The organism is Rhodococcus sp. 06-470-2 (assembly GCF_002258235.1).
GTDB lineage: Bacteria > Actinomycetota > Actinomycetes > Mycobacteriales > Mycobacteriaceae > Rhodococcoides.
Genome location: NZ_NOYB01000010.1, coordinates 228861 through 341639, shown reverse-complemented (window position 1 = coordinate 341639; position 112779 = coordinate 228861). Strand labels below are relative to the sequence as shown.

Here is a 112779-nt window from a genome sequence, read left to right as displayed (position 1 = left end):
CGCCTCGGCTTGTGCCTTCTCGTCGAACAATCCACCGATCTGTAGTCCGTGGCCGGAGGCCAGGCACAGGCACCAGCCCGAACCCGGGCAACCGCGGGCGATTTCGATGATCATCCTGACGAACGAGGTGACGTCGTATTCGAGCCCACCGAATCGCTGCGGGAGCAAGGTGCGGTAGAAGCCGGCCTCCTTGAACAACTCGTGCGTCTCGGGCGAGTAGGTGCCGCGAGCGTCCGTCGAATCCTGTTCTGCGAGCAGATGATCACGGAACGATCGTGCTCGTTCGATGAGGACTTCCGGACTCGACGCGGGGCTGGAATGTTCGACGGTGTGGTTGGCTACAGCGGTCATGATGGTCTTCTTTCTCGAGAGTGTGGGGGCTGTCGGAGATCGATGTGTCAGGAGCCCGATGGTTCGAGCCAGTCGGTGAGCGCGGTGTACGAGCCGTTGCCGGTGTATTCGAAGACTCGGGTCTGGGCACCGCACAGGCCCGGCTCGGCGGTGTTCGCGCCGCAGGCGACGGTGGCGCTACCCAACAGCAGTGGGCCGGTGAAAGACCTCGCCTGTTCGGCGATCGCCGGCGCGGTTGCTTCGGAACCGCCTGCGGCATTGAGGAATCGGGTCGCGGTGGCGACCAGGCCCCATGCGAGGGCGGCGTCGGGAGTGGCCTGGGACGTCTCGGACAGTCCGGCGGTCGTCGAGGCGTCGATGTACGACTGGACGTCGGGCTGGCTCATGTCGGCAACGTTGGTCTGGGTCGAGATCTGCTGCCACTTCGGTGCGTCACCGCCGAGTCCCTGCGCCACCTGGTCGGTGAAGCAGAAGGAGCCGGCTCCGATGATGGGGGCCGTCACGGCCAGGGTGTCGAGGGCCTTGGCCGCGGCCACGCAGGTCGGCGGAGTCGAGACGAGCGGGACGATGGCATCGGCGTCCGATGCCCCCGAGGCCACAGCTGCGGCGGTGAGGTTGGTGGTCGACGGGTCGAAGCCGACGGCCTTGACCTCGATACCGACCGAGTCCAGTGCAGTCTGCAGAACCTTTGCACCGTCCGCACTTTGAGCGTTCTGCGGGTAGATCAGCGCCACCGACTTCGCGCCGACCACAGTGTCCAAGTAGGTCGTCAGTCCACGGAAGATCGACGACGGGTTGCCGTTGTAGATGAAGACGTTGTCGCTCTGAGCGTCGGTGGAGCTGATGGAGTTGGCCATCAGGATCGGCTTCTGTCCCTTGTTGACCGCCAGGAACGACTGATTGCCGGTGATGGTCGAGCCGAACAGCACGGTCCGGACGTCCGGATCGTTGACCAGTTGCAGGCCGCAACTGTTGCCGTCCTGCTCGTTCTCGACGACGAAGCACGTCTCGAGCTTCAGCGGATGCCCGTCGATACCGCCGAGGTTCTCGTTCACGTACTTCACGGCGGCCTCGGCACCGTCGGTGGCGGCCGGGAATCCGAGCGCACCGCCCTGCTGATTGACCCATCCGATGGTGACGGGTTCGAGGCTCTGATCGGCTGCGCCTGCGGTTCCTCCGGTGTAGTCGACCAGGTCGGTGACAGCCGAGGTGTTGGTCTGGTCCGTGGCTACCGCCGTCGAACCGCCGGTGGCAGTGCCGGTCGGTGATGCCGCTTCGGCGGCGCAGCCGGCGAGTACGGCCGACATGGTTGCCGCGATGACCATCACCTTCGCGGACTTCGACCCGGCCCTGATGGGACGGGAGGGTATGAGAGACATTGGGGTTCTTCCTTCGAGAGCGCGTGCGGGGTGCTCACGCGGTCTCGTGGACTACTCGCGTGGCCTTCGTGGAATGCGATTCCGAGGTACGGAATCGAGACTAGCCATGTGAGGGCCATCACACAACCCTCAATTCCTTCGGGTTTTCTGTGCGTTTCGACCCTCGCCTGACAGTCGATCAGGATGCGTCGGACTGCAGATGCACATCGAAGAAGGCGAAGACCTTCTTCCAGCCGTCCACCGCCTGTGCCTGCTGGTAATGCGGATGGTCGGTAGCGAAGAACCCATGTCCCGCACCGTCGTAACGATGAAACTCGAAATCTTTGCCGAGCCTGGTCAGCTCACGTTCGATGTCGTCGACCTGCGTCGGATCCGGATTGGTGTCGTCGTTTCCGAAGATCCCCAACAGCGGAGCCGACATGTCGGGAGCCCGATGAATGACTCCCCGTGAGGGGGCGTTCGGCTTCGTCGGATCGGGAGCCTGCGGCACGATGCTTCCGCCCCAGCAGTCCACGGCTGCGTCCAACGCCGGTACGTCGCACGCCGCGAGGAAGGCCTGCCGTCCACCGGAGCAGAATCCGATCACCCCGGCCTTGCCGTTGGATCCGGGCTGCGATTTCAGGTAGTCGGTGGCCCCGGCGATGTCGCCCATCACCTGGTCGTTGGGCATGGCCTTTCCCAATCCCTCGGCCCGGGCCGCCGCGGCGACCTCGGCCCAGTGCCCGGGACCGCGGCGGTGATAGAGATTCGGCGCGAGGGCCGCGTATCCGCACTCGGCGAACCGTCGGACCACCTCTTTGCACCAGAAGTCGAGCCCGGGTGCGTGGTGCAGCACGACGACGCTGCCCACCGGATCGGCAGCGGTCGGCCGAGCCGAATAACCCTCGATGCGGTCACCGTTGTGGCCGGTGAACGCAACCACCTCGGCGATCATTCCTTCTTTCAACGCTCTTCTCCTCCGCGGTCCCGGCCGGGTTTCCTACGCCGCGACCATCTCGTCGAGGCGGCTGCGCAACTCCTCCTCCGACAGCGAGAGATCGATGGGCTCACTGAACGGCTGCGGCCATTCGATTCCGGTGTGCCAGTACACCTCCACTCGGTTTCCCTCGGGGTCGCGGAAGTAGCAACCGAGCGCATTGCCGTGATTGCTGATGTGGTCGATGTCGTACTTGCGCTCCACGATCTGGGCATAGAACGCACGCAGGTCGGCCAACGAATCGACGACGAACGAGAGCTGCTGCGGATCGGTGTGGCGTTCGAGGTTCTTCGCGAGCAGAATCTCGTGATGCTCCTCCGACGGCCGCGAACTGAGAAAGACGCGGCGTTCGTCGCGGTCGGTGACGGTCATTCCGAGGAATGTCGAGTAGAACTCCATCATGATCTCGGGGTCGGAGACGAACAATCCGACGTGGCCTAGACGGGTGACTTTGGGCATGAGAGTGAGCCTTTCGATGATGTGGTGGATGGGATTTGAAGGGCCTGGCAGTTCAGATGAACGAGACCGATCCGGTGACGACATCGAGCAGATGGTCGAGATCGTCGGGAAGCGCGTCGCCGCGCCACGCGACATGGTGATCCGAGCGGATCAATGTCGCTCCGGCGGAATATAATTCACACAGATCGGTGAGGTCGGGATCCTCGACGGTGAGGATCTGCAGTGGCACCTTGCGTTCTGCCGCGGCATCGGTGAGAGCGCCGTGTTCGACGTCGCCGAGGACAAGGAGCGTGAAGCCGTTCCCCAGGTGGTCGTACAGCGACGAGCCGTCCGCGAGCCAATGATGCGGTGCACGATTTCCGGGATAGGACGACGGTACGTAGTCCTCGAAAGACGGTGCAGGTTGGTCGGTTCCGTCACGGTAGATGATGGGAGACGACGAGTAGCGGTAGCCGAGTTGGCCGCCCATTCGCTTGAACTGACGGGCCTTTTGGATCGCGATGTCCTCGGCCACCTGGGCGCGGATCGCTTCACCGACGGGGCCGTCGTCCTCGATGCCGTCGCGCACCAACTCCCTCGAGCCCACGGCCTGATTGCTCTCGCAACCGGCGAGGATGAAGCGCGCTGCTTCACCGCGTTCGATGCTGTAGCTCGGGAGCATGAGGGGACCGCCCCAACCGTCGATCAACGCGGCGAGTTTCCAACCCAGGTCGGCGGCGTCACCGATACCGATGTTCATGCCGAATCCGCCCATCGGTGAGACCATGTGTGCCGAGTCGCCGGCCAGCAGTACGCGGCCGAAGTCGAATCGAGGTGCCTGGATCGAGTGCGTGATGAAGGTACCGCCCGCGAGTGGCTCGACCTCGAATTCCTCGCCGATCGCGCGAAAGAGCATGGCGCGGCAGGCTTCCCAGTCGTCACCATCGACGTCCTCGGGTACGGGCGAGCAGAAGTAGGCCCAGTGATCGGTGCCCGACTGCGGCACCAGACTGTCGCCGGCACGGTCCTCGTTGTAGAACAGCAGCATCGAGGCCATCGGAGTGGCCTTCCACAGCTCGGCCAGTGCCGGAGCCTTGATGTGCCACAGGAAGCTGCGTGCGAGGTTGGGATGACCTTCCATTCGCACGTTGAGGCCGTCACGACGGAGTCGGCTGCGACTGCCCTCGGAGACCACCATGTACTGCGCCAGCAGCGTCTGTTCGCCGTCCGGGGTGGCAACGGTGACGGTCACCCCGTGGTCGTTCTGCTCGAATCTCTTCACTTCGTTCTGGAAGCGCAGATCGATGAGAGGAAGGGACTTCACGCGGTCCCGCAGCGTCTTCTCGATCGCCTCGTTCGGGGCCCATTCCGCGACCTCGGACGCGATGGGTAGCCGCTCCGACCACTCGTATGCGCGGGGAAACCTCAAAACCTCGTGACCGGTCAGACGGGTCACGAAGGCCACGTCACGGTAGACCATAGGGCTCACAGGATCGTTGTCGCGCAACGCATCTGCGATGCCCCAGCGTCGGAAGTGCTCCATGGAGCGAACGTTGGTCATGTTGGCGCGTGCGACGATCCGTTCCTCCTCCGAACGCTTCTCGAACAGCACGCTCGGGATACCGCGAAGGGCGAGATCGATGGCCAACGCCATCCCCACCGGCCCCGCACCCGAGATCGCGACGGGTACTTCGTTGGAACGAGATGCCACTGTCCACTCCTCTGAATTCCATGAACGATTCCATCTGATGGAATGTGTTTCCAAGATAACAGCGGGTTCGAGAAGTGGCAAGCATCACGTTTCGCTACTGACGGGTACCGCGACCGCGAGCTGGGCGTTGCCGGCGGGGCCTGGGTGTCGCCGGCGGGTTCCCGATCTCGCAAACGCGCGCGCATTCGTCATACGCGCGCACATTCGTGACGCGAAACCACTCGCGTTCGGCAAACGCGCACGCGTTTGCGAGGACTCAGGGGGTGCACAGACGAGGCGAAGGTCGACGTACGCCGTTCAATTCCGTGACAGCACAATGGTTTCCCCGACGGTGTGTACGATCACCGCCATGAGTGCCCCACCTTTCCCTCGAATGCAGTGGGTGCCCGGCGGCCCGTTTCGGATGGGGTCGGACTGGGTCGACTATCCCGAGGAAGCACCCGTTCACGAGGTGAGTGTCGACGGGTTCTGGGCAGACGAGACTCCGGTGACCATCACCCAGTTCAAACGGTTCGTCAAAGCCACCGGGTATGTGACGGTGGCGGAGCGGCCGATGGATCCGGCGGACTACCCGAATGCCGATCCAACGCGTCTGGTCCCGAGTTCGCTGGTGTTCACCCCGACGCAGGGCCCGGTGGATCTGACGAATTGGCAGGGTTGGTGGCGGCTCGTCCCGGGGGCGAACTGGGCACATCCGGAGGGCCCGGGGTCCGGTGTCGACGGTCGCGAACTGCATCCGGTCACCCATGTGAGCTGGGAGGACGTGAACGCCTACGCCCAGTGGGCAGGCAAGGAACTACCCACCGAGGCCGAGTGGGAACGCGCGGCTCGTGGCGGGTTGAACGGCGCGACCTACGCTTGGGGAGACCAACTGGCGCCGATGGGTACGCAGTTGGCCAACTACTGGATCGGAGAATTTCCGTGGCAGAACCTCAAACCGGTCGCCGACCGTAGGACCACGGCCGTGCGTTCGTATCCGCCGAACGGCTACGGCCTGTACGACGTCACCGGAAACGTATGGGAGTGGACGGCGGACTTCTACCGCACCGATCACAGCGAGACCGCCACCCATGCCTGCTGCGGACCGGCAGTCGATCCGCGGGTCGCGTCGGCCGAGGGCAGCCACGATCCGAGCAATCCCGCCGGGACCATCTCGCGTCGGGTCATCAAGGGCGGATCCCACCTCTGCGCCGAGAACTATTGCCGCCGTTATCGTCCCGCAGCTCGGCAGGCGCAACCCGTCGACTCCGGGATGTCCCACATCGGGTTTCGCTGCATCGTCAGAGGCTCCACACCGACTCGCTGAGCCAGACCGCCCGCTGAACGGGTCTCAGTCGGACCGAACACGACTGCGCGGTGGTCCGGCGGGACCGCATCGTCCACCCTCGCGCAGTGCGACCACAGTCCACCCTGCGCCCACCATGGACAGGACCAATACAGCTCCAATTGCGATCATGGACCAACAATGGACTGCTTTCGGCCGAAAATGTGCAGTCCAGTGTGCAAGAGTGGCATGCATGGACTCGTACGATGCGACCGCGATCTCGGCCCCGGAATTGGCCGCACGGATCGGCCCGTCGACGTTGCGGAACAGATCCGGTGGTCCCCTCTACCTCAAGATCGCCGACGAGCTGCGTCGGCTCATCGAGAGCGGTGAGGTATCGGCTCAGACGCGGCTGCCTGCCGAGCGGGCGCTGTCGATCAGTTTGGACGTCAGTCGGGTGACGGTTGCGTCGGCCTATCGTCATCTTCGGGAGAGCGGCTGGATCAGCGCCCAGCGAGGCTCGGGTACCTATGTTTCCCCGACGGGTTCGCTACCGTCCTGGGGATCGCTGGCCGGCGACCGGGAGACTGCCAATTTGGAGTTCGTCAACGCGTCCCCCTCGGCCTCGCCTCTGTTGTCCGATGCGTACGGCGTTGCGGCAGAGAAGATTCGAGACCGTTTCTCCCTGGGTGGCTACGCTCCGTCCGGTTTGTTCGAGCTCCGCGAAGCCATTGCCGCGTACTACCGAGCGCGTGGAGTACCGACCACGGCCGACAACGTTCTCGTCACCTCCGGTGCCACCGACGCCATCCACGCGGTGTTGGCCACGTTCACCGAGCCCGGTGCCCGGGTGCTGGTGGAGCACCCGACGTACCCGGGTGTCGTCGAACTCGTTCATTCACTGGGCGGGCGCTGCATCCCGGTTCCCATCGACCCGGACGACACCGATGAATTCGTGACATCGGCAGATCGAGCCACTCGACAGAGCGCTCCGACGCTAGCGTATTTCATGCCCGACTTCTCCAATCCGTCCGGCGCGCGGCTGCCCCTCCGAACGCGCCGACAACTGTCTGCCACCATGCACCGCCACGCGGTGCTGACGATCGTCGACGAGGTCGCAGCTGATCTGTCTCTCGTTGGGTCGCCCGACATCGAACCGTTCGGAGCCGCAACTCCGGATGTTGCGACGGTGACGATCGGGTCGACGAGCAAGACGGTGTGGGGAGGGCTGCGAGTCGGCTGGGTTCGAGCCGAAGCAGGTCTGCTGACGAGAATCGCCGCAACCTATGCGCGACGACAACTTTCGGTGTCCGTCATCGATCAGCTGGCTGCGGTCGAGTTGATGGGCAAGTACGACGAGGTTCGTCGGGTGCGCGCGGAGGCATCGAGAGTTGCTCGTGACCACACCGTCGCAGTGATGCGTGACCAGTTGCCGGATTGGCACTTTCGAATTCCCGACGGCGGATTGGCCCTGTGGTGTTCCCTACCCGACGGCATCCGATCCAGTTCCCTCGTCGCCGAAGCCCATTCGCACGGATTGCTGCTGGCGCCGGGGCTGCGATTCGGAACGGGGTATGCCTTCGACGACCATCAGCGCATACCGTTCACGCGGTCGCTTCCCGACATCAGCTCGGCCGTGGAGATCCTCGCCGGCCTCAGCTCCGCGGGTACGCCTGCACCGACCATCGCGTCGAGCAGACCCGCAGCGGTGGTGTGAGCCCCGACGTCGATCGCAAACGCGCGCGCGTGCGCGAGACGCTCGCGAATCGGTCACCTGTTCGCCAGCTGAATCGCGCGCACCTGACAAATGCGCGCGCGTTTGCGGCCTCGACAGCAGCAGGCAGCCCGTGACTCAGGGCCGAAGGGACTCGACGATGGCCGCGATACGCCGCTCGCGGGTGTCGTTACGGTTCGCGTCGGCTACGGATCTTGCGTGTTCTTTTCGCGTCGACGGTGACAGCGCATCGAACGCTGCGCGAACAGCGGGATCCGCATCCAAAGCTTGCGCCAAGGCCTGCGGTAGCTCGACGACCCGCGGCTGGTCGTCCAATTCGATAGTCACGTCGACGGTGTCGCCGGCCTCGACGCCGAGTGTGGCGCGAACGCTCTTGTTCAGTCCGAGCAGGTTTTCTCCGCCCATCCGGCCGATGCGCCCCTGCACCGTTTGCTCACCGATCGTGAACCGAACCGGTGGAGTCTTGGTGGAACCGAGGGACGCGACCTGCTCGTCACTGAGCACGATCGCTGCCGCGGGGCCCCGTGATTCGAGCATTGTGGATATCCGCAGAACCGTTGCTGCCATGCGGGCAGGATATCCGTCGATGGTGCAGTTGGCGTCCACAATTCGCGTCAGCAAGCGGAATTTCCTTCATCGGCGTCGAATAGTGGACAGCGAGTGCACCTGGCCGACAGCGATCAGGCCTCGGCTTCCACGATTCGCTTGATTGCCGCCAGGGTCCGAGGGATACCGTCGAGTGCCGCCTGGCTACGAGTGTCGATTTCCTTCTGCGCGTCGTCGCCGAACTTGCGGTGAAAGTGCGCGATACCGCCTGGCAGGAAGTTCCAGTTCTCGGTCAGGCGTGTGCCACCGTCCACCGATTCGAGGGTGTAGCCCCAACGGACGAAGTTGTCGCCCACCACCCAAGCGAACTCGCGGCCGGGTTCGGCTGCCGCCACTGTCGACACGGTCTCCCACGTGCGGCCCGGCACCACGTTCCGGCCGGTGAAGGTCGATCCGACGCCACCGCCGTCGGCCTCGTTCCACCAGCATTCCTGGCAGATCGGGCTCCATTCTCCTGTTCGGGTGATGTCGGAGACGACGGCGTACACGTCGTCGACCGACGCAGCGACGACGACGGAATCGGAGAACTCGAGTGCAGTCATCTCTCCATTGTCCCTCCGAAGGCCACGAAGCTGTGAGCAGACTCGCTGCCCACAGCAGAACAATTGGCGTGCAACCGAATTCGTATTCAGACTCGGATCATGAGCGAATCACCCCGAATGTTCCCGCCCGAACTTCGCAACCAACTACTGCGGCACCGAGTCCTGGTGCTCGACGGCCCCCTCGACGACGACAACGGCACCGTCCTCACCACTCACCTACTGACGTTGGCCGCCGACAACTCCTCGGCCGACATCGCCCTGTGGATTCACTCACCGGGCGGATCGGTTCCCGCGATGCTCGCCATCCGCGATGTGATGAGACTCGTCCCGTGCGACGTCTCGACCCTCGCCCTCGGATTGGCCTGCAGCGCTGGTCAATTCCTGCTGTCGTCAGGCACGCGCGGAAAGCGCTATGCCCTGCCCCATTCGCGGATACTGATGCATCAGGGGTCCGCCGGCATCGGTGGGTCGGCCGTCGAAGTCGAGGTACAGGCCAACGATCTGCGCCATACCCGAGATACGGTGCTCGGTCTCATCGCCGACGACACCGGGCAAACACGCGAGCAGATCTTCGACGACTCCCTGCACGATCGCTGGTTCACCGCGGAGGCTGCCCGCGAGTACGGGTTCGTCGATGCGATCGTCGACTCGTTCGATCAGGTCATGCCCGCGCGGCGGGCGTCGTTCGGAATGGAGTTGGCCCGATGAGCACGTACACGATTCCCAATGTCATCACCCGAGATTCGCGCGGCGAACGCGTCGTCGATGTCTATTCGCACTTGCTCAGTGAGCGCATCGTCTACCTCGGTACCGGTATCGACGCCGGAGTCGCCAACGCGATGATCGCGCAACTGCTGCACTTGGAGGCCGACTCCCCCGACCAGGAAATCTCGATGTACATCAATTGCGAGGGCGGCGACACCGCTGCCATGCTCGCCGTCTACGACACGATGCAATTCATCGGATCACCCATCGCCACAACATGTGTGGGGCAGGCCGTCGCGGCAGGAGCCGTGCTGCTCGCAGCGGGAGCGCCGGGGCGCCGTTCGGCGTTGACCCACAGCCGGGTGGTGCTGCATCAGCCTGCGGCGCAGGGCCGAGGGACCATCCCCGATCTGATTCTGGCTGCCGACGAGGTGGTTCGAGTACGGGCGGAGATGGAAGCGATTCTCGCGAAGCACACGGGACGCGACGTCGAGAAACTCCGCCACGACACCGACCGTGATCTGGTGTTGACGGCACCGGCTGCGCGTGACTACGGCGTCGTCGACCAGGTACTGGAGGGTCGTCAGGCCGCCATCAACGTCGCGTCGCCTCGGGACAGGTCGTGATGCGCCAGTCCTGAGATCTCCGCCATGGACGTGCCCAGTGCACCGACGACGGCCGCAAGAATCTCACTCGACGGATCCTTGCGGCCGCGTTCCAGCTCCGACAAGTACTGCGGCGCAATGCCTGCCCGGGCAGCGGTGTCGGCCAGAGTGTCACCGCGAGCGTGTCTGCGCTCGCGTAGCCTTCGACCGACTACTTCGCGCCACAACGGTTCCACTGCGCGTGCTGCTCGACGCTCATCGATTCGTATCACCTCGCCCATGATCGGAGCCTAGGCCTCGATTCCACGACGGGTCGGCAATTCTGCTCAGAGCAGAGAGCCCGGCTTCACGAACGTCTTCGCAAAGCGCTTCTGCCAGGGCGTTTCCATGGCCCGAGGCGAGTACCGTCGCCGAACGTAGTCGATGGCCGTGTCGCCGGGCAGACCGTCGAGCGCGACGAGACACGCCAATGCGGTGCCAGTTCGTCCGACACCGCCGGTGCATGCAATCTCGACTCTCTCGGTTGCGCAGCGTCGCAGCACTTCTCGAAGCACGACCTCGAGTTCTTTCGAGTCGGACGGGAGCCAGAAGTCGGGCCAACGAACCCAGCGACTGTCCCAGTCGAACCCGCCGGGATCCTTGCCCTGCAAGTAGACCCCGAAATCCGGTGAAGGTCCATCAGGCATCGGGTCACGCAATGCGCGTCCACGAACTACGCTGCCCGACGGCAACTGCAGCACGCCCGGGCTGTGTGCGTCCCACATCCGGCGCTCAGCGTCGAAAGTCACCTGCGTGCACCCGGTTTCGTCCACTCGATCGTGTGTCGAAAACCTATGCGGTGTCGCATCATCGCACCCGGTAGCCACTTGTCGACCATGTCCTCGATCTCGTCGAAACTCACCACGGGGTCCTTGACCGGGAACTGTGGCGGCGGTGCTGTCACCGGGCTCGGCCATGGGTGGTGCAGAAATCCGATCAGGGGATTGGTCACGATGGAGACCGAATCCCACAGCAGATCTCGCAGGCTTCGCGGTGGTGCGAGCCCGACGATAAGTGCCCGCCCGCCCGGCGCAAGTATTCGTTCGACATGACGCAATGCGTCGTCCATGTCGAGGTGATGCAGGACGGCGACCATGGTCACGAGATCGATCGAATTGTCTGCCCAGGAGTCGAGTTGGCGATCAGTGATCGACACATTGTTCAGATCGGCAGAGGTGACCTCTGCGATTCGGCGCATCTCCGAATCGGAGTCCACCCCGGTGACCTGATCGAAGTGTGGGGCCAACGCACGCACGAGACCGCCTCGCCCACAGCCCATGTCGACTGCTCGGATACGCCGGTCCGGCAGATTCGCCAGAATCCAGCTGTGAAAGTAGTCGTTGTGACTCCACGGGTGTCGCTCGTTCAGCGCGCGAACCCACTGGGCCCCTCTGCCTCCAGTAAGGGACGTTCCCATTCGTCTCAGCACCACGAGTTCAGTATCCGTCAGGTGCGGCGATACGGCCTCGCCCATTCAGGTCAACGCAACCACGCGTCCAGGGCCTGTTGGACGAGTGCTGGAGCTTCGAGCGGACTCAGATGCCCCACACCCGGGAGGGTGATCACAGGCGATCGACCCGGCACCAACTGTCGCAGTCGATATGCCTGTTCGACGGGAATCCAGGGGTCCTGCTGGCCCCATCCGATCGAGGTGTTGCAGCGGACCCGGGGAAGGGCATCGACGATGGCTCGCGTGTGTTCGGGGCTCAGTTCGGCGATCTGTCGGTAGAACGCAGGCTGACCCTCATCGGATATCCAGGGTTCGGTCAACATCGCCACGATATCTGCGTCCAGCCGCTGATGTGCTGCTCCCGCCATGTATTCGAAGACAAGTGCCCTGTGCAAAGGAACCGGCAACGCGGCGAAGATGTCACTGTTGTCCGCGACGAGCCGGAAGAATTCGGATCCCCACGGGTCCAGGGTCACCACGTCCCACAAGAACAAGCTGTCGTAGTCACGGCCGTGCATCAGGTGGGCTCCCAGGGCGACTGCACCGCCGATATCGTGCGCGACGACGAAGGGGCTCTCCAACCTCCAGTGGTCGAGCAACATTGCGAAACGCAGCATCTGGGTGGGCAGGTCGGTCCGAACATCGGATCCCTGTGCGGACCGGCCGTATCCGGGCATGTCCCAGAGATAGACGCGATGCCCAGCACTGAGGTGGCGAGCGGCCTGCGCCCAGACCTGAGCCGACCAGGGAGTTCCATGGCAGAACACAACATCAGAGGAGGGCACGTCCACCTCGGGAGCCAGCTCGTAGGTCGCCACCCTATCGCCGCCCACGGACACGAAGATGGGCTCTGGTAGATCGAATCTGTCGATTGTCACGGGGGTGAACGTAATACTTCAGGTCGACCTGAAGTCAACGTGAGAGCATCGGCGGGTGAAGATCGGAGATGTTGCGCAGGAACTCGACGTTCCGACCCACGTCCTCAGACATTGGGACGACGTCGGAGTCGTTGTACCCGAACGCCTACCGTCTGGTCACCGCGACTACAGCGAAGAGCACATACGCCGACTGCGAGTGTTGCGCGCGTGCCAGGGCGTGGGGATCAGCTTGGCCGATATTCGTCTGATACTTCATCGAGACGAGTCCGAACGAACCGTGGTCATCGCGGAACATTTGGCTCGAATACGTCGGCAACGAGCTGAACTCGACAGTGCCGAGCGCTTTCTGACGCATGTCATCGACTGCAAACACGATCTGCTCACCCGATGCCCTCAGTGCAGCGAGTACTCCACGACCGTGGACGTCAATTCCGATGTGCGGTAGACGCCAGGACCACGGACGCAGAGGTGTTCGACATGGAGAAGATTCCTGACAAAACCTCCTTCAAGCGCGGACGAGTGTCGCGAGTTCACGAAGGTAGGCGCCCGGCGTAATTCCGGCGACGCCGCGAAAGTCGTTGATCAGGTGAGCTTGATCGACGTAGCCCAGGTCGGCAGCAATCTGGGCAGCGTCGGCTGCGGGGAGCGACAAACGTTGCAACACTTCTTGCAGTCGAACTCGTCGGGCAACTGCTTTGGGGCCCATCCCGAGTGACGATCGCATCGCCCTCTGCACGGCACGTTCACTGACCCCGAGCATTCCTGCCACCGATTGCCCGGGTTTTCTGCCGACACCCTGTGCTAAAGCATCGACTGCGGCGTTCGCGAGAAGATGTTCGGCAGTCGGCGGTCGGTTCCCCAGCATCTCAGTGATCACCGAATCTGCCCGTAGAGCATGGTCGGCAGCCGAATCCTGCCCAGAGATGCTACCTAGCATGCCGAAGAGAAGTTGGTCGGTTTCTTCAGTGATCGGTTGCGCCGCAATAAGTCTGGTCGGATCGAGGTCGGACACGACCGCCAGTCCAGCTGGACGCAGCCGCACGGCGAACACGAAGCCTCGACCTTCTATCGTCCTGGACCACGCCCTGCGCTGAACATTGGTGATCATGAACGGCGCAGGCACTGCACCGGTCTCCACACTGACCGTGACTGCCGGAAACTCGAGGACTCGCTGTTCGACGGTTTCGTCCGTAGACAATTCCCATCGCACACTCCAGTACGCGTCGACAACATCTCGAACCTCTGCAGCCGGTTCGTGCCAGGTTGCGTCGAAGCGACGAAGATGCGCGGGAGCCATGACGCCGGAACGTTCGTGAACGTCGATGGGCTTGGACGCGACCTGCCTTTCTTCCATGTCGCAATTCTGCAATACGCCAAGCCTCGAATCTCGAGACGATCACGTCATGACGAACAATTCTTTGACCGTTGTCAGCCGAGCCGCCCCGGTATCCCCTGTCCTGATCGGAACGGTTCCGCCGATGATGGTCGGTGAACGTGCAAAGGCGCGGCATGGACATTCGGATGTCGACCACGCCCTGAGGACGCAGCCGGGCCGAAGGCGAGTGTCGTGAACTGGTTGGGAGTAGCCGTGGCAGCGGTTGCGTACTACGCCCTCGGCGCGCTGTGGTTCGGCCCCTTGTTGGGGCGCGCGTGGGATCGTTCGATCGGGCATGACCGGTCGCAGACGGGAGGCCGATTCCCGTTGTCCTACTACGTGGTTCCACTCTGCTGCTCGGCGGTGACGACCATTGTGATCGCTCTAGTGCTCGACGTCATCGACTCAGACGCCGTGGTATCGGGTGTAATCGTCGGACTCGGTGTCGGGTTGGCCACCGCCGCCGCATCATTGACCAACGCGCTGACGCCCCATACTCCACAGCCGTTTGTATTCGGAGCTGTCACCGCGAGCTACCACCTCATGGGAGCAGCAGTAGCGGGCGCAGTCCTCGGAGTCGTTTGAGTCGAGTCCTGCATCGACCCACTCGGCCGCCCCGACTTGACGCCATGTCTTGTGGAGGATCGACTGGACGCGTACATCTCCCTGTTGATGACCGCGCGTGGTCACTGAGCTTCCAGTACCTCCTCGAGTCTTTTCAGGTCGTCGGCGACCATGCCGAGATCACGCTCGAATTCCTCGTCGCTCAGTTCGATTTGCCGGACCGTGAACAGAATCTCCGCGCCGTTCGGATGACTCAGCACTCTTACGGGATTGTTCACGACGGTCCCCGACGGCAGTGTCACGTCATGATCGAGAACACCGAGATCGTTGTGCGGCACGAAGCGTACTGCCACCTGTCCCATCGGCGAATCAACGAGAAGCCGATCACCGTCGATGGTCACCGGGCTGTTCGCCAGTCCTGCTGCCCATTTGGGCAAGTTCGCAGGATTCGCGGCGAATTCGTACACTTCGTCGGGTGTGCGCCTGATAACTCGAGCCACATGCCTACTTGCCACAAAGGGTTCTCGGTTCATAGCAGCGACCCTACGTAAGACGGGCCGCGGCGTTCTTCCAGAAATCGGACCGGTGTCAACGTGGTGAGTGCACGTACCTCGTCACACATGTGCGCCTGACTCGCAAAGCCTGCGGCATACGAGAGCGACGCCAGGTCGGGAACGGTGGCAGCAACGTCGACGAGCCGCCCTACGCGAATGATTCGGGCGAGGGTTTTCGGGCCGTAGCCGACCTCGTCGACGAACCTCCGATGCAGCTGCCGAACACCGACTCCCAAGCCGACGGCGAGATCACCGACTTTGATACCCGGCGACGCCTCGAGTACCTGCACAGCGGCCAGGACCAGCCCGTCCTCCGCGGGCCTCATGGCCCGAACGGTGACGTCGGCGAGCATCTTGCGCCGCGCTGGCATAGCACCGTTCGGATCCTGGCCCGTGAGGACATGGGCAGCCTCCAACCAGGAAGCTCCGAGCGCTGCGACATGCGGTTGCTGATCACACAATTCACCGACTGGAATCGCGCTGACCCTTCGAGCTGCGGACGGAGCGAGACGCACGCCGACCATCTCCAGCGGACCGAGGGTGACGGCTTGTCGGGCTGCGGTATCCGGACCCGCCACCTCGAGTCGTCCATCGGAGAACCAGATCAGATCCACACATCCGTCGGGAACGATCAACGGCCGGTCCCCCGCGTGGCATCGCCGCTCCCAGGTGCACCGAATCCCGTCGACGGGCGAGGGAAATTCGGCGTAAGTCCTTTCCGGCGGCAACATGGAAGGAATTCTCCTCGATCGGGGCCAGATCTTCCGTCGAACCGGGATCGGGCACCGTTGTCACCGCTGAAAATCGGGCAGAGCCCTCCCCGGCATCCACCATCCGATCTTGAACGTGTTCAAAAACAGGTCTATGGTCGAATTTGAACACGTTCAGAATTGAGGTGAATCGATGGCTCGCACGTCCGAGACTCGCGACAAGGTGGTCGAGGTAGCTCTACGCCTCTTTCGTGAGGAGGGCTTTCAAGCAACCACCATGCGTCGCATCGCCGACGAAGCGGGCGTCTCTCTCGGGAATGCGTACTACTACTTCGCCGGCAAGGACGAACTGGTCAACGAGTTGTACACGGTGATCCAGCGCGATCACCGCGAACGTGCGCTCCGCGTCCTCGTCGACGGCGGATCACTGTCCGAAAACCTTGCTGCCGTCTTGCATTCCGGCCTCGACGTGATGGAGCCGTATCACGCCTTCGGTGGATCGTTCCTACAGTTGGCGTTGCCCACCCGGTCCAGTTCCAGTCCGTTCTCGGAGGAGTCGTCCGACGCCAGGTCCATGGCCATCGACCTCATGCGAACCACCTTGGAGACGTCGAAACAGAAGGTTCCGGCATCTCTGAAGGATGTTCTGCCACAGCTGCTCTGGATGATCTACATGGGCGTCACCCTCCATTGGGTCACCGATTCTTCGGACAACCAGGCACGCACCCGCACTCTGGTCGACGGGCTCGTTCCGGTGGTGGCCAAAGCAGTACGCCTCGCCCGCCTCCCGGTGGCGCGGGGGTTGGTCACCGACGTGGCCGGCTTGTTGAAACGAATGACGTCCCCAGAAGGGCTCGAACAATGAGTGATTCACCATCGACCGTCGTCCTGTGCGGTGCCTCCGGCTACATCGGCCGGTACCTGCGTCGCTCCTACGAAGATCGCGGCGTTGGCGTCAGGACCGTCGGCCGCGGAACCGCCAGCGATGCAACGTGGTCCGATCATCGCAGCCTCGTCGATGTACTCGACGGCTCCGATCTGGTCATCAATCTCGCAGGCCGCTCGGTGAGCTGTCGCTACAACAAGACGAACGCGGACGAGATCATGTCCTCGCGCATCCAGACGACGGCCCAGCTCGGCCGCGCCCTGGCGGGCGTTCGACACGCTCCAGATCTGTGGGTCAACGCCAGCACCGGCACCATCTATCGCGATTCGCGCGACAGGCCGATGGACGAACGATCCGGCGACATGGGCTCGGGATTCTCCGTCGAGGTCGCCCGCGCCTGGGAGCGTGAGCTGTTCGACGCCGATGTGGCCATTCGCAGAGTGGCGCTTCGTATGTCGATCGTGCTGGGCGCAGGCGGCGGGGCGATCAATCCGATCATCGATCTGGCAAGAGTGGGGCTCGGCGGCACGATGGGCGACGGCGGCCAGATGTTCAGTTGGGTCCACGTCGCCGATGTCGGACGCGTCCTCGATCACCTCTACGACAACACCGGCATCTCCGGCCCGGTCAACGTTGCTACCCCGTTCCCGGTGACCAACGAGGAGCTGATGCGGCAGGTCCGGAATGCACTGGGCCGCAGTCACGGTCTACCGACACCGGCATGGCTGCTTCAATTCGGGGCACGAGTAATTCGCACGGAAGCCGAACTGGTCCTGAAGAGTCGCTGGGTCGACCCCAAAGTACTGACGGACAGTGGCTTCGAGTTCGAGCACGCAACACTGAACCATGCTCTCACCGACATCGCGTCCAACACTGCACGAGGGTTGCTCCCCGTCGCCCTGGGGTGACGGGGAGCCCTCGGGCCTACACGAGCGACGCCGACAGCCCTCCGTCCAGGATGTAGTGACTTCCGGTGATCCACGACGCCCGGTCGGAGGCGAGGAACAACGTCACTTCCGCGATGTCCTCCGGTGTGCCCAGCCGTCCCTGTTTGGCTTTGACGAGGTCACCGAACGGGATCTGGGTCGCGGCTTCGAAGTCCGGGACCAACCGGTCGACCATTGCGGTATCGGCAAATCCGGGGCACACCGCATTCACTCGCACTCCCGATGCGCGCATCTCGATGGCCGCGACGCGGGTGAGCTGGATGACTGCAGCCTTTGTCGCACAGTAGGACCCGAGCAGCGCGGTGCCGCCCACTCCGGCGAGCGAGGCGATGTTGACGATGTTTCCCTTCGACTCGACCAGTGCACCGATCGCGGCCTTCATCACCAGGAACGTGCCCTTGACGTTGACGGAGTAGATCTTGTCGAAGCTCTCCGTCGACTGCTGGAGCAGCGGCGACGACACTTCGATTCCCGCGTTGTTGATGACGATGTCGAGTCCGCCGAGAATCTCCACGGCCTGCGCCACCGCACTCTGCACCTGACTCTCGTCGGACACGTCGCAGTTCGCGATACCGGCGGCACCGATCTCCTCGGCCGCCTTGGCTGCTGCGCCTTCGTCGATGTCGCTGACGACGACACGAGCACCACGCTCGATGAACATCTGGGAGATGGCTTTTCCGATGCCGGCTCCGGATCCGGTCACGAAAACTCGCTTGCCCTCGAACTCGGTCATGGTGTGCTTCCCTTCGATGATGAGTGAGACATGGTGCTGCGTACTTCGGTCTTGAGGATCTTTCCCACCTTCGAGCGGGGAAGGTCGGTCCAGATCTGAATCTGTTTGGGTGCCTTGATGCTTCCGATTTTCGCCTTCACGTGTGAGATCAGATCCTCGTCCGACGCGTCCCGGCCGGGTCGCAACATGACTGCTGCGGTGACGCGTTCGCCCCACTTGTCGTCGGGCAGTCCGACGACGGCGCATTCCTTCACCGACGGATGCGAGAGCAGGGCCTGTTCCACCTCGGCCGAGTAGACGTTGAACCCGCCCGTGATGATCATGTCCTTGGCGCGGTCCACGACATACAGGTAGTCGTCGTCGTCGAGGTACCCGATGTCGCCGGTGTGGTGCCACCCGTGGGCACCCACTTCGGCGGTGGCGTCGGGATTCTCGTGATAGCCCTGCATCACGAGCGGACCGCGAACGACGATCTCACCGCGCTCACCGCGCTCGACCAGTCCACCGTCGTCGTTCATGATCGCCACCGTGGTCAGGGGAGTCGGCTTGCCTGCCGAACTCAGTCGCTCGGTGGCGACCGTGCCGTCGCTGCGGAAATGATCGGCCGGAGCGAGCGTCGCGATCATGTTCGGCGCTTCGGTCTGGCCGAAGAGCTGTCCGAGAACCGGCCCGATGCGGGTGAGGGCCTCTTCCAGTCGAGTCGGTGACATCGGCGCGGCCCCGTACCAGAGGCAGCGCAGCGAGGACAGATCCGTGACGTCGAGATCCGGATGATCGAGCACGCCGTAGATCACCGTCGGCGGCAGAAACGCGTGGGTGATCCCGTGTTTCTCGATGAGGGACAGGAACTTTCCGACGTCGGGAGCGCCCATGACCACAACGTGTCCGCCGAGACTGAGAATGGGAAACGTCAGCACACCCGCCGAGTGGGTCAGCGGTGCAAGAGCCAGGTACCGAGGCCGATCCCCGAAGGGATAACTCATGAGTGCTGTTGCCGTGGAGGTCATCATGTTCTCCTCGGTCAGCCTCACCCCCTTGGGTTTTCCGGTCGTACCGCCCGTGCCGGCGATCATGCACAATCCGTCCGCCGGTCGTCTCTCGGCAACAGAATCGGAACCGTGTTCAACGAGCCAGCTGTCGTACGAGAGCGCTCCCGGCACGTCGCCGTCCAGACAGACGAGCCATTCCAACCGAGGAAGCTGGTCGCGAATGCGACCGACGAGATCGGCGAACGCTTTCTGGAAGAACAGGAATCGGCAGCCGAACAGCTCGAACAGCTGCCGATTCTCGTCGGCTTCGTTGCGTGGATTGATCGGGCACCACACCGCCCCCGCCCGCGAGATCGCGAATACGCAGGTCAGCGCGAGCGGGTCGTTGGCGGAGAGCACAGCGACCCGGTCACCTGCCTCGATCCCGTTGTGCTGCAACGCTGCGGCGATGGCCACCGTGTCGTCGTACACCTGGCCGTAGTTTCGGGTGGTGTCACCGATGGTGAGACAGGGTGCGTCTCGGCCCAGTGACACACCCTTGTCGAGGTAATCGGACAGCCGCATCGGCCCTGTCCTCAGCTGTGTGCGGTGACGATGGGTTCGAGCACCAGCCCGAACGCGCGAAGCACGCCGAGCAGTTCTCGATGTCCGAATGCCTGGCAGCTGGAGGCGAATCCGACCTTCTTCGGCGGTCCCTGCAGCAGATGCGCCGCTGCGTATGCGTTGAGCAGAGCTGTCTGCTTGTAGTTGCAGTTGCCGTGGATCACGGTATGCACGCGACCGAGTGGTCCCGACGCGTAGACCGAGTCGAGTGAGGTGTTGATGCGCGGGTTCTCCCGTGGGGGCGTCTCGCTGCGCACCGACGACGACACCGTGTCGATGATCTGGTACTTCTCTGCGTCGGATTTGCCTTCCATCTGAGCCAGTGCGGCAGAGATGATCTGGGGCACTGCCAGCATCAGCGGCTTGTTGATCACGCCGCCCAGGGCCCGGGCGTTCGCTACGCGCGGATCGTTCTTGAACCACACCGGATGGGATGTCCCACCCCAGGGAAGAGCCAGGCCCAGGTCGTGTTGACCGGGCACAACGACCTGCATGACGCCGTCGTCCGGCCATTCGACGTATTCGTTCTGCTCCAGGTAGTAGGCCTTGGAGAACGCGGCGTTGGTGAGGATCGTGTTCGTCGACGCGACCGTCGGGTGTCCCTTCCAGAAGACCTCGATGTCGAGTGTGTCCAACCCCGGCGTCTCGAGGCAGATGTTTGCAGCGATCTCGCCGATGCTGTACATCTGTGCCAAACCTGGTGTGAGTACCAGGTTTCGGGATGCGAACTCGGTGCCGTACTTGGCCTCCGCGTCGATCATCCAGTCCTGCTCACCGGTGGTGTCGGTGTAGTGCGCGCCGATCTCGATGCACGCCTGCGCAACTTCGTGGCCGTATCGCGAGAACGGTCCGACCGTGTTGAGGACGATCTCGGCACCCCGGAATGCTTCGGCGAGGGCCTCTGCGGTGTGTTCCACCTCGACGACGTCGTGTTCGACGGTCTCGATGCCGGGAACCACGTCGATGATGCCCTTGACTCGGCCTTCGTCGCGTCCGGCGGCCAGGAACGGAATGTTGTACTCGCGCAGGTATTCACAGATCAGTCGTCCGGTGTATCCGGACGCTCCGTAGACGACGACACGCTTGTCGGTTGGCATGGAAGGTCCTCTCGTGATCGGCCCGTCCGCACGGCGGACCGAGATGGGTTGAGACGTCGGGCACCGGAGGGGACGTCGGGAACATCCGCCCTTCTGACGTGTGCTGCGCATCACACTAGGATAGAATTTGTACAGACGTCAAGCTTTTTCTTGACAACTGCCCAGGATTTGCGCGACGCCGACATCCCCAGATTGGCCGTCGGGCATACACTGGGTTGACGACCACGCGCGGAAAGGACCCGGACCATGACCCAGACCGCTGATCCGCGCGCGCGTATCGAAGAGCGAGCCCGCAACAAGTTCGAGTCCAAGCGGACCGAACTGGCCGAGGCGACACTGCACACGCTGGCCGAATTGGGCTATGCCCGCACGTCACTGCGGGAGATCGCGCAGAATTCCGAGTATTCGCACGGCGTTCTGCACTACTACTTCACCGACAAACTCGACCTCATCACGCACGCCGTTCGCCAGTACGAGGCCATCTGCGTCACTCGTTACGACGAGGTGGTGGCCAACGCGGCCGACGCCACCGGCTTGTACGCGGACTTCGAGGCGAAGTATTTCGCAACCCTGGCTGCGGACGCCGGCATTCATCGACTCTGGTACGACCTGCGCAATCAAGCCTTGTTCGACGGTTCGTTCCGCAACGACGTGCTCGAGATCGAGGAACGTCGTGAGGACATGATCTGGCGTGTGGTGGCTCGATACTGCGAACTTCGCGGCACTACGCCTGCACTCGACCAGGCCTCCGCCTACATCCTTCTCGACGGCATCTTTCAGCGCGCCCTCCTGCATCACCTGGCCGACAACACAGCCGAGGTAACCGCAGCGCGTCGCCAACTGCATGCTGCGTTCGCGTTACTGGATTGCCCGACGCCTCAGTAGGTTCCCGGCCGAGTCCCCGTGTAGATGCCGGGAACTCGAAAGCGCAGGGGCTCTTCGTCGTATTCTTCGAGGGCGTGTGCCGTCCACCCCACGATCCGGGCCAGTGCGAACAGCATCTCCGGCGTGTCCGCCCTGAGTCCGTAGGCGAGCGTGAACGTGGCGAGAGCGAAATCCGAGTTCGGAAAGGCTTCGAATCTGCTACTCACCTCCTCGATTATCGTGTCCGCAGCAGTGACCACCACGGGGTCCGCACCGTGAGCGGGGTCCCGAAGCAATCGCAGTATTTCCTCGGCGCGAGGGTCTCGGTCGGTGTAGATGACGTGCCCGAAGCCGGGCACCCGCTCCCCGGACCTCAATTGTGTTGCGAGAGCGCCTATCGGATCATCGATTGCCGTCGTCAGGAACCGGTGCACGGGATCGGCGGCCGAGCCGTGCAGGGGGCCGTCGATACAGCCGAGTCCCGCCGAGACTATCGAGTACAGATTGGCCCGGGTGCTCGCCGCAACCCGCACTCCGAGCGTCGACGCAGCCAGACCGTGGTCGGCCATCAGAACGAGCGCGGCCTGCAGCACCACCCGACCATTCGGATCGGATGTGTCGGACTTGATTGCCTCCCAGACCGATTCGGCGATCATAAGCTCAGAGGAACCACCACCGAGGGCTGCTGCGACCGTCAGCAGCAGCTGCCCTGCCTCGCGGACAACGGATGTGGACCCGGTGTCGAATCTCATCGGGCGGTAGGTGGACGCGATGTCGACGGCAATGCGGATCCGATCGATGGACCGGCAATCAGGCGACAGCAGCCCGAGTGCATCTCGGCATCGTTGTACGACAACAGGATCGGCGACGAACTGCGCTCCGTCCACCAGCTCACCCGTCCACACGAACTGTGCGACCGACTCGAAAGTGCGTGAGCTGAGTTCGACCGCGTCACGCCCCCGGTAGTAGAGACGACCATCGTCGATCAGCGTGATCCGAGTCCGAATTCGTTCCACCGCACCGATATCGGTGCGCCGAGCAGTATCGCGTCCGGCGAGAGATTCCACCTCGTCGACGTCGAACACACTCCCCCGGACTCCGGGCAGTCGAGTACTCGTCAACAGGCCACGGCTGACGTAGGCGTACACCGTCTCCGGCTTGACACCCAGCCGTGCCGCAGCCTGAGCGGTGGTGAGCATGTTCCGCCCGTCGGGGTGCGTCATGTCTGCCTTCCACATTGATTGGATCAACATTGACAAGAATCAACATTAGCGCGGATTGTGGTGGTTGAGCAGCGAAAAGGAGATCCATCATGGCCGTTCTCGAAGCCCCACGGGGGCTGCACAATGTCGTCGTCACCACCACATCGATCGGGGATGTACGAGGCGACGAAGGTTTCTATCACTACCGCCAGTATTCGGCGATCGACATCGCGCTACACAGGACCTTCGAGGACGCGTGGTTCCTGATGGTCGAGGGCCGGTTGCCGAGCGACTCCGAGCGCGCCGAGTTTCTGCGTACGGTCGCACCGCTGCGCGTGTTGCCGGACGACGTCGCAGCGGCCGTGAGGACAGTGGCACTGTCGGGTCCCGATCAGCCGCTCTTCGCGTTGCGGACGGTGTTGTCCGGAATGGCCGGTGCTGTGCCGCTGTTCGAGTCGTCGGAATCGGACAAGCGTGCGACCGCACTGCGTCTGTGCGCGATGACGCCCACCATTCTGGCTGCGGTACACAGGATTCGGTCCGGTAAGGAGCCCATCGATCCGCGCGATGATCTGTCGACGGCCCAGAACTGGCTGTTCATGATCACCGGGCAGGTGCCCGACGCCGACCATGCCCGAGCGATCGACCGATACCTCACCGCCACCATCGATCACGGGTTCAACGCGTCCACCTTCACCGCGCGAGTCGTGGCATCGACAGGTTCGGACATAGCATCTGCGGTGTGTGCTGCGATCGGCGCTTTCGCCGGACCATTGCACGGGGGTGCGCCCGATCGCGCTCTCGACGGGCTGGACGAGATTGCCGACATCGCTTCCGCCGATTCCTGGGCACGCACGAAGATCACTGCGGGCGAGCGCATCATGGGATTCGGGCATCCGGTCTACAGAACAGATGACCCCCGATCGGTGTTGCTGCGCGAGACTGCGCAGGAGATGGGCGGTGAGCTCATCGACAAGGCGGTTCAGGTCGAGAAGGTCATCACCGCTGCGCTCGCCGTTCTGAAGCCGGACCGCAAGCTGTACGCCAATGTGGAGTACTACGCCGGCGTCGTGATGGAATTGTGCGGAATTCCGCGATCCATGTTCACTCCGACCTTCGCGTGCAGCCGGATGGTGGGGTGGTGCGCCAATATCGTCGAACAGTCTCACGACAGCAAGATCATCCGGCCGATCGCCCGCTACGACGGCCCGGTGCCTTCGGCAGTGCCGCACCGCGGTGTGCCATGATGGGAACGCACCTCGGTGTGCAGCGGCGGTGGGGCTCGCCGTAACCGAACCTCGGTCTTCGCGCCGACAACAGTCCCTGTCTCGGCACTCGCATGTCCGCAGATAGGGAGCAGGTTGATGAACGATTTCGACGACAAGCACGGCGATACCGCGGCCGATCGGGCTATGCCTGTGGACCCGGACGGCGTCGAAACGGCGCGTCCTCTGCACGTACAGCCGGCGGCAATTGCCGCAGTTGCTCTCGGCGGTCTGATGGGCACCGGCATTCGCTACGGCGCGGAGTCGGCCTTCCCGTTCGTATCCGGTTCGTTCCCCTTCACCACGCTAGTCATCAACATCACCGGAGCATTCATCCTCGGGATGTTGCTCGAACGGCTCGCCTTGTCCGGACCGGACAGTGGCTGGCGACGCCGAATCCGATTGTGTATCGGTACCGGGGTACTCGGCTCGTACACCACCTACAGCTCGTTCGCTCTCGAGACTGAGGAGCTGCTGCGAGATCATCGCGCGGTGGCTGCCGCGTTGTACCTGAGCATCAGTCTGGTCATCGGTACGTTGGCGGCCGGTGCAGGCATCGTCGTCGCGCAACGGTTCGGTACCCACACGGAGGCCACGCGATGATCGGACTGTGGGTCGTTCTTGCCGGAAGTGCCGGTGCAGTCAGCAGATTCGTCCTCGACGGCGTCATTCGGTCACGACTGAAAACCGAGTTTCCCTACGCCACAGTGCTGATCAACATCACCGGGTCGGCCGTACTCGGCGTTGTAGCGGGGTTGGAGGCGTTCCACTCGGCACCGGAACAGGTGCAGGCCATCGTCGGCGTCGGATTCTGCGGCGGATACACCACTTTCAGTACCGCAAGCGTGGAGACCGTTCGCCTGCTCGAACGGCGTCGCTACGGTCTCGCTGCGTACAACGCGATCGGCACGGCGCTCGGTACCGCCGCTGTCGTTGGGGTGGCCATGGCCGCAACGATGTACGGCCGATGACCGTGCCGGAGCTCCGCATATTTGTTCTGTCAGTGCATAATTCGAGGAGGACGTAATGGCCGATTCCCATATCCACCGACGCAGCGCAGGAGTGCACATCGACGGGCCGAACAGCAGTCCCGACACCCCCAAATGCTCGCTGGTGGTCGGTTACGACGGCGGCGACATCTCGCATCACGCGCTGACGTGGTCGCTGCAGTTCGCTGCGGGGATCGGAGGATCGGTGCACGTGGTGCACGTGATCGATATCGCCGATACACCCGTCGACCCGGACTCGGACATCTACGAAGAGGACACCGAGGCCCAGGCGGGCCGCGAACGTGAGCGAGCTACCGAAGCACTCGCCCGAGAGGACGTGCCATGGACCTACGACGCGGTCTACGGAACTCCGGGCGGCGCACTGGAGTCTTTCGGGCGTAAGTACAACGCGCAGATGATCGTTCTGGGTGCGTCCGGCGGTGGGTTCGCCTCGGTACTACGCAGATTGAGTGGCGAGGCCGCAGCCGACAAACTTGCTCGACACTGCGGTCGGCCGGTTCTGACGGTGCCCTCCTGACTCGGCTGAACCGTTACGGCCCGCCGTCCGATGAGGCGACTCTTCGCCGCTGGGTGGATTGACAGCGAGACGGTCGAGTCACTGATATGTCCGAAACCGCCCCGAACGTCGGCCGAATGATCACAAGGTCTTGATTTTTGCGAACGGGTAACTGCCGACGATCACGACGATGAAGACGTAGGCCGCCAGACCGAGTAACTCCCACGTCGTTCTTTCGCGCTGGAAGTCGGCGACGATCCAGAGCAGCGGAGCCAGAATCAACATCGCGGCGACGACGCACCATGTCCTGAACGACCTGTTGGCTTCTGCGCGAAGCTGCGGCGTGGTCTTCACCCGATCCGGGATGTCGCGGCCGTAGTAGTCGACGTCGAGCGCCTTTCCTCGAAACCCCACTGCAGCGCCATACGTGAACGCGCCGAGTCCAACCATCAGTACGAGCACAAGTACGGCGTTCACGGATCACTGTGCCGTTTCAGCTCGGCCGGATCTGGATAGCGATCTGTAGTTCCGGATCGTGTTGACACACAACCATCCAGTAGCGACGGGGGCGAGGAAGCCGAGTGCCAGGCCCTCGCCCATCAGCGACAACACAGCGACTGCGAACCCGATCAGAGTGACACCCACCGAGTCGATCTTTCGACCGACGGACGAACCTGAGGTCGCCACGATTCCTGGAAACTGCGGCGAGTCCACGAGCATTCGTATCGCCACGACACACGCAACCAATCCAGCAACGACCATGAATGCGAATACAACCGTTCCATCCCAACCGATTTCAGCCCAGTTCAGCTTCGGCTCGAAGAGTCCGCCGACGAACGCTTCGAGTATCGGGACCGAAGCGAAGTATCCGAGGTACAGCAGCACGATGGGTCCCGCCAGACCCGCCTTAACCCGCCGATTCGCCATACCGGACGGTATCAAACGATTCGCCTACGAGCTCGAGATCAGGACGTCAGTCTTGACGACCGTTGCGAATTCCCCACGGAGGTTTGTCGCAATCATGGTCGACAACGTCGCGGCAGGGACGGTGGTTCCATCGAGCGATGTGCGATCTAATGCATGAGTGGCGTCTATGACGAAATACGCGTCGCAGCCGAGGTTTCCGGCCATGCGGGCGGTTGTCTCGCACGCCGGATTCGCAAGCCAGTCTGCGATTCGCCCATGCGGCCAAGGATACGACGAGGTTGCTACTGCTGAATGTCGAGCAGCAGTCGCTTCAGCAGGGCAGCAAGTTGGCTTCGTTCGCCGGGAGTAAGTGATGTCAGCAGCGCTTCCTCGTTCGCCACGTGTGCCGGTAGCGCTGCATCCACAGCCGAAATCCCTGCAGCCGTCAATTGCACGATGACCACTCGACGGTTTGTCGGGTCGATTTCGCGTTCGATCAGCCCTTTGTCCGTGAGCCGATTCAAGCGGTTCGTGATGGCTCCCGACGTCACCATCGCACTGTCGAGCAACTGCCCCACGGTGAGGCGATGCGGGGCTCCGGTGCGTCGAAGCGTAGCGATCAGATCGAATTCGCCTGCTTGCAAACCATATTCGGCCAAAGTCACCTGAATACGCTTGTCCAGAACGGATGCAGCTCGACTGATGCGCCCGATGACGGCCATCGGGCTGACATCCACATCGGGCCGCTCGACCGTCCACTGTTGCAGGATCCGATCCACTGCATCCTGCACCTCGTCCGACACCTACTACCCCCTCACCCCTGAACCGTTGACGTCCGGCAAGCATACGCATACTGTTCAACGCAGGGATAGTTCAACGTTAAGATGTTTTTCGAACCAGGAGGCGAGATGCGGGCATCACATACCGATGCTGATTCGACCCACGCTCGGGAGCCACGCGGCGCATCCTCGATTCTCGGAATCACCGCCGCGGCCGCACTGGCCCCCATTGTCTGGGGGACAACATATTTGGTGACCTCCGAGCTTCTCCCGCCGGATCGACCGATGACCGCCGGTGTTCTTCGCGCCGTTCCGGCGGGGCTGCTGCTTCTACTCATCTCACCGGGGATTCCAGGACGCGGTTGGCGACTGAAGACCGCTGTCCTCGGCGTGTTGAACATCGGATTGTTCTTTCCGATGCTGTTCGTAGCGGCCTACCGGCTTCCTGGAGGCACCGCAGCCGTCGTCGGTTCTGCGCAACCTCTCGTCATCATCGCGATGTCCACGGCGCTCGGGTGGGGACGCACGCGTCCTGTGCAGATCGGATGGGCCCTCGTCGCTGCAGTCGGGGTCGCGCTGACGACGATCTCGAGCACCGTTCGACTCGACGCGATCGGCCTCGCCGCCGCGGCCATCGGTACCGCCAGCATGGCGACCGGCATCGTCCTCACCAAGCGTTGGGGTGTGCCGCCCAACACCAATCCGCTCAATTCCACTGCGTGGCAACTACTCGTCGGCGGCATGGTGATCTTCCCGTTGATTCCGATCGTCGACGACGGTCCGTGGGCCATCGACGCCGAGGCTGTACTCGGCTACGCGTGGCTTTCGGTGATCGGCGGCGCGATGGCGTACGCGTTGTGGTTCCGCGGTGCCCGCGCGCTGCCCTCGGCAAGCATTTCCCTGCTCGGCGTCCTCAGTCCGCTCACCGCGGCCGCCCTCGGTTGGATCGTGTTGGGACAGAACATGACAGCGCTGCAATGCGCTGGTTTCGGCGTTGCACTCATCGGTTCGACAGCCGGACAGTTCATGCCGAGAAACACACGGTGACGGTTGGCCGCATACAGAGAATCCCGAGCGGGCGCTCGTATGAGCTCCCACTCGGGATTCGCTTCGACTCGACGGGCTACCGAGTCAGCAGTTCGTAGATCAGCAGACCCGACAGAGACAGGATGGATAAGAAGCCGAGGACGCCGAGTGCGTTCTTCCACCACGTGTTTCGGAGATCCCCCATCAACTGATGGTTGTTACTCATCACGTAGAGCAGGAAGCCGAGGAACGGGGCCACCAGCACGGTCAGAGCCTGAGCGACGATGATCAGTTGGATCGGCGACGAGGTGAATACGATCGTGATCGCCAGGCCGAATGCCAGGATTGCAGCGCACGTCGCCTTTGCCGTCGGGGTACTCGGGGAGGCCCCTCGGCCCAATGCGTCGGACAGCATCGTGCCGCCGGCGGTTGCGTTGGCGACCATGGACGAGAACGCAGCTCCCGACAGTCCGAGCGCGAAGATCGTGGATCCGATGGGCCCCGCGATGGGCTCGAAGATCTTGGCGAGTCCGACCAGGGTTGCCGCTTCGGCGTTCTGGCTCCCGAGAACGGCGGCGGCCACGACGATGACGAGTGCGGTCATGATGCCGGGGGCGACGATACCGGGAATGGTGTCGGCGATGGAGGTTCGACGATATTCATCTCTGGTACGGCCCCGCTCATGAATGCCGTACGAGGTGAAGAACGCTGCGTTGAGCGAGAAGTTGGTGCCCACGAGAGCGACGATGAGCAGCATGCTTCCTGGAGGGGCACTGGGCATGACTCCGCTGAGTGCCATGTACCAGTCGGGCTTGGCAATGACTGCGCTGATGATGAACGCGGCACCGAGAAGTCCGACGATGACGAGCAGGACTCGCTCGACTATGCGATAGACGTTGCGGAACAACAGAATCAGTGCGACGAATACCGTGCACGCTATCGTCCAGATCAGCGGGGAGCCGCCGAAGACCATCGACAGCCCGAGACCGGATCCGACGGCGTTGCCGACCGAGAAGCAGAGTGTGATGACGAAGACGCCGATTCCGGCTGCGACACCGACGCGCTGACCGAGGACGTCTTTGACCGAGCTGATCAACGACTTCGGCGTGCGTATACCCAGACGCACGCTCATGTCGGCGTAGACGAGCATGAACACCGTCGACAACACGACGACCCAGATCAACGCGTAGCCGTACTTGCTGCCTGCTTCGACCGCACTGGCCAGGTTGCCGGGCCCGAATTGCCAGGCACCGGCGATGAAGGCGGGACCCGCCATGGCCAGCGTGCTCAGGACGGTCTTCCATCGACTCGACATGGCAGGCGGTCCATCTGCGGTGATGGTGGACGCGGCTGGTGCCACCGGGGTCGTGCGGGGTTGACTCATGACGAGCCTTTCTGGTGACGCTCCGTACTCGCTACTAGAGGCAGTGTGCCCTCGGCTCGACGCGGTGGGGAGCGGATACGAAAAGTACGAGCGAAGGTCGGTGTGCGGCATCGATGGCCGGGCGAAGATGGCCACCGATGCCGACCGAGTGATCTGACGCGGTCTGTCCCTGCGAGGGAACTCAGACCAGCGCGGGTACTACCGAACCGAGGTTCGCGGAATCGAGTGCCGCCGCGATCTCTTCGTGAGCGCCTGCGGCGAGTGGCAGCAGCGGCGAGCGGACGGTGGCGTGCTCGAGGATGCCGCGGTGGACCAGGCCTTCCTTGAGCGCGACGGTGCCCTCCATGTGAGATCCGCGGTGATAGACGTTGGCGGTGACGGGCAGCAGACGGTCGTGGATGGCGCGTGCGGCCGGGTAGTCCTTGGCCTTGCCTGCGGCGATGAGCTCGACGAGAGGTTCGGGAGCCAGGCCGCCGTAGCCGACGAGGAGGCCGTCGACGTCGAACATGGTGTGCAGCAGGTATTCGTCGTGGCAGCTGAGGATCTGCAGGTCCGGGTTCTCCTTACGCAGAACCGGAATCTCACGGTCCCAGCGGCGCATGTTCCGAACGCCGTTCTTGGTTGCGAACACGCCTTCCTGAGCGGCAATTTCGAGCTGGGTGTCGAGGTTGTACGTCGCCTTGGTGACGTCCGGGTACTGGAACAGGATCAGAGGCAAGCCCGATCCCTCGTACAGTGCGCGGTACCGATCCTGCGGTGCGCCGTCCTGGTAGCCGAAACGCAGCCAACCGTGCGACGGGTACACCAGTCCGGCGGAGGCACCGGCGTCGACCGCACGCTTGGCTTCTTCGACGGATACGGCCGTTCCTTCCCCGGTGATGCCGGCGATGATCGGAAGCTTTCCGTCGACCGAATCGCGGAAGGCACCGATCACCTTGGCCTGCTCGGCCTGGGTGAGGAATGTGCCTTCACCCGCGTGACCGAGAACGACGAGACTCTTGACACCGTCGACGCTGCCGAGCCAGGACCCGAGGCGCTGGATCGCGTCGTAGTCGACCTCACCTTCGCGAGTGAACGGCGTGATCGGTGCTGGGCTGAGTCCGCGGAGATCGAGTGAATTCATGTTGTCGTCCTTCTCGAGAATGTGATGGGAACGTTGTCGGGAACGTTTGCATCACGCTAAGCCCACTGCCGTGGATGTGTCAACCATCACTTTCAAGATGGAGAGTGACTGGCATCCCCCACGCGGATGAAAACGTTCCTGGGACGTTTGCATGCGCCGCAGGCTGGCGATCTGTAAGTTCGGCCGGACCAGGAGTTCAACGAACAGTCAGGAACTGCACATGCGTTCCACCCGAAACGGGCTCTCGACGGAGCGTACGGACGCCGTCACGCTGCGCGATGTCGCCAAGGCGGCCGGGGTCAGCATCTCGACCGTCAGCCGTGTGCTCGACGACCGTGTGACACCGTCCCGAACCGCAACGGCCATTCGGGTGCGCGAGGTTGCCGAGCATCTCGGATATCGGCGGAACACGTTCGCGTCGAACCTGAGACGGGGTGCCACCGCCACCATCGGTGTCCTGGTGCCTCGCCTCTCGGACACCGTGATGGCGCTGATGTTCGAGGCCATCGACCGGGCGGCAGGCAAGGAGGGCTACCACGCCATCGTCGCTACGAGCGGCGATGATCCCACGGACGAATGGAACGCAGCGCAGTCGCTTCTGGAGCGCAATGTCGATGGGGTCGTTCTCGCCACGAGCCGCACCGACGACCCGCTCCCCAGCCATCTCCGCGAGAACGGGATTCCTCATGTCCTGGTTCTGAGGACCGACGGCAAGAGCCCTTCGTCGATCGGCGACGACGAGACGGGCGGGTACCTGGCGGTTCGTCACCTCATCGATCTCGGCCACACCGACATCGCGGTGCTGACAGGACCGTTGTTCACATCCAGTGCCGTCGGCCGCTTGGCCGGCGCGCACAAGGCATTTGCCGAAGCCGGCCTGCAACCTCGCCCGGAGTGGATTACCGAGACCGGATACGGAATCGAAGCCGGTGCCAGGGCAGGACACGATCTGCTCGACGGCACAGACTGTCCGACTGCGGTGTTCGCCGCAAACGACAACTTGGCTCTCGGGGTGTTGTCAGCAGCGCATCGACACAATCTGGCTGTCGGAGAGGACCTTTCACTGGTCGGCTACAACGACATCCCGCTCGCGCAACTGTTGCCGGTTCCCCTGACCTCGGTTCGCACCGCATTCGACCAAATCGCCCGAACCGCAATGGAAATACTGCTCAACGGCGATGACGGCTCGACTCCGCTGAAAAAGGCACTCCCGACACTGATCCCGCGACAATCATCGAGCCGTGCCACGAGATGAGTTCGTCAGCAAGACTGTGTCGGTTCTGGCTCATCGGTTTTGTCGTCGTTCTCACCGCGTCGTGCAGTTCGTTCGAGCCCGGCGAACGGAGGTCCATGGACGAAGAAGAAGTGTCGCGTGCCCTGCGCGGCATAGCATTCGACGTACCGAGTGGCTTCGAGTTCGTTCAGGGCTTCACGCACACGGAGTTCGTCGGCCAGCCTGCGTGGCGGGCCCGATTCGACGCGCCCAACGAGGCCGGCGACGAGACAGCGGTATCGGCGGCGAACCCTTCCTATCCGCCACTGCAACCGGTGGCCTGCGCCGCTGCATCGACGAGCAACTGGACTGCACTGGGCTTGACCTGCGAACCCGAGATGCTGTCCACCTCGCGTCCTGACCAGCAGACGGCAGACCGCGTGACCGTCCTGCTCACCAGGAACACACGACAGTCATCGCTGTTCATCTACTCCCAGGGCCACTGATTGTTGCAGTGACGCTATGCGGGCTGAAGCAATTGGAGGCCGAATCGGGTGCAGCTGACCGCGCTGAGCGCGGCTAGCTGCACCCGATTTTGCCGGTCGGTGGGCTCCGAAGGCCATCACCGCCTGGTGCGCGGATACATGTAACTACGCCAGACATGGGCACTCCTCAGCGGAGTCCGGTGCCTCGCTGACCACATCCTGCCCATCGATAGACCTGAGGCCTTATCTGTCGAAATCGCGACAGCCCCGCTACGATGCTCGATACATCAGACCGAACGGTCTTGAAAGTGGAGGATCACATGCCGTATCTCGGTCTGCTGGTGATGTTGCTGTGGGTGTTCTGTCTGATCGACGTGATCACGGCCGACGATGGTGGAGTGCGATTCCTCCCGAAGATCGTGTGGCTGCTGTTGGTGGTGTTTCTCCCGCTGGCCGGCTCATTGGCATGGTTGTTCGCGGGACGTCCTGTTGGAGGCGGAATCTGGGGAGGTCCCGGTGGCGGCAACCGGCGCGCGAGCAACTCTGCGTTTCCTGAATACGAGACACGACCCGGCCGTCAGGCTGCCCAGAATCCCGAGGCCGATGCGGAATTTCTCCGGCGGTGTCGAGAACGTGCAGAGGAGCAACGCCGACTCGAGCGCGAGCGTCGCAAGAGAGATCTCGGGTTCTGATCTGGGCGGGTAGAACTCGACTACGACGATGTGAGGATCGAACTGTGGCTGCAACGTGGCAAGACTTCTCGTGGGTCGTCGACGACTACGAATGGGTCGAGACAAGCGTGTCGTTCACCTTTGTTCGCCATGACGATCCGGCGAGTGTTCTCGCAGCTTTGACGACCGAAATACACGGCACCGTTGTGGGTTTGGACGGCGTCAATTCCGATGTGGATGTGGTGGGCGTGACGCAACTGGGCAATTGGGTTCTTGCCGTCGCGCCGTCCACGGCGGGCCTGGCTGACGAACTGATGGCCCCACTGTCGATGGGAGGTGAAGCGCTCACCTGCGCAATCACAGTCGGTCCTTCTTACTTTGCACAATGGGTCGACGGCAGGGGGACGGCGTTCTTCGACTCGCTGCTGAAGTCGGGACCTGGTTTCGATGATCCGAACAGTCCGTGGCGACAAGGCATGCGCGTGGCCGGAGTGGATCCCAACAGCGAGGGGCCGCTACCGGACGGGCGATTCCATGTTCTCGAGACGAGTCTGGCGATGATTGCCAACCACACAGGTGTCGCAATAACCCCGGAATTGCTCCGCTCAGCCAGTTTCCATATTGGCGACAGTATCGAATAACACTGCACCAACCAGTCGGCGCGCCTGCAGCGACGATGTCCTCGGAAGGCGTTCGGCCGAGCGTCTACGACGACATACCCGTGCTCGAACAGCGCGTCGCACCCGAGTAGGCGACTGACTCAAACACACAGCTCCACGTCGATTGAATTCGGTGCACCCAGCCGCGCTGAGCGCGGTTCACTGCACCCGATTCGCTAGGGAACCGCTTCGGCGCAGTGAACGTCCAACTGGACATGCTTGATGAATGGCTGGCGCGGCACGACGGCGTGATCACTCGCGCGCAGGCGGCGCTCTGCGGCCTGAGCGGCGACGCTGTGGATCGCTCGGTTCGCGCCGGTGCGTGGCGAACAATTCATCGCGGGGTGTACTTCGTCGTGGACCGCCCGTTCACTGCGGACGCACGCATTCGGTGCGCTGTGTGGGGTGCAGGACCGAACGCTGCGCTCAGCGGGGAAGCCGCTGCCTTCTGGCACGGGGTGATCTCCGACGTGCCGAGCATCATCGAGGTCACCACCCCACGCAAGGGGCGAAGCCGCGCCGAGGGCTGCCGACTACGCCGCCGCGACATCCACAACAAGGACATCGTCGAGCGGCGCGGGCTTCGTGTCACGTCTCTCGAACTGACCGTTCTCGAAGCGTCGATAGGTAAGGCGCACATCATGGATCGGGCACTTCAGCGACACACCGACCTCGAACGATTGCAGCGCGCAGATGCACGAAACCCAGGTCGCACCGGCGCTCCCGAAGCGAAGCGGCTGCTGAAAGTCGCAGCGAACGGTGCCCGCTCCGAGGGAGAGCGTCTCTTGATTCGAGAGTTCCGGGCCCGCAAGATCGGCGGCTGGGTAGTGAATTATCGATGGGGCGGATACGAACTCGACTTCGCCTTCCTCGCCGAGATGGTGGCGATCGAAATCGACGGCTGGGCATTTCACTCCGATCACGACGCGTTCCATCAGGATCGGATCAGGCAGAACGACATCATTCAGAGCTGGACGATCCTGCGCTACACCTGGGTCGACCTGACCGAACGCATGGATCACGTGATCGCCGAAATAGTCGCTACTCTCGATCGAATCCGGTGCAGCCAGCCGCGCTGAGCGCGGTCAGCTGCACCCGATTTCATCGCCGCGAGGACCTGGGTGGACCGTACGACCCATCGAGTCGACTTCTGATGCGTCGAATCGCCTTCCATCCCGCGGGAGTCACCGCGGTGCTGACTATCGTGCCGATCATGACGCCCTGGAACAGGGCAGACCACTGGCCGGGGCTGCCTCCGAACAGCGGCCATGTGTACACGATCGCGAGGACCGCGAGAAATACCAGAGCACGCATACCTGCACCCTCCCACGACACCGTCAGCGCCGCGAACTATCCGGTACCGTGGAGGAAACGGACAAACTGGACCGCACGAGGTCGGAGGCCGAGATGCAGAAGCCATTTCGCGAGTGGGTCATGACCGGGGCTCTGAGCAAGAAATGCGGCGCAACCCGGGCCGATTACATCAATGCGCTTGCCCTCGTCCCCGCAGTCGGTATCGGCTTTCTCCTGATGCACTTGACGATCACCTCGGGTTCCACCGCGCTCGATATCGCTGCAAGCTGCGTGGGCGGTGCCGTCACCGGCTTCCTGTATCTGTACATCGCGTACCGCGTCGAGTCACGTAAGCACCGCGGGCCCACCCCCGCGCCGCCGTTGGGTGCGCGGCCGACACGGCTTTGAGCCTCCCCCGCCCCAGCCCGATCCGGCGGATCAATGCGACTCTCTTGCATTCCGACCGACTGAAACCCACATTGATCCAGATCTCAGGTGCGCTTGGACAAGTACATTCGCTCGTCTGCGATGCGTAGTAATTCGTCCGGGTCGGTGGTCGGTTCCCAACTCCATCCGACGCTCACCGAGACCGGGACGACAGTGCCGTCGATGTCGTAGGGGCCGGCGAGGAGGCCACGAACCCGGTTGGCAAGGCGTTCGACTCCCTCGGCAGATCTGGCGGAGTGCAGCAGGGCTACGAATTCGTCACCGCCGATGCGGCAGGCGATGTCTCGAGCGCGGGTGTTGTCCAGGATGCGACGGCCGATTGCCTGGAGTACCCGGTCCCCCACCGCGTGACCGAACCGATCGTTGATGGATTTGAAGGAATCGATGTCCACGAAGAGCATTCCGACCGGGCGTTCGCCGACCGATTCCTTCAGCGCATCCAACTCTGCCATCAGTCGGCGTCGATTACCCAACGCCGTCAGGTCGTCGATCAGCACCTGGCGTTCGAGCGACGCCTCGGCGGCTTTGCGGGCGGTGATGTCCTGGATCTGCGCGATGATCATGTCGCCGGAATCTTCGTCGCGCACCACGGTCGCGTTGCGCTGCACCCAGATGGTGGCTCCGTCCTTGCGGATGTATCGCTTCTCCGACGCCACGTTCGTCAGCGTCCCCTCGGCCAATCCCTTCAGATGTTCGTCGGCGAGTGCAATGTCGTCGGGATGGGTGATGTCTCGAAAAGTTTTCTGGCGCAACTCTTCTGCGGTATACCCCAGCAGCTCGCACAGGGCCTTGTTCACTTGCAGCCATCGGCCGTCGCGGGTCATCACGGCCTTGCCGATCGGGGCGTTCTCCATCACGTTCTGGAACAGCCGGATCGCGCGATCTCGTTCACGTTCGACCTCGGCGCGGGCGCTGACGTCGACGACCAATGCGGTGAATCCGAGGACGACGCCGTCGACGACATCGGGGACGTAGGTGGCCTGGGTGACGCGCACGGCACCGTTGACATCGATGAGCGTGCGGTCGAACTGTTGCTGCTCGCCGGCGAGGACGCCGGAGATGTACGGCAGGTTCAACCGGTACAGCGTCTCGCCGAGCAGTTCGCTGATGTGCTTACCCACAAGGTCATGCGGTTCGATTCCGAAGTAGTCGGCGTACACGCGGTTCGCGAAGACATTGCGCAGCGAGCTGTCCCAGTACCCGATCATCGACGGCAACCGATCGACGGCTCGGCGCACGACATCGTTCGACGTGTTGCGAGTTACGGTCACGAACCACCCCCTTGCACAGCCGACTGCTGAACGATACCGAAAAACTAGCGATCGAATTGCACACATTCGGATCGAATCCAATCAGTGCGCACTTGCGCACATGTGTGTACGTTGAATCCATGTTGTTCGCCAACCCCGCCTTTCGACGCCTCTTCACCGCGCAGGTCGTCGCGTTGCTGGGCACCGGACTGTTGACGGTGGCGCTGGGACTGCTCGCCTACGACATTGCCGGCAGTGCCGCGGGAGCCGTGCTCGGTACCGCTCTCGCGATCAAGATGATCGCGTACGTGTTCGTCGCTCCGATCGTGTCGTCACTGACCGGCACGCTCCCCCGCAAGCTCGTGCTGGTCAGCGCCGACGCCGTCAGGGCGCTCACCGCACTGGCATTGCCGTTCGTCGATCAGGTGTGGCAGGTCTACGTGCTGATCTTCGTTCTGCAGGCGGCGTCGGCCACCTTCACTCCCACCTTCCAGGCCGTCATTCCGTCCGTGGTGCCCGACGCACAGCAGTACACCCGCGCGTTGACGCTCTCGCGACTGGCCTACGACCTCGAATCACTGGTCAGCCCATTGATCGCCGCCGCATTGTTGACGGTCATCGGCTTCCACACGCTGTTCGTCGGCACGGCTGTGGGGTTCGTCGTCTCCGCGGTGATGGTGGTCGGTACCGACTTTCCGAGACACCTCGCACCCGAGATCCGACGATCGACCTCGGGCATCGCGACGTTCGTCAGGAATACCGAACTTCAGGGACTCATCGCGTTGAACACGGTGGTCGCTGCGGCGACTGCTCTCGTGGTGGTCAACTCCGTTCTCTACGTCCGCGATCTGTTCGGCGGATCGAGCAGTCAGCTGGCCATCGCTCTCGGCTGCTACGGCGCCGGCTCGATGGTCGCAGCATTGTGCATCCCACGAGCCCTCGGATTTACGAACGATCACACGCTCATGCTCACCGGGGCTGCGACGGCCGTGATGGGAACTGCCGCAGCAACACTGGTGGCGACCCTGCACGGAGGGTCGACCGCCTGGGTTGCGCTGGCCGCGACGTGGGTGCTGCTGGGCGTCGGGACGTCGATGATCAACACCCCTTCGGCGAGGATTCTGCGTCGTAAATCCGACGAGAGCACCCGAACGTCCATCTTCACGGCGCAGTTCTCGTTGTCGCACGCGGCGTTTCTGCTGACCTATCCGATTGCGGGTTGGGTCGGGGCCCGGTTCGGACTGTTCACCGCGGCGCTGGTGCTCACGGGCTTGGCTACACTTGCGGCACTGTCCGCAGCACGCCTGTGGAGTCGCTCCCGAGTGTCGGTGGTCGCCTCCGCGTAGGGAGACGACGTTCGATGCCACCGAAGAAGGAACCGCGCATCAGTCTCGACCATGCCGTCGAACCGGACTCCGCACGCCTGGCCACGGCCAGTGACACCTTTCGGATGCTCTCGGACCCCACGCGACTGCACATCCTCTGGCTACTCGACCGCGGCCCTGCCGACGTCAGCGCCTTGACCACGGCCACGGGAACCTCCCGCACCGCCGTCAGCCAGCATCTGGCCAAGCTTCGATTCACCGGACTCGTCGAGACCCGACGCGACGGCCGCAACGTCATCTACCGCCTGGCCGACGGTCACCTCGCCCGGCTCGTGCGTGAGGGCCTCAACTTCGCCGACCACAAGGTCACCGGCGAGCCCCCGCACGAATAACCCTGCACCACAACAAGAAAGCACCCGATGAAACGCCTGGCCGTGATTGCCGCCGCCATTCTCACCGCGACGGCACTGTCGATCGCCCCGGCAGCTGCGCACGCAACTCTGCAGTCCAGCAACCCTGCCGAGAACTCCGTGCTCGACGCCGCCCCGGACGAGGTGACCCTGACGTTCAATCAGTCCGTGCAGTCGAACTTCGCCACCGTCACCGTCGTCGGAGCCGATGGAACCCAATGGGGGGCATCGGATCCCGTCGTCGACGGCAGCACGGTGACCGTCGATCTCGACGGGCTCGGTGCGGCGGGCGAGTACACCATCGGCTACCGAGTGGTCTCCGCGGACGGGCATCCGATCACCGGCAGCATTCCGTTCCAACTGACCCAGGCGTCCTCGACGTCGGCGGCAACCGCAGCCACCTCGGCCCCCGCCCCTACCGACGCAACACCGACTGCCGCAGAAGAGCCCGAGGACAGCAGCGGTTTTCCGATCTGGATCGTCGCGGTGGTCGTCGTCGCTGTCGGTGCGGCGGGCGTGCTGTTCGCGCTTCGTAAACGCAGCAACTGACGTCCTCACCCGATGTGGACGTGAGAACATGCAGCATGACTGACGGTGACCAGCGCCCGGAGTCCGATGGTCGTAAGCGGCGTTGGGAACAGCACAACTCCGATCGCCGACGCCACATCATCGACGCGGCCATGACAGTTCTGGCGCGCGATATCGCACCCGGTGAGCGGCTCACCACCGCTCAGATTTCGGCCGAGGCCGGTGTGCACCGCACCGGGCTGTACCGGCATTTCCGCGATCGAACCGACTTGGACACAGCCATTCAGCGCGCCATCTGCTCGGAGTTGACGGCCACGTTGGTCTCGTCGTTCGCGTTGACCGGAACTCCTCGCGACGCGGTGCATCGCATGGTGAGCACCTACGTGCGCTGGGTGGCCGAGCATCCCGCGTGGACGCGATTCGTCGAGCAGGACGTCAGTGCCGAGTCGCCCACGCCTCTCGAGGAGACCAACGCTCTGCTGGCCGAGCAGTTGGAAGTGAGCGTCGCGGCATTCCTGTCACTGGTGCACGCAGACCTGACCACCGACGACTGGTCGCTGGTGCGGCCGTGGGTTGCGGGCCTCGTCTCCGGCTGCATGGGTGCGGTGCGCAGCTGGAGCGGGCAGACCGAACATCGCACTGGTCTCGATCATTTCGCGACGTTCCTGGCCGACACCATCTGGCTGCAGGTCAAGGGCCTTGGGGCATCCCGCGGGATCGCGATCCCGCAGGTGCCCCTCGAAAGCGTCCTCGACGAGAGTCAGCCGAACGACGGCTCGCTGCGGTAACGCGAGGGGCGTCCGTCGATACCGAGGGCGCGCCAGACGCGTCGGGACACGCGGTTCATCAGTCCGAGCTCGCCGGCCAGCATTCGGACGTCACCGAAGGTGTCGCGCAATGCCTTTCGTGACGGTTCGCTGTTCCACCACACGGCGTCGACAACCTCGTCGGGGATGGCCAGGTCGCGTCGCATCTGCTTGCTCGGTTTCATGATCACGTCGCACAGCAGTCGCATGATGACGGGCATGAGGATCGAGATCGACGCCTTCTCGAAGCGTCCGAGCCGCGGGGCCTTGTGCTCGAGGTACTGATGGGCGAAGCCGATGTGTCGTGCTTCCTCGGCGATGTGAATCTGCATCACGCGCTGGACCAAGGGGTGTCCGACGCTACCGGCGCGCAGGACGCCCTTCTGCATGTGGTCGATCGGCTCTTCTCCCGCCAGCACTCCGACGAAGAATCCGAACGGTGCGGATCGGCTCGCGAAGAGGGTCAGTACGGGCACGATCTTGCGGAACCATGCGGGCCCACCCGGCACGTCGATGCCGATGCGGTTCACCAGTTCCTGGAACATCTGGGTGTGGTGGCACTCTTCGGTCGCCTCGTGCGTCGAGTACCGGAATTCGGGTGAATCGTTCGGCAGCGTGAGGGCGTAGTGCATGAGTCCGCTGATGAGGATCTGCTCGAACTGCAGGCCGACCTTGACCATGCTGGCCTGACGGTACATCCCGATGTGAATCTGCCGGTCCAGGGGAAGCGACTTGTACCAGTCGGTGTGACCGAGCGGGTCCGCGTCCGGGAGCACCCAGCGCGGATCGTCGGGAACGATCGCGTACTCGGGCTCGTCCCAGGGGATGTCGAGGAAGGCGTCGAAGTGCTGGTGCACCGATGCCGTCGACAGTGCGTGCAGCCTGTCTCGGTAGAGCGTTCGTGCGTCGTCGACTGCAGTCATGGTGGTCCTTCCGCCTGCGTCCGAACAATGTGTACGCAACACAGCGTCACACATAAAACTGGTTGGTGCAACGCTCCGTCGCAGATACATGAGAAATGTTCTTCGAAACGACGAAACCGGCCGACCGCAGTGCGGTCGACCGGCCTCGAGGCAGGCGCTTCGGTCGTGAACGGTAATTCGTAGTGGACTACGAAGTTCCGCTCACGTGCGACGAAGTCGCTCCATCACCAATACGGCAACACCATCGCGACGAAGCCCACGCCGATGACGATGCCGAGAATTCCGGTTCCGATGGCCAGCGCGGTGTCACTGCGATCGGCGCGCGGGCCGGAGAGGTCGGGGCTGCGATCGGCCCACAGAGCAGAGGCGACGGCAATCAATCCTGCTGCGATGCCGAGCCCCGCGGCCCAGAACGAGACGATCGACATCGCACCGAACATGACGGCATATTCGGTCACCTGCGCGCGAGTACGAATGCGCCGGTTCCACCACTTCGGTGGCATGTCGTCGTCCGAATCACGTGTATCGAAGTGGGGAGAGGTGACGGTCACTGCGGACTCCTTTCGAGTGAGAATGTGCCTCTATTTTGGCACTCGACGGGTGAGAGTGCCAATCACCTGGAGGAGGCCGACGCCCCCGGTTTCGCACACGCGCGCGCACTTGTCGGACGCGTTAGGATTCGCCACCGATCCTGGCACGATGTCGCGCGCATTCGGCGAACGCGCGCGCGTTTGCAGAGGGATCAGGGCCACAGAAGTCGTTGCCCCACCGAAGCTTTCGTCGGACCCAGATCGAAGGTCGTGGCGTCGGGCATCAGGTACGGGACGAGTATCCGCATCGCATATTCGCGGTGTTCGAGCAGGACCTCGAGATATGTGCCCGACGCCTCCTCGCCGGTGGCGTCGGAGACGATGGCGTACGACCGCAGATCATCGGCGACGGCGCGCAGATCGCGGACGAGTTGTTCGTGCATCGCCGGGTGCGACTCCCCGTCTCCCTGTGGCTGCTGCGGTGCGAGCACCCGCTGCCCGCCGGAGAGGTCGTTGACGACGGCCACCGGGTGCAGTCCCCAGTTCTCGCTGATCCGTTCGGCGGCGATGTCGATACAGACGTCGAGCAGGTCGTCGAAATCCTGTTGGCACTCGATGCTCGTCACTTCTCGCCACTTCGTCGTCATCGAGACCCCATCGTCGGCCGGCCACCCCAACCCCTTGGACGGCGCGCAGGCGCACACGGTTCCCGAAAGTCGTACATTCGTGCCAATCTGCCGCTGACCGGCGACAGTTCCCGCACGAGTCGGCCGGACGGAGCTGCCGGCAGCCGAATGCGCCACAGGGCTCGAGCAGACCTCAACTACACTCCCCATCCGGGAAGGGGAGAAAGCGGGTCGTTGCGTCGTGGAGGATCACTGGTACCGGCGCATGTTCGCCTCCAGCCCCGTGGCGCAGGCTCTCTCCGACGCCGATGGGCTCTTCGTCGACGTCAATGCGGCCTACTGCGAACTCGTGGGCTTGTCCTCCTCGGAACTGATCGGTCGATCCGCGACGGTGCACACTCACCCGGACGACCTCCCGCTCCACGGCAGCGTGGAGGATCTGATGGCCGCCGGGACGGCCGCGGACGAACCCGTGAAGGTCGAGGTGAGGTTCGTTCTACCGAACGACGAGATTCGCTGGGTTCTGCTGACTCTGGTCCCTTTCACCGGTCCGTCCGATGCCGAGTGGACGCTCGGTGCCGCTCTCGATATCACCGAACGGAAAGAGGTCGAGGACGGCATCCTGCTCGCGTCCCGAACGGATCAACTGACCGGGGCACTCAACCGTCGCGGCTGGTCGGATTACGCGGTGTCCCTCGTCGACGACGATTCGGTCGACACAGTCGTCGCGGTTCTCGATCTGGACCATTTCAAGCAGTTCAACGACCACTTCGGCCACGCCGCCGGCGACGCGTTGCTCCGCGACTTCGCGTCGGCTGCCCGCAGCTGCATCGGCGTCGATGGACTCCTGGCTCGATGGGGCGGAGAGGAATTCGTGATCACTCTGCGCGATTGCGATCGTCGTGGTGCTCTTCGATCACTCGAGGCTCTTGCCGCCGCCACCACGTCATCGGGGGTGACGTTCTCGGCCGGGTACACGCTCCAGCGACCGAACGAAGGTCTTCGCAGCACACTCGACAGAGCTGACGCACTGATGTTTCAGGCGAAGCGCGCCGGCCGAAATCGAATGATCACCGACGCACCTTTCTGACTCAGCGCAACTTGCTGATACGGCAAACATACTTGCTATATCTGTGAGCGGGCTGTCACTCTGATCCCGGAACACCACCGGGAGAGGACTCAGCACATGACGCACGCATTCGACAAGGAGTACTGGGAGCACCATTGGGATGACCGAACATCCCGCACCGTCGCGGCGAATCCGTATCTCGTGCAGGAGACGGCCGGATCGACGCCCGGTACCGCGCTCGACGCAGGCTGTGGTGCCGGAGCAGAAGCGATCTGGCTCGCCGAGCAGGGCTGGCGAGTCACCGGTGCCGACATCTCCGCCGCTGCCCTCGACACCGCCGCGAAGCAGGCGCGGTCAGCGGGGGTCGACGTCACCTGGATCGAAGCCGACCTCACGACCTGGAACCCGACCGACCGATGGGATCTGGTGACGACCCACTACGCGCATCCGTCGATTCCGCAGTTGGACTTCTATCGACACATTGCGCAATGGGTGGCACCGGGCGGTTCGTTGCTCATCGTCGGCCATCTGCACGACCGCGGGCATCATCACTCACACGACGGCGAGCCACCGCACGAGGCCACTGTCACCGCGACAGACATCACCGCCCTGTTCGACGCCTCCTCGTGGCGCATCGACACCGCACTCGAACGTTCCAGAACGGTCGGTGGCACGGGTGTGCACTCGAAGACGTTGCGCGATGCGGTGGTTCGGGTCACGCGTCGAATCTGATCCCGCGGTCGCAGCGGTGTCTGTGTCCCGAGGGCCGGGCCCAGGCGCAAGGGCAGGCGATCGGGTGTACGGTCCGGTGATGCACGGCGAACCGGGACGTGATCCGTACGGCTGTTTCCTCGACGACTGCGAGCCGTACCCGTGGTGACCTCGCAGCAGGACGACGCCGAAAGCCGTGTCGCTGACGCCTTTCTGGCGATAACTGGCGCGAGCCTGTCGTCGATGACGGAGATCCTGCGGGACCTGGGCGACGAGCCGGCCAACACGAAGCCGGACCTGCCGGGTGCCAACAGTCCGTACGCCATCGTGTTCCACTGCGTGGCCGTGATCGAGTACTGGGCAGGTTCGGTGATCGCCGGTCTGAAGATCCCGCGGGATCGGGCAGCCGAGTTCACTGCCACAGGCCGAATCGACGATCTGATCACGCGGGTCGACGAGGTTCGGGCGCGTCTGCCCGGGTGGGTGAATGTCGCAGTACGCGAGGGGATTCGCGATCGAACCGTCATGGGTACCACCCGCCCGGAGCTCGCAACGGCAACACCGGAATGGGTGTTGACGCACCTGGTGCGCGAGTTGGCCCAGCATCTCGGCCAGCTCGAGCTCACCCGCGACGTCCTCCGTCGGGCGTGATCCACCTCAACGATCGATGGTGACGGTCGGCCACGGCGGCCGTCTCAGGACCGCAGCACATCCCAATGTCGCAGCAACGAGGCCGGTGAGCACCCCGATCAGTTGGATGCGGCCGGTATCGACTGCGGGGGTCCACACCGCCGTGCCGTCCGTGATGGTGAACACCCCCACCGCGGTCTCTGCTCCCCGAGCCGATCGACGCGATACCGGCAGAATGGTCGTGCGGTCGTCCACTCTGACGGTCTCGCCGTACTGCACTGCAGACGGGCTGAACACGTCGGGCAATCGTGAGGTCATGAGTGCACTCCCGGAGTCGACCGATGTCGTCGCGGTCAGACTACTCGCGCGCAGATGCCTCCGGGCTCGTCCGAATGCCGTCCACCATTGCCCATCGTCGTCAGCGGTCGGTGTTCACAGCGGCTGCGAGTCCGTCGACCAGAGTCGGCAGGAAGTACGGAATCGACAGTGCCGTCGGGCCCACTGCAGCTCCGGCCTCCTGGCCGACGAATCCGGCGACCGCACCGGCGGCAACAGCCGGAATCTGGCGTGAGACAGGCGAATCGAGGAATTGCTGCAGGGCGTCGTCGGTGTCGACCTGAGTGAACACCACATCGGCGTCGATCGTGGAGATGTTCTCGGCCGAGACCGTGGTCGAGTAGGTGGCGTCGTCGGTCGCGAGGCCGGTCACCGATGCAGGCGAGACGAAGCCGAGGTTCTCGAGCAACTCCACTCTGGGGTCCGACGGCAGTAGCAGGTAGTACACGTCGGCGGCCTCGGACACGTATGCGATTGTGCGGCCGTCGAATTCGGGATGGCGAGCACCTGCGTCCTGCACCTGAGAATCCAGATCGGCGACGAGATCACGCGCCCTGTCCGGCACCCCGAGAACATCACCGGTTGTGGTGATGACATCGCGCCACGGCGTCGACCAGAGTTCCTCCGGCGGGGCGATGACGGGAACTCCGGCTGCGGTCACCGCGTCGTACTCGGCCCGCGTCAACCCGGAATGCGGAGCCAACAGCACGTCCGGGTCGGTGGCGAGTAGCTTCTCGACGGACAGCGCGTCGGTGACGTTGTCGAGCAGAACCGGCGCCGGACCGCCGGATGACTCGATCGCGTCGGACACCCACGGGTAGATCAGATCGTCACCGCCGCCGTACTCCGCCGAGGGCATCGCCACCGGGACGACACCGAGCGCGAGCACCGCGTCGGTGGTGCCGAATCCCCACGTCGCGACCCGTTCGGGCACTGCGTCGAGGGTGGTATCGCCGTACATGTGCTGCACGGTCAGCGGAAACGAGCCGGTGGACGGGGCGGCGGCCGGGCTGTCGGTCGTTTCCGTCGAGCTGCACCCGGCGAGCGCGAAGGACGCGGCCGCGACAGCGGTGAGGAGTGCAGCGAAGCGGGTGGTCACACGAAGAGTCATCACAATCCTTCAGGTCGGTACGCATGATGAGGTTAGCCTTAGCTACTTAGCGGGGTTTCACCGGGGCACATCGTTCACAGGAACCTCGCAGCAGAGGTCCAGGGTCCTCACCGCAACGTCCCAGAGTATTGGCACTACCGAAACATTCAGTGCCGCAACGAAGGAGACGTACGACGATGACCCGAATCCCCGAGCCGACCGATACACCCGACGGACCCGCCTACGAGGGAAGGCTTCTCGACCGCCCCACCGAGGAGGTCGTCGACCAGGGTGCAGGCTTCGATATCACCACCCTCGTCACCCGCCGCCGTGTACTGAGTCTCGTCGGCGCAGGAGCGGGCGCGTTCGCTCTGGCCGCATGCTCGAGCACCTCCAGCGCCGGAAGTTCCACCGCCACCACGGCAACCGCGTCGACGACCACCTCGACGGCGACGAGCGAGATCCCCCAGGAAACCAATGGCCCATACCCGGCCGACGGCACCAACGGCGTCAACGTCCTCGAGGAATCGGGCATCGTCCGCAGCGACATCACCTCCAGCCTGGACGGTGAAACCACGGTGAGCGGAGTGCCCCTCACGTTCACTTTCACGCTCACCGACCTGGCGAACGACAGTCGACCGTACGAGGGTGCGGCCGTGTACGTGTGGCAGTGCGATGCGGAGGGCCAGTACTCGATGTATTCCGAGGGGGTCGAGGACGAGACCTACCTGCGCGGCATCCAAGCGGCCGGTAGCGACGGCACCGTCACCTTCGAGACCGTCGTTCCCGGCTGCTACTCCGGCCGCTGGACCCACATGCACTTCGAGGTCTACCCCGACGCCGCGTCGGCGACCAACGTGGACAACGCCATTGCCACCTCACAGGTCGCGTTCCCGCAGGACATGCTCGAGGCGATCTATCAGGACAAGACCGACGTCTATCCCGAGTCGGCCAGAAACCTGACCCAGATGGGCAGCCTCGACAACGACAATGTCTTCGGCGACGGCTACGAGCTGGAGATGGGCACGTTCAGCGGCGATCCCGCCTCCGGTTACGTCGGATCACTCGCGGTGGCGATCGATGCCACCACCGAACCGACGATGAGTGCTGCGCCCGCGGGCGGAGGCGGCGGAGGTGGCGGCCAGGCCCCCATGGGCGGCGGCACTCCCCCGGCGGGCGGACCGCCCAATGCCGGCTCAGCCCCCACCAACTGATCACCCCCACCTCACACTACCCACCAGTTAAGGAATCACCATGTTGCACAACCTCACCGGATGGCACGCGCTCATCGTCCTCGCCATCCTGCTGCTCGTGTTCGGCTCGACCAAGCTCCCCTCCCTCGCCAAGGGCGTCGGTCAGTCGATGCGCATCCTGAAAGACGAAGTGCGCGAGGACAAGAAGACCGCGACGCGTGTCGAGACCACCGCCACCACGGAACCGACATTCGCCGACGCGTCCGTTCCGGTTCCGTACCGCCACGCATCATGAGCACAGCCACCGCCGCGCGAGGAACGATGCCCCTTGCCGGGCATGTGCGCGAGGCTCGTCGCCGCGCAGTGCGCGCGGCGGTGTCGCTGATCGTCGGCGTGGCGATCGGGTTCGCCCTCACCGACCAGATTCTCGACATCCTCCGTGCGCCCGTCGAGGAGCTCGCCCTCTCCCGTGATGCCAGCCTGAACTTCGACACCGTCACCGGCGCTTTCGATCTCGAACTGAGGATCGCGTTGTTCGCCGGCGTGATCGTGTCGTCTCCGGTGTGGTTGCGTGAGCTGTTCGCCTATCTCGCACCAGGTTTGACGCGTCGGGAGAAGAAGTACGTCTACGTTTTCTCGGCCGCAGCGGCTCCACTGTTCGTGGCCGGCTGCGTGTTCGGGTTCACCATCTTCCCGCGCATGGTCAGCGTGCTCGCCGGGTTCTCCTCGGATCAGGACAGCACCATCCTCAACGCCTCGTACTACGTGGACTTCGTGATGAAGATCGTGCTGGCGACCGGTATCGCGTTCGTACTGCCGGCATTGCTGGTGATGTTGAACTGCCTCGGCATTCTTTCTGCGCATCGACTACGTAGCAGTTGGCGGCTCAGCGTCGTCGGAATCGCCCTGTTCAGTGCGCTCGTCACTCCCGCCGCCGACGTCCTGTCCATGTTCCTGGTCGCGTTGCCGATGGCCACCCTGTTCGGTGCGGCCGTCGTGATCACCGAGATACACGACCGCCGAGCGGCTCGGCGCATCCTGACTTCACCGAAACCGGAGCTCACAACATGTTCGGCTTGACCTTCGAAAAACTGTTCCTGGTAGCGATCATCGCCGGCTTCGTCCTCGGCCCCTCGCGACTACCCGGATACGCCCATCAACTGGCACGGACCGTGCGCTCCGTGCGCAGTTTCGTCGAGTCCACCCGCACCGCCGCAGAAGACGAAATGGGCGTTCCGCTACGCCGTTCGGAGTGGGAGTCGATGGATCTGCGCCAGTACGATCCACGCCGCATCGTCGCCGACGCATTGCGTGACACCGACTCCGCTCCGAAATCCGTGTGGCCGGACGAAGTGATCGACGAAGCAGCCCGCGTACGACCCGGCCAGAAATACGTCATCACCGGAGCGGCATCGCATCCACGACGAATTCTCATCGAGTCGTTACCCGAGAACGACCCCCGTCGTATCGCGGCGCAGGTACTGCCGGATGTCGCAGCCACAGGTTAGGGCGGCGAAAGAAGGACAACGTGTAACACACTCGGGCATGATGTAGCCCATGACTACCAGCGTCGTAGCTGCCTCGGAGTCGGGTGTCACGGCAGTTCAGGTGTGGACTTTGATCGTCGTCGTCATCGCTGCGCTCGGTGCGGCGTGGGCGGCGCTCAGTGTGCGTCGGGTCGGCGCGAACGAGGACGTCATCTCCCGCGAGGTGGCGGCACTGCACACTGCCGTCGACCGTCAGGTGCGCCAGTCGGGTGAGAGCGACTCGTGGAGCCGCGATCAGGTGACGGCGCGGTATCAAGAGTTGCTGTTCGCCCTGTCGAATGTCGATCGGGTTGTGGCGGAGGAGATTTCGGCAGCGGTGGTCTCGACTCCTGTCGGCGATCTCACGGCTGCGACGCAGTCCTTGAACAAGGCCTACGACCGGTTGAATCTGGCGCTCTCCGCCGCATTGGTGGTCGCGCGCAGGCGGGTTCATCCGTTGGCGTTGGAGTTGTCGACGGGCATCGACCGTCGGGTGTTCGCCCCGCTGGCTCCCGAAACGGGAATCCCCGCTCCTGCACACGAACGTCTGCAGAGCGAGCACGCGTACATCATCCGGATGCACTCGCTGCTGTTGACGGCCATGCGCGCCGATCTGGGTCTGCTCGATCCCAGCGCCGAGGCGACACTGATCTTCACGACGAAGGAAGTGGAATCCGGTGTGCTGGCGGATCGATCGACTGCGGCCGGACGTAGTGGAATACAGCTGATCAACCTTCTCGAGGACTTCGGCGTCATCCCGTTGCTCGGAGCCGAGGACGACTTCGTGATGTCCGACGCGCTGGTTGTCCAATGCGAGGAGCTCTACAGCTCGGTGAGCCCGAACTTCGAGGCGGTGCTGCGGCACATCGGCGACGAGATCCATCTCGCGATCAGGCCCGATCTCACCGACGATCGCCTCGAGGAGATCTACGAGATCGCGGCGCGACTGGTGGAAGCCGGGTTGCGCGGAAACATCCACCGCAGAGACGGATTGGACGGCAGCAGCCTGTTCCTCATCGATCCGACGCACCAGCCGGGTAAGGACCGGGTGTAGCGATGCGCGTCCGACCGACTACGCCGGTCAGTCTTCTGATCGCTTCAGGACTGCAATACAGGTCAGAAACACAATCTTGATATCGAGCCAGATGGACCAGTTCTCGATGTAGTAGTTGTCCCATTCCGCGCGATCCGCTATGGGTGTTTGGCCCCGCAATCCGTGCACCTGAGCCCATCCGGTGAGACCTGCTTGGACGCGATGCCGCTCTCCGTAGCGTCTGATCTGCGCAGCGAACAGGTCGACGTACTCCGGGCGCTCAGGACGGGGTCCGACCAGGCTCATGTCGCCGCGAAGCACATTGATGAGCTGCGGGAGCTCGTCGAGTGAGGTCTGTCGCATGATCTTGCCGATCTTGGTGCGTCGGTCCACGCCTTCCACTCCACCGGGTGCTGCCCCCTCGACCGGAACGAAATCGGCATCGGAGTCCCGCGGTGGGCGCATCGATCGGAACTTCAAGCAGTCGAAGGGGACTCCATCCCGGCCGATTCGCTGTTGTGCGAAGAAGATAGGGCCCGGGGAGCTCGACCGCACGAGCACCGTGAGCAGAAGGAATACCGGCGACAGAAGAAGTAGAGCCACTCCCGCGCCGATCCTGTCTAATACGCCCTTGAGAACGAACTGCCACCCTCTCGGATCGACATGACGCAGGACCATCAACGGCAACCCGCCGAGATGCTCGATATGAGCGTGCACGCCGACGGTATCGAACAGGCGAGGCACGAGCCAGACGCGAGTACCGGCGTTCTGTGCTGCACGGATCGCTGCTACCACCTCTTCGTGGGGAGCTGAAGCAAACGCAACCACTACTTCTTCCACTCGATGCACGTGGACCAATCGAGCCAGGTCGGTGAGTGTTCCGAGATTCGAGAGTTCCTGATGTACGGCGGGATTCGTGTCGGAGACGGAATCGACCGTCCCTATGGGATCCATCCCGTATTCGGAGAACTGCTTCATTCTGTGCGCCAGTTGCTCGGATACGGGACCGCTGCCGACGATGAGGGTCGGCGCACTCGAGTGGTGTCTCGTTCGGAACCAGCGTTGTATCCACGCACGGGCCAGACAAGCGATCGCGAGTGTGCCTGCCGCGCACAGCCAGACTCGGACCATGACCGGGCCTGGGGCATAGGATGTCTCGGTTGCCAGAACAAGGGCGAGCGTGATCAGAGTCGCAAAGGCCACGGCGGATTGGACCGGGCCGATCTCATCGATGAAATTGCGCCGGAGACCTCGTCGGTAGAGCTTTCTCGAGGCCAGGAGCACAAGGAGCGTCGGCACGAACAGCCATGGGTGCCAACCCAACGCAGCGATACTGCCGGACCGCCATTGAATACCTTCGGCTACGCCGATGACTGCGGCGATCACATCGACAACAACGGCGGCGATCGTGCGAACCGGGTCGATACGAATTCGATCGGATACATTCCTCCCGAAACGCAGCTTCACCGAGGGCGGTGTTGTCGATCTCATCATCGTTGGTCCGTGAGAGTCCGGCACGATGCGCGGTTCCTTCCGATATTCATGCCAGTCGAGCGGTCAGGCCATTTGGCATTCGACATTTCGAAACACCAAACACTTATCACTCACCGCGACTTTTCGGCGACCATCGGAAGTATTGCCGTCACCGGAAAACAAACTGCTAGAAGGGAATTCTCTGACGAATGAGCCAGGCGATGTCTTCGAGGGTCTTCACGTGACCGGCCGTCCATTTGCGCGGCCGGTAGTCCCACACATCCAGAATCCCGACGGTATAACCTGCTTCGGACTTGATCGGCGCTGCCATGTATGCGATCAGTTCGGAAGTCGCGTGATCCCTCAGTAGCGCATGCTCTCTGATATCCGGGGCCACCAACGTTTCTCCGGTTTCTACAACGACACGACATGCAGACCGTTCCACCGCCACAGTCTGCGGCTGCGCTGCTGTTCCCGTGGTTCCAACGCTGGCTTTGATGAATTGCGTTCGATCGTCGACGAACGAGATCGACGCGCCTTGCGCTCCCATCGCTCGCAACGTCATCCGGGCCAGTTTGTCGAACTGCTCGTCACGCGGACTGCCGATCATGCCCGTAGCTCGTACGGCGGCGACCCTGTCCACATCGTCGATGAGCAGGTGCGTCTGTCGGGGAGCCGTCGAATCGAGATCGGACAACTCGATGCTCTCGGATTCGAAGCTACGGGCGTCCGCCAGCACCGCGGCCACCTCCGGCGAGGACTCCCGTTCGAGTTCCGTGACGAGCCGAGTGATGATCGCCCGACGTGCATAGGTATTGAGGGACTCGCCGGCCTTCTCGGCATGCTGAGTCAACAGTGCGTTGATTCGATCTCCGAAACCGGTTTTTCCTAGTTCCACACACTGGACGGTAGTTGACTTTGCGCTACTCCGACCAGTGTCCGACCGATAACGCCCACTGACTGTGCGGGAGAATCGTCATTCGATCGCCGGTGAAGAACTCGTAGCGCTAGCGCTACGAGACCCATGTGCGTCGACGGAACGCACAGGGCACCCGCCCGGAAACGTGCCCAGTTGGGCAATGTCGAATCCGTCCGAATAGGAACGCATTCGCTGCGAGTCGGCATTGCGTCGCTGCGTGAGGCGAGCAGGGAACAGTCGCAGAGCACGTCCTCGCGCACGCATCGCGGCTGTGACGAGCCGCTCCAGCGCCAGAGGAGGGTGGCTGTAGCCCAACGCATTTCGCAGCGGTGCATCCATGAGAGCGAGACTCACCACGCGAACGATTCCCTTCGGGACGGGTGAGACGAACGAGGCGAGTAGAGCCAGTGTGGCGTCGGCGACGCGTCGAGCGCCGGGATCGAAGGCGAAGTACTCCGCTTCGTAGTCGTCCATCAAGTGCGCGAAGCCCTCGAACGAGTCGGGCATGTCCGATATCCCCATGTGCTTGCCCAGCGTTCGGAAATACCTGACCGATGCTCGTACTTCGACGTCGGTCATGGGCCGTTTACCCCACACGGATATCCAGCGCTGCGGAACGACGACGAAAGTCGCGAGCACGTACAGCATCTCGTGATTGGGTATGTCGTAGCTTCGGTGCATCTGATTGATCCGGCGGATCGCGGCACGGCCCTGCTCGTCGTCGAAGCCCCGCAGGAACGGCACCTCGAGCAGCAGCACCGTGTCGTCGTAGCGCTTCTGAGTGGCCCCGGTGAATGCACCGGTGTCGTCGAGGAGCTTGCCGATGCCCGGTACCGCGAACGTCCGGAACAGCGCAAAGGACAGCGCCTGCGTGATGTCCCATGGGAATTCGTGCACAGCCAGATTTCGATAGATCTGCACGAAATCGGTGTCCGGGTCGAGTGAGTCGTTGACACGCCTCCAGTGATCTCTGGGAACCCCGCCGAACCGCTGTCCGCGCACTGTGATCGTCGTCATATCCTCAAACTAGAATGCTCACTCTAATTTGGCAAGCCCTACGAGCCGACTAGCATGGGGCCGTGCGTACGCCCGTGCAGTCCCGCAGCGAAGGATCCACTGCGCGAATGGTGGCGGCGACCATCGAGTTGCTACACGAGGGCGGCCTACAGGCGGTGACGATCGCTGCCGTCGCCCAGCGCTACGGCGGGTCCAACGGGTCCATCTACCATCGTTTCGGAGATCGAACAGGCCTGCTGATGGCAGCCCAGGAAGACGTGCTGACTCGCATCGAACATGCTGCTGCAGCGGCATTTTCAGCCGCAGAACAAGAACCCGACGACGACCGAGCTGTGCAGATGCTCGCAGAGGCCGCGCTCGCGGTGTTCGCGGAGCACCGGGGAGCCATGCGCGCGTTCTTCATCCAGTCCCGCAACGCGACCGACGGAGAGTTGTTCGCCGCACGGATCGTTCGCACCAACCATCAATTGGCCGACACCGTGACCGGCTGGTTGTCGGCGCGGTTCGGAACGAGCGACGCCGATGCCGAGGCCACCTGGAGAATCCTGTTCGCCATCGGCGCGTCCCAGGCCGTGTTCGACGATCAGGACCTGTCCGCTCGTTCCACCAGCGAGAGTGAACTGTCCGACGCACTTGCCCGCGCAGTGTCGGCGGTCGCGCGACGCGCCTAGCGTCCGCTCCCGCTCGCTCGGTGACGGGCGAGCACCAACACGGTTCCGATGAGTAGTCCCACTACTGCTCCGCCCACCAGATAGGCCCGGGTGTTCGGGCTGATCGGAGCATCGGACGCTTCAGCCTGACGGCGGGTCTTCAACTCCACCGAGGGCGGCTCCCCGTTCCCGGGAGCGTTGAGCTCCGCTACGACTGCACTCAATTCCGCGGCCATGGTGTTCGCGATATCGCGCGCGAGCTCCGGCGAGGTATCGGTGGCGGCGATATCGAACACGACCGTATCCGGCGAGGACGACGTCGACACCTCATCTATCAACTCCGCCGGAGTGAGATCGAGCGCGAGATCGGCGACGACTCTCGAGGCCACAGCCTCGTTCGTCACCAATTCTGCGTACGACGACACGGCCTGCCCCACGAACAAGTTCCCCACGTACGTATCGCTCACAGTCGTGGACCCCGAGGTGGAGACGAACATCTGAGTGCGAGATTCGTACACCGGCGTGATCAGCGATGTGATTCCGAATGACGTCGCCATCGACAGCACGATGGACACGGCGACGACGCGCCAGCCCGCGATCACCGTCCTCACGAAACTACGCACCGACACCCCGACCCCCATCTCCCAGTCTCGAGGCTCTGGAATCGACCGGCTTGGTCACGCTCCACATCTCGCGTTATTCGCCCGATCCGGACGGGCCGAAGTCGGACCCATCCATACTGTGATCGGTCACGAATATGCGGCGTGACCGCCATGATTCGCCGTCTCGTAGCCACCCTCACAGGTCGGCGCGAGCACACCCGAGTGTGCGCCTGCGCTGCCTGCTGCTGGACCCGCGACTGAGCCAAGATGTCGCGCTGTGCCACCGCGGTGACCGTCGCAACCGAGCCTTCCCGGTTGTAGATGGACCCGGTCGCACTCGCCACGATGACCCTTTGCGGCCGGTTGTCCTCGGCGCGAGTGACTTTCCAAGCGAAGCTCTGGGCGATCGTGACGCACACGATCGCCTAGTGCTCATTTCCTCAGACCGGGGTTCTCGACGCCGTTTCTGGGCACATCGCCGGGTGTCTCGGTGCGACGTGCCCGAGAGTACGGCGCGGCGGCGGGGGCTGCGGTACGTGCGGCTGCGCTCGGTGCAGCCGATGCGGTCTGGGTCGATCCAGGACGCACCGAGGCCGGTTGCGGCGCAGCAGGTGCCGCTGCCGGGGTCGGAGGAGCCGGCGCTGCTACGGGAGCCTGAGGCGCTGGAACCGGCGGTGCCGTCTGCCTGGGCAGGCTTGCGTCGGCGGAGTAGTTGTACGAGTAGCTGTACATGTCGCCCTTCTTCGAAGGCGTCAATGCCAGCACCACGCCCAGGACGTGCGCCCCAATGGTTTCGAGATTGCCGATGGCCCTGGACAATTCGTTGCTCTTGGTGTGCCCGTAGCGGGTGACCAGAAGAGCGCCGTCGCTGTGGGTGGTGAGAACGGCGGAGTCGGTGACCGGCAGCAGCGGAGCGCCGTCCACGATCACGTAGTCGAACTTGGAGCGCAGCTCGACCATGAGTGCGCGAGATGCTTCCGAGCCCAACAGCTCGGACGGGTTGGGCGGCAGCGGGCCGGACGCCAAGGCCTGCAGACCCTCGTACCTGGTCGGCTGCAGCACCTCGTCCACCTTGGCCTGTCCGGCGAGAACAGTGCTGAGGCCGACGGATCCGATGAGCCCCAGGTACTTCGAGATGCGGGGGCGACGCAGATCGCCCTCGACGAGAACGACGTGGTGTCCGGCTTCGGCGAGCGCGACGGCCAGGTTCACCGCCGTGGTCGTCTTGCCCTCGCTCGGAATCGCGCTGGTGACGACGATGACGCGAGGAGGATGATCGACTTCGAGGAACTGCAGGTTGGTGCGGAGCTCACGGAACGCCTCGGCACTGGACGACTGGGCAAGATCCTGGAAGTCGACAGCCGGATGCGCCTTGCGCTCCTTGTCGAACGGGATGGTACCCACCAACGCCTTGCCGGAGATCGACTCGATCTCTCGACGGTCCTTGATGGTGTTGTCCAGACGATCACGCAATACGGCAAGTGCGATACCGAGCAACAGACCGACGGCGGCACCGAGGGCGAGGTTGCGCTTGGTGTTCGGGCTGACCGGTGATGCGGACGCATCGGCCTGCTGGAAGGTCTTGACGCCCGCCGACGGAGCACCGCCGTCTTCCGGGGTCTCCAGGTCGCGTACCTGGGTCGTCAGCTCCGAGGCCATCGCGTTGGCGATATCGCGTGCACGTGCAGGCGAGGAGTCGGTGACGGTGATGTCGAACAGAACGGTGTCGGGAGTCGACGACGCTTTGACCTTCGCGGCCAACTGCGACGGCGTCAGTCCGAGGGGAAGGACGTCGAGCACTCGGGCCGCGAGTGCCTCGCTGGTCACCAACTCCGAGTAGGACGCCACTCGCTGCTGCGAGAACAGGTTGCCCTGGTACGTCTCACTCACCGACGTTCCGCCGGAGGTGGAGACGAACATCCGTGCGCTCGACTCGTAGAGCGGCGTCGTCAACAGGGACGCGCCCAACGCACCCAGAATGGCGACGATCACGGTGACGGCGATGATGATCCACCTCGCCTTCAGGATTCTCAGATAATCCTGTATCTCCATGCTTTCGCGCTCCTCGTTCGTTCGTACAACTCGCAACGTGTCACTGCGTGGCTCAATCGTTACATAGGTAATTCATTTCCGTGCACCGGATGAGAAGCCGCGTCTCTCCTCACAATTCATTCGTTTGATTCACGAGCACAATCAAGTAAATGTCCCGTTGTGAGGATTCATCGGGTCTACGGAACCCGATTTCGGACTCCCGACGTGCCGACCGTCCCCCGCTGGCAGCACTGCCAGACCCCTCTGCGGTGCGACGATATGCAGTAATCGGGCGCCCGCGAAACTCGAGGTGATCCTCGCCACTCTCGACCGACGCTTTCGGTCTTTCTCCGAGTCGCGCAGAAATAACCGGACCGTCGAACTGTTGCGTCGGGCAGAATCTACCGTCATGGCCGGTTTGCGCGGTGCGTCGCGAGATGTGTGGTGGAAGGTCAGTGGTGCGATAGCAGTCGTCGCTGCGCTCGCCTTCGTCGCTGTTGCCCTGTTCGTGAACTCCACGCGCGAGGCAGTTCCGGACACCGCTTCTGTCGCTGCCTTCACTCCGTCCACCTCGCAGCCGCCGGCCACCACCACCAGCGCTTCGCCGACCACCGAAGCTGCGGCACCGCAACTTGTAGCCGCGTTCGTCGGAGATTCGTACACACAGGGTGTCGGAGCACAACCGTCGAGCGAACGGTGGACGTCCCTGCTGGCGACGGCGATGAACTGGGACGAACGCAACTTCGGCGTGGCAGGCACGGGCTATCTCGCCACGGCAGGCGCGGAGGTGTGCGGACTGGATACGTGCCCCAATTATCAGACGACGGCGCTCGACGCCGTGGCGACGAATCCGTCGATCGTTGTGGTCTCGGGTGGCCAGAACGACTTGGCCGCCTACGCCGAGGATCCGACAGCGGTACAGGCCGCCATTGCGACGACGTACATCGAGATTCGCAATGCCCTGCCGAACGCGCGAATCATCGCCGTCGGTCCGTCGACAACGGGCGAAGCCACCGATACGGTTCTCGGCCTGGATCGCGACGTCCGCGATACGGCAGAAGTGTTTGGTGCGCAATATGTTTCACTGCTCGATCCACCGGTGGTCGATCCCGCGACCGTGCTCCCGGACGGTGAGAACGTCGACAACCTGGGCCACAGCGCGATAAGCCGGCGAGTGCAGACGGCACTGGGGTGAGAACCGCTACTTCAGGGCCTGTTCGACGGCGTCGGCGATGGCAGCGTGTCCCCGGTCGTCGACGTGCACTCCGTCGGGATCGAGCATGTCCTCGTCGATGACGTCCGGGTCGGTCAGTGACACGAACTCTCCGCCGACTGCGTTCACCGCGTCGCGCACCACCCCCTCGTAGGCGGTGACGAACGGCGGAACCTCGCCCGCCGAAGAAGGTCCGACGGCGATGATGCGTGCGGTGGGGAGCCCGGTACGAAGTGTGCCCATGGTGTCGTAGATCGCGTTGACGGTCTCGGTCGGGTCGCGAACGAACTCGGTGAAGTCGTTGGTGCCGCCGGCCACCACGACGATCGGCGGCTTCAAGGTCACGGCGTATCCGGCCATCTCCTGGAAGCTGCCGCATCGCTCGGCTCCACAGTCCGGTGCCGCGAGTGCGTATCCGGTGGAACCGATTCCGATGTTCAGCTCGGTCCACAGCTTGTCGGCCGCGACGATCGATGTCCATCGATGGGCGAGATCGCTTGCACCCGCACCGGATACGTACGAGTCCCCGATGAAGACGGCGGTCGGTCCCCCGTTGGACGACGGAACGAACGGTGCGGCGGAGACGTCGGACGATCCGTGCTCGCTGCGCGTCGCGTCGTACCGCAGGCCGAGGACCACGACGACGGCCACGACGACGATCACCACCAGGATCAGCAGCGTCGCTCTACCGCGAGACATGCTGCACCGCCTGTCGATATTGCTCATCGAGCATCTGTGCGACGGCGTCGGTACCGAACTCGGTGCGCGCCGCCACGCGGCCTCGCCTGCCCATCTCGGCGCGTAGGTTCGCATCGCCCAGAAGCGATCTCACAGCGTCGACGAGCGGCTGCAGCTCACCGCCGGGAACCACGATTCCGCAGCCGAGGCGGGTGATGTCCGGTGCGAGACCGCAGCTGTCGGAGACCACGACCGGCAGCCCGACCGCCATGGCCTCGAGCACCGACATCGGGTAGGGCTCGTCGACGGAGGGCAGCACATAGATCGTGGCCGCTCGCATGCGTTCGGCCGTCTTCTCGGGCGCGCACGGCCCCTCCCATCGAATCCGGGGGCCGGTCCGCTGCGCGATGGCGTGTGCCATTCCCGCGTCCGGGCCGACCATCGCACAGGTCACCGAATCGTTCTCGCGGACCAGAATGTCCGCCATATCCACGAAAAGATCTGGCCGCTTCCGCGGATGGAGGCGCGCCAGAAACAACACTTCCGGATCGGTGTTCGGCATCTTCTCCGGCAACGCGGGAACGCCGTTGATCACATTCACCGGGTTCATCCCCGTGCCCGCCACCTCGACCAAATCGGCTCGTTCTCGCTCGGTGAGGTAGAAGACTGCGGCTGATCGGCGCAGGACGGATCGTGTGGCCACAGCATCGAGCGGGCGGGCGAGCAGTTTGTTGCTCGCATCGATCATTCCGTGGGTTTGCACCACCGACGGGACGCCGCGCAGTCGACACAGACCGGCAGCGGGGAGTGTCACCAGATCACGGGCCAAGTGGACGTGGGCGACGTCGAACGTCCTCGCGTGCTCGGCCAACCACCGCAGCATGCCGGGAGCGGCGAGGCCTGCAAATCCACTGTGCGGAATCACCGTTCGCGGTCGGAACAACCGGATGTCGACGGCACCTGCGGTGGGCGGAGGTCCGTTGCCTGCCGCGGCGACGGTCACCTCGTGGCCCAGATCGGCGAGCGCGTCGGCCTGGTTGAGCGCAACCCGTGCGGGCCCGCCGTAGGCACCGTCCTCGGATATCAGCGTCACCACGTGCAGGATGCGCATCACGCCACTCACTCCGGACGGCGGGCGGCGGGTGCCAGCACCGTCGCGCCCTCGGCTACATCGGCGGTCACCAGTGCCGTTGCTCCGATCGTTGCGTCGTTACCGATGCTGACCCCGCGCAGAACGGTCGCCCGCGCCGCAATCCACGCTCGGTCGCCCACGACGATGGGTGCGTTGTCGAACTCGAATGTCGCCGAGCGCCGGTCGTGGCTGCCGGTGCACAGCAGCACGGCTTGGGAAATGCAGGTGTTCGTTCCGATCGTCACCGGTTCCAGGTTGAGAATCCAGGCGTCCTCACCGATCCACGAGTGATCGCCAACGGTGAGCTTCCACGGCCAGTGGATGCGGACGCGGTGCCTGATCGACACTCCGTCGCCGATCCGTGCACCGAACATCCGGAGTACCTGCAGCCGAATCGAATTGGGACACCACCACGGCGAGACCAGCAGGCTCGATGCGAGCATCCACAGCACCTGGATGTGGAACGGTCTGCCTTTGTCGTATCCCGCTCCGGTGAAGCCGGCGAGCGATCGGCCGATCACGTGCGTTTCCTGAGCGGCTGCGCCAGCGGCGCAGCCATGACGGTGCCCGGCGGAACATCCTTCACCACAACCGCATTGGCCCCGATCGTGACACCGTCTCCGATCACGATCGGACCGGTGACGACGGCTCCGGCCGCCACCATGACGTCGTCTCCGATGGTGGGTCGCCCCTTCGGTGAGTAGCCGACGGACGCGTGCTGGTTGACCCAGAAATTTCGGCCGATCGAGGTTGCCGAGACCATGATTCCGTTGCCGTGGTGCAGGAAGATCCCGGGGCCGATGGAATCCGACTCGAGCAGAATGGTCCGGTCCGGTCGGTAGATCTTCTTCAGAGCGATCCGCACCGGCAGGGGGCTCTGCCGCAGTCTGAAGTGGACAACGTTCCGAAATTCGTGCAGTGCACCCGCGAGGTAGGCGAACCGCGAGTATTCGTCCAAGGGGACCAGAGCATCGTTGCCGATGCATTCGATCCACCTCGCGACGTCTGCTCGCACGAGGTCTTCGTTCCCCGATGTGAGCACACCCCACCACAGCGGCCGCGCCCAGATTCGAGCCAAGCGAATCAAAAAGGATTTCTTCGCGGTGTACGGCGGCATGGGTGCAAATCTAAGGTCGCGCAGCCGTGGTGTCCACCCGTCATACTGCATCGTATGGCCGTGCGACGCAGATGGGTTCCGCTGGCATGTGCGCTGCTTCTCGCATCGTCGTGCTCGACAAGCGTTGAGCCCGAACGAAGTCCGGAAACGAGCCCGCCTCCCGTTTCGGAGTGGGATTCAGTGCACGTCGCCAGCAATGTCGCCAGCATCGGGATGCCAGGTTCCGACGCCCGACGCGATATCGACTCCGTTGCCGATGCAGGCTTCGAGGGAATCAGGTTGCTGGTCAAGTGGTCCGACATCGAAAGCGTCGAGGGAATCCTCGATTGGAGTCGGGTGGACAGGGAAATGGCGTGGGCCGCCGAGCGCAATCTCGCAGTGCTCGGAGTAGTCACCTGGGCACCCACGTGGGCGGTGCCGGCCGACTACGCACTCGTCACACATCCCGCGCCTGCCTCTGCCGAACGGTTCGCCCAATTCGTTTCTGCCGCAGCGTCTCGCTATCGCGACCAGGTCGGTGCCTGGGAGATCTGGAACGAGCCGAACGTCGCAGCCAGCTACGGTCCGAGCGCGAATCCCGTCCAGTACTGCGATGTTCTGTCGGCGAGCTCCGCGGCAATTCGCGAGGCCGCGCCCGGCGCACTGGTGATCACCGGACCCACTTCTCCCGCAGTCGATTCCAGCAACGATCTGTCGCCCGCGACATTCGTCGAGGCCCTGTACCGGTGCGCAGGAGCCGAGACGTTCGATGCCGTGGCGATGCATCCCTACAGCAGCCCGCAGCTGTTGAGCGAACCCACCGAACCGTGGTCCTCGGCCCACGAGATCGCGAAGGTCCGCGCCGTCATGGAGAGCCACGGCGACGCGGGCAAGCGAATCTGGTTCACCGAGTTCGGTGCGCCCACAACGAGTTCGGGTGTCGACGAGCAGCGGCAGGCCGACATTCTGGTCGACGGTATCACCGCGCTGACACAGCTACCGTATGCGGGTCCGGTGTTCGTCTTCGACTTCCGTGACTCGATGACGGGCAGCGCTGTGCCCGACTACAACTACGGTCTGGTGCGATCGGACTACACCCCCAAACCTGCACTCGACGCGGTTCGAGCCTTCGTGGGATGAGCGCTCGCCAGCGTGTGTACCCATTCCTCGAACCTGTCCAGGGCAACGTCCCGAGACATGTGGTGTCGCAGATACCGATTACCGGACTCGACCAACTGCGCCGATCTGTCGGGGTCCGTGGCCAGTTCGATCACTCCCTCCAGTAGCGCTGCCGGGTTCGCGGGGTCCACCCGTACGCCTGCACCGGCCGATCGCACCTCCTGGTCGGTGACACTGCCCGCTGCAGTGGCGGCGAGGACGGGGCTGCCGCTGCCGAAGTAGGCCGTGAGCTTGCTGGGGACAGCCATTTCGGACACCTCGGGCCGCTCGTTGACGAGCAGCACATCCGCTGCGTCGAGGGCAGCTCTGAATTCTTTCTCCGGCAGGGATCGTACGAATCTCAGGCTGGAGATGTCGGTACCCAGTTCCTCGAGTATCTGCCGCTGATTGCCGTCGCCCATCAGGACGAACTGCACCGGGCCGCCACGCCGGTCCGACTCTCGAGCGGCCTCGACCACGTTCTCCAGTCCCTGCTTGAGGCCCATGTTGCCGGCATGCAGTGCGATCACCGCATCTCGTGACCACCCCAGCAGGTCACGCGCGTGGTCGCGGCTCATCGATGCCTGATGCGGCATGTGCGTCCAGTTCGGGATGACGGTGAGCTTGCTCTCCGGTACCCGTAGTGCGGTGTGGGCATGCTCGGCGAAACGTCGGTGGATCACCGCGACTCCGTCGGCCGCACGCAGAATGCCGGATTCGAGATTCGTTGTCGCACCGGCACTCGACCCCTGCATCGTGCCCGTCTCGATGACTCCGCGACTGTAGAGATCTTGCACCCACACCCCCAGCGCGGGCCGGAAGGGTTGCGCTTTGAGGCGAGCCATAACCAGGCCGGTGGACACCAGCGCAGGCGATACGCACACCACCACGTTCGAGGACGGGATCCGGCTGCGCGCCACCCTGGTACCGAAGGACAGTTCCAGGTGCGCGCGTTGGGTGACGGTCATGCTGCCCGGAACGTAGTGGCGGTGCCGGGTGACGTGCACACCGTCCACCATCTCCTCGATGGTCGGGCCTGCGTAACGCGGATCGGGAGCCCATTGCGGGTAGTGCGGGAAGCCGGTGACGACGTGGACGTCGTACCCACGCTGCGACAGGCCCTCCGCGACATCGGCGGTGTAGGGCGCGATCCCGGTGACTTCGGGTTTGTAGTTGAGTCCGATCAGAGTGATCCGCATCAGCGTCTCCGTTTCCGTACTTCGAATTCCGACCGCCTCTTGTCCCACAGCTCGTCGGTCGTACAGATCCGGCGAGCAGGATTGCCTGCCACCACATCTCCCGGTGCGATCGACTGCGTCACCACGGACCCGGCTCCGATGATCGCGTCGTCGCCGACCACGACACCGGGCATGATGACCGTTCCCAACCCGACGAATGCTCGTGCGCCGATCGATACCGGGGCACGGCGATACAACTCTTCGTCGGGGGGAAGTTCTCCGCGCGCTTCCGCCACTCTGTCGAGGGAGAAGTCGTGGGTGAGTATCTTGACGGCATCCGAGACGACGCAGCGGTCGCCGAAGGTGATCGACCCGGGGCCGGAGTTGTCGAGGAACACCGAGGACGAGATCCACAACGGCCTGCCCTCGATCGCCACGCCCGAACGCTCGAGCAGTATCACCACCACGCTCATGTAGGCGTTCTGGTCGATCCTGTTGAGGCTGCGCAACAGTGGCAGGAACTTCGAGACGTCGATCATGGGATCCTCGCTGCGGTGCTGAGTTCGATGCGCGCAGGTGGGGTGGATGGATCGGCACCGCGCTGCCGTACCAACCGCGGAACCCACGCCATGTCCGGGATGAACTGGCACAACACCACCGCCCCCGCAGTGACGAGTACGACCCCCGCGGCCCCGGTGGTCGGAGCCACCGCAATCGCCGCGACGGTGGTGACCGCCGCCATGGCGGCGAGGCATCCCGCCTGCCACCGCGCCTCGGTCGGCTTGGTCAGCAGCATCCCCGACGGCAGATGGAGGCATTGGGCGACGAGCAGAACCGCGAACGCTCCGGCAAGTACCGACGGGATGTCGATGGTGTTGCCCGAGAGCACATCCGCAAGCCACGGACTCAGGAGCACCAGCGGGACCGCCGCGACCAGCGCGACCAGACCGAAGCCCAGCGTCGACATCAACCAGAGGCTGACGGTCTGTTCGGCTGCCGATCGGCGTTTGACGAATATCGGCCAGAAGGCCAGCGCCGCGGTGGAGAACACCGACCAGCACAGACCGTACAACTGTGCCATCAACGCGTATCGGCTCAGTTCGAGGGGAGTGGACAGGTGCGAGAGCACGATTCGCTGGACTTGGAGGCCGAAAGGTATTCCGACGCTGACGACGAACAGCCACAGCGACCCCTCGAGCAGCCCCTTGGTCGGTATCGGCAGCGCCGCTCTCCGGAACACCGACATCCCGAGACCCGAAACTCTCAGCGCCAGAATCGTTCCCATGAGGTTTCCGAGCAAGGCACCGATGAGAGGCGGCAGGACGTACCAGATCCCGCGGACGCCACCGGCATACATTCCGACGGTGACCAGCAGTGCGAACAGCGAATTGCTCACCATCACAACGACGATCAGTTGTGCGCGGTCCACTCCGATCAGGATGCGCAGTCCCAGTCCCGCCGGAATCGTCACACCGAACAGGGCAACGGCGATCGTGATGACGAGCCGGTCCTCGGGTCCGGTGGTCGTTCCGATGAGTGCGCCCCAGCCGTCGAACGTCATCACCGCGACGGCCACCCCGGCCACGACGATGCTCACGCGCGCCAGGATTCGGTACGCGCGGCGGATCACCGCGAGCGCGTAGGCGTCGTTGATGGGGTCCCGTGAGCGTGCGGTCGCACTCGTCACTACGGCTCCGATGCCGAGATCGGCGAAAGGCAGCAGAAGCCCCACGGTGGCAACGAGCGCGACGACGCCGTACGCCGACGGTCCGGTGGCGCGGATCACGAGTCCGGCGCTGACGAGCCCGGCGACGGCCACGACGGGCGTCCCGATGATGCGGAACAGGGTACTGAGAACGACGGCTCTGCGTTCGACGGTGTCGAGCACCGTACCGGGGACGCCGTCGCCATCGTCGTCCATCTCGCTCGGTCTGCGGTGACGTCCGCCCATCATCGATCACCCCCGTGCGTTCGACGCGAGAGGACGGTGCGCGCAGTGTGTTTGGATCGTGCGGTGTATTCGACGATGCGGGATGCCACGGTGGTCAGGCCCCGGCGACCCCACGGGTGATAGCCGGTGACGTTCAAGGATCGTCGTATGTCGGCGAAGTGTTCGCGTTGTGGGCGAACGCTGCCGGCACCCCCGGCATCGAAGTCACACAGAACAGCGTCGATGACGACGGGCTGTTCCCGCTGCGCAGCCTCCAGCATGTACAGGTGATCGGCTGCGAGGCCGAAGCCGACGTCGTAGTGCCCGAGGTCTCGCACGAGGTCCATTCCGAACAGGGCGGCCTGGTGCGGAATGGGCCGAATACCGAGGGCGAACGGTCGCATCTCGAAGGGGCTGTAGCCCCATTCGAGACCGTCACGTCGCGGGTCGCCGACGATGCGGACTCGGCCGTAACCCCATCGGTCTCGCACGGCTCCGGCCGCACCCAGCGCCGCCATGCCGATCGCGGCGGAGTCCCGGGATGCAAAGCAGTCACCGGAATGCATCAGCCACACCACATCTCCGGTGGCGCGGTCGATGCCTTGATTCATCGCGTCGTAGCGTCCGGCGTCGGGCTCGGACTGCCAGTAGGACGGGTTCGCACGTTCGAGCAGTTGCTCGACGGAGGGGCCCGAACCGCCGTCGATGACGATGTGCTCGAGCGGCGCGTACGTCTGTTCGGCGACGCTCTCCAGCGTGCGAGTAAGCCCGGCCAGGTCGCGGTAGCTGATGGTGATCACGCTCAGGGTGGCGTCAGTGGGCATGGGCCCTCACTTGTCGGATTGCAGTTCTGCCGAACTTCGCCGCGGCGTAGACCATCGCGGGCAGTCCGGGCCTGCCTTCGGAGAAGCCGCTGGCCACCGATTTGCGGATTCCGCCGAGCGATTGTGCCGACGCCGCCGCGGTGACGGCGCTGAACAGGAAGTAGTCGCCTCGAACACGCGCGGTCGCGCCACGAAGGTGTTCGCGACCCCATTCGATGTACTTCTCGGACACGTCCGCCGACTGTCGAGACACGGAGTTCTCGCTGACGTTGTAGATCGAGAAGCATTCGGGCACATGCTTGATGATCAAGTCCGGCACCGTGCGTTGGAGTTCGATCAGCCAGCCCGGTTCGTCGTGGATGGACTCCGGCGCGTAATTGAGCGGAACCTGGAATGCGAGCTCTCGCGGGAAGCACAGCGTGCTGCTCTGCAGCATCGCGTCGCCGAGGGTGAAGCGGCGCAGAGTGAACAGGTAGTCGGCGACGGACTGGTGCTCACCGATCAGCGTTCTGGGCCATATCTTCTCGCGATGTCCTGGCTCTCGTACCGCGCACTTGCAGGTGACCACCCAGCGTCCACTGTCTGCACCGGACACTTCGGCGAGCTGGCGTTCGAGCTTGTACGGGTGCCACAGATCGTCGTCGTCGAGCAGGGCGATGATGTCGCCCGTCGCGTGTTGGATTCCGCATTGACGCGCATTGGCTCCGCCGGATCCCGGCCCGGTTCGCACGACGCGAATTCTGTCGTCGTCGGGGAGAGCCAAGGGTTCGGTCGTATCGGCCACCACGACGATCTCGAACACATCGATCGATTGGGCCAGGGCGCTGTCGACGGCACCGGCGAGGCTCGGTCTGCCGATCGTCGGGATGACCACGCTGACGGTCGCGTGAGAGTTCATCGCTTCTCCTCGTGCAGGCTACGACTCCGGGGTGTTCGGTTGTCTCGCAGCAGACGCATCAGCAGGTGTGTGTCTTGGGTGGAGTTGTTGTGGCGACCGTTGGAATGCACTGCGACGCAGCAGCATGCGAGGCAGGCGAACACGGCGGGGAGGTTGTAGGACCAGGGCGAGAAGATCAGGTCCCAGATGGTCTGCATGCCCAGGTACATCATCAGTGGCGTCCACGGCCCGGCAGAGTCGGCCACGAAGATCAGTCGATAGCAGGCCCACAGCAGCCAGATCGGCAGCAGGACCGCGAATACCCCTGCTTCGGCCCACGATCCGAGCAGCACCGAGTGGAGGGAGATCGATCCATCGCTGAGCTTCCACGCGTACTCGAAGGGGAACGATCTCTCGAAGCCCAAGGACATGGCGACGTGTTGAGCGTCGACGTAGGCCGCCCGCGAGATGTTGTCGGCGTTGCCCCACCCCAGTAACGGTTGCTGCACGATCGCGGTGAGGGACAGTGGCGGTTCGGTACGTCCCGCCAGCAACATCGGCACCGAACCGTTCGATTGCATGAGCACCTTCTCGCGCAGCGATCCGCCGAGTAGGCCCTCACGCGCCGCGTACTCCAGTGCCCAGGTGAACCCCACTGCGAAGACACCCAATGTCACCACCCGGGTGGTGAGAGACAGAGTCCCGCGGCGGTACTTCGAGAGCACGAGCAGCAGTGCCACCGCGCAGCAGATCACGGCGTGGGATCGAAAGTTCAGCACGAGGCTCAACGCTCCCAGTGCCAACAGCGCGATCACGACCGCCGACGTGCCGATCCGGGATGTGGCCAGGAAGTAGAGCACCGTGATGCTGGCGGCCGGAGCCACCCCGTATTTCCAGAGGTCGACGACGCCACCGGTCGCGGTGAGGAACGTGCCGATCACGACGTAGAAGAAGACCGAACCGAACGCGATGCCGAGCAGCACCGTGGCGATGCGCTCGACGTCGCGAGCGAGCACAGTGATTCCACAGAAATACAGTGCGAACGACGCGAACGCGAAGACATCGGGCGAGAGGTAGCTGGTGTCGTTCACCCATGCCGAGGCCACGTAGGCGACTGTTCCCACAGCCGCCAGCACCAACGGGGTGTCGTTTCGGCTTCGGGTGCCGGGCAGAAAATACGCCAGCCCGATGGCGACGCACACCACCGAGAAGCCGGTGACCGTGAAATTCATCAGTGGCAGTGCGGAGGTCGCCCCCAGCACGAACAACCAGGCCCGTTCGGGAAAGCGAAGTGTTGCTTCCCGCCGAGCCGCTCTCCGGGGTCGAGGTGTCCGTACTGGTGCGACGCGACCGACGCGCTTGGGCACCGGTAGTTCCCGTAGGAAGTCGGCCTCGGGAAACACCGTCGCATGTAACCGGTCGGGACGAGTTCGGTAGTGGGCCAGACTCATCGGCACATACCCCATCCCATTCCCCCCGAAATGCCATTTGAGCTGTATTTCGGCAGCCTAGCGTGAGAATTAATCACATGCAGGACAAATCGAATCAGAGGTGGAGTTCTGAATTGCATTCACAATCGAATTCCCGATTGAAGCTTTGTTCTTCAGAAGTCCATCGATAAAAAATCCGACAAAACCGGTCGGCCCACACGAAGCCGGTACGGAAAGCGTCACACACCCTGTTTCAGAGTTCGTCGGTACCCAAATCGGTTGGTAGGCAGCGCTTACGAACCGCCGGGACGCCCGCATAAAAACCGTTCGGTTCGCAATCCGCCGCAACCACACTGCCCGATGCGATGACGCACCCGTCGCCGATGCGGACACCAGGCAGGACCGTCACCCGTGCACCGATCCAGCAGCCGGCTCCGACGGTGATCGGCGAATCGACCGGTCTACCTGCACGATCGGACTCACCACCGATCTCGTGCCCACACGTGACGAACATCGACTCGTATCCGATTCGAGTGTCCCTGCCGATGGTCACGGTCGACCCGAGATCGAAGAAGCAGCGATAGTTCACGAATACACGCTCACCCATCGTCAACCCTCTCCACGAACCGAGAAACACCCCGGCGTTCATCAGCGCGGAGGGATGGATGTCGTGGCCGCTTCTGCGTAGCAACATGGTTCGGATCTTCCGGGGAACTGCACCACTCGCGACAAGCCGGTTGAGGACAACGTCCCGGAACACTTGGCCGAGCTCCCCCAGAAGGATCTTCCGGTGCAACGTCATGGCCACAGACTAACTCTGCCATCGACGTAGCAGGAGCCCAGAAAACCGTGCAGTCTGCGTGATCGGTAAATGACCCGAATTCCGGCATTTCATTCGACTCGAAGCAGGTAAAGAACATCCAGTTTGTTTCACCCATTCGGTCGAACGAAACGCGTCGTCACGTTCGACCGCAGCGGGGGGCTGCTGGCCGTCGTCGATCACCTCTTCGGTTGACCGCAAAGTGGTTTCATCGGTGTCGACGTGTTCTTCGTCGTCTCCGGCTTTCTGATCACCGGTCTACTGCTGCGTGAGTACGACACGACGCAGACGATCTCGTTCGCGGGGTTCTACCGCCGACGGATCAGGCGCATCGTGCCCATTGCCACTCTGGTGCTCGTGATGACCTGCGTCGCTGGAGAATTGGTGTATTCGTCGTCCCGTACAGCCTCGATCGGCACGGACGCGGTCTGGGCGTTCTTCTTCGCATCGAATTGGCGGTTCGCACTGGAAGGGACCGACTACTTCAGCGCGGACGCGGCCATCTCGCCTCTGCAGCACTACTGGTCACTGTCGGTGGAGGAACAGTTCTACTTCGTGTGGCCGGCACTGATGCTCTCCATCGGAGTACTGGTGACGCGGCGATCCTGGCACGGCAACGTCAAGCGCATCCTCTCGGCGACGGTGATGGGCGTGATCGTCGCGGCATCGTTCGTGTGGGCGTTGCACGACACCGCGACGGACCCGGCCTGGGCCTACTTCTCCACGTTCGCGCGGGTGTGGGAGCTGGGGGTGGGCGCACTGCTCGCCATCGGAGCAGGTTGGGTTGCACGGCTGCCTCGCGCTGCTCGGGCACCCTTGGCGTGGTCGGGTCTCGCAGCGATAGGTATCGGTGCATTCGCCATCAGCGAGTCCGGCTCGTTCCCCGCTCCTTCCGCCGCGATCCCGGTGCTGGGCGCAGCGATGGTGATCGCGGCCGGCACGGGCGGAGCCACTCCCTACCTCGCTCCGTTGACGAACAAGGCGAGTGTGTACGTCGGAGACATCTCGTATTCGCTGTATCTGTGGCATTGGCCGATCATCGTGATCCTCGGATCGATCATGGATGTCGACGCCTACTACTACGTGACCGTGCTGGCCATGACGTTCGGACTCTCGGTGGCGTCGTATCACTTCGTGGAGAACCCTGTTCGGCGGTCCAACTTCCTCGAACCGAGGGCGGTGCGCGCCGAGGCTCGGAGGAAACGCCGCAATCAGATCGGCCGCAAGTCTCGGCCGCCGTCCGTGCGGTACGCGGCACTCGGTGCGTTGACTCTGGTGACCATCGCCGTGGCCGCGTTCTCACTCAAACCACTCGACCCTCCTGCAACCCCACCGGCCAGAGCTGTGGCCGACGCCGCTCTTGCTCCGGACGACATCGCGGTGCCCCTCGGCCCTGCGCAATCTGCCTTGGCGACCGAGATCGACGCCGCGGTGAATGCAGTCGAGTGGCCGGCGCTGACACCCACGATGGACGAGGCCATCAGTGGGGCTCAAGCTCCCGGCGGCATTGCCGAATGCGGGTTGGTCGACCGGCCGGGCCCGGAGCAGTGCACGTGGGGCGCTGCCGACGCACCCCAGACCATCATGATTCTCGGCGATTCGATGGCGATGAGCTTCGTTCAACCGATCAAGAACTTCGCCGAGGCCAGCGGTGGCGTATGGAAGGCCCGCTCGGAGGCGATGTTCGGTTGCACGTTCGTCGACATGGACGTGAACACCCGAGATGCGGACACGTCCGCGGCGTGCCCCGCACGCAAGGCGGCCGCGATTGACGCGGTGAACGAGGTGAGGCCGGACGTCGTGGTCATCACCAATCTGCACACCGACATCGCAGCGGAGCTCTGGATCCCTGGGGTGAAGCGGCTCACCGATCAGTTCGCAGCGAACGCGGGAAAGATCCTGATCCTCTCCGCTCCCCCGAACGACAAGAAGCCGGCGGACTGCTACACGCGCACCAGCACGCCTGCCGACTGTCTGAGCAGAGTGACCGATACGTGGAAGGCGCGATCACGGGCAGATCGCAACCTGGCCTACCGTGTGGGAGGAACCTACGTCGACACCCGCAGCCTGTTCTGTACTCCGGACAACTACTGCCCCAGTTTTGTCGGCACCACCCCGACGAAGTCCGACTCTGCGCATATGACAATCGAATACGGAGCGAAGGTGTCGTCCGCGTTTGCGGAAATGCTAGATGCGAACGGGGTCTGAGCCGGGTCGGCGAGTCTGCCTTGCACGAGTGGATAACTACTGCCGTATGCGATCGACGTTCTCCCGATACCAGCGGACTGTCGACGCTATGCCCTCACGAAGCGAGATTGCAGGTTTCCAACCGGACTTCTTCAGCGTCGACACATCGAGCAGTTTCCGAGGCGTGCCGTCAGGCTTGGATGTGTCCCAGTCGATTCGACCCGAGTAGCCGACTTCGTCGGCGACCATCTCAGCAACCTCTTTGATCGTCTGATCCTCACCTGTTCCGACATTGACCTGACTCGGACCGTCGTAGTGGTCCAGCAGATGCAGGCACGCGGAGGCCATGTCGTCCACGTGAAGAAACTCTCGCTTGGGAGAACCGCTGCCCCAGTTGGTGACTGCAGCTGTCCCCGCCTTTGCCGCTTCGTCGTAGCGGCGTATGAGTGCGGGTAGAACGTGCGAGCTTTGCGGTGAAAAATTGTCTCCAGGTCCGTACAGGTTTGTCGGCATTGCGGATATCCAGGGCAGTCCGTACTGCTTGCGCACCGACTGAATCTGAAGAATTCCTGCGATCTTGGCGATTGCGTAGGCATCGTTGGTCGGCTCGAGAGGACCGGTGAGGAGGTATTCCTCCTTGATCGGTTGCGCTGCATGCTTGGGGTAGATGCAGGACGAGCCGAGGAAAAGAACACGTTCGACACCGAACTGTAGCGCTGCGTCGAGTACGTTGACCTGCACTTGCAGGTTCGAGGAGATGAAGTCGACGGGATAGGTGCTGTTCGCCAGGATTCCGCCCACTTTGGCCGCAGCCAGTACAAGGTTGGTTGGCTTGTTCTGCTCGATGTAGTCGAACACCGCAGTACGGTCACGAAGGTCCAGATCGGTCGAGGTCTCTCCGATCAGGTTGGTGAAGCCGTGGCTGTCGAGGTGTCGCCAGACGGCCGAGCCCACCAGTCCTTTGTGGCCCGCGACGTAGAACGTTGCATCACGATCGATTGTTCTGGATCTCTGCGTCGACTCCAGTGTACTCATGGCCAGTCCTTCATCACCGGTGTGTCGATCCAGGGCTGTCCTTCGTGGGCGAGTGCCTCACAATCCGCATCGACCATGATGCGCGCGAGTTCGGGAGCGTGCACCGATGCCTTCCACCCGAGTTCTTCCTCTGCTTTGCTGGCGTCTCCGACCAGCGCGTCCACCTCGGTCGGCCGGAGATAGCGATCGTCGAATTCCACGTACTGCCGCCAATCGAGACCCGCATGCTCGAATGCCACTGTCAGAAAATCCTTCACCGTGTAGCTACCGCCGGTAGCGAGCACGTAGTCCTGAGGCCGATCGGCTTGCAGCATCCGCCACATCCCTTCCACGTATTCGGGTGCGTACCCCCAGTCTCGGATGGCATCGAGGTTGCCCATGTAGAGGTGGCTCTCGACGCCGGCCTTGATTCGCGCAACCGCCCGAGTGATCTTGCGAGTCACGAATGTCTCGCCACGCCGGGGCGATTCGTGGTTGAACAGGATTCCGTTGACTGCGAAGAGTCCATAGGCTTCGCGATAGTTCCGAGTCACCCAATAGGAGTAGACCTTCGCAGCTCCGTACGGCGAGCGCGGATAGAACAGGGTGTCTTCGTTCTGCGGCGGTGGACTGGCACCGAACATCTCAGAGCTCGATGCTTGATAGAAGCGGCACTTCACTCCAGCCAGCCTTACTGCTTCGAGGAGTCGTATGGATCCGATTCCTGTTGTGTCGCCAGTATGTTCGGGCTCGTCGAAGCTGACCCGAACGTGTGACTGCGCAGCGAGGTTGTACACCTCGTCGGGCCGAATATCTGCCATGAGCATCAACATTCGCGTGCCATCGCTGAGGTCGCCGTAGTGAAGGAACAGCTTTGCTGCAGACACATGCGGGTCCACGTACAGATGCTCGATGCGCAAGGTGTTGAAAGTCGACGCACGGCGGATCAAGCCGTGTACTTCGTAACCCTTGGACAACAGGAGCTCCGCCAAATAGGAGCCATCCTGACCGGTAATTCCCGTGATGAAGGCCTTTTTCATACCTGCTCCGTTCAGGCACACCATGCATGCTGGGGTCAGCGTACAAGTGGACCGTCATCGGTGCAGCAGAACCGCACTCTGGGAATCACCCTGTGCAACAGTATTTTACGGACTCAATCGGGCTAAGCGCCCGCCGTTCTCAGCCAATCCAGGGTTTCGACTGTTCGGAAAGCTACTTCTCCGAAACCGTTCGGTTTAGTGGCTTCCAGCCTAGCGAAAGTTCGGCAGGTCTCCGCGTTCGAGTGCTTCGGCGAGGGTGGGGGCGGCTGTGTCCTTGTCGGAGAGTTCGTAGGTCAGGGGCGATCCGTCGCGTGCGGTGGTGGGCCAGTCGATGCCCAGGGCCGGGTCGAGTGGGTTGATGTCGCGGTCCAGGGCCGGGGTGTACTCGAGGCTGCACAGGTACATGACGGTCGAATTGTCTTCCAACGACAAGATGGCGTGGCCGAGTCCTTCGGACAGGAACACCGCTTTGCGGTCGATGTCGTCGATCAGCACGCTGTCCCACTGCCCGAACGTCGGGGATCCGACCCGGAGGTCGACGATGACGTCGAGGAATGCTCCGCGGGCGCAGGTGACGTATTTCGCTTGTCCGGGTGGGTTGGTGGTGAAGTGGATCCCACGCAGGACCCCGGCTGCGGAGACCGAGCAGTTCGCCTGCAGCAGCTCCAACGACCGCCCGGTGGTCTCGGCGAAGAGGCCGGCTTTGAACCATTCGAAGAACACACCGCGATCGTCGCCGAACTGGCGTGGGGTGTACTCGTAGGCACCGGCGATGCTCAACTCGCGAAAGCTCATGCTCGGTGTCCTCGGTCGATCAGGTCCAGCAGGTAGTGGCCGTACCCGGATTTGACGAGTGTCTCCGCCCGGGCGCGCAGTTCGTCGTCGGTGATGAATCCGCGTCGCCACGCCACCTCTTCGGGGGACCCGATCTTCAGGCCCTGGCGTTGTTCGATGGTGCGCACGTAGTTCGAGGCATCGAGCAGCGAGTCGAAGGTGCCGGTGTCGAGCCAGGCGGTACCGCGGGGGAGGACTTCGACCTGGAGGCGGCCGGCCTCGAGGTAGTGGCGGTTGACGTCGGTGGTCTCGTATTCCCCACGCGCGGACGGTTGCAGGTCGCGGGCGATGGCGATGACGTCGTTGTCGTAGAAGTACAGCCCCGGGACGGCGTAGTTGGATTTCGGGGCGGCGGGTTTTTCTTCGAGGGAGATGGCTTTGCGGTTCGCATCGAATTCGATGACGCCGTAGGCGGTGGGGTCGGAGACCTCGTAGGCGAAGACGGCTCCGCCGTCGATGGTGTCGAAGCGGGACAGTTGGGTGCCCAGGCCGGGGCCGTAGAAGATGTTGTCGCCCAACACCAATGCCGCGGAGTCGGTGCCGATGTGGTCGGCACCCAACACGAAGGCCTGGGCGAGTCCGTTGGGCTCGTGTTGGACCTTGTAGGTCAAGTCGATGCCGAATTGGGAGCCGTCACCGAGCAGACGCGTGAACTGGTCGGCGTCCTGGGGTGTGGTGATGACGAGGATCTCGCGGATCCCGGCCAGGATCAGAGTCGAGAGCGGGTAGTAGATCATCGGTTTGTCGTAGACCGGGACCAGCTGCTTGCTGACGCCCATCGTGATCGGATGAAGACGCGAGCCCGTGCCGCCCGCCAGAATGATTCCCTGCATGACGGCAACTCCCTTGTCTTTGGATCTTCAGGTTGGTCCGAGGAACGAAATGCAGGAAATTCGGGTAATATCTTGAACGCTTAAGCCGCACCGTGACGTCGACAACCGTTCGGCCTTGGCAGCCCATTAAGACTGGTTAGGGACTGTACGGCGGTGCATCATACATTAGACCCCACCGCCTTACCTGCTTGAGGCGGTCCAGCCGTGCGCGTCGAGTAGACGAGGAAGCACCGCCTGCCACAGCCCCTACCAACGTAATAACTAAAAGCTCAAATCGCTGCAAAAGACTAACGACCCTATTGCGATGATACGAAGTTATTCTTATTGCCGCATCGGCTCGTGCCTGTTCAACCAGAGACCCGTACGACTTTTGGGAGGACGCCGAAATATGTTCGACCGGGGCGTGTCGCGCCACCAAAAGGCGTACACCTAAACTAGCAGCGCGCCTGGACAAATCGGCATCTTCACCGTACAAAAAGAATCTCGGATCGAACGGGCCCAATTCCGCCAGCAGACGACGATCTGCAAACAATGCCCCACCACAGACTTTTTCGACATTAACGACATCCAACGCCGAATCCATCAACGTTGAGGCAAACCTCCCGCGACTCCAGAGCCGAGTGACAGAGAAGTCCCACTGCATATAGGCGTCCGACTGCACTTTGCCATCTCGTTGCAGCCACCCACCGACGAGCGAACGCGGCTGCTGCTTCACCACATCGCTCAAGCGGCGAATACCATCTGGCTTTATAGCAGCATCCGGATTTAGCAGCAGAACGTGATCCGCGTCAGAAATCGCGACCCCGTGATTGACTGCACGCCCGAAACCAACATTCGAGTCCATTCTACAAACGCGCACACCAGACGCATCAATAGTGTGCTCGACCGGGATATCGCTGGCATTGTCGATCAATATGACAATTCCTGGAATGTTCGACTCTGAATAAGAAGAGAACACCGAATCAACGCAGCCCTTAAGCAGAACAGGGTCAGAGTTAAAGCATACTATTATCACGTCGACACTAGCGTTCCGCTTCACGATCAACCCTTTCATTTTCAGTACACTTGAGACCAATCAAACCGATACCAATTCCAAAAAGCAACAAAACCGGACGGATATAGAGCGCATCGTAGAATAGTCCAGAAAAGATAATTGACAGCACAATAACAGCGCCAGCCCGGTTTACGGCGAAGGGGGATTTAATCAGCACTCGCACTGCTATTACCACAAAGACCAAGACACCGAGTAGCAAGCTGATGCCGAAATCCCAGAGTAGACTCAAGAATAGGTTGTCCACCGTGGTGAAGCCCCTGAATCCCAACCCACTGCTGAGCGCCTCAAGTAGAGTCCGTGCCCCTGACCCGAAGAATTTACATGTGCCTCGACAGCTCGCACTCCAATCATCGAAAACAAGTGCAGCGTAGTTCCGATTATCAAGCGAGGCTGAACCCGATAGCGTTGAGAAGCTGAATACCCGCTGAGTAGCTAAAGCATTCCAAGCAAAAGTAACCGCTCCTAAAACTACAGCTGCCGCCAAAGGAGTCGCCCAGGCTGCGATATTCCCGATCTTCAGACCACCGGATCGCCCACGGATATAATTCGCTAAGAGGACAACAAGCGCCATCGCTACAGCGCACAGAACCGCAGAACGCGTACCTGATGCAAACACCGACACCGATACCGATAGGACAATAACGGCTCGAATGAAATTACGGTGCCGGCGCAAATCAGCAGAAAGCAACATAGCGCCCGCCGCGAGTGCGACCGCGACCATGCTTGCGGGAACAGGCTGCCCCACAATTCCTCTAGCTCGAAAGACATCTTGTGAATACGCGACATAGTTATCCGTACCGAATATCCTGCCGAAAACGTGATCCTTGAGAAATAAATCCACGAGCATCGAAACTGACAAAAAAACTGACGCCCAAACAAGAATCGACAATGGCCGTTTCACAGAAAGCGCAACGCCGATACCCAAGACAATGGGCGCCCACAAGGTGACGAATCCTATCGGGTTCAGCCTCACTACCTGATTCAGGCAGAGCACTATAAGTACAAACACAATCACTGGACGGACTATTACGGTCTCTTTTTTAGAGACTACCCAAAGGGCTCCTGTTGCACCCAATGCCAAACTAGCCAAAGACAGGTAGAGCCACCCCTGAGTGACTCGCACAAAGTCTACAGGGACTAGGGCCGCCAACGTTGCAAAAAGGAGGAGACCAATACGGACAATCCTTCCGGGTAAATACGAGCGCACCTGAACATTTAAAGAAGCTGTCATCGTCAAGCCGTATACCCCCCCTCTGTAATCCGTTTCAAACGAGATAACGCCTCCGGCATGTCCAAGGCAACAAGATCCGAGCAATTCTGGATTATGCTCTCATCGCTCCAATCCCACCACCTCATCGTCATTAACTGCTCGACGACAACCTTGTCGAATCGCATCCGAATAATTTTTGCGGGGTTGCCTCCGACTATTGCGTACGGCGGGATGTCGCCGACTACGCTGCTCCCTGCAGCTACCACGGCTCCGTCGCCGATCTTGACACCCGATACGATCGTGACGCCGAATCCGATCCAGACGTCATTCCCAATCCGCACATCCCCTTTGCTAGATGGGTATCCATCGGTGCCAGCGCCTGGAAGTCCAAGTTTGTGTCGCAAAGGAAAAGTAGTGATTCGGTCTGTTGGATGATTGCCGCCCAGTAATATATTCACCTCAGCTGCTATCGAGCAGTACTTACCAATATGGAGAGATGTATCTGCGTCGTTGTCGTAAAGGTGAAGTATTGGAACGCCATAGCTGTGATCACCAATTGACACGCGGCCGGCATCGGTCAACCGCCGAAGCTGGCGCTTTCGATAGCGCACTGGGTCCACGACACGCAGAATGCGGTCAATCATGAGAGCACCTCGTTGATATATTTGTTGGACACTACGGAAAACCAAATCGAAGATATCACCATAGCGCCAGCCCAGATAGAGATCTGGACGATCCCATTTCCTGAGATAATTCCTACACCGTAAGAAATCGCTACAACACACGCGAGCGGAAGAAGATAGCGTAGTTCGAAGTCCGGTCGGCCTATTCCTGACAAGATATTCACTGGTGCAATAGTTAGGCAATTTGATCCATGTGCCACGGCAACCAAGGTCACTACAAGCAATGATGGCACGGCCCCGATTGCAGTCTCTTGAGCCAGGAATGCAACCACCGACGCGGCAGCCAGCAGAGGAACCGTAGCGAATATCACCAACTTCTGGACTCGAAAGAGCAACAGTCGCCCCTGCGACTTGTCGTTCAGCCTGCTTGAATCTGCGACCAGACCGGCGGCCAAGGCTATGATGATGATTTTGGGGATCATTATGAATCTAGTAGCTATGTCATATTTCGCAAGGAGACTTGGATTTCCTATCAATCCCAGGCCCCATCTATCGAGTTGCGTGATAAACAAACCCAGTGTTGCGACTAAAAGTCGGGTTTTCATAAAAAGGATAATTGTATTTTTCACAGATACGGACTCGTCGCGTCTGAGTCGCGGATCGTTGCGGGAGGGCTGCCCTTCGAGTGCAAATCCGATCACAAACTGCAAGAAGCCTGCAGAAATTATGCCGATTCCAAGCGAGACTATACCGAAGCCGGATTCGAGCGACACTATAGTAGCGATCAGCTGAATGGACCCTCCCAGAAATAGAATCGCTGTCCGTCGCATGAAGTGAGATCGCCCCAATGCAGCCGCACCGTAGACTATCCCAATACTTCGGAAAACACCGCCTACCGAAACCAACAGTATCAGGTGCGTAGCACTTGAATTGTCCGTTACAAGGTTGGCTGCATGAGCGTAGTGCGGCCAGACAGCGATAGCGACGCAGCCCAGCACAATTGGAGGAATCGCAGAAAGCGCGGACAACGTGAGTGCAGTACGGAAGTCCAACTTATTCGCCCCTGCAAGCTTGGTAGCCAGTGTTGGGGTCCCAAAATCAAATACAATAAATATGGTCGACAGTGTTGCAGCCAGCGCCCAAACAGCATATTCGTCCACGCTCAAGTATGCCGACCCGATAATCGGAACAAACGCCACAAATGCACTCGCGGCAATGGCTGGAAGACCCCCCTTCATCAGTCTGCCTACGAGAGGGCCGGGGGTGGTGGCTGGTGCTACGGGCTCCATGAGGCTGCAGTCTCTCCACTGATAATCCCGCTACAAGGTAAAGCCATCTCGACTTCGACCTCTAGTCGAAAATCAACGTTTGACGATAAAATTGGATAAGCTGCGACTGTATCGAGACGCTGGTTGGCAGTTCCGCTCATTCGATACCTACTCCACTAAAATCTCCCATTTTCCGCATCTCTTGAAGCAGATGCTGACGAATCGGCGCAAGACGTTCGGCGGCAGATTGAACTGTCGATCTATATAGCGCGCGCTCTTCCGGACTTTCAATAAGCCGTTTGACTTGCCGTATAACCCTCACTGGCTCAAACATGTTGACGTTGTGTACATACTGTTCGAGTCCCAAATCATTGAAGGCACCGAATCCCTTTCTCTCATATGCCAGGTGAATCACAAAGTGGCCAGCGCGAATTGCCATAAGTGCAGCATGGAGACGAACTGCAATGACCACTCTCGGCTGCCCCTCATCGGACATAAGTTGTGGACGGGACAATATCTCCCGGGGACCTACTGACGTCATTGCATCTGTATCGTCGTTTCCACCTGTGGCACTTTGGATGTACCCATCGAAAACGTCAAGCTGACGGGCAAGATCTAGTACTAAAGGACTTATCTTTCCACGGACTGCTCGTATCGATAGGACTGGGGTAGCGAAGACGTCCGACCTAGTGCGCTGGAGCTTTATCATCTGAAGAAGGGCCAAGTCACTCGACCTGCTGACACCTGCAATGCCAAAGTCGCGCAAACTTCGATCATCACGGACGTAGAAGCTGTCGATCTTGCGCATGCGGGTGGAAAGTAGTCGCTTGCCGACCGACCCAGCTGGTCCGACGCTCTGTGGCAAATACATTGAGGGGGCGCGGGTCCTCGCTGCCGCGGTCAATTGCGGCCCGTGAACCAAGACTGTCTTCACAGTTTCGACTAGGAAGCCGCCTCTTAGATATCCCCCGCCGACCGCCACCACGAGATCAAACGAATCCAAGGATCTCAGGAACCGAAGGTACTTCGAGCTGTAACCGGACCAAGACACCCCAGAGTCGACTATTTCAACATCTAGATTATCGAAGGTCATCGGGTGGGACGCCGCCATAACGATTTTGACGGTGGATCCGAAGGCGTCTCGAATAAGGCTGAGTGTTTCGTCCACCAGCAAGCCGTCGCCTGCGTTTTTGGCGCTATAGCAATGCAGAACGGCAACTTTCATTTCTTCCCTAACGCGTTATAGATTGATAGATGTGCGTCGACGCTCTCGTCCCATGTGTATGCAGAACTCCATTCACGACCTCGATCCACCACATTGGTCCGCCAGGTGTCGTCTGTCAGCGCGTCCTCGACGCCGTACGCAATGGACTCAGCTCCGTATCCTTTCAGGATCTTCGACGGACCAGCCACATCTCTTAACGCACCACCGTGCGTCGTAAGGACTGGGGCGCCTGCCGCCATGGCTTCCAACACGGGAAATCCGAATCCCTCATACCTGCTTGGGAAGACAAATAGCGCACATTGCTGCATCAGCGCGACTCGGTCGGTGTCAGATACGAATCCCAGATAGATGACGTCCGCATCATGCTGGATTGCTGCCATTTCGGCATCGTAGTTCCATGCAGGCTTTCCTGCTATAACAAGTGGAACTCCCATCCCACGAGCAGGTGAAAGTTGCATTGCCTTCACTAGTTGTTGAATGTTCTTGCGTGGCTCGATATTACCCACGTAAAGAAGGTATTTTTCGGGAATCAGATCACGAACCTTTTTGCTTAGGGTCGCCTTTCGTGCGAAATTATCAGCATCAATTCCGTGTGGTATAACCGTTATGCTTCCCAGCGATATGTCGAATACTGCAGCGATGTCGTCCGCACTTGACGACGAGACGGTAATCAACGCGTCCGTACAGTCGATGGCTCGGCGAACACGGCCTCGCCAGATCTTTTCCTGACTGGAGCTGCGTACTCCGTCTAGCCATCTACTTGCGACGCCGTGAACAGTAACGACTGATGGCAGGCGTGTTTGAAAAAGCGGACCGGTATCGGCCACGTAGTGAATCACATCGCCGTCTCTGCGCGACATACCGGCGACGGTCTCGGACACCATGGTGAGTGCAGGGTTACTGAAGTGGGGTACAGCGTCGACAGTAACTCCCCGACGGGTAAGCCCGTCCGATAAACATCGAGCGTAAGTCGTGTTGCCGCCAACGTTTTTGTTCAGAATTCGGCCTGGCATTAGAACCCTCAACGCTCACCCCCATACAATATTGTTAACGCCTGTGATTGCGCTTCAGACGTGTGCACCCGTACCGACTCGTCGGTGAGTTTGCGCGTCTGTTCGTGGTACGAACTGTCAGAGAAAAAGCGATCAACTGCCTTTGCGACGTCGGAAGGGGTTTCGCCTGCGAATGGATAGCCCAGCCCAACCATCGACTCGACTTTGCGCGCAAGTATAGGAGTTCCGAGCGCCGCCGCTTCGAGAAGCGTTATTGGTGCGCCCTCCCATCGTGCGGTGTGTAGGTACAAATCAGCCGATCCGAGATGCTTCATGACGAGCGCGTTTGGTAGCCACCCAGTAACGAAGACTCCAGCCTCGTTTAACGCAGCCCTTGCTTCTGGATCTCCGTCTCCGATCCACGTCCAACGCACGTCTGACTTCGACTTTCGGGCGGCCTCTGCAAAAAATAGAGGATCCTTTTGAGGGGAGATTCGGCCGGCCATAACGACCTCAGCTTTGGCTCTATCAATTAGACATCGCTGCGGATTATGATTAATTTGCTCTACAATATTAGGTAAGTACTTGACCCTTGTCTGCCGCCCTGCCAGTACCGCTGCCTGAGCAGCCTCAAAAGGACTTATGGCGGCAATAGTCTGTCGACGGACACTAAGCGCCATCTCAACGATCCTGAACATCCATCGCGAAATTAGGGAGCAATCCTGTCGGAGGAACGCATATGCGTGTGGTGTGTAGACAATCTGAATGTCAGGTCCGAAGTCGAAGACTCTGAGTAGACCGGCGAAGCTTGAATGTAGATGGACGACCTCGGGTCGCAGATCCAAAATATGACGGCGAGCAGCCAGAAGGAATCCACCGACCGAACCTTCGTAATTGACGGTTTCGATTGAGAAATCCGAATCGATGTCATGCGCTACGCGGTCTCGGACTATCAAGCGGTGATTGAGTCCCGGCGAATTATTGGCGTACCGTTGAATGGCTGCTTGCACGCCCCCGCCGTACGCCTCGGATACGTGAAGTACGATCTTTTGATCAGTCACGTTACGATTGTGAGGCTTCATTATCGAGCATCCCCCGACTTTCGTCGTTGTCGCACATTGGCGCTTGTGATCTTGCATTTCTCGAAGCCTTTACCTTAATTCACAGCGCAGATAGCACTTTGACCACACTCATACGCGCGGCCACATCCGAGAGGCGAGGTACCCAATTCACGCCAAACATTACGACGTAGGTGTACAGCTTCGACCGAAGAAAGGCACGATGATGGGTTCCGTAACCCAGGAATTCCCGGTGAGTTTCCGATAATCCGGGAGCAAAGTGATGATGGCGCGTCTGAATCATCAGTAAGCTCCATCGCTGTCAACGACGGCTCGAGCCGTTTTGGCGATGATCAACAGATCCCCCACCATCGACCAATTCTCGACATACGAAAGATCAAGCCGCACAGTCTCTTCCCACGACAGGTCGGATCGTCCACTGACCTGCCACAGACCCGTGACTCCCGGCTTGACCAACAATCGCCGTCGAACCTCACCGTTGTAGGTCTCCACCTCACGCCGCAGCGGAGGCCTCGGCCCCACCACACTCATCTCACGCTTGAGCACGTTGATGAACTGGGGCAACTCATCGAGACTGAAACGCCGCAGCACCTTGCCGACCGGGGTCACCCGCGGATCGTCACGCATCTTGAACAGAACCCCGCCGGCACCCTCGTTCTGATCAAGAAGGTTCGCAACCTGCTTGTCCGCATCGACGGTCATGCTGCGGAACTTGATCATCGAGAAAGGCTTGCCGTCTATTCCCATGCGCTCGGACTTGTAGAACACCGGGCCACGACTCGTTGCCTTCACCGCGATGGCCACCGCCAGCAGGATCGGTGAGATCAGCACCAACACCAGTGCCGCGAAGGTGAGGTCGAATGCGGTCTTACTGAACCGCGTCGCGCCGTTGTACTGCGGCTTCTCGACGTGAATCAGCGGGAAGCCGGCAACGGGCCGCATCACCAGTCGGGGGCCGGCCACATCGACGACACCCGGCGCGACCACAAGGTCGACGTCCTTCTTCTCGAGATCCCAGATCATCTTTCGGATGCCCTTGTGGCCGAGGTGCTCGGTGGCCGTCACGGCAACCGTGTCGGCACCGCATTCTTCGATGGCGTCGAGAACGTCGTGCTCATCGCCCAGCACCGGAATCTCGGTGCCTTCGACGTGAACCACGCCGTCCCGCGGAGCCTCGTAGCCGGGCATGCAAATTCCGACCACCGCGTACCCCGCAGACGCAGACTTCTCGAACGACTGCGCCATCGACACCGCCGCCGCACGGCTCCCCACGATCAGGACTGAGGTCTTGTACTCGCCCTTGCCGCGAAGTCGGGTGACGATCTTGCGCCAGGCCCAACGGGTCAAGAGCAGTGCGAGAAGTCCGACCGGTAGAGCGATAGCGAGGTAGAGCCGTGCGATGTCGATCCGGAAGAGCAGCGACGCGATCGCGATCACCCCGAACAGGCGGAAAGTGGCCGACACGATGCGGCGGTACTCTTCGGCACCGTTTCCGATGACGCGAGGCGATCTGGTGCGGAAGATCGCGAGGAACGCGATCCACAGTCCGGCCAGTGCGACGGAGACGCCGGTGTACGTCATGGTCGAGAGCAAGTCCGTGGTCTCGACATCTCCGAACCGCACGATCTGGGCCAAAGCAACGGACAGGATCACGACCAGTACATCGGTCACCCGCAGGCGCGCGATGTACTGGCGCTCCCACACGTGCCGCGACGTCAGCGTGCGCGTTGCCACCACGTCCGAACGACGGGGAGATCCCCAGAGAGAGCGGTGTGCAGCCCCGACAGTTGCCACGTGCTCCCCTCCTCTGCACTAGTACGCACGCCACCGGCGAGCGGATGAATCCGATCGATACCCATCCGCTGTGCGACTGGTATCGAATTGAAATAGTCCCATGCCGTTCGATGTACCACCACGCGAGCGGTACAGATCACAAACCAATAACAGCATTGACGTTGTTTACCACATCGAAGGTAATGCTGCGATCCGCGAGAACAATCGAACACCGCTAGCAATTTTTCCGCCCAAAACTGCTCTGCAGCAAGCGGATTGAACGTGAACTGTGACCAGTCACAGGTATCGAAGTTGTTTTTGGGGGCATCTATCACATAGCGCAGCGTGCGCCTACTGCCGATAAAGGGTATGTCACCCCGAGATGCAGGCCGAAGCCAGCGAAGTGCCCGATACGGGCCGATAACCGGCGTTAAAATTGGATTCCGCCGGAGATGCCCCCGTAGTTCCGAAATTCATTCCCTTGAATGAATTTCAAAAAACGTCCTCGCCCACCGCGATCAGGGACGCCCCAACCCGCGGTAGTTCCATCCCGCCGCGCGCCACTGTTCCGGGTCCAGGCAGTTGCGCCCGTCGATCAATGTCTTGCTGCGCACCGCACCCTCCAGATCCTTCGGAGCGAGTGCCTTGAATTCCTTCCACTCGGTCAGCACCAGCACCACGTCGGCGCCCTCGCAGGCCTCGAGCGCAGAACTGCTGTAGGTCAGGGTGGGGAACAGGGCACGGGAGTTCTCCATGGCCTTGGGGTCGTACACGTTGACCGCGGCACCCTGGAGCTGGATCTGCCCGGCCACGTTCAGGGCCGGTGAATCACGAACGTCGTCCGAGTCGGGCTTGAAGGCGGCACCCAGCACAGCGACCCGTGCACCGAGAAGAGACCCACACGCCTCACGCGCCAACTCCACCATGCGTGTGCGGCGTCGCATGTTGATGTTGTCGACCTCACGCAGGAACGTCAGCGCCTGATCAGCGCCCAGTTCACCGGCCCGAGCCATGAACGCCCGGATGTCCTTGGGCAGGCAGCCGCCGCCGAAGCCGATGCCGGCATTGAGGAACTTGCGGCCGATGCGCTCGTCGTGGCCGATGGCGTCGGCGAGCACGGTGACATCTGCACCCGCGGCCTCACAGACTTCCGCAATGGCGTTGATGAACGAGATCTTGGTGGCCAGGAACGCGTTGGCCGATGCCTTGACCAGCTCGGCCGTGGCCAGGTCGGTGACCAGGAACGGAATCTTCTCGTCGAGCAGCTGCGCGTACACCTCGCGGGCGAGCTCCTCGGCGCGTCCCGGACGGGCGCGATCCACGCCGAGCACCAGGCGGTCGGGTCGCAGCGTGTCCTTGACGGCAAAGCCTTCACGCAGGAACTCCGGATTCCAGGCAATCTCGACGCCACTACCGGCCGGTGACAGCTCGCGCGCCATATGTCCAAGCCGCTCTGCTGTACCCACGGGGACGGTCGACTTACCGAAAATCACAGCCGGCTTGGTCAACAGCGGCGCGAGCGTCTCGACCACTGAGTCGACATACTTCATGTCTGCCGCGTACTCGCCCCTCTTCTGAGGAGTACCGACACCCAGAAAGTGGATCTCGGCAAACTCGGCCGCCTCCTCGTACGAGGATGTGAAACGCAGACGGCCAGCCGCGATATTGCGCTGGAGCACCTCCCGGAGCCCAGGCTCCCAAAAGGGAACCTCGCCGGCCTCGAGCTTGCGTAGTTTCGCCTCGTCCACGTCGACGCCGAGTACGTCGTGCCCCAGCTCGGCCATACAAGCCGCATGGGTGGCACCGAGATACCCGGTTCCGAACACTGTGATGCGCATACTCCGGCAATCTCCTTGGTTTCGACCGCAACCACGACAAAGCCGCAGTATCGGTACGACACTGAGTGCTCAAGGCAAACGACCGGATACACCGAGCTGAACTGCACATGAGCATCAGGGAGTTACCCCTCGAGCAGATGGTCAAACAGGAAGGGTGTTCAGCGACGAACGGGAAACTGCGGGTTCTCCGGTTCTTCGACGGCCTCGGCGCAGCGGTGGATGAAATCGCTCAATTCGGAGCGGACCTCGGGAGCGAGTAGATCCAAAGGGACGTCGGTGCCGTGGTACTCCGCGAATGCCGAGGTGTAAGCATCGACGCTGTCGGAGATCACCGCGTGCAGCGAGGTGGACCTGTTCAGATGAACCTTGGCGATCACATCGATGCGATCGGCCAGGAAGTCGTGAAACGTATTCTCCGCCATGGTCACGTCACGTCCGTTCTCCGAAACAGTTGTCATTGCGTCATGGTACGAACAAAACCGACCGTCCGCAGGGTGAGCGTCCTCGAACTAGTACGCACCGTCGCTCTTGGCAACTGCGACCGCGGTCTTGGCGATGATGAGCAGATCCCCTGTCATGGACCAGTTCTCGACGTACGAGAGATCGAGGCGAACGCTCTCCTCCCACGACAGATCCGATCGGCCACTCACCTGCCACAGCCCGGTGATACCCGGCTTGACGAGCAGTCGACGACGCACGTCGCCGTCGTACGTTTCCACTTCGCTGCGCAGCGGCGGCCGCGGACCCACCACGCTCATCTCGCGCTTGAGCACGTTGACGAACTGCGGCAGCTCGTCGAGGCTGAACTTGCGCATCACCTTGCCCACCCGGGTGACCCGTGGGTCGTCGCGCATCTTGAACAACACCCCGCCCGCCCCTTCGTTGAGGGCGGCAAGTTCCTGGACGCGCTTGTCGGCGTCCTGCACCATGCTGCGGAACTTGATCATCTGGAATGGCTTGCCGTCGATGCCCATTCGCTCGGACTTGTAGAAGATCGAGCCCTTGCTGGTGAGCTTGATGATTGCGGCGAGAGTGATCAGGACCGGCGAGATCAGCAGGAGGACCGAGGCGGCGAACAGGAAGTCGAACGCCGTCTTGCCGAATCGCTTCGCACCGTTGTATTGCGGCTTCTCGACATGGATGAGCGGGAAGTTCGCCACCGGACGCATCACCAGACGGGGACCGGCGACGTCCACCACGCCGGGCGAGACCACGAGGTCGACCTTCTTCTTCTCCAGATCCCACACCATCTTTCGCAGTCCGCGATGGCCGATGTGTTCGGTGGCAGTCACCGCCACGGTGTCTGCGCCGGAGGTCTCGATGGCCTCGACGACGCTATGCTCGTCACCGAGCACCGGGATCTCGACGCCGTCGACGGTGAAGGACGTGTCGTTGCCGGGCTCGTAGTTGGGTAGGCAGATCCCGACCACGCTGTAGCCGGCCTCGGGCGAACGCTCGAACGACTTGGCCATGGCGAGAGCCGAGCTGCGGCTGCCGACGATGAGTACCGAGGTCTGGTATCCGCCACGAGCACGTTTGCGTGACACCACTTTTCGCCACACCCACCGACTGAGTAGAAGTCCGATCAGGCCGACGGGCAGTGCGATCGCGAGATACAGACGGGCGATGTCCAGTTGGAACAGCAGGGAGAGGATCGCGATGGTTCCGAAGAGCCGGAACGTGGCCGACACGATGCGGCGGTACTCCTCCGAGCCGTTGCCGATCACCCGTGGCGAACGGGTGCGGAAGATGGCGAGAAACGTCAGCCACAGAATCGCGAGCACTCCGGATATCCCGAGGTAGCCGATGACGGACCACGGTTCACGAAAATCGATCTCGCCGAAGCGGATGATCTGCGCAACCGTCACCGCGCCGAGGACGACCACCGTATCGGTGACACGGAGGCCCTCGGTGTAGTGAGTCTCCCATTCACGACGCGATGTCGTTCTGCGTAACCGTCGTGCATCACGCCGCGAGACAACCGAACTCTGCGCTTCCAGATCGCTGACTGACACTTGCTTCCCCTCGGTACTTACGCGTTGCCGAACCCTTGCGTGATCGGCACAGCTCCGTGCCACCCCGTCGTGCAGATTATCTTTTCGTGCTTATTGTGTCACTTGGTAACGGTGTGTTGATCGGCGAGAACCCGCAGGTCGTTACATGTTTCTACTGCATTAACCGCACGCGTCCCCCGCGTTGCCGAATTCTCCCGGAAGCCCCCATTCCGGCCTTTGTCGACCACCTATTAGTGCCACATTCACCTCGTGTGTCAAGCATTGTCGGTCGAACGCCGTACGTTCGGAGAGATGTCTGCGAAGGCCTCCCACATTCGGCGTCCCAGTTCCCGTTGCCCCTCGCCGTTGTAGTGGATCTTCTCGGTCTCGCTGTTGTAGAGCCCGCGCGGACCCGGCACGTACGCCACTTTCGCCTTGCGCCGGGGACTATCGGCATGCACCGCATCGATGGCGGCGTAGTTCGCCTCCCCCGATTCGATCTCGTCGGGCACCATCTGGCCCACCACGAACGGAACGTCGCCGAACTCGCCGCGGAGCGTGTCGATCAGGCTGTCGAGCTTCTCCGCGTACACCGGCGCGGTCAGCAGCGGCACATCGCTCTCACCTTGATGCCACAGCACCGCGGCGAGCTCGTTGCCGGGCTTCGTCGCCAGCCCTGTTCGGATGCGCTGCAGTGCATCCCAGAACAGATTGACTCGCGCGCCGGTATCGGCCGGATCCCAGGAGATGCCGTGGATCCGCGCGAAGCCCGAATCACCGCGCGCATACGGAACCAGCAACACCGGCCTACCCGTTGCATCGGCGAGGTGCGCGGCGAACGTCGGGCCGAATCCGACTGCCTTGGAGGGCACCTCGTGAAACAGAGGATTGCTGCCCGCCACGATGGTGTTCTTCGACCGGCCCGACGCGGCCCACTGATGCACCCGTGGATGCGGCGCATCCAGGCCTGCCCCGTCGAATCCGACGCCGGCACCGTGGGCATTGGACTGGCCCAGAATCGCAACCACCAGATACGACTCGTCGATCGGTTCCACCGGAATGCCGCGTCCGAGACGCTTCTTCACGACGTCTTTCGCTCGCACCTTCGCGTTCTGCCGAAACCCCATGACGCTCCCCCTACTCACGTGCAGTCGTTCTGCGCCGGTACCCCGGCGAAACGATCCCCTATCCACTGATTGACGGCGTCGCCGTTCACATCCCCGTGCCCCCGCCCCGCCTGACGATCGATGGTGATGACGTCTCCGTACCCGCAGGCCCGCGCGAGAGCCGCGTCGGTCCACGCCGCATCGATGTACGTATCGGCATCACCGTAGGCCACCAACATCGGTGCCGACGCCGGTCCCTGTGGCACGGCCATCGCCGCCAGCGCGCGCCGGAGGGAATCCGCGGCCGCATCGGATTTCGGGGCGAAGTCCTTGTCGCCGAGCCTGTTCACCGCGTCCTCACGGGCAACGGCCTTGTCCGGCGTGCAGCCGGTGAGCGCGGCCCAGTCCTGAGCGGCCTCGCCACTGCGGTAGTCGTCGAGGTTCAGAGCCGGGTCGCGTCGCGCCAACGACTCCAGTACCCACTGCAGCAGAGGGCCTTGATCGTCGGTCAGTGTTCCCGCGATGGCCTTGTCCACCAGCCCCACCATGTTCGCCCCCGGTGCCAGCGCGACCGCGCCGACCAGATCCAGCTCGGGAGCGTAGGAATCGGCGAGTTCGTTCGCCGCCCACGCGGCACCCCCGCCCTGCGATCCGCCGAACGCAGCCCACTGCGTACCCACATCGGGAAAGACCGTCCGCAGTGCCCGTACGGCATCGATGACGTCGTAGCCGGCGGTGATGTTGTCCAGGTACGCATGGTTGCCCGGATGCCCGAGTCCCTCGTAGTCGGTGATGGCCACCGCGAATCCGGCTGTGGTGTAACCCTGTACGAGCGCCGAGGCCCCCAGCAGCGACGCGGACCGCGACGGAGCGCATGCCTGTTCGATACCCGTGGTGCCGTGGGCGTAGGAGATGACGGGCCAACCGCCCTCGGGTGCCTCGCCGGACGGGGTGAACACCGTGCCCGATACCTCGCGCTCGCCCACCCCCGGTTGCACCGAGCGGTACACCACCCGCGCCGCGTTCACGCCCGAAAGCCGCACCTGGATCGGCAGATTGGGCATGGTCTCGGCACTGACGATGGACCCGCTACCGGTTCCCGGATCCGCGATCACCATCGGTTGGGGGTCCGACCCGCGCATCACCGCCGCGAGGGCTCCCTGCACCTGCCCGGCGACGGGCACAACGACCGCGCACCCGGAAAGCAGGGGTAGCAGCAACAGTGCTGCCAACCACCGCCGCGTCGTCGTCACGTCACTACTTGGAGGCCTTGAACCGACGCGCGTACGTCAGACCGGGCTTTTCGATGAATCGATACGTCAATGACCCGAACGCGATACTGATCGCGCCCACCAGCACGAAGTTCCGCAAGAGCCCCAGGGGGCTGTCCCCGGCCATCCACCCGAAGCGCCCCACCATGATCAGGATGGGGAAGTGCCACAGGTAGACGCTGAGCGAGATCATGCCGACATAGCTCAGCGGTGACCAGTCGGCACGTTCGGCGAGCAGCGACTTCTCCCCACGTGCCAGCGGCACGATGATGAACAGGATCAGCAGCGCCGAGCCGAATGCAACGGTGGAGCTCTGCCAGCGTGAATTGTCGTCGATGAGTTTCAGCGAGATCGCGGCGGTGGGGATCATGGCGAGTCCGGTCCACCAGCGCATCCTGGTGGCGATCGCGCCCTTCAACATCCCGTTGTCGATGGCGACGAACACCACTGCAGCGAGCATCCCGTAGGTGAAATTGTCTGCCAGCGACCAGAAGCTGCGACTGAGCACCGCGACCTGGTTGGGACCCCAATCCAACAACTTCGGGTCGGTGATGCCCGACGGCCCGACGAGCGAGGCGGTGTAGAGCTTTCCGGTGATACCGATGACGAACATGATCACCACCGGGATCATCGCCAGCACCGGTGCCGAGATGGACGTGCGCTTGCGGAGATAGAACGCGATGCCCGTCAGCAGTGGCAGCGCAAGGTAGAACGCGAACTCCAGGGAGAGCGACCACGATGGGTTGATCCCGGTTTGCAGCATGCTCGGAATGTACGAGTGCAGCAGCGTCAGATTTGCCAGCAGCGTGAGCGGATCGGTGAGGATGCCCAGACCGTTGTCGGTGAAATGCCGTTCGGCGACGGCCGCGTTCTCCACGAACACCGCTCGCATCACGAAGTTCGCGAACAGGAAGATGAACAGATAGGCCGGGAACACTCGAAGCAGGCGATGCATCGCGTAGCTGAAGTTGTTCGGCATCGGCTTGCCTGCGAACAACTTTCGCACCATCGGCAGGAAGATCAGGAATCCCGACAGCGCGAAGAAGAAGATCAGGCCCTGCCCCAGCAACCCCAACTTGTACGTGAGCACGGTCTGCGGTGAGTAATGGCCACCGACGTGGACCGCGAGCACGCACAGGCACGCGAAGCCACGCGGGCCGTCGAGGCCGACGATGCGCGCGGGACGCTTGGACTCACCGGCCACCGAAGGCGCGGGCGCAGTCGCTGCGGCTGCGGTGCTGTCTGGAGTAGCAGTCATGGGTACCTTCTTCAGGTCACGGCGCTGGTGGTGGTACTGGGCAGAAGTTGACGGCCTCGGTACCGGCGAACCGGTCGCCGAGCCAGCCGAACGCAGCAGCACCGTCGATGTCTGCGTGACCGGAATTCGGTTGGAGCACATACTGAATGGTGTCGCCTGCGGCGCAGCCGGCACCGATGGCGGTGTCGGTCCACGCCTGGGAGATCAACGTGTCCTCACCGCCGTAGATCACCAGCATCGGCGCAGCAGCAGGAGACTTCGGCAGACTCATCTCCCGCAGGTATCCCTCGAGAACCGCGGTGGCCTCCGGCGTTGCCGGCCGCAGATCGTCGTCGCCGATCTGCGCGGCCAGCGACGTACGGTCGGCCGCGAGGACGCCCCCGCATGCCGAGAGCTCGTCCCACTTCTCGGCGACGATGCCGCGGCGGTAATCGTCCAGATCCAGCTCGGGATGGGCCTGCGACAGGCCCACGAGCACCCACTGCAAAAGCGGCTTCTGGTCGTCGGTGAGTGTGCCGTCGGCGGCTGCGGCCGCCAGGCCGGTGATGTCTGCTGCCGGCACCAGACTGACCGACCCGACCATGTCGAGTCCCGCTCCGTAGCTGCGCGCGAGTTCGTTTGCCGCCCAGGCTGCCTGACCACCCTGCGAACCACCGAACGATGCCCAGCGGGTCGACGTATCGGGCACCAACTTGCGGGCCGCACGAACCGAATCGATCAGGTTGTTCCCGACGGTCCTCGCATCGAGGTACGGGTGATACGTGCCGTCCAGACCGAGACCCTGGTAGTCCGAGACCGCGACCACGTATCCGGAGCGAACCAGCGCTGCCACGATCTGCGAGCTTCCGAGCAGTTCCGGATCGGTCGACGGCCCGCAATCGTTCAACACGCCGGTGGTGCCGTGACCGTAGGCGATGATCGGCCAACCACCCTCGGGTGCAGAGCCTTCCGGCGCGAAGATGGTGCCGGAGACTCGTTGGGTGGACCCGTCGATCCCGGACGTCGACGTGTACACCACTCGAGCGGCGATGGAGGAGATGGCGCTCACCCGGCGGTCCACGGTGAGCAACTCTTCCGCACTCTCGAGCGAACCGGGGCCGTCGTCGCTGTAATCGGCGGACAGGGTGGCCCCGACGGCGACGGACTGCGGATCGACCACCGGATCGTCCGAAGAACATCCCGCAGCCACCAGTACCAGCGCAAGGGAACCTACCGTTGCCGCTCTGCGCAGCAGCGTCGTTCGTGTGTTCGTCATCGTCTCTCCCCCGTGACCTGCTTGACCAGATGTTCGACCTGATCGCGATGGTCGATCGAATCCCTCGCGATACCGAGCGCGAGAACCAGTACGCCACCGAGCACGACCCCCATGCCCGCACCCAGCATCACGTTGCTCTTGACCTGCGGTGTCGTGGCCGAACCCGGCGTCGTCGCCGCATCCACCAGAGTCAGGACCGACACCGGCCCGTCGACCCCCAGATCGATCTCCCCGACCAACTTGATGAGCTGCACTGCAACGGAATTGGCGATGTCCCGTGCCTGCTCGGCATCGGCGTTCACCACCGAGATGTCGATCAATGCAGAACCGGGACTCGGCACCACCGTGATGTCCTGCTTCAGCACGTCGGGCTCGACGGGCAGGTCCTGGGATGCGATGACGCGTCGCAACACCTGCTCCCCGGTGGCCAGCTCGACGTACGACTCGACGCGAACCAACGCTCCTCGGTTGCCGTCGAGCGAGTTCTTGGGCGACGGTGGTCCAGGGGTGGTGACGAACACTCGCGACACCGCGGTGTACGAGGGCTCGACGAGATAGGTCGCCAACCACGCGACGCCCGCCGACAGCACCGCGGCGGCCAGGATCGATGCCCAGCCGGACAACAGAATTCGGCCGTAGTCCTTGAGGGTCGGCACACCGGTCGGCGCGATCATTTGTTCAGCTCGCACGTGTTGACCGGGCGTTGGCCGGCGAACATGCCCTTGACCCACGGCAGCGATCGGCTGCTGTCCAGATTGCCGTGCCCCTCGCCCTGATGCAGCTCGTACTCGACGAGGTCGCCGGAGTCACACGCGCGCTGCAGCGCCTTCCCGGTCCACGGTTCGAGGATCAGATCGTCCTCGCTGCCGTACATGACCAGAAGCGGTGTCGTCGAACCCTGCTGCGGCAGCGCCATATCCGACAGGTAGCCGCGTAGCCGATCCGTGGCCTCGGCGCTGACCGGCTTCAGATCGGCGGGCTCGAGCTGTGTCTGCAGTTCCGGGACATCGAGCGACCCCGGCGGGACACACTCGAGCAGATCGTCCCAACGCTCCTTCGCGAAACCGGACCGGTAGTCGTCCAGGTTCATCTCGGGATGCGAGATCGCCAACGAATGCAGCGCGTACATCAACAGGGGGTACTGAGCACGAGTCAACGTTTCGTTCGCGGCCGCGTCGGCCAGCCCCGACATGTCCGACACCGGCACCATCGCGGCCGTACCGACCAGCTCCAGACCGCCGCCGTACTCACCGTTGCGATCGCTCGCCGCCCATGCGGCCATCCCGCCGAGCGAGACGCCGTAGGCCGCCCACCGCGTGCTGAGCGTGGGCATGAAGTTCCTGGCCGCTCGTACCGCATCGATCATGTTGTAGCCGAACGTCTTCGAGTCCAGGTACGGATGGTAGTCACCGTTCATACCGAGACCCTGATAGTCGGTCATCGCCACCGCGAAGCCGTTCAGGGCCAGAGCAGCCACGATAGGAGCATTGCCGAGCAGGTTCGCGTACAACGAGGGCCCACAGGCATTGAGTACCCCCGTGGTGCCGTGGCCGAACGACACGATGGGCCAACCACCATCGGGCGCAGTACCGGCCGGAACGATGACGGTTCCCGAGACCTCGGTCGGTGAACCGGTGACACCCGAGGTCGACCGATACACCACCCGAGTAGCGGTGGCACCGAGCTCGGTGATGTCGGTCGCGATGTCCTCGATCGGCTCGGCCGAGATCAGCGAACCGGGAGCTGTGCCACCGACATTCGACGGCGGAGGCGGCTCCGAGGCCGGAGCCTCGGCGGTGACCGGAGCCGTTGGCGCGTTGGGCGGAAGAACGACCGACGGCTGCTGAGAACAGGAGACCAGCACCGCGGCGGCGGTCAGCACGACGCCGACCTGTGCCGCGAACCTACCTGGCATCGAAACTATCCTCTGCTCGCCGAGGAGGTCGCGGTATCGCTCTGCGCCGGCTTCGGCCTGACCGATGTGGAATGGGCAGGTGCCGAGGACGGTGCAGTGAACGGTTCTGCGGAAGCGGGAGTTTCGGCGGCACTCTCGGTAGGCGTCGCGCTGCCACCGAGGAGGCGTCGGGCTGCGGGCTCGAAGGTGGTCACGACGCCGAGCACGGTGGCCCCGACTCCGTCGAGCACCTTGATCGCACGCCTCAGCTTCTCGCGCGTCGTGCGGCCGGTGCGCGCGAGAACCAGTGTGCCGTCGGACAATGCGGTGAGGATCGCGCCGTCGGTGACCTGAAGCAGAGGTGGGGTATCGACGATGACGTAGCGGTACTCGCCGCGTAGCGACTCGAGTAGCTCCTGAGCGCGGTCCGACCCGAGCAACTCGCTCGGATTCGGCGGCACCGGACCCGAGGGCAGCACCGAGACACCGCCGAACACATCGTCCTGGATGGCATCCTCGATGCTGTGCTCGCCCGAGAGCACCGTCGACAGGCCGCTGCTCTGATCGATTCCCAGCCGGGTGCCCAGGGTTGCGCTGCGAAGATCGCCGCCGACGAGAAGCACCCGGTGCCCTGCCTCGGCGAGAACGGCCGAGAGGTCGATGGCGGTGCTGGTGCGTCCTTCGCCCGCCGCCGCACTGGTGACGGTGATGACGCGAGGAGGAGTGCCCCCGCCAAGAAAGCGAATGTTGGTGCGCAGAGCGCGGAGTGGCTCGCCCATCTTCTGCATCGATGCCACGGCGGCCTTGGGTCGCGTCGCGTCGATCGGGAGGCCGCCGAGGACGACGCGACCCGAAATCTCCTCTGCGCGCGGCCTGTCCCGAATCGAACGATCCAGAAGACCGCGAAGCAACGCGAGTGCGATGCCGAGCACGAAGCCGATGGCAGCGCCGAGGCCGAGGACAGTGGTCAAGCCCATGCCGATCGGCGAGGTCGGTACATCACCCTGATCGACGACGGTGGCACCGGCTGCTGGGCTGCCGCCGCGCTGAGAGGTTTCCAGTTCCTGTACCAACTGGGTCAGCTGACCGGCCACCGCGTTGGTCAACACCTGAGCGACGGCCGGATCGGGATCGGTGGCGCAGAGATCGAGCAGCACCGTCTTCTCGATGGGGGTCGCGGTGACGCGCGAACGCAATTCGTCCGGGGACATCTGCAGCTGCAATTGATTTATCGCCCGTTGCGCAACCTGTGTGCTGGTTGCCAATCCGGCGTAGGACGTCACGCGTTCCTGTGAGAACAGGTTGTTCTGGTACGCCTCACCGACCGAGCTGCCGCCCTCCGTGGTGACGAACAGACGGGCGCACGCCTGATACTGCGGCGTCGTGAAGAACGTGTAGGCCCAGCCTCCGGCGATGCCGATGACCGTCGCGAGCGCAACGATCCACCAACCCGCGCGAAGAATTCGCCCGTACTCTCGAATCTCCACGAGTGCTCCTATCGAATGACATCGGTCAAGGGGAAAGAATAAAGCGCAGCGAACGATTCGGCACGGCGTAGATGTTGCGAGTGCATGAAAGCGTGACAACATCAGAGCCTATGAGCATCACGCAACGAGCCGGTGCGGCAGCCATCGTGATCGTTCCCGTTTTCGTTACATTCGCCATGATCGTCGGCGGAACTCCAGCGAAATTGGGGGCGTTCGCCCTCGTCGTGCTGACTGTGGGAGCGTACATCGGCCTACGTCATCCGCTGTATCTGTCTCGCGCTCTTGCATTTTCACTCGGTGCGTTGCCGTTCGGATACGTACCCGGTGTTCACGCTCCGTTGGTTTTCGCGTTGGGTATCGCGGTCGTTCTCGCCACTGTGATCCACCGCACAGCCGTGAGCCGCATCACATGGCCGGAACTGCCCATGATTGCGCTCATCGCTGCGTCCGCGTTGTCGATATTCGCGACGAGTGGCGCTCTGGTCGACTACGTCGAATTCGGTCAATGGCTCGTTTCCACACTCGTAGTCGTCTGCCTGTTGAGAATGCAGCGTGACGAATTGGCATTGTTCGGGCGCATCTACGTCTACGCAGCCTCGGCCGCAGCCGCTTTCGCCCTGGTGATCTTCACCGTCGACCCCGCCGGGAAACTCATCCGCTATCTGTCGATATTCGGCTACGGCAGCGAGGAGGAAAGCACTCGCTTCGTCTACAGCAGCACCGGAGCCGCAACCGTCCGATTGGCAGGCACGTACGTCGACCCCAACGCAGCCGGAATCGGATTCGTGCTGGCACTGATGCTGTGCGTGCTGCTCTTGCGCGGCTACGTGCGCACAGCCCTTGCGGCCCTACTGTTCCTGTCGATCGTGTTGACGCTCTCGCGGGCCGCACTGTTCTCGGTGGTGTTCGGCGTGGTGTTGATGCTGGTGTTCCAACAGCTACGCACCCGCGAACGCCTCGCCATCGTCGGCGCGTTCGCGGCCGCCTTCGTCGGTGCCATCGCCGTACCGACCGTCCGCAATCGAGTCTTCTCCTCCTTCGGCAACGAAGACGCGGGCTCGAGTGCACGCGGTGACGCCCTCGTGGAATTCCCCGGTCACATGCAAGGCCACTGGATGTTCGGACTCGGCTGGGGCCGTGCAGAATTCAAAGACCCCACGGTCGCTTTCGAGGTCAACTACGTTGCCAACACTCCCCTGCTGACCATCTACCGCGGGGGTCTGGTCGCCGGAATCGCCTTCGTCGCGATACTCGTCGTCATCGCGATAGTGGGCTACAAACTGCTCCGCGCTCGGCAGTGGGAGTACGGGTTCTACGGCGGCGGAATGATCGGCTTCTCCGTCGTGGCACTGCAGCTCGACTTCCCGGTGGTCACCATCCCGGCCACGACGATGGCGTTTTCGGTCATGTACGCCTTTCTCGTCCACGCATGGGAAAAGGCGTCCGAAACCGATCTCGACGGCGAGAACTCCGAGAGTTCTGAAACGAAAAGCTTGCTTTTACCGGACAGTACTCGACCAGCAGTTTCATAAAAATCGCGCCAATTCTTGTGATTTGTACAAAGCTGCGTTCGTAGTGCAATGATTCACCGCACCGGCCCGTCGATTGGTACGGACCCCCTGGTGGAGAGAATGATGATGGTTCACTTTCGCGGTGGCTTTCGCACAGTAATGTCAGCGACAACGGTAGTGGTCGTCGCTGTCGGGCTCGCTTTCGGAACGACGTCCGTTCTCCTTTCACCCGACCACCTCGTCGGCTCCCAATCACGTGCCGAGGCGGCCCCGAACCCGCCCGGTGTCGGACTCTCCGACGGCGGCGGACTGCTCTGGGCCACCGACGCCGAACTCGATACGACCGTGCAGTTCGTGACCGCCATGGGCGTGAAGTCGATGCGCATCGCCATCCCGTGGTCGACCGTCGAACCCACCCAGAATCAACTGAACTGGGCGCCCGTCGACCGGGTCGTGAACAAGCTGCGCGCAGCGAACATCTCCATGCTCGGCATCATCGCCTACACCCCGGCCTGGGCGACCTCGCCCGTGAACCAACCCATCAACACCCGACCGGCATCGCCTGCGGCATTCGGCACCTTCGCCGGAAAGGTCGCGGCTCGATACAAGGGCAAGGTGGCCGACTACGAGATCTGGAACGAGCCCAACGGGGCGATGTTCTACGCACCGGAACCCGACCCCGCCGGCTACACCGCGCTGCTCAAGGCCGCGTATCCCAAGGTCAAAGCAGCCGACTCGGCCGCCACCGTCGTCGGTGGCGTCCTGGGCGCGGCCGAACAGGCATGGGGAATCATCAACCCCGTCGATTTCACCAACCAGATGTACGCTGCCGGTGCCGCAGGGTATTTCGACGCCCTGTCCTACCACCCGTACCAGTACTCCCTGAAGTTCTCCGAAGGACCGTACGTCGACCACTCACCGGCCCGGCAGGTCATGGATATGCGGACGGCCATGGTCGCCAACGGCGACGGCGGCAAGAAGATCTGGGCCACCGAGTACGGCGTGCCGACATCGGTGGCGTCCGAGGACCAGCAGAGCGCGATGATCACGGACTTCGTCACCAAGTGGCGCGAGTTGCCCTACACCGGCCCGATCTTCCTCTATCAGCTCCGTGACAAGCAGACCGGCAGCAACGACCCGGAGATGACCTTCGGACTGTTGCGCACCGATTGGTCGGCCAAGCCTGCCTTGTGGGCAGTGATGAGTCTGTTGCAGAACAACATTCCACGGACCGCCGAGTACAACCGCTTCGCCGCGGCACCCAACAACTTCGGTGCCGTCCTGGGGCCGGTGTTCCCCGTCCGAGACACCTGGGCGCAGTACCGCCAGGATGCCGTCGTGTACGAGATGCCCAACGGATTCGTCGGAGTTCCCCGCGCGGTCGCAGAAGCGGTGCGCTACACGGGCTTCTTGCCCACCACGCCGTTCAACGGCACCTACCAGGACTTCGACAGCCCCTACGGCCTCAGGGTGTTCTCCACCGCCATCGGCGGCACCCACAACATCGGTGGTGGCATCTTCAGCGCCTGGGATCCCACTCTGGGGCCGGCAACCAGTGACGAGGTGCCGCAGTACGGCGGCGGCGTGCGGGTGACGTTCCAGTACGGCGCGATCACGTGGGCACCGTGGGTCGGCACCACCGTCACTCGTTGAATTCACACCCATCTGATCGATAATTCACAAACCGCGCGGACCTTTTCTTTCGATTCGTGCTGCCATTTCTCGGTGACTTCGTTGCGGCCACGTTAACTCTGCGCAAAGGCACGGTTTCCGTTCTCTGTAAATCTATTTTGCCTTGTGAACCACCTCACTTAGCGCTATCTATTTGTCCCCGAAACGGATATTCATATACAGCGAACGAATGACTCTTCGTGGCAGGATTATGTCCAGTGTTCGCACGTCTCGTCGGGGGACGCCAGCTATTCGACGCTCTTGTTGTGCATCGGCGCACTACGGGGCGCTATTCGGCGTGCGGGAAGCCCCAGCTCCATTCGAGTACGGACCGACACGATGGGTAGCTCATGAAGACCGATGTTTCTGTGTTGCAGCCGGGTTCACTGCTCCATGACGCGGCGGCAGCATGACCGACCGCCTCCGCGTGGCCATTGCGCACGACTACCTCACCCAGCGCGGTGGTGCCGAGAAGGTCGTCCTGGCCATGGCCCGCGCCTTCCCCGACGCACCCATCTACACCACGCTCTTCGAGCCGTCGACGACGTTCCCCGAGTTCTCCGATCTCGACGTACGCCCGTCGTCCTTGAACCGAATCGGTTTCCTACGCAAGAACCACCGTGCCGCGCTTCCGTTGCTGCCCTTCGCATCCTCTTCGATCGAGATCGACGCCGACGTGGTGCTCACCAGCACCAGCGGTTGGGCACACGGCTTTCAGACCTCAGGACGCAAACTCGTCTACTGCTATTCACCTGCGCGTTGGTTGTACGAATCGCAGATGTACCTGGGGGAAAGTCGCAGCCCCGTCAAACGTGTTGCCCTCAAGACGCTTTCGTACCCGCTTCGCCAGTGGGATCGACGGGCGGCCTTCTCGGCAGACCGTTACCTCGCCATCTCCACGGTGGTGCAGCGGCGCATCAGCGACGCGTACGGCATCTCGTCGACCGTCGTACCCGCACCGTTCACCGTCGAGACAGCGCCGGCCGAATCGATACCCGACGCCGCCGCGTGGCTGGGCGCAGACGGCTACTACCTGTGCATCTCCCGCCTGCTTCCGTACAAGAACGTCGACAAGGTGATGGCGGCCTTCGCCGACACAGATCGCAAGCTGATCGTCGTCGGACGCGGCCCGGAGGCCGATCGACTGCGAAAGCTCAAGTCCGACAACGTGCTCATGCTCAGTGACCTGACCTCGGGACAGATGACCTGGCTCTACCAGGGCTGTAACGGTTTGATCGCTGCAAGCTATGAAGATTACGGATTGACCCCCATCGAAGCGGGTCATCACGGCAAGCCCAGCGCAGTGTTGCGCTGGGGCGGCTTCCTCGACACCGTCGACGAGGGCGTGACCGGTGTGTACTTCGATGAGCCCCAGCCGGATTCGATCTCCAACGCGGTCGACGCTTTGGAACGCACGCACTGGGAGCCGTCGAAGATCCAGAACCACATGGAGCAGTTCAGCGAAGAACGCTTCGCAGCCGAGTTGGACGCCGCAGTGACAGACATTCATGCAGGACATATGGAGAGGACGGCGTCGCGATGACCAAGCGCGCACTGATCACCGGCATCACCGGGCAGGACGGCCTGTACCTTGCCGAACTGCTATTGAGCAAGGGCTACAAAGTGTTCGGTCTGCTACGGGGACAGAACAATCCGAAGGCAGCGATGATCGAGCAGGTGCTGCCTCAGGTAGAGGTGTTGCACGGCGACCTTCTGGATCTCTCGGCGCTGATGCGCGCCTTCGCCGTGGCCGACCCCGACGAGGTCTACAACCTCGGAGCCGTCTCCTTCGTGGCGTACTCGTGGGAGAACGCGCGTCTCACCACCGACGTCACCGGCGGCGGAGTGCTGAACATGCTCGAATCCACCCGGCTCTACGAGCAGGTAGCGGGCAAGCAGGTTCGCTTCTACCAGGCCTCGAGCTCGGAGATGTTCGGCAAGGTCCAGCAGGTTCCCCAGCGCGAGGAAACACTGCTCTGGCCACGCTCGCCGTACGGCGTCGCCAAGGTCTACGGCCACTACATGACCATCAACTACCGTGAGTCCTACGGCATGCACGCCAGCTCCGGAATTCTGTTCAACCACGAATCACCCCGTCGTGGACCGGAATTCGTCACACGCAAGGTGTCCCAGGCCGTCGCGCGCATCGCACTGGGGCTGCAGAGCGAGCTCTCGCTCGGCAATCTCGACGCCAAACGGGACTGGGGCTTCGCCGGCGACTACGTCGAAGCCATGTGGTTGATGCTGCAACAGGACGACGCCGACGACTACGTCATCTCCACCGGTGAGACCCACTCGATTCGTGAACTCCTCGACCACGCGTTCGCCGCAGTCGACATCGACGACTGGGAGCCCTACGTCAAGATCGATCCCCGCTTCTTCCGGCCCGCGGAGGTCGACCTCCTCGTCGGCGACTCGGCCAAGGCCCATGCCGCACTCGGTTGGAAGCCGAAAGTCGGCTTCCCAGAATTGGTTACGATGATGGTTCAGAACGACCTCGTCGAACAATCGCCCGACACCGTCAAGATCGCGTGAGTGCCGGACATACCCCGACTGCGCTGATCACCGGAGTGGCCGGCCAGGACGGCAGCTACCTAGCCGATCTGTTGCTCGAGCGCGGTTGGACCCTCCACGGTGTGGCCAAGCCCGGCGGGAACGACGGGACGGTGAACGTCCATGTCGAGCAGCACCGCGTCGATATCAGCAAGCCGGGTGTCGCCCAGGTGCTGATCCACGAAGTGCAGCCCGACTACGTTTTTCACCTCGCCGGGATCTCCTCGGTGTGGCGATCGTGGAACGACCCGGTCCTGACCACTCAGGTCAACGGGCTCTCTGCTGCGGCGCTGCTCGATGCCTGCTACACCGAGCAGGAAGCATCGGGTAAACGCATCGTGCTGGTCAACGCATCCAGTGCCGAGATCTTCGCCGGCTCCGGGGTGCCATTGCAGAACGAGGAAACGCGCGTTGCGCCCACCTCCCCCTACGGGGTGTCGAAGGCACTCAGTCACAACATGGTCCAGGTCTACCGAGCCCGAGGACTCGAAGCCACCAACGCCATCCTGTTCAACCACGAGTCGCCCAGGCGACCGGAGACCTTCGTGACCCGCAAGATCACCAAGGCCGCCGTCGCCATCACCCGGGGCACCCTCGACACGCTCGAGCTCGGCAACCTCACCGCGGAACGCGATTGGGGCTGGGCCCCGGACTACGTGGATGCGATCGCCGCCATGGCCGACTACGGCAAGGGCGACGACTTCGTGGTCGCCACCGGTCAGGCCCACAGCGTCGCCGACTTCGTGGCCGCCGCCTTCGCAGCCGTAGGTATCGAGAACTGGCGTGACTACGTGCGCAGCGATTCCGAGATGCTCAGGCCCGCCGACTCGGCAAGAATGGTCGGTGACGCCGCCAAAGCCCGTGATCTGTTGGGCTGGGCACCGACGAAGGATTTCGAGCAGATCGTCGACGCGATGGTCCAATTCGACATGACCGAGGAGATGGCAGCATGACAGCGGTGGAACGGCCTGTGGGCGAAGCGGAGCCCGAGATCTACGACGTGTCGAACTACAAGATGCAGGACATCACGTTCAAGCGGAAGCTGCGCAACCGCATCGGCACCCTCGGCTTCAACATGATCGTCACCTTCATCCCGTCGCACTGGATTCGACAGAACTTCCTGCGCGCGTTCGGGGCGACGATCGGCAAGGACGTCTCGATCTTCCGCGGCACCACCGTCCTCGACCCCGAGGGCCTGACCATCGGCGACGCCTGCTCCATCGGTTTCCGCTGCATGCTCGACGCCCGCGGCGGAATCACGATCGGCAGCAACGTCGTCATCGCCAGCGATACACACATCATCGCCGGCTACCACGATCACAACTCACCGGAATTCACTCCGATCCTCGAACCCTGCGTCATCAATGACTACGTCTGGATCGCCAGCCGCAGTACCCTTCTCAGCGGGGTGACCCTCGGTCGCGGCGCCGTGGTCGGTGGTTGCTCGATGGTGCGCGGAGACGTCGGCGAACTCGAAGTGGTTGCCGGAGTGCCCGCGAAGGTGCGAGCGATGCGTGACCCGAAGGCGCTCGCCTACCGCCCCAAGTATCGGCCGCTGTTCTACTGATGATCCTGCGTGACTGCCGACTCGTCTACGTCGCCCCCCGATCCGGGGTCGGCGGCGTGGGCGACTACGCCGACGACTTCGCCGACGCCGTGCGGCCACACTTCGCCGAGGTGATCGAGTACCGCCACGACGGACCCGGATCTCACTCGGTGCGCGATATCGTGCGGCACCGCAAAGCGATTCAGGAGCTCGTCGACGCCGATCCGGGCCGTGTCATCGTGCACTGCGAACTCAGCGGCGGCTCGGTGATGCCGTTCTGGGCCACAGCTCGGCTCACCGGGGACCCGATGGTGACCGCGACGGTGCACGACCCACCCGGAATCGTCTGGTGGCCCGCCCGCACCAAGTTCCTCGCGGGCAAGAAGGTCCTCAATCACGGCCTGCACTACCCACTTCGAGCGGCCTGGCGTCGCCTCGAGCGCACCGTGGTGGGCAACCGGACGCTGTTCGCACTCACCCGTTCCGGTGCCGACTCCCTCGAGCGCAGCTACCCCGAAGTGACGGCCGAGGCCGTGATGCACTTCGTTCCCGAGCGCCCCGACATCACCCCCGCCGAGGATCGCCCCCTGGCCGTCGGCCTGTTCGGATTCGTCTACCGCGGAAAAGGATTCGACCAGCTCCAGCAGCTCCGGGATCGTGTGCCGAACGACATCGCCATTCGCATTGCCGGCCGCGGAACCGAACTACTCGACCCCGTCGATGGCGTCGAGATCCTCGGTGAGGTCAACGGACCGGACGAGGACGCCTTCTTCGATTCCATCCGTGCACTCGTGGTGCCCTACGGCAAACGATCCATCTACGGTGACGCCTTCCCCGCCTCCGGTTCGGTCAGTCGCGCCATCGCTTATCAGACCCCGGTGGTGTGCCTTCAGGAAGGCGCACTGTCCGAAACCGACGGCGGTGCACTGGTTGTCGCGGGTGGAACGAACGAGATCGCCGACGCTACCGCAGCCTTGGTCACCGATCGGGCGGCACTGACGAGGCTGCGCCGCGAAGTGGAGACACTGCGCCGCGCCAACTCCCCCGACATGGTGGCTCAGAACTTCGTGGCTGTGTGGTCCAAATGATGCGGTGGTCCCGATGATGCGGTGGTTTCGATGATGCGGTGGTGCGAATGAACGGCAACCTGATCAAGGCCGGGATCGCGGCCTTGTGGACCTACGGCGGCCGCGGCATCGGCCTGCTGTGGACCGTCGCGCTGATCGCCAAGCTGGGGATCAGCGATTACGGCCAGTACGCGATGGCCTTCGCCCTCGCCGCGATTCTGGCTGCGCCACTGGATCATCCGTTCACGGTGCGCTCGATTCGCGTGACCGAACGCGATTTCCTGGGCGAGCGCACTACCCGCGTACTCGTCGGTGCCGTGCTCGTCGTCGCTGGGTTGTGTCTGGTTCAGGTCAGTTACATCGCCTGGTTCGCCCTCGTCATCGGCGGTGGTGAGCTGGTCTTCAACGCATACAAGAGCAGGGCACTGCGCGACGGCCGTCCCGACCTCACACAACGACTGGACACCACGAGGCAGGCAACATCCATCGCGCTGGCGACGGCGTACTTGTTCGCCGTTCCCGACCCCACGTTGACGATCGCCAGCCTGCTCTACGCCGCACCGTATTTCGTGATCGCACTGCTCGCAGCCCTGCAGGCCCGGGTAGCCGCACCGCGCGTTCCCGGCTCGTGGCGCGAGATGTCGATGCTGTTCTCGGAGAACCTCGCCAACGCGGTCTACATCCAGGGCGACGTGCTGCTGCTCGGCTTCCTCACCGATTCCACCATCGCCGGCTACTACTCCGTTGCCGCGGTGACCGCCTGGGCGGTGGCCTTCATCGGACAGGCCTTCGGCAACACATTCCACGAAAAGCTCCGTGCAGCAGACGGACTCGTCAGCGCCGGACCGGCCTTGAAGCACACCGCGGCTCTCGGCACCGCGGCGGGCTCACTGCTGCTGGTGGCCGGCCTCCTGCTCTTCTTCACGCCCGCGTCGGATCAGATCGCGGGCGCCCTGGTGGTGATGTCGCTGTTCGTGGTGATGCGGGTGATGAATCACGTGTTCACCACCGTGCTCTACCTCCAGCACCGCGACCGCACGCGAGTGCTGGCGGCGGCAACCCTGGCACCGCTGAAAATGGTCCTCGTCCTGTGTCTGTTCCCGTTCGGTGCCGTCGGCGCAGCCGTCGCCTCGGTGATCACCGACGCCGTACTGCTCGTCTGGTTCATGCGCGCCCTGTACCGCACTGCGGTGAAAGACAATTCGGTGAAAGAAGAGGTGCCGCAATGAGACGCGCGACGTTCCTGCTGTCCAAGGACCCCGTCACCGAACACGGCGGCGACATCGCACTGTCCCGTTTGATGATGCAGCTCGCCCGTGAGGCGTTCGAGGTGCGATCGATCTGCCTGTCCAAGGAGACCGACGTCGCCCCCGACGTGGTGCGCGTCCCCAAGCCGACCGTCGACGTCGCTCTGCTCCTGAAGTCGGTGCGGCCGACGCGCTCGGTGGTACACGGACGCTACGACGTCGACGCCTTCCGCGACGCCATCGACGCATCCACCTCCGATGTGTATGTGGCCGAACACAGTTACATGGCCGAATCGTTCCTCCGCTCGGCCAAGTTGGGGTCACCGTTCGCGATCAACACCGTCAACACCGAATCGCAGGTGTGGAAGGTGACCCGTGGACTGATCGGCCGTATCGAGGCACCCCGCATCCTGCGGGACGAGATCCGCGTCGCCCGCGCGGCCCATGCCGTCGGGACCTACGACGCCGACGAGGCCCAGATGTACCGAGACAACGGAGTCCGCGACGCCCGGTGGATCGACCTCACCCTCGAACCAGCACCGCAACTCGACCTGTCCCAGACCGCGAAGCGCCTGGTGTTCATGGGGACTCGCGATTGGCCACCGAACCAGGAGGCCTTCAAGATCGCGCTCGAGTACTGGCCTGCGATCTCGGCGGGAATCGAGGGTGCCGAACTGTGCATCATCGGCGCCAAGGCTCCCGGTGCCAAGGATCCCGTCTACCCCGCCGGCGTTCGCGATCTCGGCTTCGTCGACGATCTGCAGGAATTCCTCGGCACCTGCCGGGCACTGATCGCCCCGGTCGCCACCGGCGGCGGCGTGCGCGTCAAGATCCTCGACGCAGCCAGCAAGGGACTTCCCGTCGTCGGTACCTCGGCGGCCGTCGGATCACTGGATTCGATCTTCGAGCTGCCCACGTTCGACGACAAGGAGCAGTTCGTCGCCGAATGCCGCCGCTACCTGCTCGACCGCACCGCCGCCGTCAAAGCGGGGGAGCGAATCCACGAGCTGAACACCGCGCGGTGGAACGACCGTGTGCCCCATTCGACCGTCGAAGCACTGATCAGCGCCCCGTTGACGAGCACTTAGGATGACCGCCATGACCTTCCGCTCACGCCTGCTCACCGTTGCCGCAGCCGCCGCGATCGCTGTCGGACTCTCCTCGCCCGTCGCGCAGGCGGCCCCGGCCGACCTGGGCTTCACCGGTGGCGCACCGTTTCTGACGCTCGACGACGCCACGCTGAACAACGAACTCGGTGCCGGACGCGACATCGGTGCCTCGTGGGTGCGGGTGGTCGTGAACTGGGCCGCGATCGAGTCGGCCCCGGGAGTCTTCGACTGGGGCAACACCGATCGCGTGATCAACGCCGCGAGAGCGCAGGGCTATTCGGTACTGGCCGTGCTGGGCGGAACCCCCGGATGGGCGCAGGGCGGCATCGCCTCACCACTGCCCGGCGCAGTTCCGCTCGATCCCAACACCTTCGGCGCATTCGCTGGCGCAGCCGCTGCGCACCTCGGTGATCGCGTCGACCACTACGAGGTGTGGAACGAGCCCAACATCCCCACCTTCTTCGCACCCGTCGATGCAGTCCGTTACACGAACATGCTGCGCGCGGCCTACCCCGCGATCCACAACGCCGACGCCGGAGCCACCGTGCTGAGCGCCGGCCTGGCGACCACCATCAACGCCGGAGCCTGGACCGTCGCGCCGGTGACCTTCCTGCAGCAGATGTACGCCGCCGGAGCAGCCGGATTCATGGACGCCGTCGCCATGCACCCCTACACCTTCCCTTTCACCGTCGAGAACGACCCCAACGGCCAATGGGCACAGGTGGATCAGGCCTACGGCACGATGGCGGCCAACGGAGACGGCGGCAAGAAGATCTGGATCACCGAGCTCGGTGCACCCACCGGCACCGGCGCGGGAGCTGTTCCCGAGGATCTGCAGGCCGCCATCATCGGCTCGGGCCTGGCCAAGGCGTCGTCGCTCCCCTACGTCGGCCCGGTGTTCGTGCACTCCCTGCGGGACTCGGGAACCAACCTCGCCGACACCGAACAGAACTACGGACTGCTGCGCAGCGACTTCAGCGCCAAGCCGGCCTACGACGTGGTGCGGGGTTCGTAGCGGACGATCAGTCTTCTGCGGTCGCGCTGTGACAGCCGGCGCGAATGTGTGCACGCATGATGGCCTCCACCCACTCGGCGTCCTCGCATTCCAACGCGTCGACGATCTCGAGGTGATGTGCTGCGCTGCGCGAGATCTCCTTGGCGCTGTACTTGCGAAAAGTTCGCGCTGCAACAAGAGGTTTCAGCAACGCGATGGCCATCTCCGCCATTCGCGCGTTCGGACACTTCGACAGCACGGCGGTGTGGAAGGCGTTGTTCAGACGCGCGATCTCCGGCAGGTCCTCGGCCTCGACGACGATGTCGTGCATCCGCTGCGCCGTATGACGTAGCTCCGCCAGTTCCTCGACCGAGAAATGGCCCGTGGCAAGCTTGGCGGCGTGCGGTTCCAGGAGCGACCGAGACGAGTAGATCGCCTCGACCGTCTCGCGGGTGAACTCGGTGACCCTGGCCCCCTTGTTCTTCTCCACCGTGACCACGCCCGTGGTGGCCAGAGTGAGAAGCGCTTCACGCACCGGAGTCCGGCTGACGCCGAGCCGCCCGGCGAGTTCGGCCTCGTTCAGCTTCTCGCCCGGGCTGTACAGACCCGAGACGAGCAGGTCCAGGATCTTGTCGCTCAGCTCGGACACTGTGTGTGCCCGGCCGTCGGAGGTGTTCTCACACGGGCCATTGTGCATCAGCGAGCTGTTGCCTGGTGCCACCTCGGGAGACGAACGAGTACGACGGCGTTCCGGTGAACCTCTCACCGGCCCGCACCATTGCCAGATAGGCATCGAGGTCGATGCCCGTCTCGATCCCGAGCGAATCCAACAGCGCCACCACGTCCTCCATCGGGACGTTGCCCAGAACGGACGGGTCGCCGGGAAACCACATGTCTCCGCCGAGGCCCCCGAAGGACGCCTCGATCCAATCCGCTCCCGCAGACAGGCTCGCCAACGCGTTGACGGTGCCGAAGCCGTTGCGGTTGTGCAGATGAACCCCCACCGGGATCCCGGGGTGACGGCCCTTGACGCGTCGAACACCGTCGTAGAACTCGTTGGGAGTTTCCACCCCGCTCGTGCCCGCCAGGTACAAGGAGTCCGCTCCGGCATCGACCACGCGCTCGATCACCGCATCGAGTTGGGCAGCGTCGACCGCGCCGCGGCACGGAGCGAAGAAGGCGGTCGCCACGGCCGCGCTGACTTTCTTTCCCGAGCGATGGCCCTGGTCGACGATCGCAGTGAAATCGTGCAGCAACTGCTCGGGCGTCGAATTCTGGTTCTTCGCGGCCATCTCGCGATCGACCGGGATGATCGCGCCGATTTCCTCGATCTGAGTGTCGCAGGCCCGTTGTGCGCCGCGAACATTGGGTACCAGCGCCTTGTAGTGGACGCCGTCTCGTCGCGGTGCCTGCTCGACGATGCGTTCGGCATCGCTGAACTGCGGCAACACTTTCGGGTGCGCGAAGGACGTGATCTCGACGGTGGTCACACCGGAATCGACGATTCGGTGCAGCAGCTCGAGTTTGTGGTCGGTGTCCACGAACTGCGATACCGCCTGCAGGCCGTCTCGTAGGCCGACCTCGACCAATCTCGCGCTCGTGGGCAGCCCGCCGAACACCATCAGATGGTCCCCGCGGCACGGAAGCCGTCGATGGCCTCGCGCGTGAATTCGCCGACGGTGCTGAGGATTTCGTCGGTGTGCTCGCTGAGCTTCGGGCCTGGCCAGCGCACCGACCCGTCGGTACGACTGAGCCGGGGGAACGTGTTCTGCATCGGCACCTCGCCCAGGGTCGGATGCGGGGTGGTGATGATGGATTTGCGGGCGATGAACTGCTCGTCGCCCAACATGTCCTCGGGTCGGTAGATCTTGCCGACCGGAACCGAATGCGCGAGCAGCAGCTCTTCGAGTGCACGCGCATCGTGCTCGATGGTGAACTTCCCGACCATCGCGTCGAGTTGTTCCTGCCGCTCTCCACGCGCACCGTGCGTGCTGAACTGCGGGTCGGTGGCCAACTCCGGCATACCCATCGCCTCGGCGAGACGTGCGAACACCGTGTTCTGGTTGGCTGCGATCAGGACCCATCCGCCGTCCGCGGTGGGGTAGACGTTGCTGGGTGCGACATTCGGCAGAATGGCACCGCTGCGTTCGCGCTGATAGCCCGAGATGACCCACTCCGGCACAATCGATTCCATGATGCCGAGTACGGCCTCGTAGATGGCCGAATCCACCACTTGTCCACGGCCACTGCGGGTTCGTTCGTACACCGCACCGAGTGTCCCGATGGCGGCGAACACCGCAGCCAGGGTGTCACCGATCGAGATTCCGACCCGTGACGGCGGCGTCGAGGGATCTCCCACCACGTAGCGCAGTCCGCCCATCGCCTCACCGATCGAGCCGTAGCCGGCGCGCGAGGAGTACGGGCCGCTCTGACCGAATCCCGAGACCCGAGCCAGCACCAGACCCGGGTTGTCGGCCGAGAGCGTGTCGTAGTCCATCCCCCACCGCTCCAAGGTTCCCGGGCGAAAATTCTCGACGACGATGTCGGACCGCGAGATCAACGTCCGCGCGATGCCCTGCCCCTCGGGGGTGCGCAGGTCGACCGTCACCGATTTCTTGTTGCGACCGACGACCGACCACCACAGCGATTCGCCCTGCGGACGCGTCCGACCCCATTCACGCAATGGGTCTCCGGTTCCCGGCTGCTCGAGCTTGATCACCTCGGCACCGAGATCGCCGAGAATCTGCCCGCAGAACGGCCCGGCGATCAGCTGACCCATCTCGATGACGCGCAGGCCCTCGAGGGGGCCGGTTGACGCCGGCCGAGGTGTACTCGTCTCATCCGTGGCTCGATCGTCGACAGTCACAGCTTCTCCTCTATTGCATGCAATCAATGTTTCATTCCAGGCTCTGGCCCAGTTCTACCAGCAATCGGTGTTCTTTTGCATACAATCAGGTTGACGTAGTGATCCGCAACACATACCGTTGCGGCAGCCCGATCCCCCATCGCGCACCGAGATTTCAGGAGAGTTCGTTGACGTCAACCCGCCCGACCGAATCCGAAGTCGACACCCAGGACGGTGAACGCGCGTCGGACATGAATTCGACCCTCGGTTTGCCGATGCGCTGGTTCGTGCCCATGGCGCTGGCGATCGTCGTGCTGGCGTACCTGTTCACCCCCGCGAAGGGAATGACGGCGGGCTTCGCCACCACGATGGCCCTCGGTGGCCTGCTGATGGTGATCGGTAACGCGATCCCGTGGTTCAACCGCATCGGCGGTGGCGTCATCCTCGCCATCCTGGTTCCGGCCGTGCTGTTCAGCTACGACCTGATGCCCGAGCGCACCGCTACGGCGATCGACGACTTCTACACCCTGTCGGCGTTCGGTGAATTCGTCGTCGCCGCATTGATAGTCGGCAGCATCCTCGGAATGGACCGCTCTCTGCTGATCAAGGCCGGTTCGCGCATCATCGTGCCGATCGTGGCCACCATCGCGGTGTGTTTCGCACTGTTCGGATTCATCGGGTATCTCACCGGATACGGACTCGGCAAGATGTTGTTCTACGTCGTCGGGCCCGTTCTCGGTGGAGGCGTTGCGGCAGGGGCCATTCCGATCTCCGAGATCATCGCGCAGAACACCGGCGGAGCCTCGACCGACTACCTGTCGATGCTCGTGCCCGCAGTCGTCGTGGCCAACACCGTCTGCATCGTCGTGGCGGGTGCGCTGGCGTGGCTCGGCAGGCGAAAGCCGAACCTGTTCCCCCGCTTCAACGGCAACGGCGAACTTGCCGTCACGAAGTCGAAGATGATCGTGCCGGTGGGCAGAGCAGTGTCCTCGGCAGACGCCGTTCGCAGCTCCATCATCGGATTGTTCACTGCCGGAATGCTGTTCATGATCGCCGACGCCATGTCGTTCTACCTCCCCTCGATCCACAGCTACGTCTTCCTGATCGTGTTGTGCGCCATCGCGAAAATCTTCCTGCCCATCCCGGACTTCCTGGTCCAGGGTGCGGACATCTGGTACAAACTCGTCGCAAGCGCCTTCATCCCGGCCATCCTGGTGGCAGTGAGCATCGTGGCGATCGACTTCAAGCAGGTGCTGACCCTGCTCAACGATCCCGTGTACATGTTCTCCACCATCGCAGTCGTTTTCGTCGCCCTGTTCGCCGCCGGATTCGTGGGATGGCTGGTACATCTGCACTTCATCGAATCGGCCATCTCGGGCGGACTCGGTCTGGCCGACTTCGGCTCGAGCGGCGACCTGGCCGTACTGGGTGCCGCGAATCGACTGGAACTGCTTCCCTTCCTGTCCATCTCGTCACGCATCGGTGGCGGACTGGTGGTGTTGACTCTGTCGATCCTGGGGCCTCTCGTGCTGTGACGCGGACCTGACCCACCGGCCGATGCCGAGCGGTATGGAACAACGTTCCAGTTGTGGCAGGATCTGGCCATGACGAACACGAAGCCGACATCAGCTCGACGTTCGGATGCCCTGTCGAAAGAGCGCATCGTGACGGTGGCGATCGAGATGCTCGATGAGGGCGGAACCGACGCGTTGACGTTCCGCACGCTGGCCGCACGTTTGTCGACAGGCCCCGGAGCGCTGTACCACCACCTCGGCAACAGAGACGATCTGCTGGCGGCAGCGGCCGAAACCGTCATGGCATCGGCCTTCGAATCATCGTCGGAGAACGGTGCGGCAGAACATGATGTTCGAGGCCTGATGATGAGAGTGTTCGACGTGATCACCACTCGCCCATGGGTGGCAACGCAACTCGCCGCAGCTCCCTGGCAGCCGGCCGTCTTGCATCTGTTCGACCGCATCGGAACCGAACTCGACGCACGCGGAGTTCCGAACGATGCGCAGTTCGAC

The 112779-nt window shown here is 62.8% G+C and carries 121 protein-coding genes (2 of these 121 running past the window's edge); 49 read left to right on the top strand and 72 right to left on the bottom strand.

Going from position 1 to position 112779, the window contains the following annotated elements; all coding sequences use genetic code 11:
- The 5 genes from CH276_RS05015 to CH276_RS04995 all read right to left on the bottom strand — a co-directional run.
- Positions 1-351: the 5' end (the start) of an acyl-CoA dehydrogenase family protein gene (locus tag CH276_RS05015; RefSeq protein WP_094630217.1), read on the bottom strand. 894 nt of this gene lie to the left of the window's left edge; 351 of the gene's 1245 nt are visible here — the first part of the coding sequence; it begins with the start codon at positions 349-351; the stop codon falls past the left edge of the window.
- 47 nt (positions 352-398) lie between these two features.
- Positions 399-1730, bottom strand: a complete 1332-nt coding sequence (locus CH276_RS05010) for an ABC transporter substrate-binding protein (RefSeq protein ID WP_094630216.1) — start codon at positions 1728-1730, stop codon at positions 399-401.
- A gap of 178 nt (positions 1731-1908) precedes the next feature.
- A complete protein-coding gene (locus CH276_RS05005; RefSeq protein ID WP_254924155.1) occupies positions 1909-2676 on the bottom strand; it encodes a dienelactone hydrolase family protein in 768 nt (255 codons plus the stop codon).
- A gap of 33 nt (positions 2677-2709) precedes the next feature.
- On the bottom strand, positions 2710-3165 hold the full coding sequence (locus CH276_RS05000; RefSeq protein WP_037193869.1) for a VOC family protein: 456 nt from the start codon (positions 3163-3165) through the stop codon (positions 2710-2712).
- 52 nt (positions 3166-3217) lie between these two features.
- On the bottom strand, positions 3218-4855 hold the full coding sequence (locus CH276_RS04995; protein WP_094630213.1) for an FAD-dependent monooxygenase: 1638 nt from the start codon (positions 4853-4855) through the stop codon (positions 3218-3220).
- A 349-nt stretch (positions 4856-5204) separates the two neighbouring features.
- Between CH276_RS04995 and CH276_RS04990 the strand changes: the two genes are divergently transcribed.
- Complete coding sequence (locus CH276_RS04990; protein ID WP_254924154.1) at positions 5205-6161, top strand: formylglycine-generating enzyme family protein; 957 nt, start codon at positions 5205-5207, stop codon at positions 6159-6161.
- Between the two features lie 211 nt (positions 6162-6372).
- A complete protein-coding gene (yczR, locus tag CH276_RS04985) occupies positions 6373-7836 on the top strand; it encodes a MocR-like transcription factor YczR (RefSeq protein ID WP_094630211.1) in 1464 nt (487 codons plus the stop codon).
- A gap of 135 nt (positions 7837-7971) precedes the next feature.
- Here yczR and CH276_RS04980 read toward each other — a convergent pair whose 3' ends face one another.
- Positions 7972-8475 carry a YdeI/OmpD-associated family protein gene (locus tag CH276_RS04980; RefSeq protein WP_254924152.1) on the bottom strand — a complete coding sequence of 168 codons (504 nt, stop codon included), beginning with the start codon at positions 8473-8475 and terminating at the stop codon, positions 7972-7974.
- Positions 8476-8534: 59 nt separating this feature from the next.
- Positions 8535-9002 (bottom strand): SRPBCC family protein, encoded by a 468-nt coding sequence (locus CH276_RS04975; RefSeq protein ID WP_094630210.1) that lies wholly within the window; start codon positions 9000-9002, stop codon positions 8535-8537.
- Between the two features lie 99 nt (positions 9003-9101).
- On the opposite strand from CH276_RS04975, the gene CH276_RS04970 reads away from it, so the two are divergent.
- Positions 9102-9710 carry a ClpP family protease gene (locus tag CH276_RS04970; RefSeq protein WP_094630209.1) on the top strand — a complete coding sequence of 203 codons (609 nt, stop codon included), beginning with the start codon at positions 9102-9104 and terminating at the stop codon, positions 9708-9710.
- The gene (locus CH276_RS04965) at positions 9707-10333 is read left to right on the top strand and encodes a ClpP family protease (RefSeq protein ID WP_094630208.1); all 627 of its coding nucleotides are present in this window, start codon (positions 9707-9709) and stop codon (positions 10331-10333) included. The genes CH276_RS04970 and CH276_RS04965 overlap by 4 nt, the downstream gene beginning before the upstream one ends.
- Here the strand turns inward: CH276_RS04965 and CH276_RS04960 are convergent.
- From CH276_RS04960 to CH276_RS04945, 4 genes are read right to left on the bottom strand one after another with little or no spacing between them, the layout of a single operon-like run.
- Complete coding sequence (locus tag CH276_RS04960) at positions 10291-10593, bottom strand: helix-turn-helix domain-containing protein (protein ID WP_032396143.1); 303 nt, start codon at positions 10591-10593, stop codon at positions 10291-10293. The two genes, CH276_RS04965 and CH276_RS04960, sit on opposite strands and share 43 nt — an antisense overlap.
- Positions 10594-10638: 45 nt before the next feature.
- Positions 10639-11076, bottom strand: coding sequence for a protein-tyrosine phosphatase family protein (locus tag CH276_RS04955; protein WP_094630207.1), 438 nt, complete (start codon positions 11074-11076; stop codon positions 10639-10641).
- 20 nt (positions 11077-11096) lie between these two features.
- Positions 11097-11783, bottom strand: a complete 687-nt coding sequence (locus tag CH276_RS04950; RefSeq protein WP_254924151.1) for a class I SAM-dependent methyltransferase — start codon at positions 11781-11783, stop codon at positions 11097-11099.
- Positions 11784-11830: 47 nt separating this feature from the next.
- The gene (locus tag CH276_RS04945) at positions 11831-12679 is read right to left on the bottom strand and encodes an alpha/beta fold hydrolase (RefSeq protein ID WP_254924150.1); all 849 of its coding nucleotides are present in this window, start codon (positions 12677-12679) and stop codon (positions 11831-11833) included.
- Between the two features lie 55 nt (positions 12680-12734).
- Between CH276_RS04945 and CH276_RS04940 the strand changes: the two genes are divergently transcribed.
- Positions 12735-13124, top strand: coding sequence for a MerR family transcriptional regulator (locus CH276_RS04940; RefSeq protein ID WP_094630205.1), 390 nt, complete (start codon positions 12735-12737; stop codon positions 13122-13124).
- A gap of 60 nt (positions 13125-13184) precedes the next feature.
- Here CH276_RS04940 and CH276_RS04935 read toward each other — a convergent pair whose 3' ends face one another.
- Positions 13185-14033: a helix-turn-helix domain-containing protein gene (locus CH276_RS04935; RefSeq protein WP_094630204.1), complete on the bottom strand. Its 849-nt coding sequence runs from the start codon at positions 14031-14033 to the stop codon at positions 13185-13187.
- Between the two features lie 213 nt (positions 14034-14246).
- On the opposite strand from CH276_RS04935, the gene CH276_RS04930 reads away from it, so the two are divergent.
- Positions 14247-14639 carry a DUF1761 domain-containing protein gene (locus CH276_RS04930; protein WP_094630203.1) on the top strand — a complete coding sequence of 131 codons (393 nt, stop codon included), beginning with the start codon at positions 14247-14249 and terminating at the stop codon, positions 14637-14639.
- A gap of 101 nt (positions 14640-14740) precedes the next feature.
- Here CH276_RS04930 and CH276_RS04925 read toward each other — a convergent pair whose 3' ends face one another.
- Both CH276_RS04925 and CH276_RS04920 read right to left on the bottom strand, forming a co-directional pair.
- A complete protein-coding gene (locus CH276_RS04925) occupies positions 14741-15055 on the bottom strand; it encodes an SRPBCC family protein (RefSeq protein WP_306436602.1) in 315 nt (104 codons plus the stop codon).
- A gap of 92 nt (positions 15056-15147) precedes the next feature.
- Complete coding sequence (locus CH276_RS04920) at positions 15148-15903, bottom strand: helix-turn-helix domain-containing protein (protein WP_094630201.1); 756 nt, start codon at positions 15901-15903, stop codon at positions 15148-15150.
- A gap of 172 nt (positions 15904-16075) precedes the next feature.
- Here CH276_RS04920 and CH276_RS04915 point away from each other — a divergent pair, with 172 nt between their 5' ends.
- Positions 16076-16747 carry a TetR/AcrR family transcriptional regulator gene (locus tag CH276_RS04915; protein WP_037193848.1) on the top strand — a complete coding sequence of 224 codons (672 nt, stop codon included), beginning with the start codon at positions 16076-16078 and terminating at the stop codon, positions 16745-16747.
- Positions 16744-17676 (top strand): TIGR01777 family oxidoreductase, encoded by a 933-nt coding sequence (locus CH276_RS04910; RefSeq protein ID WP_094630200.1) that lies wholly within the window; start codon positions 16744-16746, stop codon positions 17674-17676. Before CH276_RS04915 ends, CH276_RS04910 begins: the two co-directional genes overlap by 4 nt.
- Positions 17677-17692: 16 nt before the next feature.
- On the opposite strand, the gene CH276_RS04905 is transcribed toward CH276_RS04910, so the two are convergent.
- The 3 genes from CH276_RS04905 to CH276_RS04895 are packed head-to-tail and all read right to left on the bottom strand — an operon-like array spanning position 17693 to position 21137.
- Positions 17693-18448, bottom strand: coding sequence for an SDR family NAD(P)-dependent oxidoreductase (locus CH276_RS04905; protein ID WP_094630199.1), 756 nt, complete (start codon positions 18446-18448; stop codon positions 17693-17695).
- Positions 18445-20001 (bottom strand): AMP-binding protein, encoded by a 1557-nt coding sequence (locus CH276_RS04900; RefSeq protein WP_094630198.1) that lies wholly within the window; start codon positions 19999-20001, stop codon positions 18445-18447. Before CH276_RS04900 ends, CH276_RS04905 begins: the two co-directional genes overlap by 4 nt.
- An 11-nt stretch (positions 20002-20012) precedes the next feature.
- The gene (locus CH276_RS04895; protein ID WP_094630197.1) at positions 20013-21137 is read right to left on the bottom strand and encodes a DUF5938 domain-containing protein; all 1125 of its coding nucleotides are present in this window, start codon (positions 21135-21137) and stop codon (positions 20013-20015) included.
- Between the two features lie 246 nt (positions 21138-21383).
- Between CH276_RS04895 and CH276_RS04890 the strand changes: the two genes are divergently transcribed.
- A complete protein-coding gene (locus CH276_RS04890) occupies positions 21384-22022 on the top strand; it encodes a TetR/AcrR family transcriptional regulator (RefSeq protein ID WP_094630196.1) in 639 nt (212 codons plus the stop codon).
- On the opposite strand, the gene CH276_RS04885 is transcribed toward CH276_RS04890, so the two are convergent.
- Positions 22016-23224: a citrate synthase gene (locus tag CH276_RS04885; RefSeq protein WP_254924145.1), complete on the bottom strand. Its 1209-nt coding sequence runs from the start codon at positions 23222-23224 to the stop codon at positions 22016-22018. The two genes, CH276_RS04890 and CH276_RS04885, sit on opposite strands and share 7 nt — an antisense overlap.
- A gap of 89 nt (positions 23225-23313) precedes the next feature.
- On the opposite strand from CH276_RS04885, the gene CH276_RS04880 reads away from it, so the two are divergent.
- Positions 23314-24450 carry a citrate/2-methylcitrate synthase gene (locus tag CH276_RS04880; protein WP_094630194.1) on the top strand — a complete coding sequence of 379 codons (1137 nt, stop codon included), beginning with the start codon at positions 23314-23316 and terminating at the stop codon, positions 24448-24450.
- Here the strand turns inward: CH276_RS04880 and CH276_RS29260 are convergent.
- Complete coding sequence (locus CH276_RS29260) at positions 24402-24716, bottom strand: hypothetical protein (RefSeq protein WP_369597424.1); 315 nt, start codon at positions 24714-24716, stop codon at positions 24402-24404. The genes CH276_RS04880 and CH276_RS29260 overlap by 49 nt on opposite strands.
- Here CH276_RS29260 and CH276_RS04875 point away from each other — a divergent pair.
- From CH276_RS04875 to CH276_RS04865, 3 genes are read left to right on the top strand one after another with little or no spacing between them, the layout of a single operon-like run.
- Positions 24616-25071 carry a fluoride efflux transporter FluC gene (locus tag CH276_RS04875; RefSeq protein ID WP_369597423.1) on the top strand — a complete coding sequence of 152 codons (456 nt, stop codon included), beginning with the start codon at positions 24616-24618 and terminating at the stop codon, positions 25069-25071. The genes CH276_RS29260 and CH276_RS04875 overlap by 101 nt on opposite strands.
- Positions 25068-25439, top strand: coding sequence for a fluoride efflux transporter CrcB (gene crcB / locus CH276_RS04870; RefSeq protein WP_094630192.1), 372 nt, complete (start codon positions 25068-25070; stop codon positions 25437-25439). The genes CH276_RS04875 and crcB overlap by 4 nt, the downstream gene beginning before the upstream one ends.
- A 55-nt stretch (positions 25440-25494) precedes the next feature.
- On the top strand, positions 25495-25995 hold the full coding sequence (locus tag CH276_RS04865; protein WP_094630191.1) for a universal stress protein: 501 nt from the start codon (positions 25495-25497) through the stop codon (positions 25993-25995).
- A 120-nt stretch (positions 25996-26115) separates the two neighbouring features.
- Here CH276_RS04865 and CH276_RS04860 read toward each other — a convergent pair whose 3' ends face one another.
- The 3 genes from CH276_RS04860 to CH276_RS04845 all read right to left on the bottom strand — a co-directional run bounded on the left by CH276_RS04860 (position 26116) and on the right by CH276_RS04845 (position 27683).
- A complete protein-coding gene (locus CH276_RS04860) occupies positions 26116-26451 on the bottom strand; it encodes a hypothetical protein (RefSeq protein WP_094630190.1) in 336 nt (111 codons plus the stop codon).
- Between the two features lie 3 nt (positions 26452-26454).
- A complete protein-coding gene (locus CH276_RS04855) occupies positions 26455-26901 on the bottom strand; it encodes a hypothetical protein (protein ID WP_094630189.1) in 447 nt (148 codons plus the stop codon).
- Between the two features lie 281 nt (positions 26902-27182).
- Positions 27183-27683, bottom strand: coding sequence for a MarR family winged helix-turn-helix transcriptional regulator (locus tag CH276_RS04845; protein ID WP_094630187.1), 501 nt, complete (start codon positions 27681-27683; stop codon positions 27183-27185).
- Positions 27684-27788: 105 nt separating this feature from the next.
- On the opposite strand from CH276_RS04845, the gene CH276_RS04840 reads away from it, so the two are divergent.
- A complete protein-coding gene (locus CH276_RS04840) occupies positions 27789-28706 on the top strand; it encodes an EamA family transporter (protein ID WP_094630186.1) in 918 nt (305 codons plus the stop codon).
- A 76-nt stretch (positions 28707-28782) separates the two neighbouring features.
- On the opposite strand, the gene CH276_RS04835 is transcribed toward CH276_RS04840, so the two are convergent.
- Positions 28783-29961: an Nramp family divalent metal transporter gene (locus tag CH276_RS04835; protein ID WP_094630616.1), complete on the bottom strand. Its 1179-nt coding sequence runs from the start codon at positions 29959-29961 to the stop codon at positions 28783-28785.
- Between the two features lie 106 nt (positions 29962-30067).
- Here CH276_RS04835 and CH276_RS28380 point away from each other — a divergent pair, with 106 nt between their 5' ends.
- Complete coding sequence (locus CH276_RS28380) at positions 30068-30226, top strand: hypothetical protein (RefSeq protein WP_156517214.1); 159 nt, start codon at positions 30068-30070, stop codon at positions 30224-30226.
- Between the two features lie 24 nt (positions 30227-30250).
- On the opposite strand, the gene CH276_RS04830 is transcribed toward CH276_RS28380, so the two are convergent.
- Complete coding sequence (locus CH276_RS04830; RefSeq protein WP_094630185.1) at positions 30251-31192, bottom strand: dihydrodipicolinate synthase family protein; 942 nt, start codon at positions 31190-31192, stop codon at positions 30251-30253.
- A 220-nt stretch (positions 31193-31412) separates the two neighbouring features.
- Between CH276_RS04830 and CH276_RS04825 the strand changes: the two genes are divergently transcribed.
- The 5 genes from CH276_RS04825 to CH276_RS04805 all read left to right on the top strand — a co-directional run bounded on the left by CH276_RS04825 (position 31413) and on the right by CH276_RS04805 (position 35299).
- Complete coding sequence (locus CH276_RS04825; RefSeq protein ID WP_094630184.1) at positions 31413-32447, top strand: LacI family DNA-binding transcriptional regulator; 1035 nt, start codon at positions 31413-31415, stop codon at positions 32445-32447.
- 95 nt (positions 32448-32542) lie between these two features.
- On the top strand, positions 32543-32911 hold the full coding sequence (locus CH276_RS04820; protein ID WP_141214665.1) for a hypothetical protein: 369 nt from the start codon (positions 32543-32545) through the stop codon (positions 32909-32911).
- Between the two features lie 299 nt (positions 32912-33210).
- On the top strand, positions 33211-33582 hold the full coding sequence (locus tag CH276_RS04815) for a PLD nuclease N-terminal domain-containing protein (protein WP_094630615.1): 372 nt from the start codon (positions 33211-33213) through the stop codon (positions 33580-33582).
- Positions 33583-33626: 44 nt separating this feature from the next.
- The gene (locus CH276_RS04810) at positions 33627-34202 is read left to right on the top strand and encodes a DUF6461 domain-containing protein (RefSeq protein WP_094630182.1); all 576 of its coding nucleotides are present in this window, start codon (positions 33627-33629) and stop codon (positions 34200-34202) included.
- Positions 34203-34435: 233 nt separating this feature from the next.
- Positions 34436-35299, top strand: a complete 864-nt coding sequence (locus CH276_RS04805; RefSeq protein ID WP_094630614.1) for a type IV toxin-antitoxin system AbiEi family antitoxin domain-containing protein — start codon at positions 34436-34438, stop codon at positions 35297-35299.
- 22 nt (positions 35300-35321) lie between these two features.
- Here the strand turns inward: CH276_RS04805 and CH276_RS04800 are convergent, their stop codons facing one another.
- The gene (locus CH276_RS04800) at positions 35322-35534 is read right to left on the bottom strand and encodes a hypothetical protein (RefSeq protein ID WP_094630181.1); all 213 of its coding nucleotides are present in this window, start codon (positions 35532-35534) and stop codon (positions 35322-35324) included.
- A 93-nt stretch (positions 35535-35627) separates the two neighbouring features.
- Here CH276_RS04800 and CH276_RS04795 point away from each other — a divergent pair, with 93 nt between their 5' ends.
- Positions 35628-35921: a hypothetical protein gene (locus tag CH276_RS04795; protein WP_141214664.1), complete on the top strand. Its 294-nt coding sequence runs from the start codon at positions 35628-35630 to the stop codon at positions 35919-35921.
- A gap of 83 nt (positions 35922-36004) precedes the next feature.
- On the opposite strand, the gene CH276_RS04790 is transcribed toward CH276_RS04795, so the two are convergent.
- Complete coding sequence (locus tag CH276_RS04790; protein ID WP_176459103.1) at positions 36005-37231, bottom strand: GGDEF domain-containing protein; 1227 nt, start codon at positions 37229-37231, stop codon at positions 36005-36007.
- Between the two features lie 119 nt (positions 37232-37350).
- Here CH276_RS04790 and CH276_RS04785 point away from each other — a divergent pair, with 119 nt between their 5' ends.
- The 4 genes from CH276_RS04785 to CH276_RS04770 are packed head-to-tail and all read left to right on the top strand — an operon-like array spanning position 37351 to position 40261.
- Entirely contained in the window at positions 37351-38556 is a 1206-nt protein-coding gene (locus CH276_RS04785) for an MFS transporter (RefSeq protein WP_094630613.1), read from the top strand.
- A gap of 14 nt (positions 38557-38570) precedes the next feature.
- Entirely contained in the window at positions 38571-38927 is a 357-nt protein-coding gene (locus CH276_RS04780) for an ArsR/SmtB family transcription factor (protein ID WP_032396178.1), read from the top strand.
- A gap of 27 nt (positions 38928-38954) precedes the next feature.
- A complete protein-coding gene (locus CH276_RS04775) occupies positions 38955-39494 on the top strand; it encodes a copper resistance CopC family protein (RefSeq protein WP_094630177.1) in 540 nt (179 codons plus the stop codon).
- Positions 39495-39529: 35 nt separating this feature from the next.
- The gene (locus CH276_RS04770; RefSeq protein ID WP_094630176.1) at positions 39530-40261 is read left to right on the top strand and encodes a TetR/AcrR family transcriptional regulator; all 732 of its coding nucleotides are present in this window, start codon (positions 39530-39532) and stop codon (positions 40259-40261) included.
- On the opposite strand, the gene CH276_RS04765 is transcribed toward CH276_RS04770, so the two are convergent.
- From CH276_RS04765 to CH276_RS04755, 3 genes are all read right to left on the bottom strand, one after another.
- Positions 40234-41202 carry an AurF N-oxygenase family protein gene (locus tag CH276_RS04765; RefSeq protein WP_094630175.1) on the bottom strand — a complete coding sequence of 323 codons (969 nt, stop codon included), beginning with the start codon at positions 41200-41202 and terminating at the stop codon, positions 40234-40236. The two genes, CH276_RS04770 and CH276_RS04765, sit on opposite strands and share 28 nt — an antisense overlap.
- A 224-nt stretch (positions 41203-41426) precedes the next feature.
- Entirely contained in the window at positions 41427-41753 is a 327-nt protein-coding gene (locus CH276_RS04760) for a hypothetical protein (RefSeq protein WP_045200446.1), read from the bottom strand.
- 191 nt (positions 41754-41944) lie between these two features.
- On the bottom strand, positions 41945-42379 hold the full coding sequence (locus CH276_RS04755; protein ID WP_094630455.1) for a hypothetical protein: 435 nt from the start codon (positions 42377-42379) through the stop codon (positions 41945-41947).
- Between the two features lie 220 nt (positions 42380-42599).
- Here CH276_RS04755 and CH276_RS04750 point away from each other — a divergent pair, with 220 nt between their 5' ends.
- The 3 genes from CH276_RS04750 to CH276_RS04740 all read left to right on the top strand — a co-directional run bounded on the left by CH276_RS04750 (position 42600) and on the right by CH276_RS04740 (position 44789).
- A complete protein-coding gene (locus CH276_RS04750; RefSeq protein ID WP_094689105.1) occupies positions 42600-43448 on the top strand; it encodes a GGDEF domain-containing protein in 849 nt (282 codons plus the stop codon).
- A 96-nt stretch (positions 43449-43544) separates the two neighbouring features.
- Positions 43545-44159 carry a class I SAM-dependent methyltransferase gene (locus CH276_RS04745; RefSeq protein WP_094630173.1) on the top strand — a complete coding sequence of 205 codons (615 nt, stop codon included), beginning with the start codon at positions 43545-43547 and terminating at the stop codon, positions 44157-44159.
- 222 nt (positions 44160-44381) lie between these two features.
- The gene (locus tag CH276_RS04740) at positions 44382-44789 is read left to right on the top strand and encodes a DinB family protein (RefSeq protein WP_094630612.1); all 408 of its coding nucleotides are present in this window, start codon (positions 44382-44384) and stop codon (positions 44787-44789) included.
- Between the two features lie 6 nt (positions 44790-44795).
- On the opposite strand, the gene CH276_RS04735 is transcribed toward CH276_RS04740, so the two are convergent.
- Complete coding sequence (locus CH276_RS04735) at positions 44796-45086, bottom strand: hypothetical protein (protein ID WP_052049756.1); 291 nt, start codon at positions 45084-45086, stop codon at positions 44796-44798.
- A 100-nt stretch (positions 45087-45186) separates the two neighbouring features.
- Entirely contained in the window at positions 45187-46215 is a 1029-nt protein-coding gene (locus CH276_RS04730; RefSeq protein WP_094630172.1) for an ABC transporter substrate-binding protein, read from the bottom strand.
- 176 nt (positions 46216-46391) lie between these two features.
- Between CH276_RS04730 and CH276_RS04725 the strand changes: the two genes are divergently transcribed.
- From CH276_RS04725 to CH276_RS04705, 5 genes are read left to right on the top strand one after another with little or no spacing between them, the layout of a single operon-like run.
- The gene (locus tag CH276_RS04725) at positions 46392-47408 is read left to right on the top strand and encodes a dioxygenase family protein (protein ID WP_094630171.1); all 1017 of its coding nucleotides are present in this window, start codon (positions 46392-46394) and stop codon (positions 47406-47408) included.
- A 40-nt stretch (positions 47409-47448) separates the two neighbouring features.
- The gene (locus CH276_RS28875; protein WP_254924136.1) at positions 47449-47682 is read left to right on the top strand and encodes a twin-arginine translocase TatA/TatE family subunit; all 234 of its coding nucleotides are present in this window, start codon (positions 47449-47451) and stop codon (positions 47680-47682) included.
- Positions 47679-48467 (top strand): twin-arginine translocase subunit TatC, encoded by a 789-nt coding sequence (gene tatC / locus CH276_RS04715; RefSeq protein WP_094630170.1) that lies wholly within the window; start codon positions 47679-47681, stop codon positions 48465-48467. The genes CH276_RS28875 and tatC overlap by 4 nt, the downstream gene beginning before the upstream one ends.
- Positions 48455-48895: a preprotein translocase gene (locus tag CH276_RS04710; RefSeq protein WP_094630169.1), complete on the top strand. Its 441-nt coding sequence runs from the start codon at positions 48455-48457 to the stop codon at positions 48893-48895. The genes tatC and CH276_RS04710 overlap by 13 nt, the downstream gene beginning before the upstream one ends.
- 49 nt (positions 48896-48944) lie before the next feature.
- A complete protein-coding gene (locus CH276_RS04705) occupies positions 48945-49967 on the top strand; it encodes a hypothetical protein (protein ID WP_094630168.1) in 1023 nt (340 codons plus the stop codon).
- Between the two features lie 27 nt (positions 49968-49994).
- Here the strand turns inward: CH276_RS04705 and CH276_RS04700 are convergent, their stop codons facing one another.
- The 3 genes from CH276_RS04700 to CH276_RS04690 form a co-directional block, all read right to left on the bottom strand.
- Entirely contained in the window at positions 49995-51440 is a 1446-nt protein-coding gene (locus CH276_RS04700) for a sugar transferase (protein ID WP_094630167.1), read from the bottom strand.
- Between the two features lie 166 nt (positions 51441-51606).
- Positions 51607-52317 carry a GAF domain-containing protein gene (locus CH276_RS04695; protein ID WP_032396190.1) on the bottom strand — a complete coding sequence of 237 codons (711 nt, stop codon included), beginning with the start codon at positions 52315-52317 and terminating at the stop codon, positions 51607-51609.
- A 78-nt stretch (positions 52318-52395) separates the two neighbouring features.
- Positions 52396-53355 carry an oxygenase MpaB family protein gene (locus CH276_RS04690; protein ID WP_094630166.1) on the bottom strand — a complete coding sequence of 320 codons (960 nt, stop codon included), beginning with the start codon at positions 53353-53355 and terminating at the stop codon, positions 52396-52398.
- Positions 53356-53417: 62 nt separating this feature from the next.
- On the opposite strand from CH276_RS04690, the gene CH276_RS04685 reads away from it, so the two are divergent.
- The gene (locus CH276_RS04685; RefSeq protein ID WP_141214663.1) at positions 53418-54026 is read left to right on the top strand and encodes a TetR/AcrR family transcriptional regulator; all 609 of its coding nucleotides are present in this window, start codon (positions 53418-53420) and stop codon (positions 54024-54026) included.
- On the opposite strand, the gene CH276_RS04680 is transcribed toward CH276_RS04685, so the two are convergent.
- Positions 54023-54616, bottom strand: a complete 594-nt coding sequence (locus CH276_RS04680; protein ID WP_176459102.1) for a YveK family protein — start codon at positions 54614-54616, stop codon at positions 54023-54025. The two genes, CH276_RS04685 and CH276_RS04680, sit on opposite strands and share 4 nt — an antisense overlap.
- Positions 54617-55039: 423 nt before the next feature.
- Complete coding sequence (locus CH276_RS04675; protein WP_094689104.1) at positions 55040-56659, bottom strand: polysaccharide biosynthesis tyrosine autokinase; 1620 nt, start codon at positions 56657-56659, stop codon at positions 55040-55042.
- Between the two features lie 388 nt (positions 56660-57047).
- On the opposite strand from CH276_RS04675, the gene CH276_RS04670 reads away from it, so the two are divergent.
- Complete coding sequence (locus CH276_RS04670) at positions 57048-57833, top strand: SGNH/GDSL hydrolase family protein (protein WP_094630162.1); 786 nt, start codon at positions 57048-57050, stop codon at positions 57831-57833.
- A gap of 6 nt (positions 57834-57839) precedes the next feature.
- Here the strand turns inward: CH276_RS04670 and CH276_RS04665 are convergent, their stop codons facing one another.
- The 4 genes from CH276_RS04665 to CH276_RS28740 are packed head-to-tail and all read right to left on the bottom strand — an operon-like array spanning position 57840 to position 60778.
- On the bottom strand, positions 57840-58550 hold the full coding sequence (locus CH276_RS04665; RefSeq protein ID WP_094630161.1) for an SGNH/GDSL hydrolase family protein: 711 nt from the start codon (positions 58548-58550) through the stop codon (positions 57840-57842).
- The gene (locus CH276_RS04660) at positions 58537-59640 is read right to left on the bottom strand and encodes a glycosyltransferase (protein WP_094630160.1); all 1104 of its coding nucleotides are present in this window, start codon (positions 59638-59640) and stop codon (positions 58537-58539) included. The genes CH276_RS04665 and CH276_RS04660 overlap by 14 nt, the downstream gene beginning before the upstream one ends.
- An 8-nt stretch (positions 59641-59648) precedes the next feature.
- Entirely contained in the window at positions 59649-60179 is a 531-nt protein-coding gene (locus CH276_RS28745) for a DapH/DapD/GlmU-related protein (RefSeq protein ID WP_254924212.1), read from the bottom strand.
- Positions 60179-60778 carry a serine acetyltransferase gene (locus CH276_RS28740; protein ID WP_217901381.1) on the bottom strand — a complete coding sequence of 200 codons (600 nt, stop codon included), beginning with the start codon at positions 60776-60778 and terminating at the stop codon, positions 60179-60181. Before CH276_RS28740 ends, CH276_RS28745 begins: the two co-directional genes overlap by 1 nt.
- A 180-nt stretch (positions 60779-60958) precedes the next feature.
- On the opposite strand from CH276_RS28740, the gene CH276_RS04650 reads away from it, so the two are divergent.
- Positions 60959-61897 (top strand): cellulase family glycosylhydrolase, encoded by a 939-nt coding sequence (locus tag CH276_RS04650; protein WP_094630159.1) that lies wholly within the window; start codon positions 60959-60961, stop codon positions 61895-61897.
- On the opposite strand, the gene CH276_RS04645 is transcribed toward CH276_RS04650, so the two are convergent.
- From CH276_RS04645 to CH276_RS04615, 7 genes are all read right to left on the bottom strand, one after another.
- Positions 61849-63114 (bottom strand): glycosyltransferase family 4 protein, encoded by a 1266-nt coding sequence (locus CH276_RS04645; RefSeq protein WP_094630158.1) that lies wholly within the window; start codon positions 63112-63114, stop codon positions 61849-61851. The genes CH276_RS04650 and CH276_RS04645 overlap by 49 nt on opposite strands.
- On the bottom strand, positions 63114-63632 hold the full coding sequence (locus CH276_RS04640; protein ID WP_094630157.1) for an acyltransferase: 519 nt from the start codon (positions 63630-63632) through the stop codon (positions 63114-63116). The genes CH276_RS04645 and CH276_RS04640 overlap by 1 nt, the downstream gene beginning before the upstream one ends.
- Positions 63629-65014 carry a lipopolysaccharide biosynthesis protein gene (locus CH276_RS04635; protein ID WP_254924133.1) on the bottom strand — a complete coding sequence of 462 codons (1386 nt, stop codon included), beginning with the start codon at positions 65012-65014 and terminating at the stop codon, positions 63629-63631. The genes CH276_RS04640 and CH276_RS04635 overlap by 4 nt, the downstream gene beginning before the upstream one ends.
- Positions 65015-65043: 29 nt before the next feature.
- The gene (locus tag CH276_RS04630) at positions 65044-65847 is read right to left on the bottom strand and encodes a glycosyltransferase (protein ID WP_094630156.1); all 804 of its coding nucleotides are present in this window, start codon (positions 65845-65847) and stop codon (positions 65044-65046) included.
- A complete protein-coding gene (locus CH276_RS04625; protein ID WP_032396199.1) occupies positions 65837-66745 on the bottom strand; it encodes a glycosyltransferase family 2 protein in 909 nt (302 codons plus the stop codon). The genes CH276_RS04630 and CH276_RS04625 overlap by 11 nt, the downstream gene beginning before the upstream one ends.
- Entirely contained in the window at positions 66742-68175 is a 1434-nt protein-coding gene (locus tag CH276_RS04620; RefSeq protein ID WP_254924132.1) for a hypothetical protein, read from the bottom strand. The genes CH276_RS04625 and CH276_RS04620 overlap by 4 nt, the downstream gene beginning before the upstream one ends.
- Before the next feature lie 232 nt (positions 68176-68407).
- Positions 68408-68956 (bottom strand): acyltransferase, encoded by a 549-nt coding sequence (locus tag CH276_RS04615; protein ID WP_094630155.1) that lies wholly within the window; start codon positions 68954-68956, stop codon positions 68408-68410.
- Positions 68957-69184: 228 nt separating this feature from the next.
- Between CH276_RS04615 and CH276_RS04610 the strand changes: the two genes are divergently transcribed.
- Entirely contained in the window at positions 69185-71182 is a 1998-nt protein-coding gene (locus tag CH276_RS04610) for an acyltransferase family protein (protein WP_094630154.1), read from the top strand.
- A 36-nt stretch (positions 71183-71218) separates the two neighbouring features.
- Here CH276_RS04610 and CH276_RS04605 read toward each other — a convergent pair whose 3' ends face one another.
- The 22 genes from CH276_RS04605 to CH276_RS04505 form a co-directional block, all read right to left on the bottom strand.
- A complete protein-coding gene (locus CH276_RS04605; protein WP_032396202.1) occupies positions 71219-72196 on the bottom strand; it encodes a GDP-L-fucose synthase family protein in 978 nt (325 codons plus the stop codon).
- Positions 72193-73215: a GDP-mannose 4,6-dehydratase gene (gene gmd / locus CH276_RS04600; protein ID WP_094630609.1), complete on the bottom strand. Its 1023-nt coding sequence runs from the start codon at positions 73213-73215 to the stop codon at positions 72193-72195. The genes CH276_RS04605 and gmd overlap by 4 nt, the downstream gene beginning before the upstream one ends.
- 210 nt (positions 73216-73425) lie before the next feature.
- Positions 73426-74010, bottom strand: a complete 585-nt coding sequence (locus CH276_RS04595) for a dTDP-4-dehydrorhamnose 3,5-epimerase family protein (protein WP_094630456.1) — start codon at positions 74008-74010, stop codon at positions 73426-73428.
- Complete coding sequence (gene rfbA, locus CH276_RS04590; RefSeq protein ID WP_094630457.1) at positions 74007-74882, bottom strand: glucose-1-phosphate thymidylyltransferase RfbA; 876 nt, start codon at positions 74880-74882, stop codon at positions 74007-74009. The genes CH276_RS04595 and rfbA overlap by 4 nt, the downstream gene beginning before the upstream one ends.
- 136 nt (positions 74883-75018) lie before the next feature.
- Positions 75019-75936: a glycosyltransferase gene (locus tag CH276_RS04585; protein ID WP_094630458.1), complete on the bottom strand. Its 918-nt coding sequence runs from the start codon at positions 75934-75936 to the stop codon at positions 75019-75021.
- Positions 75905-77173 (bottom strand): hypothetical protein, encoded by a 1269-nt coding sequence (locus tag CH276_RS28140; RefSeq protein WP_141214662.1) that lies wholly within the window; start codon positions 77171-77173, stop codon positions 75905-75907. The genes CH276_RS04585 and CH276_RS28140 overlap by 32 nt, the downstream gene beginning before the upstream one ends.
- Positions 77170-77790: a CatB-related O-acetyltransferase gene (locus CH276_RS29180; RefSeq protein WP_094630459.1), complete on the bottom strand. Its 621-nt coding sequence runs from the start codon at positions 77788-77790 to the stop codon at positions 77170-77172. The genes CH276_RS28140 and CH276_RS29180 overlap by 4 nt, the downstream gene beginning before the upstream one ends.
- Complete coding sequence (locus CH276_RS04575) at positions 77787-79058, bottom strand: oligosaccharide flippase family protein (RefSeq protein ID WP_141214661.1); 1272 nt, start codon at positions 79056-79058, stop codon at positions 77787-77789. Before CH276_RS04575 ends, CH276_RS29180 begins: the two co-directional genes overlap by 4 nt.
- 136 nt (positions 79059-79194) lie before the next feature.
- On the bottom strand, positions 79195-80262 hold the full coding sequence (locus tag CH276_RS04570; protein ID WP_094630461.1) for a polysaccharide pyruvyl transferase family protein: 1068 nt from the start codon (positions 80260-80262) through the stop codon (positions 79195-79197).
- Positions 80259-81146, bottom strand: a complete 888-nt coding sequence (locus tag CH276_RS04565) for a glycosyltransferase family 4 protein (RefSeq protein ID WP_254924187.1) — start codon at positions 81144-81146, stop codon at positions 80259-80261. Before CH276_RS04565 ends, CH276_RS04570 begins: the two co-directional genes overlap by 4 nt.
- A 137-nt stretch (positions 81147-81283) precedes the next feature.
- Positions 81284-82315 (bottom strand): glycosyltransferase, encoded by a 1032-nt coding sequence (locus CH276_RS04560; protein ID WP_254924188.1) that lies wholly within the window; start codon positions 82313-82315, stop codon positions 81284-81286.
- 300 nt (positions 82316-82615) lie between these two features.
- Positions 82616-84127: a sugar transferase gene (locus CH276_RS04555; protein ID WP_094630463.1), complete on the bottom strand. Its 1512-nt coding sequence runs from the start codon at positions 84125-84127 to the stop codon at positions 82616-82618.
- Between the two features lie 497 nt (positions 84128-84624).
- A complete protein-coding gene (locus CH276_RS04550; protein ID WP_094630464.1) occupies positions 84625-85944 on the bottom strand; it encodes a UDP-glucose dehydrogenase family protein in 1320 nt (439 codons plus the stop codon).
- Between the two features lie 158 nt (positions 85945-86102).
- Positions 86103-86402 carry a hypothetical protein gene (locus CH276_RS04545; protein ID WP_094630465.1) on the bottom strand — a complete coding sequence of 100 codons (300 nt, stop codon included), beginning with the start codon at positions 86400-86402 and terminating at the stop codon, positions 86103-86105.
- A gap of 51 nt (positions 86403-86453) precedes the next feature.
- Positions 86454-87959, bottom strand: coding sequence for a sugar transferase (locus CH276_RS04540; RefSeq protein ID WP_230596900.1), 1506 nt, complete (start codon positions 87957-87959; stop codon positions 86454-86456).
- A 254-nt stretch (positions 87960-88213) separates the two neighbouring features.
- Positions 88214-89065 (bottom strand): sialate O-acetylesterase, encoded by an 852-nt coding sequence (locus tag CH276_RS04535; protein WP_094630466.1) that lies wholly within the window; start codon positions 89063-89065, stop codon positions 88214-88216.
- 14 nt (positions 89066-89079) lie between these two features.
- The gene (locus CH276_RS04530; RefSeq protein ID WP_254924190.1) at positions 89080-90297 is read right to left on the bottom strand and encodes a lipase family protein; all 1218 of its coding nucleotides are present in this window, start codon (positions 90295-90297) and stop codon (positions 89080-89082) included.
- A 4-nt stretch (positions 90298-90301) separates the two neighbouring features.
- On the bottom strand, positions 90302-91573 hold the full coding sequence (locus tag CH276_RS04525) for an acyltransferase family protein (RefSeq protein WP_094630656.1): 1272 nt from the start codon (positions 91571-91573) through the stop codon (positions 90302-90304).
- Between the two features lie 16 nt (positions 91574-91589).
- Complete coding sequence (locus CH276_RS04520) at positions 91590-92828, bottom strand: lipase family protein (RefSeq protein ID WP_094630467.1); 1239 nt, start codon at positions 92826-92828, stop codon at positions 91590-91592.
- Positions 92825-93502, bottom strand: a complete 678-nt coding sequence (locus tag CH276_RS04515; protein WP_094630468.1) for a YveK family protein — start codon at positions 93500-93502, stop codon at positions 92825-92827. The genes CH276_RS04520 and CH276_RS04515 overlap by 4 nt, the downstream gene beginning before the upstream one ends.
- Entirely contained in the window at positions 93499-94743 is a 1245-nt protein-coding gene (locus CH276_RS04510; RefSeq protein WP_094630469.1) for an alpha/beta hydrolase family protein, read from the bottom strand. The genes CH276_RS04515 and CH276_RS04510 overlap by 4 nt, the downstream gene beginning before the upstream one ends.
- Positions 94744-94748: 5 nt before the next feature.
- Positions 94749-96209: a polysaccharide biosynthesis tyrosine autokinase gene (locus tag CH276_RS04505; RefSeq protein WP_094630470.1), complete on the bottom strand. Its 1461-nt coding sequence runs from the start codon at positions 96207-96209 to the stop codon at positions 94749-94751.
- Between the two features lie 110 nt (positions 96210-96319).
- Here CH276_RS04505 and CH276_RS04500 point away from each other — a divergent pair, with 110 nt between their 5' ends.
- The 10 genes from CH276_RS04500 (at position 96320) to CH276_RS04455 (ending at position 107928) form a co-directional block, all read left to right on the top strand.
- Positions 96320-97741, top strand: a complete 1422-nt coding sequence (locus tag CH276_RS04500; protein ID WP_254924191.1) for an O-antigen ligase family protein — start codon at positions 96320-96322, stop codon at positions 97739-97741.
- 138 nt (positions 97742-97879) lie between these two features.
- Positions 97880-99373 carry a cellulase family glycosylhydrolase gene (locus CH276_RS04495; RefSeq protein ID WP_254924192.1) on the top strand — a complete coding sequence of 498 codons (1494 nt, stop codon included), beginning with the start codon at positions 97880-97882 and terminating at the stop codon, positions 99371-99373.
- Positions 99374-99800: 427 nt separating this feature from the next.
- Entirely contained in the window at positions 99801-100934 is a 1134-nt protein-coding gene (locus CH276_RS04490) for a glycosyltransferase (protein ID WP_094630471.1), read from the top strand.
- On the top strand, positions 100931-101926 hold the full coding sequence (locus tag CH276_RS04485; protein WP_032396558.1) for a GDP-mannose 4,6-dehydratase: 996 nt from the start codon (positions 100931-100933) through the stop codon (positions 101924-101926). The genes CH276_RS04490 and CH276_RS04485 overlap by 4 nt, the downstream gene beginning before the upstream one ends.
- Complete coding sequence (locus CH276_RS04480) at positions 101923-102897, top strand: GDP-mannose 4,6-dehydratase (protein ID WP_254924193.1); 975 nt, start codon at positions 101923-101925, stop codon at positions 102895-102897. The genes CH276_RS04485 and CH276_RS04480 overlap by 4 nt, the downstream gene beginning before the upstream one ends.
- Complete coding sequence (locus CH276_RS04475) at positions 102894-103511, top strand: acyltransferase (protein WP_032396559.1); 618 nt, start codon at positions 102894-102896, stop codon at positions 103509-103511. Before CH276_RS04480 ends, CH276_RS04475 begins: the two co-directional genes overlap by 4 nt.
- Positions 103511-104578 carry a glycosyltransferase gene (locus CH276_RS04470; protein WP_254924194.1) on the top strand — a complete coding sequence of 356 codons (1068 nt, stop codon included), beginning with the start codon at positions 103511-103513 and terminating at the stop codon, positions 104576-104578. Before CH276_RS04475 ends, CH276_RS04470 begins: the two co-directional genes overlap by 1 nt.
- Positions 104579-104625: 47 nt before the next feature.
- Positions 104626-105786: a lipopolysaccharide biosynthesis protein gene (locus CH276_RS04465; protein ID WP_032396561.1), complete on the top strand. Its 1161-nt coding sequence runs from the start codon at positions 104626-104628 to the stop codon at positions 105784-105786.
- Positions 105783-106892 carry a glycosyltransferase gene (locus CH276_RS04460; RefSeq protein ID WP_094630472.1) on the top strand — a complete coding sequence of 370 codons (1110 nt, stop codon included), beginning with the start codon at positions 105783-105785 and terminating at the stop codon, positions 106890-106892. Before CH276_RS04465 ends, CH276_RS04460 begins: the two co-directional genes overlap by 4 nt.
- A gap of 10 nt (positions 106893-106902) precedes the next feature.
- Positions 106903-107928 (top strand): hypothetical protein, encoded by a 1026-nt coding sequence (locus CH276_RS04455; RefSeq protein WP_094630660.1) that lies wholly within the window; start codon positions 106903-106905, stop codon positions 107926-107928.
- Positions 107929-107935: 7 nt separating this feature from the next.
- Here CH276_RS04455 and CH276_RS04450 read toward each other — a convergent pair whose 3' ends face one another.
- From CH276_RS04450 to CH276_RS04440, 3 genes are read right to left on the bottom strand one after another with little or no spacing between them, the layout of a single operon-like run.
- Positions 107936-108556 (bottom strand): GntR family transcriptional regulator, encoded by a 621-nt coding sequence (locus CH276_RS04450; RefSeq protein ID WP_094630473.1) that lies wholly within the window; start codon positions 108554-108556, stop codon positions 107936-107938.
- A gap of 28 nt (positions 108557-108584) precedes the next feature.
- Positions 108585-109529, bottom strand: a complete 945-nt coding sequence (locus CH276_RS04445; RefSeq protein WP_094630474.1) for a pyruvate carboxyltransferase — start codon at positions 109527-109529, stop codon at positions 108585-108587.
- Positions 109529-110773, bottom strand: coding sequence for a CaiB/BaiF CoA transferase family protein (locus CH276_RS04440; protein WP_045197130.1), 1245 nt, complete (start codon positions 110771-110773; stop codon positions 109529-109531). Before CH276_RS04440 ends, CH276_RS04445 begins: the two co-directional genes overlap by 1 nt.
- A 167-nt stretch (positions 110774-110940) precedes the next feature.
- On the opposite strand from CH276_RS04440, the gene CH276_RS04435 reads away from it, so the two are divergent.
- Together CH276_RS04435 and CH276_RS04430 are read left to right on the top strand one after the other, a co-directional pair.
- Positions 110941-112287: a 2-hydroxycarboxylate transporter family protein gene (locus CH276_RS04435; protein ID WP_254924195.1), complete on the top strand. Its 1347-nt coding sequence runs from the start codon at positions 110941-110943 to the stop codon at positions 112285-112287.
- A gap of 69 nt (positions 112288-112356) precedes the next feature.
- Positions 112357-112779, top strand: the 5' portion of a protein-coding gene (locus CH276_RS04430) for a TetR/AcrR family transcriptional regulator (RefSeq protein ID WP_094630662.1). It continues 240 nt past the right edge of the window; 423 of the gene's 663 nt are visible here — the first part of the coding sequence; it begins with the start codon at positions 112357-112359; the stop codon falls past the right edge of the window.

What these genes read in the sequence shown, in the direction of transcription:
- CH276_RS04755 (WP_094630455.1), bottom strand. Translation starts at nt 42,379, where the DNA reads ATGACGACGAAGTGGCGAGAAGTGACGAGCATCGAGTGCCAACAGGAT.
- CH276_RS04730 (WP_094630172.1), bottom strand. Translation starts at nt 46,215, where the DNA reads ATGACTCTTCGTGTGACCACCCGCTTCGCTGCACTCCTCACCGCTGTC.
- CH276_RS04895 (WP_094630197.1), bottom strand. Translation starts at nt 21,137, where the DNA reads ATGCCAACCGACAAGCGTGTCGTCGTCTACGGAGCGTCCGGATACACC.
- CH276_RS04510 (WP_094630469.1), bottom strand. Translation starts at nt 94,743, where the DNA reads ATGCCAGGTAGGTTCGCGGCACAGGTCGGCGTCGTGCTGACCGCCGCC.
- CH276_RS04495 (WP_254924192.1), top strand. Translation starts at nt 97,880, where the DNA reads ATGTCAGCGACAACGGTAGTGGTCGTCGCTGTCGGGCTCGCTTTCGGA.
- CH276_RS04455 (WP_094630660.1), top strand. Translation starts at nt 106,903, where the DNA reads ATGACCTTCCGCTCACGCCTGCTCACCGTTGCCGCAGCCGCCGCGATC.
- CH276_RS04915 (WP_037193848.1), top strand. Translation starts at nt 16,076, where the DNA reads ATGGCTCGCACGTCCGAGACTCGCGACAAGGTGGTCGAGGTAGCTCTA.
- CH276_RS04525 (WP_094630656.1), bottom strand. Translation starts at nt 91,573, where the DNA reads ATGACTGCTACTCCAGACAGCACCGCAGCCGCAGCGACTGCGCCCGCG.
- CH276_RS29180 (WP_094630459.1), bottom strand. Translation starts at nt 77,790, where the DNA reads ATGATTGACCGCATTCTGCGTGTCGTGGACCCAGTGCGCTATCGAAAG.
- CH276_RS04900 (WP_094630198.1), bottom strand. Translation starts at nt 20,001, where the DNA reads ATGCGGCTGTCCGATTACCTCGACAAGGGTGTGTCACTGGGCCGAGAC.
- gmd (WP_094630609.1), bottom strand. Translation starts at nt 73,215, where the DNA reads ATGAAAAAGGCCTTCATCACGGGAATTACCGGTCAGGATGGCTCCTAT.
- CH276_RS04595 (WP_094630456.1), bottom strand. Translation starts at nt 74,010, where the DNA reads ATGAGCTTTCGCGAGTTGAGCATCGCCGGTGCCTACGAGTACACCCCA.
- CH276_RS04645 (WP_094630158.1), bottom strand. Translation starts at nt 63,114, where the DNA reads ATGCGGATCACTCTGATCGGACTCAACTACAAACCCGAAGTCACCGGG.
- CH276_RS04990 (WP_254924154.1), top strand. Translation starts at nt 5,205, where the DNA reads ATGAGTGCCCCACCTTTCCCTCGAATGCAGTGGGTGCCCGGCGGCCCG.
- CH276_RS04710 (WP_094630169.1), top strand. Translation starts at nt 48,455, where the DNA reads ATGTTCGGCTTGACCTTCGAAAAACTGTTCCTGGTAGCGATCATCGCC.
- CH276_RS04625 (WP_032396199.1), bottom strand. Translation starts at nt 66,745, where the DNA reads ATGAACTCTCACGCGACCGTCAGCGTGGTCATCCCGACGATCGGCAGA.
- CH276_RS04460 (WP_094630472.1), top strand. Translation starts at nt 105,783, where the DNA reads ATGAGACGCGCGACGTTCCTGCTGTCCAAGGACCCCGTCACCGAACAC.
- CH276_RS04690 (WP_094630166.1), bottom strand. Translation starts at nt 53,355, where the DNA reads ATGACGACGATCACAGTGCGCGGACAGCGGTTCGGCGGGGTTCCCAGA.
- CH276_RS04785 (WP_094630613.1), top strand. Translation starts at nt 37,351, where the DNA reads ATGTTGTTCGCCAACCCCGCCTTTCGACGCCTCTTCACCGCGCAGGTC.
- CH276_RS04880 (WP_094630194.1), top strand. Translation starts at nt 23,314, where the DNA reads ATGGCCGTTCTCGAAGCCCCACGGGGGCTGCACAATGTCGTCGTCACC.
- CH276_RS05010 (WP_094630216.1), bottom strand. Translation starts at nt 1,730, where the DNA reads ATGTCTCTCATACCCTCCCGTCCCATCAGGGCCGGGTCGAAGTCCGCG.
- CH276_RS04905 (WP_094630199.1), bottom strand. Translation starts at nt 18,448, where the DNA reads ATGACCGAGTTCGAGGGCAAGCGAGTTTTCGTGACCGGATCCGGAGCC.
- CH276_RS04520 (WP_094630467.1), bottom strand. Translation starts at nt 92,828, where the DNA reads ATGACGAACACACGAACGACGCTGCTGCGCAGAGCGGCAACGGTAGGT.
- CH276_RS04640 (WP_094630157.1), bottom strand. Translation starts at nt 63,632, where the DNA reads ATGATCGACGTCTCGAAGTTCCTGCCACTGTTGCGCAGCCTCAACAGG.
- CH276_RS04855 (WP_094630189.1), bottom strand. Translation starts at nt 26,901, where the DNA reads ATGGCGAATCGGCGGGTTAAGGCGGGTCTGGCGGGACCCATCGTGCTG.
- CH276_RS04620 (WP_254924132.1), bottom strand. Translation starts at nt 68,175, where the DNA reads ATGAGTCTGGCCCACTACCGAACTCGTCCCGACCGGTTACATGCGACG.
- CH276_RS04970 (WP_094630209.1), top strand. Translation starts at nt 9,102, where the DNA reads ATGAGCGAATCACCCCGAATGTTCCCGCCCGAACTTCGCAACCAACTA.
- CH276_RS04815 (WP_094630615.1), top strand. Translation starts at nt 33,211, where the DNA reads ATGCCGTATCTCGGTCTGCTGGTGATGTTGCTGTGGGTGTTCTGTCTG.
- CH276_RS04885 (WP_254924145.1), bottom strand. Translation starts at nt 23,224, where the DNA reads ATGACGCACCCCGACGGGCGGAACATGCTCACCACCGCTCAGGCTGCG.
- CH276_RS04535 (WP_094630466.1), bottom strand. Translation starts at nt 89,065, where the DNA reads ATGGGGTTTCGGCAGAACGCGAAGGTGCGAGCGAAAGACGTCGTGAAG.
- CH276_RS04515 (WP_094630468.1), bottom strand. Translation starts at nt 93,502, where the DNA reads ATGATCGCGCCGACCGGTGTGCCGACCCTCAAGGACTACGGCCGAATT.
- CH276_RS04725 (WP_094630171.1), top strand. Translation starts at nt 46,392, where the DNA reads ATGACCCGAATCCCCGAGCCGACCGATACACCCGACGGACCCGCCTAC.
- CH276_RS04975 (WP_094630210.1), bottom strand. Translation starts at nt 9,002, where the DNA reads ATGACTGCACTCGAGTTCTCCGATTCCGTCGTCGTCGCTGCGTCGGTC.
- CH276_RS04890 (WP_094630196.1), top strand. Translation starts at nt 21,384, where the DNA reads ATGACCCAGACCGCTGATCCGCGCGCGCGTATCGAAGAGCGAGCCCGC.
- CH276_RS04465 (WP_032396561.1), top strand. Translation starts at nt 104,626, where the DNA reads ATGAACGGCAACCTGATCAAGGCCGGGATCGCGGCCTTGTGGACCTAC.
- CH276_RS04575 (WP_141214661.1), bottom strand. Translation starts at nt 79,058, where the DNA reads ATGGAGCCCGTAGCACCAGCCACCACCCCCGGCCCTCTCGTAGGCAGA.
- CH276_RS04780 (WP_032396178.1), top strand. Translation starts at nt 38,571, where the DNA reads ATGCCACCGAAGAAGGAACCGCGCATCAGTCTCGACCATGCCGTCGAA.
- CH276_RS04800 (WP_094630181.1), bottom strand. Translation starts at nt 35,534, where the DNA reads ATGCGTGCTCTGGTATTTCTCGCGGTCCTCGCGATCGTGTACACATGG.
- CH276_RS04660 (WP_094630160.1), bottom strand. Translation starts at nt 59,640, where the DNA reads ATGCGCATCCTGCACGTGGTGACGCTGATATCCGAGGACGGTGCCTAC.
- CH276_RS04765 (WP_094630175.1), bottom strand. Translation starts at nt 41,202, where the DNA reads ATGACTGCAGTCGACGACGCACGAACGCTCTACCGAGACAGGCTGCAC.
- CH276_RS04445 (WP_094630474.1), bottom strand. Translation starts at nt 109,529, where the DNA reads ATGGTGTTCGGCGGGCTGCCCACGAGCGCGAGATTGGTCGAGGTCGGC.
- CH276_RS04670 (WP_094630162.1), top strand. Translation starts at nt 57,048, where the DNA reads ATGGCCGGTTTGCGCGGTGCGTCGCGAGATGTGTGGTGGAAGGTCAGT.
- CH276_RS05000 (WP_037193869.1), bottom strand. Translation starts at nt 3,165, where the DNA reads ATGCCCAAAGTCACCCGTCTAGGCCACGTCGGATTGTTCGTCTCCGAC.
- CH276_RS04605 (WP_032396202.1), bottom strand. Translation starts at nt 72,196, where the DNA reads ATGAGTACACTGGAGTCGACGCAGAGATCCAGAACAATCGATCGTGAT.
- CH276_RS04735 (WP_052049756.1), bottom strand. Translation starts at nt 45,086, where the DNA reads ATGACCTCACGATTGCCCGACGTGTTCAGCCCGTCTGCAGTGCAGTAC.
- CH276_RS04955 (WP_094630207.1), bottom strand. Translation starts at nt 11,076, where the DNA reads ATGTGGGACGCACACAGCCCGGGCGTGCTGCAGTTGCCGTCGGGCAGC.
- yczR (WP_094630211.1), top strand. Translation starts at nt 6,373, where the DNA reads ATGGACTCGTACGATGCGACCGCGATCTCGGCCCCGGAATTGGCCGCA.
- CH276_RS28740 (WP_217901381.1), bottom strand. Translation starts at nt 60,778, where the DNA reads ATGCCGCCGTACACCGCGAAGAAATCCTTTTTGATTCGCTTGGCTCGA.
- CH276_RS04665 (WP_094630161.1), bottom strand. Translation starts at nt 58,550, where the DNA reads ATGTCTCGCGGTAGAGCGACGCTGCTGATCCTGGTGGTGATCGTCGTC.
- CH276_RS29260 (WP_369597424.1), bottom strand. Translation starts at nt 24,716, where the DNA reads ATGCCGGTGCCCATCAGACCGCCGAGAGCAACTGCGGCAATTGCCGCC.
- CH276_RS28875 (WP_254924136.1), top strand. Translation starts at nt 47,449, where the DNA reads ATGTTGCACAACCTCACCGGATGGCACGCGCTCATCGTCCTCGCCATC.
- CH276_RS04500 (WP_254924191.1), top strand. Translation starts at nt 96,320, where the DNA reads ATGAGCATCACGCAACGAGCCGGTGCGGCAGCCATCGTGATCGTTCCC.
- crcB (WP_094630192.1), top strand. Translation starts at nt 25,068, where the DNA reads ATGATCGGACTGTGGGTCGTTCTTGCCGGAAGTGCCGGTGCAGTCAGC.
- CH276_RS04740 (WP_094630612.1), top strand. Translation starts at nt 44,382, where the DNA reads ATGACGGAGATCCTGCGGGACCTGGGCGACGAGCCGGCCAACACGAAG.
- CH276_RS04865 (WP_094630191.1), top strand. Translation starts at nt 25,495, where the DNA reads ATGGCCGATTCCCATATCCACCGACGCAGCGCAGGAGTGCACATCGAC.
- CH276_RS04775 (WP_094630177.1), top strand. Translation starts at nt 38,955, where the DNA reads ATGAAACGCCTGGCCGTGATTGCCGCCGCCATTCTCACCGCGACGGCA.
- CH276_RS04485 (WP_032396558.1), top strand. Translation starts at nt 100,931, where the DNA reads ATGACCAAGCGCGCACTGATCACCGGCATCACCGGGCAGGACGGCCTG.
- tatC (WP_094630170.1), top strand. Translation starts at nt 47,679, where the DNA reads ATGAGCACAGCCACCGCCGCGCGAGGAACGATGCCCCTTGCCGGGCAT.
- CH276_RS04705 (WP_094630168.1), top strand. Translation starts at nt 48,945, where the DNA reads ATGACTACCAGCGTCGTAGCTGCCTCGGAGTCGGGTGTCACGGCAGTT.
- CH276_RS04805 (WP_094630614.1), top strand. Translation starts at nt 34,436, where the DNA reads ATGCTTGATGAATGGCTGGCGCGGCACGACGGCGTGATCACTCGCGCG.
- rfbA (WP_094630457.1), bottom strand. Translation starts at nt 74,882, where the DNA reads ATGCAGGGAATCATTCTGGCGGGCGGCACGGGCTCGCGTCTTCATCCG.
- CH276_RS04470 (WP_254924194.1), top strand. Translation starts at nt 103,511, where the DNA reads ATGATCCTGCGTGACTGCCGACTCGTCTACGTCGCCCCCCGATCCGGG.
- CH276_RS04825 (WP_094630184.1), top strand. Translation starts at nt 31,413, where the DNA reads ATGCGTTCCACCCGAAACGGGCTCTCGACGGAGCGTACGGACGCCGTC.
- CH276_RS28380 (WP_156517214.1), top strand. Translation starts at nt 30,068, where the DNA reads ATGACGAGCCTTTCTGGTGACGCTCCGTACTCGCTACTAGAGGCAGTG.
- CH276_RS04830 (WP_094630185.1), bottom strand. Translation starts at nt 31,192, where the DNA reads ATGAATTCACTCGATCTCCGCGGACTCAGCCCAGCACCGATCACGCCG.
- CH276_RS04545 (WP_094630465.1), bottom strand. Translation starts at nt 86,402, where the DNA reads ATGACAACTGTTTCGGAGAACGGACGTGACGTGACCATGGCGGAGAAT.
- CH276_RS04840 (WP_094630186.1), top strand. Translation starts at nt 27,789, where the DNA reads ATGCGGGCATCACATACCGATGCTGATTCGACCCACGCTCGGGAGCCA.
- CH276_RS04770 (WP_094630176.1), top strand. Translation starts at nt 39,530, where the DNA reads ATGACTGACGGTGACCAGCGCCCGGAGTCCGATGGTCGTAAGCGGCGT.
- CH276_RS04875 (WP_369597423.1), top strand. Translation starts at nt 24,616, where the DNA reads ATGCCTGTGGACCCGGACGGCGTCGAAACGGCGCGTCCTCTGCACGTA.
- CH276_RS04635 (WP_254924133.1), bottom strand. Translation starts at nt 65,014, where the DNA reads ATGGACGACGATGGCGACGGCGTCCCCGGTACGGTGCTCGACACCGTC.
- CH276_RS04615 (WP_094630155.1), bottom strand. Translation starts at nt 68,956, where the DNA reads ATGACGTTGCACCGGAAGATCCTTCTGGGGGAGCTCGGCCAAGTGTTC.
- CH276_RS04920 (WP_094630201.1), bottom strand. Translation starts at nt 15,903, where the DNA reads ATGTTGCCGCCGGAAAGGACTTACGCCGAATTTCCCTCGCCCGTCGAC.
- CH276_RS04960 (WP_032396143.1), bottom strand. Translation starts at nt 10,593, where the DNA reads ATGGGCGAGGTGATACGAATCGATGAGCGTCGAGCAGCACGCGCAGTG.
- CH276_RS04585 (WP_094630458.1), bottom strand. Translation starts at nt 75,936, where the DNA reads ATGAAAGGGTTGATCGTGAAGCGGAACGCTAGTGTCGACGTGATAATA.
- CH276_RS04700 (WP_094630167.1), bottom strand. Translation starts at nt 51,440, where the DNA reads ATGATGAGATCGACAACACCGCCCTCGGTGAAGCTGCGTTTCGGGAGG.
- CH276_RS04570 (WP_094630461.1), bottom strand. Translation starts at nt 80,262, where the DNA reads ATGAAAGTTGCCGTTCTGCATTGCTATAGCGCCAAAAACGCAGGCGAC.
- CH276_RS04910 (WP_094630200.1), top strand. Translation starts at nt 16,744, where the DNA reads ATGAGTGATTCACCATCGACCGTCGTCCTGTGCGGTGCCTCCGGCTAC.
- CH276_RS04835 (WP_094630616.1), bottom strand. Translation starts at nt 29,961, where the DNA reads ATGGCGGGTCCCGCCTTCATCGCCGGTGCCTGGCAATTCGGGCCCGGC.
- CH276_RS04965 (WP_094630208.1), top strand. Translation starts at nt 9,707, where the DNA reads ATGAGCACGTACACGATTCCCAATGTCATCACCCGAGATTCGCGCGGC.
- CH276_RS04935 (WP_094630204.1), bottom strand. Translation starts at nt 14,033, where the DNA reads ATGGAAGAAAGGCAGGTCGCGTCCAAGCCCATCGACGTTCACGAACGT.
- CH276_RS04630 (WP_094630156.1), bottom strand. Translation starts at nt 65,847, where the DNA reads ATGCCCACTGACGCCACCCTGAGCGTGATCACCATCAGCTACCGCGAC.
- CH276_RS04795 (WP_141214664.1), top strand. Translation starts at nt 35,628, where the DNA reads ATGCAGAAGCCATTTCGCGAGTGGGTCATGACCGGGGCTCTGAGCAAG.
- CH276_RS04820 (WP_141214665.1), top strand. Translation starts at nt 32,543, where the DNA reads ATGGACGAAGAAGAAGTGTCGCGTGCCCTGCGCGGCATAGCATTCGAC.
- CH276_RS04475 (WP_032396559.1), top strand. Translation starts at nt 102,894, where the DNA reads ATGACAGCGGTGGAACGGCCTGTGGGCGAAGCGGAGCCCGAGATCTAC.
- CH276_RS04565 (WP_254924187.1), bottom strand. Translation starts at nt 81,146, where the DNA reads ATGGTGTCCGAGACCGTCGCCGGTATGTCGCGCAGAGACGGCGATGTG.
- CH276_RS04675 (WP_094689104.1), bottom strand. Translation starts at nt 56,659, where the DNA reads ATGGAGATACAGGATTATCTGAGAATCCTGAAGGCGAGGTGGATCATC.
- CH276_RS04550 (WP_094630464.1), bottom strand. Translation starts at nt 85,944, where the DNA reads ATGCGCATCACAGTGTTCGGAACCGGGTATCTCGGTGCCACCCATGCG.
- CH276_RS04745 (WP_094630173.1), top strand. Translation starts at nt 43,545, where the DNA reads ATGACGCACGCATTCGACAAGGAGTACTGGGAGCACCATTGGGATGAC.
- CH276_RS04490 (WP_094630471.1), top strand. Translation starts at nt 99,801, where the DNA reads ATGACCGACCGCCTCCGCGTGGCCATTGCGCACGACTACCTCACCCAG.